108 protein-coding genes (2 of these 108 running past the window's edge) are annotated in these 115343 nt (G+C 70.8%); 27 read left to right on the top strand and 81 right to left on the bottom strand.

Annotated elements, in window-relative coordinates; all coding sequences use genetic code 11:
• Positions 1-178 carry the beginning of a hypothetical protein gene (locus P8R59_RS12015; protein WP_278101260.1) on the bottom strand. Its footprint begins 275 nt before the window's first position, so only the first 178 of its 453 coding nucleotides appear in the window; the start codon lies at positions 176-178; its stop codon lies beyond the left edge, outside the window.
• Entirely contained in the window at positions 175-987 is an 813-nt protein-coding gene (gene dapB / locus P8R59_RS12010) for a 4-hydroxy-tetrahydrodipicolinate reductase (protein WP_278101259.1), read from the bottom strand. The genes P8R59_RS12015 and dapB overlap by 4 nt, the downstream gene beginning before the upstream one ends.
• Positions 988-1070: 83 nt before the next feature.
• Between dapB and P8R59_RS12005 the strand changes: the two genes are divergently transcribed.
• Positions 1071-1541, top strand: coding sequence for a GNAT family N-acetyltransferase (locus P8R59_RS12005; protein WP_278101258.1), 471 nt, complete (start codon positions 1071-1073; stop codon positions 1539-1541).
• Between the two features lie 152 nt (positions 1542-1693).
• Here P8R59_RS12005 and P8R59_RS12000 read toward each other — a convergent pair whose 3' ends face one another.
• The 4 genes from P8R59_RS12000 to P8R59_RS11985 all read right to left on the bottom strand — a co-directional run bounded on the left by P8R59_RS12000 (position 1694) and on the right by P8R59_RS11985 (position 6458).
• Entirely contained in the window at positions 1694-2191 is a 498-nt protein-coding gene (locus P8R59_RS12000) for a GNAT family N-acetyltransferase (RefSeq protein ID WP_278101257.1), read from the bottom strand.
• Positions 2192-2236: 45 nt separating this feature from the next.
• Complete coding sequence (locus P8R59_RS11995) at positions 2237-2839, bottom strand: histidine phosphatase family protein (RefSeq protein WP_278101256.1); 603 nt, start codon at positions 2837-2839, stop codon at positions 2237-2239.
• A gap of 79 nt (positions 2840-2918) precedes the next feature.
• Complete coding sequence (locus tag P8R59_RS11990) at positions 2919-3944, bottom strand: aldo/keto reductase (protein WP_278101255.1); 1026 nt, start codon at positions 3942-3944, stop codon at positions 2919-2921.
• Between the two features lie 225 nt (positions 3945-4169).
• Positions 4170-6458, bottom strand: coding sequence for a polyribonucleotide nucleotidyltransferase (locus P8R59_RS11985; RefSeq protein ID WP_278101254.1), 2289 nt, complete (start codon positions 6456-6458; stop codon positions 4170-4172).
• Between the two features lie 303 nt (positions 6459-6761).
• Between P8R59_RS11985 and P8R59_RS11980 the strand changes: the two genes are divergently transcribed.
• On the top strand, positions 6762-8084 hold the full coding sequence (locus P8R59_RS11980) for a hypothetical protein (protein ID WP_278101253.1): 1323 nt from the start codon (positions 6762-6764) through the stop codon (positions 8082-8084).
• Positions 8085-8225: 141 nt separating this feature from the next.
• Here P8R59_RS11980 and P8R59_RS11975 read toward each other — a convergent pair whose 3' ends face one another.
• A complete protein-coding gene (locus tag P8R59_RS11975) occupies positions 8226-10190 on the bottom strand; it encodes a glycosyltransferase (protein ID WP_278101252.1) in 1965 nt (654 codons plus the stop codon).
• Positions 10191-10323: 133 nt separating this feature from the next.
• On the opposite strand from P8R59_RS11975, the gene P8R59_RS11970 reads away from it, so the two are divergent.
• Positions 10324-10941 carry a DedA family protein gene (locus tag P8R59_RS11970; RefSeq protein WP_278101251.1) on the top strand — a complete coding sequence of 206 codons (618 nt, stop codon included), beginning with the start codon at positions 10324-10326 and terminating at the stop codon, positions 10939-10941.
• Positions 10942-10950: 9 nt separating this feature from the next.
• Here P8R59_RS11970 and P8R59_RS11965 read toward each other — a convergent pair whose 3' ends face one another.
• Positions 10951-11712, bottom strand: coding sequence for a fructosamine kinase family protein (locus P8R59_RS11965; protein ID WP_278101250.1), 762 nt, complete (start codon positions 11710-11712; stop codon positions 10951-10953).
• A 46-nt stretch (positions 11713-11758) separates the two neighbouring features.
• On the opposite strand from P8R59_RS11965, the gene P8R59_RS11960 reads away from it, so the two are divergent.
• Positions 11759-12541 (top strand): DNA/RNA non-specific endonuclease, encoded by a 783-nt coding sequence (locus P8R59_RS11960; protein WP_278101249.1) that lies wholly within the window; start codon positions 11759-11761, stop codon positions 12539-12541.
• 21 nt (positions 12542-12562) lie between these two features.
• Here the strand turns inward: P8R59_RS11960 and P8R59_RS11955 are convergent, their stop codons facing one another.
• The 6 genes from P8R59_RS11955 to efeU form a co-directional block, all read right to left on the bottom strand.
• Complete coding sequence (locus P8R59_RS11955) at positions 12563-13165, bottom strand: class I SAM-dependent methyltransferase (RefSeq protein WP_278101248.1); 603 nt, start codon at positions 13163-13165, stop codon at positions 12563-12565.
• Between the two features lie 201 nt (positions 13166-13366).
• Positions 13367-14011, bottom strand: a complete 645-nt coding sequence (locus P8R59_RS11950; protein ID WP_077050198.1) for an FMN reductase — start codon at positions 14009-14011, stop codon at positions 13367-13369.
• A gap of 1 nt (position 14012) precedes the next feature.
• On the bottom strand, positions 14013-15218 hold the full coding sequence (locus tag P8R59_RS11945; protein ID WP_139340624.1) for an LLM class flavin-dependent oxidoreductase: 1206 nt from the start codon (positions 15216-15218) through the stop codon (positions 14013-14015).
• 203 nt (positions 15219-15421) lie between these two features.
• Positions 15422-16729 (bottom strand): iron uptake transporter deferrochelatase/peroxidase subunit, encoded by a 1308-nt coding sequence (efeB, locus tag P8R59_RS11940; RefSeq protein WP_278103819.1) that lies wholly within the window; start codon positions 16727-16729, stop codon positions 15422-15424.
• A 2-nt stretch (positions 16730-16731) separates the two neighbouring features.
• A complete protein-coding gene (gene efeO / locus P8R59_RS11935) occupies positions 16732-17961 on the bottom strand; it encodes an iron uptake system protein EfeO (protein WP_278101247.1) in 1230 nt (409 codons plus the stop codon).
• A complete protein-coding gene (gene efeU, locus P8R59_RS11930) occupies positions 17958-18983 on the bottom strand; it encodes an iron uptake transporter permease EfeU (RefSeq protein ID WP_278101246.1) in 1026 nt (341 codons plus the stop codon). Before efeU ends, efeO begins: the two co-directional genes overlap by 4 nt.
• Before the next feature lie 348 nt (positions 18984-19331).
• Here efeU and P8R59_RS11925 point away from each other — a divergent pair, with 348 nt between their 5' ends.
• Entirely contained in the window at positions 19332-20348 is a 1017-nt protein-coding gene (locus tag P8R59_RS11925) for an isopenicillin N synthase family dioxygenase (RefSeq protein ID WP_278101245.1), read from the top strand.
• A gap of 191 nt (positions 20349-20539) precedes the next feature.
• Here the strand turns inward: P8R59_RS11925 and rpsO are convergent, their stop codons facing one another.
• Positions 20540-20809, bottom strand: coding sequence for a 30S ribosomal protein S15 (gene rpsO / locus P8R59_RS11920; protein WP_013583433.1), 270 nt, complete (start codon positions 20807-20809; stop codon positions 20540-20542).
• A gap of 164 nt (positions 20810-20973) precedes the next feature.
• Here rpsO and P8R59_RS11915 point away from each other — a divergent pair, with 164 nt between their 5' ends.
• The 3 genes from P8R59_RS11915 (at position 20974) to P8R59_RS11905 (ending at position 23489) form a co-directional block, all read left to right on the top strand.
• Positions 20974-21195, top strand: coding sequence for a DUF167 domain-containing protein (locus tag P8R59_RS11915; RefSeq protein WP_278101244.1), 222 nt, complete (start codon positions 20974-20976; stop codon positions 21193-21195).
• Positions 21192-22493: an MFS transporter gene (locus tag P8R59_RS11910; RefSeq protein WP_278101243.1), complete on the top strand. Its 1302-nt coding sequence runs from the start codon at positions 21192-21194 to the stop codon at positions 22491-22493. The genes P8R59_RS11915 and P8R59_RS11910 overlap by 4 nt, the downstream gene beginning before the upstream one ends.
• Before the next feature lie 78 nt (positions 22494-22571).
• Positions 22572-23489, top strand: a complete 918-nt coding sequence (locus tag P8R59_RS11905; RefSeq protein ID WP_278101242.1) for a DMT family transporter — start codon at positions 22572-22574, stop codon at positions 23487-23489.
• A 69-nt stretch (positions 23490-23558) separates the two neighbouring features.
• Here the strand turns inward: P8R59_RS11905 and P8R59_RS11900 are convergent, their stop codons facing one another.
• The 3 genes from P8R59_RS11900 to P8R59_RS11890 form a co-directional block, all read right to left on the bottom strand.
• Positions 23559-24119 carry a YceI family protein gene (locus P8R59_RS11900; protein ID WP_022879808.1) on the bottom strand — a complete coding sequence of 187 codons (561 nt, stop codon included), beginning with the start codon at positions 24117-24119 and terminating at the stop codon, positions 23559-23561.
• A 149-nt stretch (positions 24120-24268) separates the two neighbouring features.
• Complete coding sequence (locus P8R59_RS11895) at positions 24269-24634, bottom strand: FKBP-type peptidyl-prolyl cis-trans isomerase (RefSeq protein WP_077050208.1); 366 nt, start codon at positions 24632-24634, stop codon at positions 24269-24271.
• 149 nt (positions 24635-24783) lie between these two features.
• Positions 24784-25950 (bottom strand): PrsW family intramembrane metalloprotease, encoded by a 1167-nt coding sequence (locus P8R59_RS11890; RefSeq protein WP_278101241.1) that lies wholly within the window; start codon positions 25948-25950, stop codon positions 24784-24786.
• A 93-nt stretch (positions 25951-26043) separates the two neighbouring features.
• On the opposite strand from P8R59_RS11890, the gene P8R59_RS11885 reads away from it, so the two are divergent.
• Positions 26044-26910 (top strand): fumarylacetoacetate hydrolase family protein, encoded by an 867-nt coding sequence (locus tag P8R59_RS11885; RefSeq protein WP_278101240.1) that lies wholly within the window; start codon positions 26044-26046, stop codon positions 26908-26910.
• A 51-nt stretch (positions 26911-26961) separates the two neighbouring features.
• On the opposite strand, the gene P8R59_RS11880 is transcribed toward P8R59_RS11885, so the two are convergent.
• From P8R59_RS11880 to P8R59_RS11865, 4 genes are all read right to left on the bottom strand, one after another.
• Positions 26962-28425: an aspartate ammonia-lyase gene (locus P8R59_RS11880; RefSeq protein ID WP_278101239.1), complete on the bottom strand. Its 1464-nt coding sequence runs from the start codon at positions 28423-28425 to the stop codon at positions 26962-26964.
• Positions 28426-28562: 137 nt separating this feature from the next.
• Positions 28563-29462, bottom strand: a complete 900-nt coding sequence (locus P8R59_RS11875) for a phosphodiesterase (RefSeq protein ID WP_278101238.1) — start codon at positions 29460-29462, stop codon at positions 28563-28565.
• Between the two features lie 35 nt (positions 29463-29497).
• Positions 29498-29827 carry a peptidase gene (locus P8R59_RS11870; protein WP_077050213.1) on the bottom strand — a complete coding sequence of 110 codons (330 nt, stop codon included), beginning with the start codon at positions 29825-29827 and terminating at the stop codon, positions 29498-29500.
• Positions 29824-31047, bottom strand: a complete 1224-nt coding sequence (locus tag P8R59_RS11865; protein ID WP_278103818.1) for an inorganic phosphate transporter — start codon at positions 31045-31047, stop codon at positions 29824-29826. Before P8R59_RS11865 ends, P8R59_RS11870 begins: the two co-directional genes overlap by 4 nt.
• 172 nt (positions 31048-31219) lie before the next feature.
• Here P8R59_RS11865 and P8R59_RS11860 point away from each other — a divergent pair, with 172 nt between their 5' ends.
• Entirely contained in the window at positions 31220-33334 is a 2115-nt protein-coding gene (locus P8R59_RS11860; protein WP_278101237.1) for a S9 family peptidase, read from the top strand.
• A gap of 113 nt (positions 33335-33447) precedes the next feature.
• Here P8R59_RS11860 and P8R59_RS11855 read toward each other — a convergent pair whose 3' ends face one another.
• The 4 genes from P8R59_RS11855 to P8R59_RS11840 all read right to left on the bottom strand — a co-directional run bounded on the left by P8R59_RS11855 (position 33448) and on the right by P8R59_RS11840 (position 39084).
• Entirely contained in the window at positions 33448-34365 is a 918-nt protein-coding gene (locus tag P8R59_RS11855) for a hypothetical protein (protein WP_278101236.1), read from the bottom strand.
• Between the two features lie 267 nt (positions 34366-34632).
• Positions 34633-35661 carry a 6-phosphofructokinase gene (locus tag P8R59_RS11850; RefSeq protein ID WP_077050215.1) on the bottom strand — a complete coding sequence of 343 codons (1029 nt, stop codon included), beginning with the start codon at positions 35659-35661 and terminating at the stop codon, positions 34633-34635.
• Positions 35662-35755: 94 nt separating this feature from the next.
• Positions 35756-36820, bottom strand: coding sequence for a hypothetical protein (locus P8R59_RS11845; protein WP_278101235.1), 1065 nt, complete (start codon positions 36818-36820; stop codon positions 35756-35758).
• Between the two features lie 107 nt (positions 36821-36927).
• Positions 36928-39084, bottom strand: a complete 2157-nt coding sequence (locus P8R59_RS11840) for a DEAD/DEAH box helicase (RefSeq protein WP_278101234.1) — start codon at positions 39082-39084, stop codon at positions 36928-36930.
• 243 nt (positions 39085-39327) lie between these two features.
• Between P8R59_RS11840 and P8R59_RS11835 the strand changes: the two genes are divergently transcribed.
• Entirely contained in the window at positions 39328-40695 is a 1368-nt protein-coding gene (locus P8R59_RS11835) for an MFS transporter (protein ID WP_278101233.1), read from the top strand.
• Between the two features lie 39 nt (positions 40696-40734).
• On the opposite strand, the gene P8R59_RS11830 is transcribed toward P8R59_RS11835, so the two are convergent.
• From P8R59_RS11830 to P8R59_RS11810, 5 genes are read right to left on the bottom strand one after another with little or no spacing between them, the layout of a single operon-like run.
• Complete coding sequence (locus P8R59_RS11830; protein ID WP_278103817.1) at positions 40735-41679, bottom strand: bifunctional riboflavin kinase/FAD synthetase; 945 nt, start codon at positions 41677-41679, stop codon at positions 40735-40737.
• Entirely contained in the window at positions 41676-42095 is a 420-nt protein-coding gene (locus P8R59_RS11825) for a hypothetical protein (protein WP_077050219.1), read from the bottom strand. Before P8R59_RS11825 ends, P8R59_RS11830 begins: the two co-directional genes overlap by 4 nt.
• 54 nt (positions 42096-42149) lie before the next feature.
• Positions 42150-42518 carry a hypothetical protein gene (locus P8R59_RS11820; RefSeq protein WP_077050220.1) on the bottom strand — a complete coding sequence of 123 codons (369 nt, stop codon included), beginning with the start codon at positions 42516-42518 and terminating at the stop codon, positions 42150-42152.
• Positions 42515-43408 carry a tRNA pseudouridine(55) synthase TruB gene (gene truB, locus P8R59_RS11815; RefSeq protein WP_278101232.1) on the bottom strand — a complete coding sequence of 298 codons (894 nt, stop codon included), beginning with the start codon at positions 43406-43408 and terminating at the stop codon, positions 42515-42517. Before truB ends, P8R59_RS11820 begins: the two co-directional genes overlap by 4 nt.
• Positions 43408-43914 (bottom strand): hypothetical protein, encoded by a 507-nt coding sequence (locus P8R59_RS11810; protein WP_278101231.1) that lies wholly within the window; start codon positions 43912-43914, stop codon positions 43408-43410. The genes truB and P8R59_RS11810 overlap by 1 nt, the downstream gene beginning before the upstream one ends.
• Positions 43915-44202: 288 nt before the next feature.
• On the opposite strand from P8R59_RS11810, the gene P8R59_RS11805 reads away from it, so the two are divergent.
• Positions 44203-45069 carry an A/G-specific adenine glycosylase gene (locus P8R59_RS11805; protein WP_278101230.1) on the top strand — a complete coding sequence of 289 codons (867 nt, stop codon included), beginning with the start codon at positions 44203-44205 and terminating at the stop codon, positions 45067-45069.
• Positions 45070-45079: 10 nt separating this feature from the next.
• Here P8R59_RS11805 and P8R59_RS11800 read toward each other — a convergent pair whose 3' ends face one another.
• The 14 genes from P8R59_RS11800 to P8R59_RS11735 all read right to left on the bottom strand — a co-directional run bounded on the left by P8R59_RS11800 (position 45080) and on the right by P8R59_RS11735 (position 62370).
• Complete coding sequence (locus P8R59_RS11800; protein WP_278101229.1) at positions 45080-46063, bottom strand: CPBP family intramembrane glutamic endopeptidase; 984 nt, start codon at positions 46061-46063, stop codon at positions 45080-45082.
• A gap of 136 nt (positions 46064-46199) precedes the next feature.
• Positions 46200-46658 (bottom strand): 30S ribosome-binding factor RbfA, encoded by a 459-nt coding sequence (rbfA, locus tag P8R59_RS11795; protein ID WP_278101228.1) that lies wholly within the window; start codon positions 46656-46658, stop codon positions 46200-46202.
• Positions 46659-46829: 171 nt separating this feature from the next.
• Positions 46830-49649 carry a translation initiation factor IF-2 gene (gene infB / locus P8R59_RS11790; protein ID WP_278101227.1) on the bottom strand — a complete coding sequence of 940 codons (2820 nt, stop codon included), beginning with the start codon at positions 49647-49649 and terminating at the stop codon, positions 46830-46832.
• Positions 49650-49742: 93 nt separating this feature from the next.
• Complete coding sequence (locus tag P8R59_RS11785) at positions 49743-49994, bottom strand: YlxR family protein (protein WP_077050227.1); 252 nt, start codon at positions 49992-49994, stop codon at positions 49743-49745.
• 33 nt (positions 49995-50027) lie between these two features.
• Positions 50028-51017 carry a transcription termination factor NusA gene (gene nusA, locus P8R59_RS11780; protein WP_076490889.1) on the bottom strand — a complete coding sequence of 330 codons (990 nt, stop codon included), beginning with the start codon at positions 51015-51017 and terminating at the stop codon, positions 50028-50030.
• Between the two features lie 51 nt (positions 51018-51068).
• Entirely contained in the window at positions 51069-51710 is a 642-nt protein-coding gene (locus tag P8R59_RS11775) for an HD domain-containing protein (RefSeq protein WP_278101226.1), read from the bottom strand.
• 142 nt (positions 51711-51852) lie between these two features.
• Positions 51853-54348 carry a glycogen/starch/alpha-glucan phosphorylase gene (locus P8R59_RS11770; RefSeq protein WP_431606893.1) on the bottom strand — a complete coding sequence of 832 codons (2496 nt, stop codon included), beginning with the start codon at positions 54346-54348 and terminating at the stop codon, positions 51853-51855.
• A gap of 106 nt (positions 54349-54454) precedes the next feature.
• A complete protein-coding gene (locus P8R59_RS11765; RefSeq protein ID WP_278101225.1) occupies positions 54455-56287 on the bottom strand; it encodes a lipase family protein in 1833 nt (610 codons plus the stop codon).
• 37 nt (positions 56288-56324) lie between these two features.
• Positions 56325-57146 carry an aldo/keto reductase gene (locus P8R59_RS11760; protein WP_278101224.1) on the bottom strand — a complete coding sequence of 274 codons (822 nt, stop codon included), beginning with the start codon at positions 57144-57146 and terminating at the stop codon, positions 56325-56327.
• 43 nt (positions 57147-57189) lie between these two features.
• A complete protein-coding gene (locus P8R59_RS11755; RefSeq protein WP_278101223.1) occupies positions 57190-58986 on the bottom strand; it encodes a proline--tRNA ligase in 1797 nt (598 codons plus the stop codon).
• Positions 58987-59019: 33 nt separating this feature from the next.
• Positions 59020-60126, bottom strand: a complete 1107-nt coding sequence (locus P8R59_RS11750) for a hypothetical protein (protein ID WP_278101222.1) — start codon at positions 60124-60126, stop codon at positions 59020-59022.
• A complete protein-coding gene (locus P8R59_RS11745; RefSeq protein WP_278101221.1) occupies positions 60123-60647 on the bottom strand; it encodes an RNA polymerase sigma factor in 525 nt (174 codons plus the stop codon). The genes P8R59_RS11750 and P8R59_RS11745 overlap by 4 nt, the downstream gene beginning before the upstream one ends.
• Positions 60644-61846 carry a hypothetical protein gene (locus P8R59_RS11740; RefSeq protein ID WP_278101220.1) on the bottom strand — a complete coding sequence of 401 codons (1203 nt, stop codon included), beginning with the start codon at positions 61844-61846 and terminating at the stop codon, positions 60644-60646. The genes P8R59_RS11745 and P8R59_RS11740 overlap by 4 nt, the downstream gene beginning before the upstream one ends.
• On the bottom strand, positions 61843-62370 hold the full coding sequence (locus P8R59_RS11735; protein ID WP_278101219.1) for an RNA polymerase sigma factor: 528 nt from the start codon (positions 62368-62370) through the stop codon (positions 61843-61845). Before P8R59_RS11735 ends, P8R59_RS11740 begins: the two co-directional genes overlap by 4 nt.
• Before the next feature lie 107 nt (positions 62371-62477).
• On the opposite strand from P8R59_RS11735, the gene P8R59_RS11730 reads away from it, so the two are divergent.
• Together P8R59_RS11730 and pcp are read left to right on the top strand one after the other, a co-directional pair.
• Positions 62478-63305, top strand: a complete 828-nt coding sequence (locus P8R59_RS11730) for an NADH:ubiquinone oxidoreductase subunit 4 (chain M) (protein ID WP_278101218.1) — start codon at positions 62478-62480, stop codon at positions 63303-63305.
• Between the two features lie 4 nt (positions 63306-63309).
• The gene (gene pcp / locus P8R59_RS11725) at positions 63310-63948 is read left to right on the top strand and encodes a pyroglutamyl-peptidase I (protein ID WP_278101217.1); all 639 of its coding nucleotides are present in this window, start codon (positions 63310-63312) and stop codon (positions 63946-63948) included.
• A gap of 7 nt (positions 63949-63955) precedes the next feature.
• On the opposite strand, the gene P8R59_RS11720 is transcribed toward pcp, so the two are convergent.
• Complete coding sequence (locus P8R59_RS11720) at positions 63956-65149, bottom strand: benzoate/H(+) symporter BenE family transporter (RefSeq protein ID WP_278101216.1); 1194 nt, start codon at positions 65147-65149, stop codon at positions 63956-63958.
• A 66-nt stretch (positions 65150-65215) separates the two neighbouring features.
• Positions 65216-66367 (bottom strand): flavodoxin-dependent (E)-4-hydroxy-3-methylbut-2-enyl-diphosphate synthase, encoded by a 1152-nt coding sequence (ispG, locus tag P8R59_RS11715; protein ID WP_175627553.1) that lies wholly within the window; start codon positions 66365-66367, stop codon positions 65216-65218.
• A 204-nt stretch (positions 66368-66571) separates the two neighbouring features.
• Between ispG and P8R59_RS11710 the strand changes: the two genes are divergently transcribed.
• On the top strand, positions 66572-68557 hold the full coding sequence (locus P8R59_RS11710; protein ID WP_278101215.1) for an anthranilate synthase family protein: 1986 nt from the start codon (positions 66572-66574) through the stop codon (positions 68555-68557).
• A 16-nt stretch (positions 68558-68573) separates the two neighbouring features.
• Here P8R59_RS11710 and P8R59_RS11705 read toward each other — a convergent pair whose 3' ends face one another.
• Positions 68574-69890 carry a M50 family metallopeptidase gene (locus P8R59_RS11705; protein ID WP_278101214.1) on the bottom strand — a complete coding sequence of 439 codons (1317 nt, stop codon included), beginning with the start codon at positions 69888-69890 and terminating at the stop codon, positions 68574-68576.
• A gap of 87 nt (positions 69891-69977) precedes the next feature.
• Between P8R59_RS11705 and P8R59_RS11700 the strand changes: the two genes are divergently transcribed.
• Positions 69978-71636 (top strand): Mur ligase family protein, encoded by a 1659-nt coding sequence (locus tag P8R59_RS11700; RefSeq protein ID WP_278101213.1) that lies wholly within the window; start codon positions 69978-69980, stop codon positions 71634-71636.
• A 53-nt stretch (positions 71637-71689) separates the two neighbouring features.
• Here the strand turns inward: P8R59_RS11700 and dxr are convergent, their stop codons facing one another.
• Positions 71690-72772, bottom strand: a complete 1083-nt coding sequence (dxr, locus tag P8R59_RS11695; RefSeq protein ID WP_278101212.1) for a 1-deoxy-D-xylulose-5-phosphate reductoisomerase — start codon at positions 72770-72772, stop codon at positions 71690-71692.
• Between the two features lie 9 nt (positions 72773-72781).
• Positions 72782-73747, bottom strand: coding sequence for an FKBP-type peptidyl-prolyl cis-trans isomerase (locus P8R59_RS11690; protein ID WP_278101211.1), 966 nt, complete (start codon positions 73745-73747; stop codon positions 72782-72784).
• A 158-nt stretch (positions 73748-73905) separates the two neighbouring features.
• Between P8R59_RS11690 and P8R59_RS11685 the strand changes: the two genes are divergently transcribed.
• From P8R59_RS11685 to dhaM, 4 genes are all read left to right on the top strand, one after another.
• A complete protein-coding gene (locus P8R59_RS11685; RefSeq protein WP_278103815.1) occupies positions 73906-74607 on the top strand; it encodes a lysophospholipid acyltransferase family protein in 702 nt (233 codons plus the stop codon).
• 87 nt (positions 74608-74694) lie between these two features.
• On the top strand, positions 74695-75690 hold the full coding sequence (gene dhaK, locus P8R59_RS11680) for a dihydroxyacetone kinase subunit DhaK (RefSeq protein WP_278101210.1): 996 nt from the start codon (positions 74695-74697) through the stop codon (positions 75688-75690).
• Positions 75687-76322, top strand: coding sequence for a dihydroxyacetone kinase subunit DhaL (gene dhaL / locus P8R59_RS11675; protein ID WP_278101209.1), 636 nt, complete (start codon positions 75687-75689; stop codon positions 76320-76322). The genes dhaK and dhaL overlap by 4 nt, the downstream gene beginning before the upstream one ends.
• Complete coding sequence (gene dhaM, locus P8R59_RS11670) at positions 76319-77044, top strand: dihydroxyacetone kinase phosphoryl donor subunit DhaM (protein ID WP_278101208.1); 726 nt, start codon at positions 76319-76321, stop codon at positions 77042-77044. Before dhaL ends, dhaM begins: the two co-directional genes overlap by 4 nt.
• Before the next feature lie 15 nt (positions 77045-77059).
• On the opposite strand, the gene P8R59_RS11665 is transcribed toward dhaM, so the two are convergent.
• Entirely contained in the window at positions 77060-78025 is a 966-nt protein-coding gene (locus P8R59_RS11665; RefSeq protein ID WP_077050242.1) for a sugar-binding transcriptional regulator, read from the bottom strand.
• 110 nt (positions 78026-78135) lie between these two features.
• On the opposite strand from P8R59_RS11665, the gene P8R59_RS11660 reads away from it, so the two are divergent.
• The 3 genes from P8R59_RS11660 to glpK all read left to right on the top strand — a co-directional run bounded on the left by P8R59_RS11660 (position 78136) and on the right by glpK (position 82334).
• Entirely contained in the window at positions 78136-79854 is a 1719-nt protein-coding gene (locus P8R59_RS11660) for a glycerol-3-phosphate dehydrogenase/oxidase (protein ID WP_278101207.1), read from the top strand.
• Positions 79855-79974: 120 nt separating this feature from the next.
• A complete protein-coding gene (locus P8R59_RS11655; RefSeq protein ID WP_278103814.1) occupies positions 79975-80730 on the top strand; it encodes an MIP/aquaporin family protein in 756 nt (251 codons plus the stop codon).
• Positions 80731-80822: 92 nt separating this feature from the next.
• Complete coding sequence (gene glpK, locus P8R59_RS11650) at positions 80823-82334, top strand: glycerol kinase GlpK (RefSeq protein ID WP_077050244.1); 1512 nt, start codon at positions 80823-80825, stop codon at positions 82332-82334.
• A gap of 86 nt (positions 82335-82420) precedes the next feature.
• Here glpK and P8R59_RS11645 read toward each other — a convergent pair whose 3' ends face one another.
• Both P8R59_RS11645 and P8R59_RS11640 read right to left on the bottom strand, forming a co-directional pair.
• Positions 82421-82900, bottom strand: a complete 480-nt coding sequence (locus P8R59_RS11645; protein WP_278101206.1) for a hypothetical protein — start codon at positions 82898-82900, stop codon at positions 82421-82423.
• Between the two features lie 26 nt (positions 82901-82926).
• Positions 82927-83397: an OsmC family protein gene (locus tag P8R59_RS11640; protein WP_278103813.1), complete on the bottom strand. Its 471-nt coding sequence runs from the start codon at positions 83395-83397 to the stop codon at positions 82927-82929.
• Positions 83398-83452: 55 nt separating this feature from the next.
• Between P8R59_RS11640 and P8R59_RS11635 the strand changes: the two genes are divergently transcribed.
• On the top strand, positions 83453-84436 hold the full coding sequence (locus P8R59_RS11635; protein WP_077050247.1) for an asparaginase: 984 nt from the start codon (positions 83453-83455) through the stop codon (positions 84434-84436).
• Between the two features lie 85 nt (positions 84437-84521).
• On the opposite strand, the gene P8R59_RS11630 is transcribed toward P8R59_RS11635, so the two are convergent.
• From P8R59_RS11630 to prmC, 16 genes are all read right to left on the bottom strand, one after another.
• Positions 84522-86054 carry an APC family permease gene (locus P8R59_RS11630; protein WP_278101205.1) on the bottom strand — a complete coding sequence of 511 codons (1533 nt, stop codon included), beginning with the start codon at positions 86052-86054 and terminating at the stop codon, positions 84522-84524.
• A gap of 45 nt (positions 86055-86099) precedes the next feature.
• Complete coding sequence (locus P8R59_RS11625) at positions 86100-86873, bottom strand: PP2C family protein-serine/threonine phosphatase (RefSeq protein WP_077050249.1); 774 nt, start codon at positions 86871-86873, stop codon at positions 86100-86102.
• Positions 86874-87040: 167 nt separating this feature from the next.
• The gene (locus P8R59_RS11620) at positions 87041-87727 is read right to left on the bottom strand and encodes a DUF5684 domain-containing protein (protein WP_278101204.1); all 687 of its coding nucleotides are present in this window, start codon (positions 87725-87727) and stop codon (positions 87041-87043) included.
• Positions 87728-87847: 120 nt separating this feature from the next.
• Positions 87848-88597, bottom strand: coding sequence for a peroxide stress protein YaaA (gene yaaA, locus P8R59_RS11615; protein WP_278101203.1), 750 nt, complete (start codon positions 88595-88597; stop codon positions 87848-87850).
• Positions 88598-88666: 69 nt separating this feature from the next.
• Positions 88667-88924 carry a F0F1 ATP synthase subunit epsilon gene (locus P8R59_RS11610; protein WP_077050252.1) on the bottom strand — a complete coding sequence of 86 codons (258 nt, stop codon included), beginning with the start codon at positions 88922-88924 and terminating at the stop codon, positions 88667-88669.
• Between the two features lies 1 nt (position 88925).
• Entirely contained in the window at positions 88926-90374 is a 1449-nt protein-coding gene (gene atpD, locus P8R59_RS11605; RefSeq protein ID WP_076490916.1) for a F0F1 ATP synthase subunit beta, read from the bottom strand.
• Positions 90375-90396: 22 nt separating this feature from the next.
• Positions 90397-91296, bottom strand: coding sequence for a F0F1 ATP synthase subunit gamma (locus P8R59_RS11600; protein WP_278101202.1), 900 nt, complete (start codon positions 91294-91296; stop codon positions 90397-90399).
• A 24-nt stretch (positions 91297-91320) separates the two neighbouring features.
• Entirely contained in the window at positions 91321-92952 is a 1632-nt protein-coding gene (gene atpA, locus P8R59_RS11595) for a F0F1 ATP synthase subunit alpha (RefSeq protein ID WP_278101201.1), read from the bottom strand.
• Positions 92953-93013: 61 nt separating this feature from the next.
• Positions 93014-93805: a F0F1 ATP synthase subunit delta gene (locus P8R59_RS11590; protein WP_278101200.1), complete on the bottom strand. Its 792-nt coding sequence runs from the start codon at positions 93803-93805 to the stop codon at positions 93014-93016.
• On the bottom strand, positions 93805-94365 hold the full coding sequence (locus P8R59_RS11585) for a F0F1 ATP synthase subunit B (RefSeq protein ID WP_278101199.1): 561 nt from the start codon (positions 94363-94365) through the stop codon (positions 93805-93807). Before P8R59_RS11585 ends, P8R59_RS11590 begins: the two co-directional genes overlap by 1 nt.
• A 31-nt stretch (positions 94366-94396) precedes the next feature.
• Complete coding sequence (gene atpE, locus P8R59_RS11580) at positions 94397-94633, bottom strand: F0F1 ATP synthase subunit C (RefSeq protein ID WP_077050257.1); 237 nt, start codon at positions 94631-94633, stop codon at positions 94397-94399.
• A gap of 44 nt (positions 94634-94677) precedes the next feature.
• The gene (gene atpB, locus P8R59_RS11575; protein ID WP_374114694.1) at positions 94678-95490 is read right to left on the bottom strand and encodes a F0F1 ATP synthase subunit A; all 813 of its coding nucleotides are present in this window, start codon (positions 95488-95490) and stop codon (positions 94678-94680) included.
• A gap of 210 nt (positions 95491-95700) precedes the next feature.
• The gene (locus P8R59_RS11570; protein WP_077050258.1) at positions 95701-96189 is read right to left on the bottom strand and encodes a hypothetical protein; all 489 of its coding nucleotides are present in this window, start codon (positions 96187-96189) and stop codon (positions 95701-95703) included.
• Entirely contained in the window at positions 96186-97361 is a 1176-nt protein-coding gene (locus P8R59_RS11565; RefSeq protein ID WP_278101198.1) for an MraY family glycosyltransferase, read from the bottom strand. The genes P8R59_RS11570 and P8R59_RS11565 overlap by 4 nt, the downstream gene beginning before the upstream one ends.
• A complete protein-coding gene (locus P8R59_RS11560; RefSeq protein WP_278101197.1) occupies positions 97358-98098 on the bottom strand; it encodes an L-threonylcarbamoyladenylate synthase in 741 nt (246 codons plus the stop codon). The genes P8R59_RS11565 and P8R59_RS11560 overlap by 4 nt, the downstream gene beginning before the upstream one ends.
• Before the next feature lie 39 nt (positions 98099-98137).
• Positions 98138-99022, bottom strand: coding sequence for a peptide chain release factor N(5)-glutamine methyltransferase (prmC, locus tag P8R59_RS11555; protein ID WP_278101196.1), 885 nt, complete (start codon positions 99020-99022; stop codon positions 98138-98140).
• Between the two features lie 99 nt (positions 99023-99121).
• On the opposite strand from prmC, the gene cysK reads away from it, so the two are divergent.
• A complete protein-coding gene (gene cysK, locus P8R59_RS11550; RefSeq protein ID WP_278101195.1) occupies positions 99122-100060 on the top strand; it encodes a cysteine synthase A in 939 nt (312 codons plus the stop codon).
• 1 nt (position 100061) lies between these two features.
• Positions 100062-100631 carry a serine O-acetyltransferase EpsC gene (gene epsC / locus P8R59_RS11545; RefSeq protein WP_278101194.1) on the top strand — a complete coding sequence of 190 codons (570 nt, stop codon included), beginning with the start codon at positions 100062-100064 and terminating at the stop codon, positions 100629-100631.
• A 6-nt stretch (positions 100632-100637) separates the two neighbouring features.
• Here epsC and P8R59_RS11540 read toward each other — a convergent pair whose 3' ends face one another.
• On the bottom strand, positions 100638-101045 hold the full coding sequence (locus P8R59_RS11540; RefSeq protein ID WP_278101193.1) for a phage holin family protein: 408 nt from the start codon (positions 101043-101045) through the stop codon (positions 100638-100640).
• Between the two features lie 39 nt (positions 101046-101084).
• Between P8R59_RS11540 and P8R59_RS11535 the strand changes: the two genes are divergently transcribed.
• On the top strand, positions 101085-102308 hold the full coding sequence (locus tag P8R59_RS11535; RefSeq protein WP_278101192.1) for an amidase: 1224 nt from the start codon (positions 101085-101087) through the stop codon (positions 102306-102308).
• Positions 102309-102444: 136 nt separating this feature from the next.
• Here the strand turns inward: P8R59_RS11535 and prfA are convergent, their stop codons facing one another.
• The 11 genes from prfA to P8R59_RS11480 form a co-directional block, all read right to left on the bottom strand.
• Positions 102445-103521, bottom strand: a complete 1077-nt coding sequence (prfA, locus tag P8R59_RS11530) for a peptide chain release factor 1 (RefSeq protein WP_278103812.1) — start codon at positions 103519-103521, stop codon at positions 102445-102447.
• 18 nt (positions 103522-103539) lie between these two features.
• A complete protein-coding gene (gene rho, locus P8R59_RS11525) occupies positions 103540-105612 on the bottom strand; it encodes a transcription termination factor Rho (RefSeq protein WP_278101191.1) in 2073 nt (690 codons plus the stop codon).
• Between the two features lie 156 nt (positions 105613-105768).
• Entirely contained in the window at positions 105769-106701 is a 933-nt protein-coding gene (gene thrB / locus P8R59_RS11520; protein WP_077050266.1) for a homoserine kinase, read from the bottom strand.
• Positions 106698-107780 carry a threonine synthase gene (thrC, locus tag P8R59_RS11515; protein WP_077050267.1) on the bottom strand — a complete coding sequence of 361 codons (1083 nt, stop codon included), beginning with the start codon at positions 107778-107780 and terminating at the stop codon, positions 106698-106700. Before thrC ends, thrB begins: the two co-directional genes overlap by 4 nt.
• A 1-nt stretch (position 107781) precedes the next feature.
• Complete coding sequence (locus P8R59_RS11510) at positions 107782-109113, bottom strand: homoserine dehydrogenase (RefSeq protein ID WP_278101190.1); 1332 nt, start codon at positions 109111-109113, stop codon at positions 107782-107784.
• Positions 109110-110540: a diaminopimelate decarboxylase gene (lysA, locus tag P8R59_RS11505; RefSeq protein ID WP_278101189.1), complete on the bottom strand. Its 1431-nt coding sequence runs from the start codon at positions 110538-110540 to the stop codon at positions 109110-109112. Before lysA ends, P8R59_RS11510 begins: the two co-directional genes overlap by 4 nt.
• A 168-nt stretch (positions 110541-110708) precedes the next feature.
• Positions 110709-111479 (bottom strand): LmeA family phospholipid-binding protein, encoded by a 771-nt coding sequence (locus P8R59_RS11500; RefSeq protein WP_278101188.1) that lies wholly within the window; start codon positions 111477-111479, stop codon positions 110709-110711.
• A gap of 2 nt (positions 111480-111481) precedes the next feature.
• Positions 111482-113146, bottom strand: a complete 1665-nt coding sequence (locus P8R59_RS11495) for an arginine--tRNA ligase (RefSeq protein ID WP_278101187.1) — start codon at positions 113144-113146, stop codon at positions 111482-111484.
• A 39-nt stretch (positions 113147-113185) separates the two neighbouring features.
• A complete protein-coding gene (locus P8R59_RS11490; protein ID WP_077050272.1) occupies positions 113186-113995 on the bottom strand; it encodes a transglutaminase-like domain-containing protein in 810 nt (269 codons plus the stop codon).
• 44 nt (positions 113996-114039) lie between these two features.
• Positions 114040-114546, bottom strand: a complete 507-nt coding sequence (locus P8R59_RS11485) for a hypothetical protein (RefSeq protein ID WP_278101186.1) — start codon at positions 114544-114546, stop codon at positions 114040-114042.
• Positions 114543-115343, bottom strand: the 3' portion of a protein-coding gene (locus P8R59_RS11480) for a serine/threonine-protein kinase (protein WP_278101185.1). Its footprint extends 336 nt past the window's final position; 801 of the gene's 1137 nt are visible here — the last part of the coding sequence; its start codon lies off the right edge, out of view; its stop codon occupies positions 114543-114545. Before P8R59_RS11480 ends, P8R59_RS11485 begins: the two co-directional genes overlap by 4 nt.

Here is a 115343-nt window from a genome sequence, read left to right as displayed (position 1 = left end):
ACCAGAGTTCCCGACCGATCGCCCACAGCGCGATGATCGGCAACACGATCAGGGCGATGCCCATCGCGATTCCCACGCCCTCTCCGCTGCCGAGCAGCACCAGAGCGCGCTGCCCCGCGAGAACGACGTACAACAGGAGGAGCACCGTCATGATCGCGACGGCGATGCGCGTCCTCATGCGCTGGTGACGCCCGCGACCTGACCGGACACGTCCTGGTCGGCGATCGGCGCCTCCGCTCGGGCCGGACGCGTGCGCACGCCGATGTCGATGAAGCTGTCGAGCCCGACGATCACCCCGCGCGCCTCGCGCGCGGCGGCCATCGCGATGCGGATGCCGGGGGCGTAGGCCGTGGCCGGGTCGATGGTGTCGTGGACGATCGTGAGCGACTCCCCCGCGCCAGAGAGCACGGTCTCCTGGCGGGCGACGACACCGGGGCGCCGCAACGAATGGATCGGCACGGAGGCGACCTGCTGGCCCCGCGCGCGCTGGTCCACGTGGGGCGAGTGCACAGGACCGACCTTCTCGCGAGCAGCCGCGATGAGCTCGGCCGTCCGGACGGCGGTGCCGCTGGGCGAATCCACCTTCGTCTCGCGGTGCGCCTCGACGATCTCGATCGACGGGAAGAAGGGGGCCGCCGCGGCGGCGAGGGCGCTGCCGACGACCGAACCGAGCGAGAAGTTGGGGATGAACACGGCGCCGGTGCCGCTGGCATCCACCAGGGGGCGCACCAGAGCGATGCGCTCGTTCGACCATCCCGACGTGCCCACGAGGACGTTGATCCCCCGCTCGATGGCCGCGCGCACCACGTCGATCGACACCGCGGGAGTCGACGCGTCGATGACAAGGTCGGCGCCATCGAGTTCGGCGAGGTCGGACCGCGACCCGAGGACGGCGGCGACCTCGTACCCCTCTTCGGCCTCGACGACCTCGCGGATCACTCCGCCGAGCTTCCCGGTTCCGCCCACGATGGCAACGCGTGTGGTCATGCTGCCAGCCTAGGTGTCGGCGCGCCCCGTGGGCGGGGCCCGGGGAGGGACGCGCCGGTTCGGCCCTCGCCTAGCATCGGAACGTGGTCTCGATTCGAATCTCCCCCGTCGACGCCCCCGACGCGCACGCGCTGCTCGAGGAGTACTTCGCGCTGCGCGCCTCGATCTTCCCCGGCGGCGGGTACCGCACCGTCTTCCCGTCGCCCGCGACGTTCGTCGAACCGGCCGGCGTCTTCGTCGTGCTGTACGACGACGAGGGTCGGCCCGTCGGATGCGGCGGCATCCGTCGCATCGACGACGGACCCGACGGCCCGCGCGACGAGGTCAAGCACCTGTTCGTCCGCGACATCGGTCGCGGACGCGGGTGGGGGCGCCTGATCCTCGAGGACCTCGAACGCCGAGCCCGCGAGCGCGGCGCCGCAGAACTCGTCCTCGACACCCACCACACGCTCGACGCGGCGGGCGGCCTGTACACGCGTTCGGGTTTCCAGGCGATCCCCGCCTACAACGACAACGCGAACGCGACGCGGTGGTACGGCAAAGCGCTCGACTGATCCATCTCTATTGAGCGGATGCCGCTGGTCAAGCGCGACACTCGGAATCGACGCCGGCGACTTCTGAACGGTTCCGCCCCGCCGGATCACGCCATCGCGTACCGGCGCGCGATCACCGTCGGCCCCGGGCGAGGGCCGGAGAGACGGCGTCGTCAGCGCAGCTGCTTCACGCGCCAGGTGACCCGCAGGCGAGGGTCACCGGATGCCGCGTCCTCGACACGATCGACGAGGAACCCTTCCCGCTCGTAGAAGTCCCCCGCGCGGGTGTTGGCGGTGAAGTGTTCGATCCCCACGGACGTGGCATCCGCGGGGAGGATCGCCTCGATCGCGTCGAGGAGGCGCGGCCCGACACCGGACCCGCGCAGCGAGGGATGAACGTACAGCTTCCAGATCATCGGCGGCGTCAGGTCGATGTCGACCTGAGCGACACCCACGATCTCCCCATCCCGGAGAGCGATGATCACGGTGCCCGCGACCACCGCCGGGCGCATCGCCGCGTCGCTCCACCACGTGTCGACCTGGGACTGTGCCGCCTCGGCGCCCAGAATCGGCGCGTAGAAGTCCGCCACGTAGCGAGAGCCGAAGTCGCAGATCGCCTCGGTGTCGCTCTCGACTGCTCCGCGAATGGTCACGAGAGAGGATGCCGTCACACCACCGGAGGCTACCGGAGGACGACGGCGTGCGCCGGTCCGGGATCAGACCGGAAGCGGGTCCACCAGCCCGGTGCGCAACTCGACCGGCAGGTGCGCCAGGTCGTTGTGCGACAGCAGGGTCCAGGGGCGGCCCTTCTTCTGCGCGATGACGGTGAGTCCGCAGTACGCCTGGTTTATCGTCATCCACCGCCACTCGGGAGCCTGAAGCACCTCGCGCACGAACCAGGCGATCACGAAGTTGTGCGTGATCAGCAGTTCGTGCACCTCACCGGTCTTGCGCGCGAGGAATTCGGCCGTGGCATCCGACATCTGAGCCCGGCCGGCCTCGAGCTCGGCCTCGGTGACCGCGCCGAAGAACGGCTCGTACGCCGCCGGAGTCTCGGGCGTCATGCCGGTCGGGACGCAGTCGAACAGCAGGGCGGATGCCTCGGGCGAGACCGACGGGAGGCGCTCGGCGACGGCCCGTGCGGTCTGAGCGGCGCGTTCCAGGGGCGAGTGCCAGACGGCGTCGAGCGGCAGCCCCGAGAGACGGTCGGCGAGGAGAGCGGCCTGGCGGTGACCGCGCGGAGACAGAGGGCCGTCGGTGAGTCCGTGCTCGGCATCCTGGTGCTCGCCGTGGCGCACCAGGTAGATGTAGTGCGTCACGTCAGCTCACCTCGTCGTCAGTGTGCGGGCCCCCCGCAGAACACTTCCAGCCTACGTCACGCCTCCGACACGGGGCGGATCACTCGGCAGCGCGGGCGATGTCCGACAGCTGGGCGCGGCTCAAGCGGACGCCCACCGCGCGCATGCACTCGACGACGTGCCGCGGCGCGAACGCGTTGACGATCGGCGCCGTGACCGCCTTCTGAGCGAGGAGCCAGGCCACGGCGACCGCGGCGTCCGGGACGCCCAGTTCCACGCCGACGGCATCCAGCGCACGCAGGACCCGGGAACCGCGGCGGTTCAGGTGCGCCGCGAGCTGGGAGCCGCGGACCGAGGTGGCCTGCTGACCGCGCGTGCGGGTCTCTCCGGCGAGGAATCCGTGCGCGAGCGGGTGCGACGGCGTGACCGCGATCCCCTGCGCCGCGGCGATGAGCCGCAGGTCGCCGTCGAACTCGTCGCGACGCATCACGTTGTACGGCACGTCCAGCACCGTGACGCGCGGGTACCCGGCCGAGGAGAGGATCCGCGCCTCCACCAGCTGCGACGCGGTGTAGCCGTGCGCCCCGATCGCGCGCACCTTGCCGCTCTCGACGAGCCACTCGCACGTCGCGAGCGTGTCCTCCAGCACGGCGGTGTCACCCCGGACGGCATCCAGCGAGAGCACATCGATGCGGTCGGTGCCGAGACGGCTCAACGACGCCTCGACCGCGCGCACGAGGTTGACCGCACCGAGACCGGGGTTGTCGGGATGCCGACCGACGCGCACCGTGAGGACGGTGTCGTCGCGCGTCCCGCGCGAGCGCATCCAGGATCCGATGATGAACTCGCTGCGCCCGGCCGCGTAGCTGTCGGCGGTGTGGATCGCGTTTCCGCCGAGCTCGACGTACGTGTCGAGGATCTCGTGGCTCGCCTGCGCGTCGACGTTCCAGCCGAATTCGCCGCCGCCGAGGAAGAGCGGGAAGACGTCGAAGCCGGTCTCGCCGAGCGGAACGCGGACGTGCGACCCGAGTCCGGGACCCTGCAGCGTCACGGGGGCTGAGGGGTGAGGCACGCGGTTCCGGCGCAGGGGCGGCGTGGCCGTCTCGTCGACGCCCGAGCCGCTCATGGGCCACTCCTCGGTGCGTCGGAGACCGGACGCCGGCGGCGCCCACTGCGCCCCCGACGCGTAGTTCGAGGGTAGGGCCTCACCAGGGGCCGACCGCCGATTCGCCCGGCTCGGCGGTAAACATTGCATAACGCTTGATGACGGCGGAATCTCCGCGACCAAGGCGGGCGGAATGCACGGATGCCCGCCCCGCGCGAAGCGGGACGGGCATCCGTTGAAGAGGGATCAGCCCTCGGCCGGAGCCTCGGGACCCTCGCTGGCCGCAGCCGAGCTCTCGGTGTCGGCGGGCTCGGTGGCCTCGTCGAGCACAGGCTCGAGCGACAGCTTGCCGCGGTCGTCGATCTTGGTGATGCGCACCAGGATCTTGCGGCCGACGGACAGTACGTCCTCGACGTTCTCGACACGCTTGCCGCCGGCGAGCTTGCGGACCTCGCTGACGTGCAGCAGTCCGTCCTTGCCGGGCAGGAGCGAGATGAACGCACCGAAGGTCGCGATCTTCACGACCGTACCCAGGAACTGCTCGCCGACCTCGGGGTTGGTCGGGTTGGCGATCGCGTTGACCTGGGCGCGGGCGGCCTCGGCCGACGGGCCGTCGGTCGCACCGATGTAGACCGTGCCGTCGTCCTCGATCGAGATCTGGGCGCCGGTCTCGTCCTGGATGGAGTTGATCGTCTTGCCCTTGGGCCCGATGAGCTCGCCGATCTTGTCGACCGGGATCTGCACGCTGATGACGCGCGGCGCGGTGGGCGCCATCTCGTCGGGCGCGTCGATCGCGGCGTTCAGGACGTTGAGGATCGTCAGGCGAGCCTCCTTCGCCTGGGTCAGCGCCGCGGCGAGGACCGACGACGGGATGCCGTCGAGCTTGGTGTCGAGCTGGATCGCGGTGATGAACTCGCTCGTCCCGGCCACCTTGAAGTCCATGTCACCCAGGGCGTCTTCGGCGCCCAGGATGTCGGTCAGCGCGGCGTAGCGCGTCTGACCATCGACCTCGTCGGTGACCAGACCCATGGCGATACCGGCGACGGGAGCGCGCAGCGGCACACCCGCGTTCAGCAGCGACAGGGTCGAGGCGCAGACGGAGCCCATCGAGGTCGAGCCGTTGGAGCCGAGCGCCTCGGAGACCTGACGGATGGCGTACGGGAACTCCTCGCGGCTGGGGAGCACCGGCACGAGGGCGCGCTCGGCGAGGAAGCCGTGCCCGATCTCGCGACGCTTCGGGCTGCCCACGCGACCGGTCTCACCGGTCGAGTACGGCGGGAAGTTGTAGTGGTGCATGTAGCGCTTGCTCGTGATGGGCGACAGCGAGTCGATCTGCTGCTCCATCTTGAGCATGTTCAGCGTGGTGACACCCAGGATCTGGGTCTCGCCGCGCTGGAAGATCGCCGAGCCGTGGACGCGCGGGATGACCTGCACCTCGGCGTCGAGCGGGCGGATGTCGGCCAGGCCGCGTCCGTCCATGCGCACACCCTCGGCGAGGATGCGACCGCGGACGATCGTCTTGGTCACCGACTTGTACGCGGCGTTGAACTCGAGCGTCGCGACGGCGGGGAGCTCCCCCGACTCGACGGCGGCGAGCAGCTGCTCCTTGACGGAGGACTTGACCTCGTCGTCGGCGTTCTGACGCTCCTGCTTGTCGGCGATCTGGTAGACCGGCACGAGGCGGTCGTACGCGCGACCGGCGACGAAGTCGTAGGTCTCCTGGCTGTAGGCCGGGAAGACGGGGAACGTCTGGATCTCCTTGGCCGCCGTGCGGGCGACCTGGTTCTGCGCGTCGACCAGCTGACGCAGGAACGGCTTCGCGGCCTCGAGGCCCTCGGCCACGACCTGCTCGTTCGGCTTGGTGGCGCCGCCCTTGATGAGGTTCCAGCTGCCTTCGGTCGCCTCGGCCTCCACCATCATGATGGCGACGTCGCCGTCGTCGAGCACGCGGCCCGCGACGATCAGGTCGAAGACGGCATCCTCGAGCTGGGTGACGGTCGGGAACGCGACCCACTGGTCGGCGTGCTCGCCGTGACCGGGGAGGAGCGCGAGACGGACACCCGCGATGGGGCCAGAGAACGGCAGACCCGAGATCTGGGTCGACAGCGACGCGGCGTTGATGGCGAGGGCGTCGTAGAACTCGCCCGGCGCGATCGAGAGCACGGTCACGACGATCTGCACCTCGTTGCGGAGGCCGTCGACGAACGACGGGCGCAGCGGGCGGTCGATGAGACGGCACACGAGGATGGCCTCGGTGGAGGGGCGACCCTCGCGGCGGAAGAACGAGCCGGGGATCTTTCCGGCGGCGTACGAACGCTCTTCGACGTCGACGGTCAGCGGGAAGAAGTCGAAGCCTTCACGCGGGTGCTTGCCGGCGCTGGTGGCCGAGAGAAGCATGGTCTCTTCGTCGAGGTACGCGGCGACCGCGCCCTGCGCCTGCTGCGCGAGACGACCCGTTTCGAAACGAACGGTGCGGGTGCCGAAACGACCGTTGTCGAGAACGGCCTCAGCGGCGGTGATTTCTGGACCTTCCAAGAGGTCCCTCCTTCTTTGTTTAGGCTCGGCGCCCCGTGTGGGCGACGAGCTGACATGCGAAGGAGCAGGAACAGGCAGAAAGGGCGCGCCGACTCGTCGGCCCGGAAATCCCGGCGACTGGCCACCAGTAGACGACCACCCGGCGTCATGACGGGGAGTCCACCACAGGGGACCAGCGTCTGCCGGCCTGCTCCGTGAGCTCATGTGTAGTTGAGCGGATGCCATGGCGGCATCCTCCGAGAGCCTATCAGTGCCGGGCTTTCGCGGCTGGTTCGACGCGGACGGGTGCCGTACCCTCGCCTCATGGGCCTCAGACGTCACACGCGTCACATGGTCCTCGCGTGCGCCGTGGTCTGCGGTGCGCTGGCGATCGCTCCTCTCAGTCCGGCCGCGGCGGTGTCCGTCCGTTCCGCGGCGGTGAGCGACGACGACCCCGCCGTGGCGGAGATCCGACAGCAGCTGGATGCCGCCGAAGCCGCGGCCTCGTCCGCGTCGCGCCGCGCCCTCGACGCCTCCGCCGCGGCGGAACGTGCGCGCCTGCTCGCGGAGAGCACGGCCTCCCGTGCGGAGTCGCTGACCGCCCAGAGCTCCACGGCCGACACGACCCTGACGGCGGCGAACGCCCGCGCGGGCGCGAGTGCGGCGCGGCTGTACCGGTCCAGCGCCGGAGGCCCCCTCGTCGCGCAGCTGCTGACCACGGCCGATCCCGACTCGCTGCTGGACCGTCTCGGCATCCTGGACAGGGTGACGGCGATGACGGCGCGGACCGCGAGCGAGGCCCGGAGCGCCGCGGACCTCGCGACATCGCTCCGCACGCAAGCGGAGGAGGCGCGCGCGGAGGCGGCCCGCCTCGCCACCGAGGCGGCGGCCACTGCCGCCCAGGCACAGACCGACGCGGATGCCGAGGCGGCCACGGTCGCGGCGACCCAGGCCGAGCTGGACGCGCTGTACGCCCGGCTCGCCGCCCTGCGCGAGACGACAGCGGCACAGGAACGCGCGGCGCGTCTGGCCGCGCAGACGGCGGCCCAGGCTGCCGAACCGGGCGGCGCGACCGGCGGCGGGGCGAGCGCGGGGTCCGGCGGGGGCGGATCGAGCGGGGGCGCGTCAAGCGGCGGCTCGGCGTCCACGGGCGGTTCGAGCGGCGGCGGGGCGGGCTCCGGTTCCGGATCGGGCGGCGGCTCGGGTTCGACCGGATCCGGCTCCTCCGGCGGCGGATCCGGCTCGGGCTCGAGCGGATCGAGCGGCGGCGGGTCGAGCGCGGGCGGGTCGGGCTCCACCGGCGGGTCGAGCGGCACCACCGCGCCGGCGGGGCCGACCATGAGCCCCTCCGAGGCGCGCGACTACGCACGCGGCGCGCTCGGCGGATACGGGTGGGGCGACGACCAGTTCTCGTGCCTGGTGTCGCTGTGGAACCGGGAATCCGGCTGGCGCGCCGACGCCCTCAATCCGTGGAGCGGTGCCTACGGCATCCCCCAGGCCCTCCCCGGCGAGAAGATGGCCGCGGCAGGGCTCGATTGGCGGACCAACGCCGCGACCCAGATCGCATGGGGCCTGTCGTACATCAAGTCGCGCTACGGCTCTCCCTGCGGGGCGTGGGCGCACTCCGAGTCGACCGGCTGGTACTGAGCACCGCCCATCCCGGTCCTGCCCGGCGCGTGCCATGCGCGCGAAGCCAGATCACGTGAAATGGACGACATCACACGCCCCGGCCGGTCCATACCGTGCGCATTCGGCCAGATCACGTGAAATGGCCGCCGCACGCCCCGCTCAGGACGACGCGCGCTGACGCTGGCGGTCCCCGCGCGTGGGCAGCTCGACGTAGCCCTCGTGCTTGGCGAGGATGCCGTCGCCGGCGGTCCGGCCGCGGATGCGGCGCCACACCCAGGGCAGGGCGTCGCGCGTGAGCCACCCGCCCTGCGGCACCTCGTCGTCGGCGTGCAGCGCCTCGTCGAGGCCGGAGAGCTCCCCGGCGTCGGGCACGCCCAGCGCCTCGGCCGCGCGGTAGGCGACGAGGCGATGGCCGCGCGAGCGCAGGTGCACCAGGTCGTCGGCCCAGAGCGACAGGTCGCCGATCTCGGCGACGGCCTCGAGGTCGAGCAGGATCGCGCCGTGCGTGCGGGCGATCCGACGGAGTTCGACGTTGTACGCGGCGAACCGTCGGGCGAAGATCCGCGCCGCCGTCCGCCGCGGAAGGAACGTCGTCACGAGCAGCACGTCGGCGCCGGTGCGACGGACGGCACGCACGGCGGACTCCACCTCGGCCACGAGAGCCGGGATCACCGGGGCGGGACCGACGAGGTCGTTCGCGCCGATGAGGATCGACACGAGGTCGGGCTGGAGCGCCAGGGCGGCGGGGATCTGCTCGTCGATGAGGTGCCGCACCCGGCGGCTGCGCACGGCGAGGTTGGCGTAGCGGAACGGCCCGTCGTCACTGGTGTGGGCGAGGAGCTCCGCGAGGCGGTCCGCCCACCCGCGGAACTGACCCGACGGCATGCGCGAGGCATCGCACAGCCCTTCGGTGAGCGAGTCGCCGAGGGCGACGTAGCGCGTCCAGCGCCCACGGGCACGGGGCGCCGGCACCTCGGGACGCTCTCCCCCGCGCACGAGCATGCCCTCGTCACGGGCGCGCAGCGCGGCCGCCTCGCGGTAGTGCCCGACGAGGTCGCGGGTCAGGGCCTCCCACGTCCGGCCCGCGACGGCGTCCCGGGCCGCGCGCGCGAACGCCTGCCGCTTGGAGTCGTCGCCGACGAGGTCGGCGACGCGCGCCCGGAGGTCGTCGAGGTCGCCCGGCTTGTACAGCCAGCCGTCCACGCTCGAGCGCACCAGGTCCAGCGGCCCGCCGACACCGGTGGCGACCACCGGCACGCCGCTGGCGAGAGCCTCCTGGATCGTCTGGCCGAAGGTCTCGCTCTCGCCGGGGTGCACGAACACGTCGAAGCCCGCCATCGTCCGCGCGAGGTCGGCCCCCGACAGGTGTCCGGTGAAGACGGCATCCGGGATCGCCTTCTCCAGAGCCGGACGCGAGGGGCCATCTCCGACGATGACCAGGCGCGTCCCCGGCAGGTCGGCGAGCGCACGCAGGTCGTCGACCTGCTTCTCGGGGGCGAGGCGGCCGACGTATCCGACGATGCGTTCACCGCCGGGCGCGACCGTGGCGCGCCACGTCTGATCGCGGTGCTCGGGTGCGAAGCGGACGGCATCCACTCCCCTGCCCCATCGGCGGATGCGGTCGACGCCGAGCTCCTCGAGCTGGCGGGTGGATGCCGACGACGGGGCGAGCGTCAGGGTCGCCCGGCGGTGGAGGCGGGTGACGTGCCCCGCGACCAGCGCGGTGGCCTGGGGCAGGCCGTACTTCTGGGCGTAGGAGATGACGTCGGTCTGGTAAACGGCGACCGAGGGGATCTTGAGGGCCTCGGCGGCCGCGAGTCCCTGCCAGCCCAGGACGAAGGGGGATGCCAGGTGCACGACGTCGGGACGGAACTCCCGCAGCAGCGCACCCAGGCGCGCGGCGCGGGCGAACACCACCCGCACCTCGGGATAGGACGGCAGCGGCACCGAGCGCAGCAGCTCGGCGCGGGCGCCGTGCAGATCGGCGGTGACGTCTCCGGACTTGGGGGCGATCACGAGGGTCTCGTGACCAGCCTCCGCCAGATGACGGAGGACGTGCAGAACGGAACCGGTGACCCCGTTCATGTGCGGGAGGAAGGACTCGGCCAGCAGCGCGACTCTCACGCTTCCAGGGTGGGACCCGGGACCCCGCCGCGGCGTCGATCAGGGCCCGACGTTCGCGATGTTAACCGGATGCTCCGCGGCGGGTCACCGCCCCGTCGGCATCCCGTCTCGATCCGCGACGGAGAGTGACGTGATGGACGGGATCGATGCGTGGCTCGGGCTGATCGCGGCGAGCCCGTGGGCGCTGCCCGCGATGGCGGCCCTCGTCTTCGCCGACGCGTTCCTCGTCGTCATCCCGGGCGAGGCGGCCGTCACCGCGTTCGGCGCGCTGGCGGTGGCCCACGGCACGCCCCCGCTCTTCGCCGTCATCCTCGTCGCGGGGGCGGCGGCCTTCTGCGGCGACCTCTGCTGCTACCTCGTGGGACGCGCCGTCGGTGTCGAACGCTGGGCCTGGATGCGCGGGCCGCGCGTCCGCACCGCTCTGGAGTGGGCGCGTGTCCGACTCGAACGCAACGCCGCCGTCGTGCTGTTCACGGCGCGGTTCGTGCCGTTCGCCCGACTCGCGGTGAACCTCGCGGCGGGCGCCGCGCGGGTGAACCCGGCGCGCTACCTCGGGGTGGCCGCGGTCGCCGCGATGGCGTGGGCCGCGTACCAGGCCGTGATCGGCGCCGTCGTCGCCGCGCTCGTCCCGGGCGGACCGGTGGTCGCGGTGATCGTCTCGATCGTGGTGGCCGTGGGGATCGGAGTGGGCATCGACCTCGTCCTCGCCCGCCGGGCGCGGAGGCGGGCCGCGCGCGACATCGCCGCGTAGTCCGCGGGCTCAGCGCAGCGCGAGCGTGCGCTCCGCGGCATCCACGAGCTCGTCGCCGTAGGCGGGCCCGTGCCCGGCCGCGTGGACGGCGAGCGGATGCAGCTGGTGCAGGGGCACGCGCTCCCGCCACCCGGCGCTGAGCGGGTGCCGCCGGTCGTACGCGGCCAGGACGCGGTCGAGGAACGGGCAGCCGAACAGCGCGAGCATCGCCAGGTCGGTCTCGCGGTGCCCGCCGTGCGCCGCAGGGTCGATGAGCACCGCACCATCGGGCGACCACAGGACGTTGCCCGCCCACAGGTCGCCGTGCAGTCGGGCGGGGGCGTCGTCGTCGTCGAAGGCTCCGGCGGCGATCAGCGCGCACGCCTGCCGCACGACCTCGGCCCCGGATGCCGAGAGGTTCCCCGCCGCGATGGCCGGGGCGAGGAACGGCTCGACGCGCTGTGCGGCGTAGAAGGTCCCCCACGTCGCTTCCGGCCGCGCCGGCTGGGTGCGCCGACCGATGAAGATGTCACCCATCCACCCCGGCGGCGGCGAGCCGAAGGCGGGGGCGCCGGCGTCGTGGGTCGCGGCGAGCGCGGCGCCGAACTCTTCCGCCTCGGCCGCGGTGGGGCGCACGGTCTGCACGCGCTCGAGCACGATGCGCGTCGGCCCGCTGTCGAGGACCTCCACCGTTCGGGCGCCGCCCGCGGCGGCGAGCCAGCGCAGCCCGGCCGCCTCCGCCGCGAAGAGTCCGTCCGGCGCGTCGTCGCGGGACTTCACCAGCCGTTCCATCGCCCCAGTCTGTCGCGATGTCGGACGCCCGGGGCACGATAGGGCGATGAGCGACGGTTTCGACCCCGACTTCCTCGGCATCCCCCTGCCCCTGCCCTCCCCCGCCGTCGAGACGATCCGGCTCGACTACCCGCGGTTCTCCGTGCTGCTCGACCCGGAGCGCCGCTTCGCCGCCGTGACGGGGGTGGTCATCGACGGAGCGACCCTTCTCGACCTCCCCCGCTTCGGCGAGTGGCGGCTCGATCCCCGGGCGCCGGAGTCGGCGCAGGCCGGTCCCGAGGTCTACAGCCGCAACGATCTCGACCGCGGCCACCTCGTCCGGCGTCGCGATCCGGGGTGGGGGTCTCCCGACGACGCTCGGGATGCCACCGCCGCCACGTTCTTCTACACCAACGCCGCACCCCAGGCGGCCGACTTCAACCAGTCCAAAGAGCTCTGGCTCGGCCTGGAGGACCACGTGCTCGCCTACGCCGAGAGCACCGATCAACGGCTGGCGGTGTTCACCGCGCCGGTGCTCGGCCCGGACGACCCGCCCTACCGCGGCATCCGGGTGCCCCTGCGGTTCTGGAAGATCGCGGCGTGGCGCTCGGCCTCGGGCCTCGCCGCCGCCGGCTTCGTGCTCGACCAGACATCCCTCGTCGACACGGCACAGGGGCTGCGGGTGCCGCCGCTCGGCGCGTTCCGCACCTTCCAGGTGCCGATCGACGACATCGCGGCCGCGGCGGGCGTCGATGTCGGGCCGCTCGCCGGGGCGGACGTCCTCGCGCGACCCGGTGTGCGCCCCGTCGGGGTGCGCGAGCTGCACGACGCGGGCGACATCGTGCTCTGAGCCCTCGTCGCGCGGACGGGTTCAGCGCACGCGCACCGCGTGCAGCAGTGTGTCGATCGCGGCGTGCGTATGGCCCCCGCGCAGTTCCGCATCGCCGGTGCCGCGGACCACGCGTTCGCAGCGCTCGATGCGGAATCGTTCGTCGAGCGCGCCCCGGAGCAGCTCGGGCGTGTAGAGGATCGCCGGGTCGGACGGTCCGTGACCCCCGGCCGCGATGTTCTCGACGTCGTGTCCCACGACCACCAGCGTGCCGCCCACACCGACCCATCCGGCGACGCGCGCGATCGCGGCGGCGTTGTCGTGCAGATGCAGGTAGCACGACACCACCAGATCGGCGGATGCCACGGGCTCCCACGCGTGGACGTCGGCGCGGACCCACGTCACGGCGTCACCACCGGGTCGTGCGGCCGCGATCCCGAGGGCCTCGGCCGAGAAATCGACCCCGGTCACCGCCCATCCCCGTGCACTGAGCCCCAGCGCGGTGCGCCCGTCCCCGGTGGCGACGTCGATCGCGGTACCCGGGCGGAGCGTGTCGGCGATCTCGCGGACCACGGCGGGCGGCTCGCTCGCCCATACCCCTCCGGCCGAGGCTCGATAGCGCTCGTCCCACTGCGCGGCATCCATGCCCTCACCCTAGGGCCGCCGCGGAAGCTCGGTGATCCGTACGACGTCGGCCGCAGCGCCCGGCCGCACAACCTCAGCGATCTGCAGGTCCTCAGCCTGATCCGCGCAATGGCACCGAGGTTGCGCGACTCCCCGAGCCGGCGCCGCCCGCACAGCACGAAGCCCCGCCGTCCGCGAGGACGACGGAGCTTCGAAGGGCGGTCACTCGCCGGAGAGACCCCCGAGCAGGTGGCCGAAGGACTTGCCCGCGCCGAGGTACGACGACGGGTCGTACGGATCGGCATCCTGCACGGGCTCCCGCGCGGCGATCGCGTCGGCGAACTCTCGCGCGGCTCGGTCGACACGTGCCCCGAGGGGGGCGACCTCGTCGGCGTTCGACCCCCAGTCACTGGATGCCGCGAACACCCCGGTCGGAACCGGATTCGCGTGCAGGTAGGTGAACAACGGCCGGATGGCGTAGTCGATCGCGAGCGAGTGCCGCGCGGTCCCCGCGTTGGCGCCGATGAGGACGGGCGTCCCGGTGAGCGCCTGCGGGTCGAGCACGTCGATGAACGACTTGAACAGACCCGAGTAGCTCGTCGAGAAGATCGGGGTCACCACGATGACGCCGTCGGCGGAGACGACCGTGTTGATCATCTGCTCGAGGGCGGGCGGGGCGAATCCCGTCAGCAGGTTGTCCGTCAGGTCGTGGGCGTAGTCGCGCAGTTCGAAGACGTCGCTCGTGGCCTCGATCCCCCGCTCGCGGAGCTCGGCGAGCGCCGCGTGCGCGAGCCGGTCGCCCAGCATGCGCGTCGAGGAGGGGGTCGACAGCCCCGCGGTCACGACCGCGATACGGCGGGCGGCCATCTCAGGCACCCACCTTCGTCGCCGCGGCGCCGAAGGCGCTGCCGGCCTTCTTCGAGGCATCCTGGTACGGGCTTCCCGCGGTCAGGTTGTCACCGCGGTTGGCGGCGGGGACGGCCTGACGGGGAGCGGCGCCCGCGTAGATCTTCTCGACGAGGTTCGCGTGCGTCGGGGCGTCGGGCACCTCGGCCGGACGGTTCTTCTGCAGCTCCTTGCGCAGGACGGGCACGACCTCGCCGCCGAGGATGTCGAGCTGCTCGAGCACCGTCTTGGTCGGGAGACCGGCGTGGTCGATGAGGAACAGCTGACGCTGGTAGTCGCCGAACGTCTCGCGCATCGCGGCGTACCGGTCGATGATCTGCTGCGGCGAGCCGACGGTCAGCGGGGTCATCTCGCTGAAGTCCTCCAGGCTCGGGCCGTGGCCGTAGACCGGGGCGTTGTCGAAGTACGGGCGGAACTCCTTGACCGCGTCCTGCGAGTTGGACCGCATGAACACCTGGCCGCCGAGGCCGACGATCGCCTGCTGGGGCGTGCCGTGGCCGTAGTGGGCGTAGCGCTCGCGGTAGAGGGCGATGAGGCGCTGGTAGTGCTCCTTGGGCCAGAAGATGTTGTTGGCGAAGAAGCCGTTGCCGTAGAACGCGGCCTGCTCGGCGATCTCGGGCGTGCGGATCGAGCCGTGCCACACGAACGGGGGAACGCCGTCCAGCGGACGCGGGGTCGAGGTGAAGCCCTGCAGCGGGGTGCGGAACTTGCCCTCCCAGTCGACGACGTCCTCACGCCACAGCTTGTGGAGCAGGTCGTAGTTCTCGATGGTCAGCGGCAGGCCCTGACGGATGTCCTTGCCGAACCACGGGTAGACGGGGCCGGTGTTGCCGCGACCCAGCATGAGGTCGGCGCGGCCGCCGGACACGTGCTGCAGCATCGCGAAGTCCTCGGCGATCTTCACCGGGTCGTTCGTGGTGATGAGGGTCGTGGAGGTCGTGAGGATCAGCCGCTCGGTCTGGGCGGCGATGTACGCGAGCGTCGTGGTCGGCGACGACGACCAGAACGGCGGGTTGTGGTGCTCGCCGAGGGCGAAGACGTCGAGGCCCACCTCTTCGGTGTGCTTGGCGATCGTGAGCGTGTCCTTGATGCGCTGGGCTTCGCTCGGGGTCTTGCCGGTGGTCGGGTCCTGGGTGATGTCGCTCACCGTCATGACACCGAACTGCATCCCGGGCCAGTTGTTCGTCTCGTTCACGATGCCACTCCTTTTTGTATGCATCTGAATATACATCGTGAAACGCACGGGCGCGAGATCTATTCCCGGGGTCCTCGGCATCCCCTGGTCGGTCCGAACAAGCGATCTGCGCCGGAGAACGCGGGGAGAACGCGTTTTCCGGCGCAGAGAGCGTGGACGACGGGATGCCGGACTCGTCAGGAACCGAGCAGTCCCGCGCCGATCGACTGGCCCGCCACCGGGGCCGGGGGCACCGCCCACAGGCCCGAGCCGACGTGCTTGAGGTACTCACCCATGGCATCCGTGGCGAGGGAGCGCTGCAACCGGATGAACCGGTCGGGGCTCCGCTGGAACGACAGGAAGAACAGTCCCGCGTTCAAGCGCCCGAGGTCGGTGGTGCCGTCGACGAAGTTGAAGCCGCGGCGGAGGATGCGGATGCCGTCGTTCATGTCGGGGTGGGCGAGACGCACGTGGCTGCGCGCGTCGATGCGGGACTTGCCCGCGGCATCCGTGGCCGCGAAGTCCGGGGCGGTGAACTCGTCACCACCGGACAGTGGAGCCCCCTGCGCCTTGTCGCGCCCCACGACGCGGTCCTGCTCGGCGAGGCGGGTGCGGTCCCACGTCTCGATCAGCATCGCGATGCGCCGCGCGACGAGGTACGACCCGCCCGTGAGCCACGCGGGCCCCTCGGATGCCGGGACCCACACGTTCTCCTCCAGCGCCGCCGCGTCGTTCGCGAGGATGTTGGCGGTGCCGTCCTTGAACCCGAAGAGGTTGCGCGGGGTGGACTGGTCGCTCGTGGTCTTGGAGGTACGGCCGAACCCGAGCTGCGACCAGCGGATGCTCGCACGGCCGAAGGCGATGCGACTGAGGTTGCGGATCGCGTGCACCGCCACCTGGGGATCGTCGGCGCACGCCTGGATGCACAGGTCGCCGTCGGACCGTTCCGGGTCGAGGTCGTCGCCGAGGAAGGCCGGAAGGCGCTCGAGTCCTGCGGGACGCTGATCGGCGAGTCCGAAACGGTCGTCGAAGAGCGACGGCCCGAAACCGAACGTGATGGTGAGGTTGCTCGCCGGCAGACCCAGCGCCTCGCCGGTGTCGTCCGGCGGCGCCTCGGGCGACCCGCCGACGGCGCCGGTCGCGCTCACCTCGAGCCCCTGCATCATCCGCGTCGCCGCGTACGTCCAGTCCGCGAGCAGGGAGGCGACGTCCTCGCGGGTGGTCCGCGCCATCATGTCGTACGCGGCGAAGTGCAGGTGCTCCTGCACGGGGGTGGTGATTCCGGCCTGATGGATGCCGGAGGCCGGGGCCACGGCATCCATCGCCTGTCGTGTCTGCTCCTGGCCGTAGGCTGCGCCACCGGCGAGACCCGCACCCGCGCCGACGACGAGGCTCGTGGCGCTCGCCCCGATGGCGAGGCCGATCAGGTCGCGACGGGACACCCCGGCGGCGGCGGTTCCGTCGGCCGGGGTCGTGGCATCCCTCTCCGTGTGCTCCTGCGTCACCGTCACTCCAGAACGGTCACGGTGAGCTGCGAGAGCGGCTCGGCCAGGGCGTTGATGAGGTCGGTGAGCTGACGCTTGTCGTCCTCGGTGAGCTGCGAGTAGGGCACGAAACCGGCGTCGGCGGAACCGTGAGCGGCGAGCGCCGCCTCGAGGTCGGCGTATCCGGAGTCGATCCGGGTCACGAGCGAGGCGCCCTTGTCGCCCTTGGACTCGGCGAAGTCGCGCACCAGCGAGAACGCCATCTTGGAGCCCTCGACGTTCGCGGCGAAGTCGTAGAGATCCGTCCCCGACCACCAGTCCTCTTCGCCGCTGATCTTGCCGGTCGCGACCTCGTCGAGCAGCGCGATCGCGCCGTTGGAGATCCCCGCGACGCCCTGATCGGTGAGGGCCTGCTCGAAGGCGTCGGAGTGGACGTAGTCGTACAGCTCCTGCGTGTCGGCGACCAGGGTCTGGCCGTACGTCGCCCGCTCGGTCGGGGTGGACGGAGCCCAGTCCTGCCACGCCGGGGTCTCGCCGTCGGCGTTCAGGGCATCCTGCGCCGGAACCCAGAGGTCCTTCTCGATGCGGTGGAACCCGGTCCACGCCAGCCCCTCGGCGACGGCGTCGACCTCGCGGTAGTCGATGCGCGGGTCGAGGTCGCCGAGCGCCTCCGCGATCGGCTCGATGCGCTCGTAGAACGCGCGGACCCGCGGGTACTGCTGCTGCGCCGCCGCGTCGTCGCCGGACTCGTAGACGGCGGCGAAAGCCTGCACCGCGGGGAGCAGCTGTCCGACCTGATCCTTGACGAACGCGGCGTACAGGTCGATCGCCTGCTGCTTCTGTTCGGCATCCGCGCCGTCGACGGCGACCGCGTCGCCCGTGACCGTGAAGGCGGCCTTGCCGACGCCGTCCCCCACCATGCCGGGCTTGCAGAGCGTGAAGTAGTCGCCCGGCTGCGCGGTGACCGTGAGGCTCCGCGATGCTCCCGGGGCGACGTTCTCGACCTCGCCGACGATGCGCAGACCGTCGGAGGCGAGCAGGTAGAACTCGGTGGTCTGATCGCCCTTGTTCACCACGTCGAACGCGAGCGTGCCGCTGGTCGCGGTCGCCGCGGAGACATCGCAGCCGTCGGCCGTCGAGGTGACGGTGAGGGCTCCGGTGGCGGCGGCGTCGGTCTTGGCGACGCAGCCCGAGAGGACGAGGACGGCCGCGCCGGCCGCGGCCGTGGCCGCGAGGAGGCGAGTCGGGTTCATGATGCTCCGTTCGGATGGGCGACGGATGCCACGGTGGGCGCGGCATCCGGAGTCGAGGCGGCGGCGGTCGAGGCCGGGGAGGCGGCCCGTTCCGGTGCGGCGGCGCTCGCGGGGGCGGCGGGCGTGGCCGGGGCGGGGCGGCGGCCCGCGCGCACGCCGCGGACGAACAGGGGGACGACGACGGCGACGTAGACGACCCACGCGATGACCTGCAGCCAGGTCATCTGGGGCATGAAGCCGACCGTGGCCTGCAGGAGCGCCGCGAGGGTGCTGTCGGGGGCGAGGGTGTTCGAGACGTCGAACGCCCAGCCGAAGGGGAAGCCCGCCCAGCCGACGGCGACGGCTCCGGTGGACGGGTCGATCGGGGCTCCGGCCCCGAACGGGCCCGGAAGCGCACCGGCCTCCTGGAGGTCGTGGAAGGCGTACGCGAGCACGCCCGCCGCGACGATGATCAGGAACCCGCCCGTCCAGGTGAAGAAGCGGCCGAGGTTCAGACGCAGCATGCCCCGCGCGATGAGCCAGCCGAGCACGGCGGCGGTGACGAGACCGACGAGCGCTCCCACGAGGGCGACGGGCTTGTCGCCGAAGCCCTGCACCATCGACCACAGCAGCAGGGTCGTCTCCACGCCCTCGCGCGCGACGGAGACGAAGCCGATGAGGACGAGCGCCCAGACTCCGCCGCGGAGGGCCCGATCGATTCCCCCCTCGAGACCCGCCTTCAGGGACCGGCCGGCCTTCTGCATCCAGAAGATCATCCAGGTCACCATCGCCACTGCCAGGAGCGACAGACCGCCACCGATCAGCTCCTGCGCTTCGAAGGTCAGGGCGTACGCGCCGAACGTGAAGACGGCGCCGATCGCCAGGGCCAGACCGATCGCGAGTCCGACGCCGACCCAGAGACGCGGCAGGGCGTCGCGGCGCCCGAGCTTGGTGAGGTAGGCGACGAGGATCCCCACGACCAGGGCGGCTTCCAGCCCCTCACGCAGCCCGATGAGGAACGGAGCGAAGAAGGAGGCGAGCACGAGCGGACACCGGCTTTCGGGATTCGGAGGGGGAGCCGCGGCGGTGCGGGTAGGTAAGGGCAGCCTCACCTGACTCAGACACATTACGCAATGCGACACGCCTCCCGCACCCCACCGAACGGCGGGATACCCCCGCTGATCGGCGGGGTATCGGTCGTTTGGATGCGTGCAACCGCGCGGCGTCACATTCCGCTCCTCACCCGAAATTCAGTCCTTGATCGGGAGAATCTCACTCCGTGCGCGCGCACGGGCTGCGCTCGGCGTGCGCGCGGTGCCGACGCCGCGTGCGGACCGGTAACCGTCGGCAATATTCGCCCTGGCCCCGGGGGCCCGACTTAGCCTCGGTTCATGTCCGAGCTGAACCTCCCGATCCTCGACCTCTCGCTCCTCGACCAGGGGCCGGAGGCCGCCGCACGATTCCGCGACGAGCTGCGCACCGCCACCCGCGATGTCGGTTTCTTCTACCTCACCGGCACCGGGATCAGCCCCGAGCTGGAGGCTCGCCTCCTCCAGGCCGCGAAGGACTTCTTCGCCCTCCCCGAGGAGGAGAAGCTCGCGATCGAGAACCTCACCAGCCCGCATTTCCGCGGCTACACGCGTGTCGGCGGCGAACTCACCCAGGGTCGTGTCGACTGGCGCGAGCAGATCGACATCGGCCCCGAGCGCGAGGCCATCACCAACCCCGACGGACCCGGCTACAACCGGCTCGTCGGCCCGAACCTCTGGCCCGCGGCGCAGCCCGAGCTCCGCGATGTCGTCACCGAATGGCACGACCGCCTGACGGCGATCGCCCGGACCCTGCTGCGCGCATGGGCACTGTCCCTCGGCGCCGAGGAGGAATACTTCGACCGCCACTTCGGCGACCCGCAGACCCTCATCAAGATCGTGCGGTACCCCGGCAAGGACGACCCCACACCCCAGCAGGGCGTCGGCGCGCACAAGGATTCCGGCGTGCTGACCCTGCTGTGGGTGGAGCCGGGCAAGGGCGGCCTGCAGGTGCTCCGCGACGGCGAGTGGGTCGACGCTCCCCCGGTGTCCGGAGCCTTCGTCGTGAACATCGGCGAGCTGCTGGAGTACGCCACGCAGGGATACCTGACGGCCACGAAGCACCGCGTGATCTCGCCCCGGTTCCCCGACGAGCGCATCTCGGTGCCCTTCTTCTTCAACCCGGCCCTCGACGCGATCCTGCCGATCATCGACCTCCCCGCCGAGCTCGCAGCCGACGCCCGCGGCGTCGAGCAGGACCCGACGAACCCGATCCACGCCACCTACGGCGAGAACGCCCTCAAGTCGCGCCTGCGCGCCCACCCCGATGTCGCCGAGCGCTGGCATCCCGATCTGGTCGCCGCCCGCGCGGCATCCTGAGGCTCCTCCTCGCCTCCCCACTGATAAACGCGATCCACCACGAGAAACACGACGCCATCGTGTTTCTGACCGTGGATCGCGTTTATCGATGGATGCCGCGACCCCGCAACGCCACCGGGGAATGACGAAGGCCGCCCCACACCGTGGGGCGGCCTTCCAAGAATGTTTTGCGCGATTGAACGCTGGTGCGATTAGCGACGCAGACCGAGACGCTCGATGAGCGAGCGGTAACGGTTGATGTCGACATCCTGCAGGTAACCCAGCAGGCGACGGCGCTGACCGACGAGCAAGAAGAGTCCACGGCGCGAGTGGTGGTCGTGCTTGTGGATCTTGAGGTGCTCGGTGAGGTCCTTGATGCGCTGCGTCATCATCGCGACCTGCACCTCGGGGGATCCGGTGTCACCGGGGTGCGTCGCGTACTCTTCGATGATCGCCTTCTTGACGTCTGCTTCCAGTGCCATAGGTGATCCCCTTCCTCTTCGTTGCGCGGCGCCCGACGCCTGATGCGTGGGCTCTCTTTATCCGCGGCCGATCGAACGGCAACCGCATGAGTCTACCAGCATCCGGATGCCGCCACCCACTCGCCCGCGGACCCGTCCATCCCGGGGTGCCGTAGCCTCGACGGGTGCAGATCACCGTCCGCGTGAAGCCCGGCAGCCGGCGCGGCCCCCTCGTCGAGGACGGACCCGACGGTCTCCTCGTCCACGTGCGCGAGCGCGCCGCGGACGGCGCGGCGAACGCGGGCGTCGTGCGGGCCCTGGCCGAGCACTTCGGCGTCCCGGCGCGCGACGTCGAGATCGTGCGCGGCCACACCGCCCGGATCAAGCGCGTCGAGGTCGGAGAGTGAGCCGGGGCAGTGCGCTGATCGACCTGCGCCCGCTCACCACGTCGCCGGCGTTCGCGCGACTGTGGATCGGGTCGACCCTGTCCGGCATGGGCGGGCAGCTCACCGTCGTCGCCGTCATGCTGCACGTGTTCGAGCTCACGCAGAGCACGTTCGCCGTGTCGATGATCGCCGTCGCGGGCCTGGTGCCGATGGTCCTCGCGGGGCTCTACGGCGGCATGCTCGCGGATGCCTTCGACCGTCGCACCGTCGCCCTGCTCGCGGCTTCGGTGACGTTCGTGTCCACCGCGCTGCTGGCCGCCCTGGCCTGGACGGGGATGGAGAACGTGGCATCCCTCTTCGTCCTCAGCGTGATCAACTCGGCCGCCAACTCGATCGTCATGGCCACGAAATCGGCGATCACTCCGCGCCTGCTCCCCCGCGACCTCCTGCCGGCCGCGGCCGCACTGCAGGGCGTCACGGTCGGGATCATGGTGATGGCGGGCCCGGCGCTCGCGGGCGTCCTCGTCGCGTTCGCGGGCTACGCGTGGACGTATTCCCTCGACGTCCTGCTGATGACGTCGCTGTTCCTGGGCCTGTGGTCGCTCCCCCGCCTCCGCCCCGAGGGCGAGATCGTCCGGCCGGGCCTGGAGTCGTTCCGCGACGGCGCCCGATTCCTGCGCCGCGCCCCGAACATCCGCCTGCAGTATCTGCTGGACATCACCGCGATGACGTTCGGTCAGCCGATCGCGCTGTTCCCCGCCATCGGCGCGGTGCTCCTCGGCGGCGGCGCCATCACGACCGGCATCCTGACCGCGGCGATCGCGGCGGGCGCGTTCCTGTCGAGCCTGTTCTCGGGGCCGGTCGGGCGCGTTCGGCGACAGGGCCTCGGGATCGAGCGGGCGATCCAGGTCTACGGCCTGTCGATCGGGGCGTTCGGTCTCGTGCTTCTCGCGGCGAGCCTCGGATGGATGCGCCCGAACGGCACCGGCGAGGATTCCGGCGCCGTCGTGCTCATCGTGCTCGCGGCGATCGTCCTGGCTGTCTCCGGCGCCGCGGACAACGTCAGCGCGATCTACCGGTCGACGATGATGCAGGCGGCGGTCCCGGATGCCATGCGCGGGCGCCTCCAGGGCATCTTCATCGTCGTGGTCGCCGGCGGCCCCCGCGTCGGAGCGCTCTACGCGGGTACTCTCGCGACCCTCACCGCACTGTGGGTGCCGCCTCTGTTCGGCGGCGTCCTGATCCTCGCCCTGGTCGGTGTGCTCGTGCGCCTGTCCCCGCGGTTCCGCGAGTACGACGCGCTGAACCCGACGCCTTAGCGTCAACCACCGGCGGATTCCGGACGTCGCAGTCGGACGCCGCGCGCGATGTCCGACCCCGCACCTAGTGTCGGGAACGTGGCATCCGCTCCTTCCCCCTCCCCCGTCTCGGTCACGGTGCAGTTCGTCCTGACCGGCATTGTCTGGGGGTCGAGCTTCCTGTTCATCGCGGTCGCCCTCACCGGCATGACGCCCGCGCAGGTCGCCGGTGGGCGCTTGCTCTTCGGTGCGCTCGCCCTGGCCGCGGTGGTCGCGATCCGACGGGAACGGATGCCGCGGAGCCCCCGGATCTGGGCGCACCTGTGCGTCCTCGGCGTGACGTTCTGCGTGGTGCCGTTCCTGCTCTTCGCGTGGGCGGAACAGCACGTGTCGTCGGGGCTCGCGAGCATCTTCAACGCCACGACCCCGATCATGACGGCCGTGATGGCGTGGGCGGTGTTCCGGGTCGAACGACTGCGGGCGGGCCAGCTCGCGGGGATCGCCCTCGGCATCCTGGGGGTCGTCGTCATCATCGCGCCGGGCGCCCTCACCGACCTCGGTGGCAGCACGGTCGCTCAGGTGGCGCTCCTCGGCGCCACCGCCTGCTACGGGTTCAGCCTCGCCTACATGCGCCGGTTCCTCTCGAACGCCGGACTCACGGGCATCGCCTTCGCGTTCGGCTACATCGGCCCGGCGGCGCTGCTCATGCTGCTGCTGTCGCCGCTGATCCTCGCCGAGCCGATGCGCCTCACGCCCGCCGTCGTCGCGAGCATCGTCGCGCTCGGCGTCCTCGGCACGGGCCTGGCCTATGTCTGGAACCAGAACACGCTGCGCGCGTGGGGACCGACCCGCGCATCCACCGTGACCTACATCACCCCGGTGGTCGGCGTCGCGCTGGGCATCGTCGTGCTCGGCGAGAAGATCACGTGGAACGAACCCGCGGGCGCGCTCATCGTGTTCCTCGGCATCCTGCTGGTCCAGGACCGTGTGCGGCTCCGCCGCCGCGCCGCCGCCTGATCCCCGCCGTCCGGGCACGACGGAGGCCCCGGATGCCGTGGCGTCCGGGGCCTCGCGGGGGTCGAGCGATCAGGCCTGGAGGGCGAACTGCAGGTCGAGCTCGATGGTGACGTCCTTGCCGACGAGCACGCCGCCGGTCTCGAGCGCGGCGTTCCAGGTGAGGCCGTAGTCCTCGCGGTTGATGACGGTCTTGGCGGTGGCGCCGGCCTTGTAATTGCCCCACGGGTCGGTGCCGAAGCCGCCGAAGTCGATGGCGAAGGTGGCGGGCTTGCTGACGCCGCGGATGGTGAGCTCGCCGTCGACGAGGAAGTCGCCGTTCTCGACGCGGGCGCCGGTGGAGCGGAAGTCCATGGTCGGGTACGTCTCGGTGTCGAAGAACTCGGCGGAGCGCAGGTGCTGGTCGCGGCCCTCGTCCTTGGTGTCGACCGAGGTGACGTCGACGGACGCCTCGACCGTGGCCTCGAGCGGGTTCTCGGGGGCGACGAGGGTGGCGCTCTTCATGCCGAAGGTGCCGCGGACCTTCGAGATCATCATGTGGCGAACCGTGAAGGTCACCTCGCTGTGCGAGGGGTCGAGCACCCAGGTGCCCGCCTTGTAGCCGGGGATCTCGAGCGTGGTCGTGTCGGTCATGTCACTCCTTGAGGTCTGGGGAGCCGGTTCGGCGTCCTGCCGATGTCCAACTCTCATTCATACGAATGTATTCCACGATCGTGGAAAAACACGAACCCGAGGGGGCCGCGGCTCCCTCGGGTTCGTGAACAGGCGATGAAAATGCCGGATCAGCCGACCTTGAGCAGGTCGATGATGAAGATCAGGGTCTTGCCGCCGAGGAAGTGGCCACCGGCGGGACCGTAGGCCAGGTGCGGCGGGATCACGAGCTCGCGGCGTCCGCCGACCTTCATGCCCGGGATGCCGTCCTGCCAGCCCTGGATCAGTCCGCGGAGGGGGAACTGGATGCTCTCGCCGCGTCCCCACGAGGAGTCGAACTCCTCGCCCGATTCGTATTCGACACCGGCGTAGTGCACGGTGACGGTGTCGCCGGGCTTCGCCTCGTCGCCGTCGCCGACGATGATGTCGCGGATGACGAGGTCGGAGGGGGCGGGACCGGTGGGAGCGTCGAACTCCGGCTTGGTGCGATCAGTCATGAGTCCATCCAAGCACGCGGGACGCCGTCGCGAACCCCCTGGACAAGACTCAGCGCCCGGTGCCGCGGCGATGCCTGCGTGTCTCCCGGGCGCTGAGTTGGCCTACATCGATGGTGCTCCCGGTGCCCTCCGGCTGTCAAGACCCTGGGTCACGGCGCCAGCAACGCCGCGCGCGCGGCGGTGGTGCGCTGCAGCAGCGCGCGCTCCTGCCCCGCCGCGGTGGCGTCGCGTCCGGAGAGCGCGCGCTGGCGCGCTGCGGCGAGCGCCGTGGCATCCCGGATGAAGGTCTTCATGACGGCGGAACGGTCGCCCGGCAGCCCGCGCGCCCACGCCACCGACGAACGGCGTCCGGCGCCGGTGGCCAGCATGTCGACCTCCTGCGCGGTGAACCACCCGGCGGCGGCGTACTCGCCCAGTCGCGCCCGGGTCAGCCGCGCCTCCTCCCGGCGGAGCGCCAGGATGCCGAGCACGAACAGCACGAAGAGCGGCACCTGCAGCGTCGCGTACAGCTCGAAGAAGTTGAAGAAGGTCGCGGAGCCGTTCCACAGCGCGTGGAGCACGATCGCGCCCGCGAGCCCCGGCAGGGCGTAGCGGAACGCGGCCCCGGTTCCCAGCGACCGCCGGGCGGCCAGCCCGAACGCGAAACCGGTGAGGCTGGTGAACATGACGTGCGCGAACGGCGAGAGGACGGCCCGCAGGAAGAACACCCCGCTGACCTGGACGGCACCGCCCTCGATGAAGCTCACCGCGAAGTACTGCACGTTCTCGGTGAACGCGAAGCCCGCGCCGATGAGCGCGCCGTAGACGATGCCGTCCACCGGCCCGTCGAACCACCGGCGCGCGCCGACGTACAGCAGCAGCAGCCCCAGACCCTTCGCGACCTCCTCGACGATCGGGGCCTGGACGACCGAGCTGAACACGTCACCCAGGCCTCCCGTGAGGAACGCCAGGAGTGCGTCCACGCCGAGGGCGATCGCGACAGAGGCGATCGCCCCCCACGCGACGGCGAAGGCCAGGAGCCGGCGCGGCTCCGGCTCCCAGCGGTCGATGAGACGCACGGCGAACCAGACGATCACGAACGGCACGACCGCCAGGACCATCCCGACGATGGATGCCGCGGGCCCGAGGAACCGCAGGAAATACAGCACGAGCAGCCCGAGCACGGGCACCAGCAGCGCCGCGACGACCCAGAGGAGCACCCCGTCCCGCCGCGGACGCGCGGGGACCGCCGCGGCCGGGGCGGCGGAGGGCGGGGCGTCGGAGATGCGGGCGGGCTCGCCCGGACCGGGCTGCCACAGCGGCGAGGGGTAGCTCATGCGCACAGCCTAGGGGCGCTCTCCCGGGCGCTCGGGCCGGTTGCGGGGTCGGCGGACGGCTTCTCGCGCCGAGCGGCCCGGTAGCGTGGAGGCATGCGTTTCGCCCACGTCCGTTCCCCGGAGGCGGCCGATGCCCCTCGCCTCATCAGCGTCCACGGCGAGGAGTTCGCGTTCGTCGATGAATTCTTCGCCGGCGCTCCCGCGACCCTCGAACAGCTCATCGCCGGCGGCGACGACCTGTTGGGCCGTGTCCGCGAGGCTGCGGCGGCGGCGCCGCGGCATCCGCTCGACGGGGTCCGATTTGCTTCGGCGGTCCTGGCTCCCCCGACCATCCTCGCCGTCGGCCTCAACTACGCCGCGCACTCGGGCGAGCTGGGACTGAAGACCGATGCCGGCCCCACCGTCTTCGTTCTGTGGCCGAACTCCCTCACGGCGCACCACGAGACGACCTCGTGGCCGCGTTCCCTCAGCGAGGCCGTGGACTACGAGTCCGAACTCGGCGTGATCATCGGGCGCCCCGGCCGCGACATCCCGGAGGCCGACGCCCTCGACCACGTGTGGGGCTACACCGTCGTCAACGACATCACCGCGCGCAACATCCAGTTCTCGGAAGCGCAGTGGTCGCGCTGCAAATCCTTCGACGGCTTCACCCCCACGGGTCCGTTCGTCGTCACCGCCGACGAGATCCCCGACCCGCAGGACCTCCACATCTGGACCGTCGTCGACGGCCACACCGTGCAGGACGCCTCCACCGGGCAGATGGTGCGATCCGTGGCGACGCTCATCCACAAGCTCTCGGAGTCGGCGACCCTGCTGCCGGGCACGCTGATCTCCACCGGCAGCCCCGGCGGTGCGGGATACTCCCGCGATCCGCAGATCTTCCTCCGCGACCGGTCGACGGTCACCGTCGGCATCGACGGCATCGGCGAGCTCACGACCCACTGCCGCATCCTGGACTGAGGCCGCGGCGGGGCGGCGCCGCGTCGGGTCGCCGCCCGAGTCAGGTGCGGGTCACTCCTCGACGACGCTGTCCGCGGCGCGGACAACGGGGATCGCCGCCGTGACGGCCTGCAGACCCGACAGCCGCGCGGGCGAGATCTGCTTCATGACCTCGTCGCGCGTCATGAGCCCCGCCTCGACGACGAGGTCGGCGACGTTGCGATGCGTGAGGAGCGCGGTCTTGGCGAGCGCCGCGGCCGCCGCGTAGCCGATGAAGGGCGTCAGGGCCGTGACGACACCGACCGACGAACCGACCATCGCGCCCAGGCGCTCGCGGTTCGCGGTGATCCCCTCGACGCAGTTCACCCGCAGGGTCCACATCGCCTGTCGCATCCACGTGATCGACTGGAAGATCGAGTGCGCGATCACCGGCTCGAAGGCGTTGAGCTGAAGCTGACCGCCCTCGACGGCCATGGTGACCGTCATGTCGGCCCCGACGACCGAGAACGCGACCTGGTTGACCACCTCGGGGATCACCGGGTTCACCTTGCCGGGCATGATGCTCGAGCCCGCCTGGCGCGCCGGCAGGTTGATCTCACCCAGACCGGCCTGCGGTCCACTGGAGAGCAGGCGCAGGTCGTTGCAGATCTTCGAGAGCTTGATCGCGTTGCGCTTGAGGGATGCCGAGAACGACATGAACGCACCGGTGTCGCTCGTCGACTCCACCAGGTCGGTCGCGGTCTCGAGGTCGAGTCCCGTGATCTCGCGCAGGTGACGCAGCACCGAGGGACCGTAGTCCGGGTGCGCGGTGATCCCCGTGCCGATGGCGGTGGCCCCCATGTTGATCTCGAACATGAGGTAGGCGTTCTCCTGCAGACGGTTGTAGTCCTCGCCCAGGGTCGTCGCGAAGCCGTGGAACTCCTGCCCGAGAGTCATCGGCACGGCATCCTGCAGCTGCGTGCGACCGACCTTCAGGACGTCGTGGAACTCCTCGGCCTTCGACAGGAACGACTGCCGCAGGAGCCCGAGCTCCTCGAGCAGACTCCGCAGCGTCAGCGACAGACCGATCTTCACCGCCGTCGGGTAGACGTCGTTCGTCGACTGGCTCCGATTGGTGTCGTCGATCGGCGAGAGGAACGCGTAGTCGCCCTTCTCGCGCCCGGCCATCTCGAGGGCGATGTTGGTGATCACCTCGTTGGCGTTCATGTTCGTCGAGGTGCCTGCGCCGCCCTGGATGACCCCCACGGCGAACTCGTCGTGGAACTCCCCGTCGATCACGCGCTGCGCGGCGCGGTCGATGAGGTCGGCCTTGGCCGGGTCGAGCACGCCGATCTGCCGGTTCGCGCGCGCGGAGGCCTGCTTGACCATCGCGAGGGCCCGCACGAGGTCGGGGTAGACGGAGATCGGTCGCTTGGCGATGGGGAAGTTCTCCAGAGCCCGTGCGGTGTGGATGCCCCAGTAGGCATCGGCGGGGATCTCGAGGGAGCCGAGCGAGTCGGTCTCGATACGGGTGCGCGTCATTGCGTCCAAAGCCATGGGGGATGTCCTCGTGGGTCGTCACGGCGGTCAGGGATCCCCCGAGCCTAACCACCGCGACCGACGGAGTCGCTGGACGCCACGGCCTGTCGCCGGAGCCGCGCACTCCCCCGCGTACAGCGACCGGGCGCGCCGGGTCAGCGCTTGCGCGAGAAGGCCTCGAGCCGCTCCTCGGGCGTGAGCTCAGCCATTCGGGCGACCCACTCCGGCGTGAAGTAGCCCGCCGGTTCGGCGTCGACGACGGGCACCACCGCGTGGGTGATCGTGTCGTCCCACACGTGGACGAGGTGGAAGGACTGCCCGGCATCCATTCCGTTCACCTCGTCGGCGGGGGCGGCGAGGTCCATCGTGTAGCACGAGGCCGCGGAGACGCTCACCGGAACCCCGGCGAAGGTGCCGGACGTGGAGTAGTGGAGGTGGCCGGCGAGGATCGCACGGACGTCGCTGCCGGCGATCGCCGACGCCAGACCCGGCTGGTCGCGGAGCTCGAGGATGTCGAAGAACGGGATGTGCGTCGGCAGCGGCGGATGGTGCAGCGCCAGGATGGTGCCCAGCGGCGCCGGCTCGGCGAGTTCGGCCCGCAGCCAGTCCAGCTGCCCGGCGTCGAGGTCGCCGTGATGCCAGCCCGGAACCGTGGAATCCAGCGCGATCAGCCGCAGACCATCCAGGTCCCAGACCCCCGTCACGGGCGCGTCCGTCGCGTCGGCGTCGAGCAGGCCGGCGCGCAGCGCCCCGCGCTCGTCGTGGTTGCCCGCGACCCACACGACGGGGGCTCCCAGACGTTGCGCCCACGGCTCGACCTCCGCCCGCAGCGCACGGTACGCCTCGGGTTCGCCGAGGTCGGTCAGATCGCCCGTGAACACCACGGCATCCGGTCGCACACCCGTCGCCTCGGCGGCCGCGAGCGTGCGGCGGAGCTGCGCGGCGGTGTCGTACCGCCCGCCCAGCAGCCGATCACCCGCGAGCAGGTGGGTGTCACTGAGGTGGAGGATCACGCGCCGCGCGGGCGCGTACTGACCGAACTGCACCGAAGCCATGCCCTCAGCCTACGAGGGGCGCCCGACACGGCGCCTCAGTGGCGGAGCAGGATCAGCAGCAGCGCACCGAGCACCGCCGCCGCGCAGACGGCGAAGCACGCGTAGGCGCCGAGGAGCGCGAGCCGCTTCTGCCCCGCGCTCAGCGGATTGCGCGCGGCCGCCTTGGCCACCGCCTTCTCGGCGCGGCGTCTCTGCTTGTCGGTGAGCACGGTGATGGCATCCGTGAACTCCACCGGAGCGACCAGCGGCGGACGGCCGCCCCGGACGAGCAGACGCAGTCCGAGCGCGTAGAAGGTCACCACGGTCGCGGCTCCCACCAGCGCGGCGATGAAGACGTGGAGGAAGGCTTCCCAGTCGATGCTCATGCGCGGTCATCCCTCCCGGCCTGCGCGCGCTCCAGGCGGCGCTGACGGCGCGTGGGGCCGGGCTTGCGCGGCACCTTCACCGCCGCTCCCGAGTCGGCGACCTCGCTCATGGCGTTGGCCGAGGTGACCTCGTCGCGGCGCGAGCGGAGGAACAGCCCGAGGATGATCACGACGGCGATGACGGCATCCACCGCCACGCCCCAGCCGCCCAGCCAGACCACGATCAGGGCCGCCGCGGCTCCGACGGCGCCCGCCGCCGGCAGGGTGAGCACCCAGCCGATCATGATGCGACCGACGGTGTTCCAGCGCACGGTCGAGCCGCGACGGCCGAGCCCCGAGCCGATGACCGACCCCGACGCGACCTGCGTGGTCGACAGCGCGAAACCGAGGGCGCTGGATGCCAGGATCGTCGCGGCCGTGGACGTCTCGGCCGAGAAGCCCTGCGCGGGCTTCACGTCGGTCAGCCCCTTGCCGAGCGTGCGGATGATGCGCCAGCCGCCCATGTAGGTCCCCAGGGCGATCGTGAAGGCGCACGCGAAGATGACCCACAGCTGCGGGTCGGTCTCGGACGAGGACTGCCACCCGACCGTGATGAGGGCGAGCGTGATGACGCCCATCGTCTTCTGCGCGTCGTTCGTGCCGTGGGCGAGCGCCACGAGCGAGGACGTGAAGATCTGCCCCCACCGGAAGCCGTCGCGGCCGTCGGCCTTCATGTCGTACCGGCGCGTGATGCCGTAGGCGATCTTGGTCACCGTGAAGGCGATGAGGCCGGCGGTCAGGGGGGCGATGAGCGCGGGCAGGATCACCTTGCTGAGCACGACGCCCGTGTCGATCGCCGCCGCCCCCACGCCCACGAGCGTTGCGCCGATCAGCCCGCCGAACAACGCGTGCGACGAGCTGGAGGGCAGTCCCAGCAGCCACGTGAGCATGTTCCAGGTGATCGCGCCGATGAGGCCCGCGAAGATGATCGGCGGGAAGATGTCCGGACTCAGCTGGTCCTCGCGGATCATGCCACCCGAGATCGTCTTGGCGACCTCCGTCGACAGGAACGCGCCCACCAGGTTCAGGCCGGCCGCGAGGAGCACCGCGACCTTGGGCTTCAGGGCACCCGTGGCGATGGGCGTGGCCATCGCGTTCGCGGTGTCGTGGAAGCCGTTCGTGAAATCGAAGAACAGTGCCAGGGCGATGACCAGCACGATGACAAGGGCTGCGCTCTCCACCGATCGCTTTCCGTAGGGGGAAGGAGGGATGCCGACGGGATCGGCGCGGAGAACGAAGAGTTCACCTGACATTCGGCCCATGTTCACCGGGCCGACGACATCATTTCACCGGCATGGGCATCGGTCAAACGCCGAGCGGCCGTCCGCGCCGGGAGCGGGATAGCGTGGGGAGGTGACCGACACCGACGCCCGCCCCGTCCCTCCCGTCGCCGCCCGCCGCCTCACGGCGCGCACCCACCACGGTGACACCTTCGACGACCCGTACGAGTGGCTGCGCGCCAAGGACGACGCCGACGTCGTAGCCCACCTCGAGGCCGAGAACGCGTACACCGATGCGCGCACCGCGCACCTGGCATCCCTGCGGGACGAGATCTTCGGCGAGATCAAGGCGCGCACGCTCGAGACCGATCTCTCGGTGCCCGCCCGTCGCGGCGAGTGGTGGTACTACGGCCGGACCATCGCCGGCGCGCAGTACGGCATCCAGTGTCGCGCACCCCTCCGCTCCCCCGACGACTGGACGCCGCCGCAGCTCTCCCCCGACGTCGCCGTCCCCGGCGAGCAGATCCTCTTCGACGGGAACGTCGAAGCCGAGGGCACCGACTTCTTCTCCCTCGGAAGCTTCGAGGTGTCCAACGATGGGACCCGCATGCTCTACGGCGTCGACGTCGCCGGCGACGAGCGGTACACCGTGCGCGTCCGCGACCTCGCCACCGGAGAGAACCTCGTCGACGAGATCCCCGGCACCTTCTCCGGCGCCACGTTCTCCCCCGACGGCCGCTTCATCGTCTACACCACCGTCGACGACGCGTGGCGCCCCGACACCGTGTGGCTGCACGAGATCGGCACGGGCGTGGATGCCGATGTGAAGCTGTTCCACGAGCCCGACGAGCGGTACTGGGTGGGTGCGGACTTCACCCGCAGCGACCGCTACCTGGTGATCGGTGTGGGCTCCTCGATCACCTCGGAGGAGCGGCTCATCGACGCCGACGACCTGCGCGGCGAGGCACGCGTCGTCTGGCCGCGCCGCGAGGGCGTGGAGTACTCGGTCGATCACGCCGTCGTCGGCGGAGAGGACGTGCTGTACATCCTCCACAACGACGGCGCGCTCGACTTCGAACTCGTCCGTGTCGCGGCATCCGATCCGGAGGGTGCGCGCGAGACGGTGATCGCCCATCGACCCGGCGAGCGCCTCCTGGGTGTCGACACGTTCCGCGACTGGGGCGTGGTGGCCTACCGCCGCGACGGTCTGGCGCGCCTCGCCCTGCTGTCGTACGGCGACGGGGCGGTGACCGAGATCACGTTCGACGAACCGCTCTACAGCGTCGGCACCGGCGGGAACCCCGAGTGGGCGCCGCCCGTGCTCCGCGTCGGTTACGGCTCGTTCGTGACGCCGGGCACCGTGTACGACTACGTCATCGACACCGGCGAGCTGCTGCTGCGCAAACGCCAGCCGGTGCTCGGCGGTTTCGACCCCGACGACTACGGCCAGGCCCGGGCGTGGGCGACCGCCGACGACGGCACCCGCGTGCCGGTGTCGCTGGTGTGGAAGCGTTCGTTCGGCGAGCCCGGTTCCTCGCCGCGGCCCGTCCACCTCTACGGCTACGGCTCCTACGAGCACTCGATCGAGCCCGGCTTCTCGGTTCCGCGTCTGTCGTTGCTGGACCGGGGCGTCGTCTTCGCCGTGGCTCACGTCCGCGGCGGCGGCGAGATGGGCCGCCAGTGGTACGAGGACGGCAAGCTGCAGTCAAAGCGCAACACGTTCACCGACTTCGTGGCGGTCGGGCGGCACCTCGTGGCATCCGGGTACACCACCCCCGACCGCCTCGTCGCCGAGGGCGGGAGCGCCGGAGGCCTGCTGATGGGCGCGGTTGCGAACCTCGCGCCGGAGCTGTTCGCGGGCATCCTGGCCGACGTGCCGTTCGTCGACGCGTTGACGACGATCCTCGACCCCTCCCTCCCCCTCACCGTCATCGAGTGGGACGAGTGGGGCGATCCCCTGCACGACGCCGACGTGTACGCGTACATGAAGTCGTACTCGCCGTACGAGAACGTCCGCGACGGGGTCCGGTACCCCCGCATCCTCGCGGTCACCTCCCTCAACGACACCCGCGTGCTGTACGTCGAGCCCGCCAAGTGGGTGCAGCGCCTGCGCGAGGTGGGCGCCGACGCTCTGCTGAAGTGCGAGATGGTCGCCGGACACGGCGGCGTCAGCGGGCGCTACAACGCCTGGCGCGAGCGCGCGTTCGAGCTGGCCTGGCTGCTGGACGTGCTGGGCCTGGCGGAGTAGGCGGCGGGGGGCTGCGCTGCGGCCCGGCGGGCGCCTCGTCCCACTCTTGGCAGGGCGTGTCCCACAAGTTGTCACTCTGCGGCCCTCAATACCGCTGAAGGTGGGACACGGTGTCAGAGGCCGGGCCGCCAGCCCGCCCGGGTGAGTGCGTCGCGCACCATCGCGAAGGCGGGATCACCGCCATCGCGGAGGTGATGGTGGAGGATCCGGACGTGATCCCAGCCCGCGGCACGGATCGCCGCCCATCGGTCGGCATCGCGGGCGAACTGGCGGGGATCTTCCGCGTGCACACGACCGTGGTATTCGACGGCCACCCGCCACGTCGCGAACGCCAGATCGATCTCTGCGACGAACTCCCCACGCGACGAGAAGATGTCGGCGTTGACTTCAGGTTCCGGGAGACCGCGGCGCATGAGTAACAAGCGCAGATGCGTCTCTCGCGGCGATCGAACGCCCGGGCGCGCCAACGACAACGCTCGACGAAGGACGCCGCCGCGCATGTCGCCCATGGTCGCGATCTCCTCAGAGAGTGCATCGAGCGTGGCGATCGGGTGTCGGCCCGCCAGAAGCGCGTCCGCGCCCGCGACGAGATCATCCAACTGCCAGAGCCGGCCGCATTGCCGCCAGGCTCGCACGGCGTTCTCGATCGGCATCCCGTCCGGACCCTCTTCGATGGCGGGTTCGCGTGTCTGCAGCCGATGGCCGACGACACCGCGCGTGCGCGGTTCGCGAGCGGGACGATGTGTGGATACATGGACGAGAGGCGTGTACGGCCACGCCGGCGTGCTCAGGCCGAGCAGGGCGAAAGCCGTCTCGTGGCTGAAGAACTGTCCCGGGGCGAGGCGCGGAACATAGGCACGGCACCGCTCGAGGATGGATCGGGCATCGTCGAGCGAACGTGAGCGCACGCCATGGAAAGGCGCTGAGAGATCCGACGCCCGCAACCGAGCGGGAGTCACCCCGCGATCACGGGCATCGGCGACGTGGAACCGTTCAGGAAGACCGTCGGGAAGGGGCTGTGGTGGCTTCATGCCCCAAGGGTCTCGATGCCGTGAGCCCGGACGCCCTTCTCCACAACCTCATCGGCTGGACCGTGAGCTGTGGAGGAGGTGTCCCTCTGCCTCCCGCGAGCGTGTCCCACTTCTTGCTGCTCAGGGCGGCCCAGACCAGCAAGATGTGGGACACACAACGCAATTCATGGGACATGCACCGCCAGAAGTGGGACGAGGGGTCCGCCGCCCACCGGAGACGACGACGCCCCGCCCCGGGCGAGCGGGACGGGGCGACGATGCCAGGACTCAGCCGAAGAGCGCGGCGGCCTCTTCGTAGCGGTACAGGGGCACGCTGTTGAGCTCGCCGAGCGCGTCGGCGAACGGCACGCGGATGATGTCGGTGCCGCGCATGGCGACCATCTGCCCCCAGGCGCCCTCCGCGAGGGCGTCGGCGGCGTGGAGCCCGAGACGCGTCGCGAGCACGCGGTCGAACGCCGAGGGCGAACCGCCGCGCTGGATGTGCCCGAGCACCGTGGCGCGGGTCTCGATGCCGGTCAGGCGCTCGATCTCGGGGGCCAGCAGTTCGCCGATGCCGCCGAGGCGGGGGCGGTTGAAGGCATCCAGGCCCTTGTCACTGAAGGCCTCGTCCATGCCGGTGAGCTTGAATCCCTCGGACACGACCACCAGCGGCGCGCGGCCGCGGTCGTGGGCGCGCGTGACCTGCTCGACGATCTCGTCGATGGACATCGGAACCTCGGGGATGCAGATGACGTGGGCGCCGGCGGCGATGCCGGCGTGCAGCGCGATCCAGCCGACGTGACGGCCCATGACCTCGGCCACCATGCAGCGCTGGTGCGAGTCGCCGGTGGTGCGGAGGCGGTCCATGGCATCCGTGGCGATGTTGACGGCGGTGTCGAAGCCGAACGAGTAATCGGTCGCGCGGAGGTCGTTGTCGATCGTCTTGGGAACACCGAGGACGTTGATGCCGTCCTTGGACAGGCGGTCGGCCGCGGCGAGCGTCCCCTCGCCGCCGATCGCGACGATGCCGTCGATGCGGTGGCCGTACAGGGTCTTGGAGATGTTCTCGGCTCCGCCGCGCACACCCTCGTACGGGTTCGTGCGACTCGTGCCGAGGATCGTGCCGCCGACCTTCGACAGACCCTTCACCTCGTGACGCGTCAGCGGGAAGAAGTCGCCGTCGACGACTCCGCGCCAACCGTCGCGGATGCCGACGAACTCGATGTCGTAGTTGGTGGTGCCCTTGAGCACGACGCCACGGATGACGGCGTTCAGCCCGGGGCAGTCTCCGCCACTGGTCAGGATGCCGATCTTCATGCTGGAACCTCGCTATTGGGGATGATCGAGTCGGCGACGCTGCCGCGTTCGACACTAGCGCCCCACCCCGCGCGCCCGCCAAACGGAGGACGGCTCACGCGGGATGCCACCGGTCCACGCCCATGTTGTGCTCGGCGGCCCACCGGTCCTCGGCACCCGCCTGGACGACGTCTCGGAACCAGAAGGTCTCGTCAGGAACCCACCCGGCAACCGTGCTCGCGAGCCCGCCGCCGACGTCGATGATGCGTCCCGCGCTCGTGAGGTATCCGGTCACGGTGAGATGAACGCCGACCGCCTCGCGGGCGACCGCCGCCCAGTCCGGGATCACCCACGCACCGTCACGCCCCGTGGCCCACTCCCACACGGTGCGCCGTGACGCGGTGACGACGAGGGGATGCCGTCGACACAGCGCCGCCCATGCGTCGGGTCCGTGGATCTCGACCACGTCGCCCGCGGGAGGGGTGACGCGCCGCGACCGGGCCGTCAGCCACCCGTGGGAGTCCTCGACGAATGACAGCCCCACGGGGCCCCGCTCGCCGACGCGCGTCGTGCGAGGCAGCCCGAACGGCGGCACCGACCACCAGGGCCCCGAGACCCCCGTGTAGCCCGCGAACTGAAGCTCCTCCGCTGTCGTGTCGGTGCGCCACTCGGGAAGGATCTCGCCCGGGTGACCTGCGCGGAACGGTTCCTCCTCCCACGCCACGGCTGCCTGATCCTGGCGCGCGAGCGGACTCGCCCACCAGTCGACGTGCCGGGACAGCGCGATGCCGTTCGCCACCCGGCGCAGAACGGAGTGCATCTCCGGCGCCGCCGCGAGTTCATCCATCCCCGAGGGCGGCTGCCAGTACGCGGCTTCGTCGACCGCGTGCCACAGCGCGTGCGTGAGCGTCTCCGCCGTCATCGCGGGCACCGGGAGCGCGGCGAGTGCCGCCGCCGCGTCGTGCGCGGACACTTCAGGCTCCACGAACGGCTCGGACCCGTCGCTGAACGAGAGCAGCACGCTCGCCCCTCGCTCGCGCCCGTGCGCCGCCCAGAACACCGCCTGCACGGCATCCCGCGTCTCGGGGGTGTCGGCACGACGCGCCCCCTCCAGCAGGATCTCCAGGCACAGCCGCCGTCCGCGCGGGCCGTCGAGCAGCGCGGAGGCATCCAGGGGCATGCCCCGACCCTAGCGACCCCGCCCGACACGGCAGCCGTCGCCGGGTCCGCGGACCCGCGGCATGACGCACGAACGCCCCGGCAGCACCGGGGCGTTCGTGGGAGGCATCAGGCCCCGAGCGCCTGGCGCAGCAGGTGCATGAGGGCGGACAGCTGCACGGAGTCGCTCGAGCCGGGCTCGATGGCGAGGCCGTCGAGCGCGCGCTGCGCCAGCCCCTCCTTCGAGTCGATGAGCTCGGCGATCTTGGTGTCGATGGTGTGCGCCGCGATGATGCGCCACGCCGTGACGGGCTCGTCCTGGCCGATGCGGTGCACGCGGTCGATCGCCTGCGTCTGCTCGGCGGCGGTCCACGACAGCTCGGCGAGCACGACGTTGGACGCCGCCTGCATGTTCAGCCCCACACCGGCGGCGGTGAGCGAACACACCGCGATCCCGACGGAGGGGTCGGTGTTGAACGCGTCGATCGCCGCCTGGCGGGCGGTGGACGTCTGGTCTCCGCGCACCGACACCGCGGTGAGCCCGGATGCCTTGAAGTGCGCCTCCGCGGCATCCATGACGTCGATGTGCTTGGCGAAGAAGACGACCTTGCCGACCGATCGCTGCAGCTGCACGGCGTAATCCGCGGCGAGCTGCGCCTTGGCCTGACCGATGCGGCGGACCATCGTGAAGACGTTCTCGGAACCGGTTCCGGCGGCCTTGCTCTCTTCCAGCTCGCCGTGCGCGACGAGGCGCACGATGTCCTCGTCGATCTCGCCCGGCGCGAGCCCGCGGTCACCGCGGGCCTCGATGATGCGGCGGTACTTCGCCGCGAGGCGCGCCCCGAGCTCGCGCTCGGCGTGCCGGATCGACCGGCCGTACTCGTCGTCCAGCTCGACGGGGAGGTCGGCGATGAGCTTGTCGGGCAGGTCGGCGGCGACGTCCTTCTTCTTCCGACGCACGATGCCCAGGGAGATCACGGCCTCGCGCGCTTCGGGATAGAACGCCTTGTCCGCGGGGGTGAGGCCCGTGGCATCCAGCTTGGCCATCAGCTCCGCGCCCGGCTTCTCGCCGTTCGTCCAGCCGAGGAAACGCCAGATCGCGTCGAAGTCTTCGACGTCGTTGATCAGCGGGGTACCCGTGAGGGCGAGCAGCAGCGGATCGCGCGTCTGCTGACGGACACGGGATGCCAGTGCGAGGACCTTCTGCGACCGCTGCGACGACAGGTTCTTGATGAAGTGCGCCTCGTCGACCGCGATGCCCTTGAGACCGATCGACGACAGCCAGGACAGGTGCCGGTCGAGGATCTCGTAGTTGACGATGAACACGTCGGCGAACGCGTCGATGTCGGCGCCGCTGCCGGAGATCACCGTGGCACGGCGGTGCGGCGTCCAGCGCTGCACCTCGCGCGCCCAGTTCATCTTCACGACGTTGGGGACGACGACCAGCAGCGGGTAGGCCTCGGCGACCGAAGCCGCGAGCACCGATTCGGCCGTCTTGCCGAGGCCCGGCTCGTCGGCCAGCAGGAACGAGCGGTGCCCCTGGCGGACCGCCTCGAGGAAGCGGGACTGGTGCGGCATGACTTCGAGGCCGCGCGGCGAGAGCCGATCGAACTCGGGGACGGGCGGCAGGTCCATGCTCGCGGCCGAGCCTCCGGCACCCATCTCGAACGCCTTGTACAGGGGTCCCATGAGCTCCCAGCCGTCCAGGCGGCGCCGGGGGGCGTCACCGATGGGGCGCGGGGTGAGGTCGGGCGGGAGGAAGGGGTTCGCCATCTGCCGCGCCTCGATCGAGGGCGGGACGACCTGCTTCTCGGCGAGCGCCGCGGGGACGACCGGCGAGACCTTCGGGGCGTTGTCGGTGATGATCAGCTCGTCCGGCGGCAGGTCGGCGCCGGACTCCAGCAGCCAGTCCCGGCGCATGCGGCGCGCGACGGGCGACGTGGCCTGGTCGACCTCGAGGAGCTGGATCAGCGACGTGTCGCGCGCGGCGGTCTTGGCCAGGATCGTGGCCACACCGTCGAGGCGCTTGAGCAGCTCGGCGCGCGCGGCGTCGGTGATCTCGGTGTCGGCCTTCACGCGCGCGCGCTCCTCGCGGACGAGGAAGGCGATCACCTGGAACTTCACGCGGTTGGTCGGGCCGAGCTTGCCGCGTTGGGCCTTGGCTTCGACCTCGCGCACCTTGCGGGCGAGGATGGGGATGACGGGGGCCTCGTCATCGCGACGGGATGACGAGGTCTTGCGGCGCCGTTGGCTCGAGCCTCGGGCGGCGGTTGCCGTGGTCGGCATGCTCCTCCTGAGCGTGTCGTCCGGATGTGTCCGGGACGTCCCGGCCGGTGGCCGGTGGATCAGTGACCCCGGAGAATGCCGCGAGACTCACCGCCGGAGCGGCAGCGTCTGCGACCCGCAACGCGTCTTCACCGGAACGGCTCGCGAGGAGGCGGGTGACGGGGTCGAGTCCATTCTAGCGCGTCGGCGGGGGGTCCTGACGTACCCACCCGCGCGCGCCGCGGCCGCACCTACGCTGAGGGGATGGCCGAACCGATGTCGCGGGACCAGCGCGTGGTGCTGACCGTCGCGGTCCTGGCATCCTTCGTCTCCTTCCTCGACGGCACCGTCGTCACGGTCGCGCTCCCCGCCATCTCGCGCGACCTGGGCGGGGGCCTCTCGACGCAGCAGTGGGTGGTGGACGCCTATCTCGTGACCCTCGGCGCGTTCATCCTCGTCGCCGGGTCGCTCAGCGACGTCCTCGGGCGCACGCTCGTGCTCCGCATCGGTCTGGTCGGCTTCGGCATCACCTCGGTCGCGATCGCCGCCGCGCCCACCGCCGAATTCCTCATCGTCGCGCGAGCCCTCCAGGGGGTCGCGGGGGCCCTGCTCGTACCGAGTTCGCTCGCGCTGATCACGTCGACCTTCCGCGGACCGACCCAGGCCCGCGCGATCGGCATCTGGACCGGCGCCACCACCGTCGCGATGATCGCGGGGCCGCTCATCGGCGGGGTGTTCGTCGACACGCTGTCGTGGCGCCTGGTGTTCCTCGTGAACGTCCTGCCGATCGGGGTGACGCTGTGGCTGCTCGCTCGGCGCGCGCACGCCGACCAGCGACGCCCGGGTGCGCACGTCGACGTGCTCGGGGCCGTGCTCTGCGCGGTCGGGCTCGGTGGGATCGTCTTCGCCCTGATCGAGCAACCGAACCTCGGCTGGGGGTCGCCCGTGATCTGGGTGCCCGCGGCGCTCGGCGCGGCCGCGTTCGCAGGGTTCCTCGTCCGTCAGCGCGTCGCACGCGAGCCGCTCATGCCGCTGGATCTGTTCCGCTCGCGCAACTTCTGGGCCGGCAACCTCACCACGATGTTCGTCTACGCCGCCCTGTCGCTGAACGGCTTCGTCCTCAGCGTCTACCTGCAGCAGGGGGCGGGGCTCCCGGCGACCCTCGCGGGCCTCGCGTCCCTTCCGAGCACGTTGCTGATGATCACCCTCAGTTCCCGCATGGGCGCCCTCTCGGGACGCATCGGGCCGCGGCTGTTCATGACCCTCGGCCCCGCGGTGATGGCGATCGGCGCGCTGCTGCTGCTGTCGGTGCGTCCCGAGTTCGACTACTGGACGCAGGTGCTGCCGGGCGTCGTGGTGTTCGGCCTCGGCCTGACCGCCACGGTGTCGCCGCTGACGGCGGCCGTCCTGGGCGCGATCGACACGGAGCGGTCGGGGATCGCCTCAGCCGTCAACAACGCGGTTTCTCGCGTCGCAGGACTCCTGGCGATCGCCGCGGTGTCCGCCGTCGCGGGCGGTGCGCTCGACATCGACGGATTCCACCGCGCAGCGATCTTCACCGCCGTGCTCATGGTGCTCGGCGCGACGACGTCGTTCCTCGGCATCCGGAACCATCTTTCGCGCCGCGACTGAGGTCGTGGGCATAGGTACTGGATGCCGCGCGGTCGCGGCTCAGCGCAGGATGCCGCGCACGCGCTCGACGTCGTCGGCCATCTGCACGAGCAGCGCGTCGACACCGTCGAACGCCGCCATGCCCCGGACGCGCTCGACGAAACGCACCTCCACGTGATGCCCGTACAGGTCGAGGTCGGTCTCGTCGAGGACGTACACCTCGACCTGCCGGTGGTGCACGTCGTCGAACGTGGGATTCGTCCCGATGCTGATCGCGGCCGGATAGCTGATGCGTCGGGCACCGTCCACGTCGATCAGCCACCCGGCGTACACGCCGTCGGCGGGCACGAAGCCCTCGAGATCGGGCGAGAGGTTCGCCGTCGGGTACCCGAGCTCGCGCCCGCGCTTGAGCCCGTGCACCACCTCGCCCCACACCGACGGCGCGCGACCCAGGAGCCGGGCGGCGGTGGCGATGTCGCCCGCCGCCAGCGCCTCGCGGATCCACGTCGACGACACACGGCGGTCGGCGTGCACGGCGCGGACGTCGTCGACCACATCGACGCGGAAGCCGTCCCGCTCCCCCAGCCGCTCGAGGAGATCGGGGTCGCCGGCGCCGCCGGCACCGAATCGGAAGTCGCGCCCGACGAGCACGGTGCGGGCGGCGAGCGCGTCGACCAGCACCTCGCGGACGAATTCCTCGGCCGGCTGCGCGGCGCGCGCCTCGTCGAAGGTCAGCAGGAGCGTGGCATCCACTCCCGCGCGATCGAGCAGTTCGAGCTTCTGGTGCGGGCCGATCACGTCGGGCGGGCACCTGTCGGGCCGGAGGACGCTCAGCGGGTTGCGGTCGAAGGTGACGGCGACGACCTGAGCACCGTCCGCCGCCTCCACGCGGGCGCGATCGATGACGGCCCGATGACCGGTGTGCACACCGTCGAACTTCCCGATCGCGACGACCGAGGGACCGAAGCCCGACGGCACCTCCGCCGGGTCGCGGAAGACGATCACGATGCCGTCCTGCGATGCCGGATCAGCCACCACAGACCGAGGAACGGCAGCACGAGCGGGATGAACAGGTAGCCGATGCCGTACACCGACCACACCGTCGGGTGCTGGAAGAGCGAGGGCAGCGCCAGGCTCAGGGTGCCGACGACCAGGACCCCGACCAGCTCGAAGCCGATCGCGACCCAGGCGACGCGGTACCAGGCCGGACGCGCGGAGAAGATCAGCGCGAGCGTGGCCAGGATGTACACGACCGCGGCGAGCGCCGAGAGGGAGTACGCGACGGGGGCGTCGTCGAACTCGCGGACGATCTGCACGAACGACCGGCCGGTCGCGGCGAGCGCCATGATGCCGTAGACGATCACGAGGACCCGGCCGATGCCGGTCATTCCGCGGGTGCGGGCGGGAGTGGTGGATGCCATGACCTTCCGAGTCTAGTTCGGACGGTGCCCGCGCTCACCGTGCGGCGGAGGCCGTCAGGCCACCTGGACCGTCCAGATCGCGTGCATGCGCCACACCATGACGGCGACGGCGAGGGCGGCGACCCCCATGACGACGGTGCTCCAGCGGCTGCGTTCGATGAGAGCCCACGCTGCCCCCGCCGGCGGCAGGAGCGCGGCGGAGACGAGGTAGGTCCAGAACTCCAGCAGGCTCCCCGTCGGCGGGTTCCCGGCGAACGGCGAGACGAGGGCGATGACGATCTGGACGATCAGGAGCACCTCGATGAGGGCGAGCGCCCCCACGGTCAGGTCGGACGGGCGTCGTCCGACGAGCCCCGCGACGACCGCGATGAGCCCCGCCAGCACGGCGATCCCCACCTGCGTGAGTGTGAACCACAGGATCATCCCGCGACCTCCTCGGGCATGTTCATGACGCTCTTGAGCTGAGTCCCCCGGCGTTCGACGATCCCCACGAGTCGTCCGTCCGGATCGATCGCCGCGGCGCGTTCCCCCGTGAGGCGGCCGCCCCCGTCGATGCGCTTGCCGTGGCGCAGGTCGCGCGCCTCGTCCGCACCGACCGCGAGCGCACCGACGACCACGGCCGCGGCGGTCGCCGGCTTCACGAGGGCGGTCTCGGCGATGTCGTCGACCGTCACCGCGGCGACGACGTCGAAGGCTCCGATGCGGGTGCGCCGGAGCGCGGTGAGGTGGCCACCGACCCCGAGCGCCGCGCCGAGGTCCCGTGCGAGCGCGCGGATGTACGTGCCGCTGGTGCAGTCCACGACGACGTCGAGCGCGATGGTCGCACCCTCGCGCCGCGTTTCGCGGACCTCGAACCGCGACACGGTCACCCGACGGGCCTTCAGCTCCACCGTCTCGCCCGCGCGGGCGAGATCGTAGGCGCGGCGACCCTGCACCTTGATGGCCGAGACCGTGCTGGGCACCTGGTCGATCTCGCCGGTGAGTGCGCGGATGCCGGCATCGATCGCCGCGTCGGTCACGGCGGCGACGACAGCCGCATCCGCTCGCGCCGTCTCGACGCCGTCGGCGTCGTCGCTGTCGGTCGATATCCCCAGCAGGATGGTCGCCTCGTACGTCTTGTCGGCACCCACGATGTAGGTGAGGAGGCGCGTCGCGCCCTCGACGCCGAGCACGAGGAGTCCGGTGGCCATCGGGTCGAGCGTGCCCGCGTGACCGATCTTGCGGGTCCCCAGGGCGCGGCGCGCCCGCGCCACGACGTCATGGCTGGTGATGCCCCCCGGCTTGTCGACCAGGAGGATGCCGGCGCGCGCCATCAGCAGAAGTCGCCGAACACCTGCACGGGGTGCGCGGGGTCGGAGTTCTCGACGATGACGGATGCCGCGACCCGCGGCCGCGCGGTGCGGACGTACTGCTTCTCGGCGTCCGGGAGCTCGGGGCGCGGAGCGCCGACCGGCGGGTTCGCCTCCAGCCACACCGACCAGTTCCACAGGCCCCGGAGACCCGAGGCGTGGAGGAAGCGCCCGTCGACGACGAGGACCGCGCGATCCGGGGCGGGCGTGCTGCTGCCGTCGAACGGCTCCCCCGCACGGAAGGGGGCGACGATCCGCTCGCGCACGTCGCCGGCGTCGTCGGCGAGTGTCGCGCGGAAGACGGCCGTGCCGTCCTCGCCGACCGCTGCGGCGAAAGCGTCCGCGAAGGCCGTGGCGGCAGCGGCATCCAGCGCGTCGATCGCCACGACGAGACGCCCGTTACCCGCGTTCTGGCGCATCAGGTCGCGGAGGCTCCGCTGCACGGTCTCGACGGGGTTCTCGCTCGACATGCCTCCAGCCTACGGTCGCTCCCGGCGCTGCGCTCGCGACCGGGGCTGCCGCCTCCGGGGGCGGCGCCGTCGACGGGGCGGTGCCTGCGACAGCGGGCAGTGCCGGCGCCGCGAGCGCTGCCGCCGCGGTCGCGACCCGCCCCACATCCGCGATAAACGCGATCGGCGACCAGAAACAGCGCGACACCGCGTTTCTCTCCGCCTATTGCGTTTGTCGGCAGCATGGAGAGCGCCGCAGCGCTCGCGCGCGGAGGAGCTCGCGGCCGCGCGGGCTCATAGGGTGGAGGGATGCCAGGGATCGCCGCGCCGCTCATCGCGTGGTACCGCGGCAGCGCGCGGGACCTGCCGTGGCGCCGGCCGGGATTCGGCGCGTGGGGCACCCTGGTCAGCGAGTTCATGCTGCAGCAGACCCCCGTCGCGCGCGTCATCCCCCACCTCGAAGCGTGGCTGGGACGCTGGCCGACGCCGGCGGACCTGGCCGCGGCCGCCCCCGCCGAGGCCGTCACCCAGTGGGCGAACCTGGGGTACCCGCGGCGCGCCCTCTGGCTGCACCGCGCCGCCGTCGAGATCCGCGACCGCCACGACGGGACCGTGCCGCGCGACGTCGACGCCCTGCTCGCGCTCACCGGCATCGGCGACTACACGGCACGTGCCGTGGCGGTGTTCGCCTACGGCGACCGGCATCCCGTCGTCGACACGAACACCCGCCGCGTCCTCGCCCGTGTCGTCGACGGCGTCGCCCAGCCCGGACCGCCGGGCAAGGCGGATCTCGCCCGGATGACCGCGGAGCTCCCCGATGACATCGGCGAGGCGGCGATCGTCAACGCGGCGGCGATGGAGCTCGGTGCGATCGTGTGCACGGCCCGCGCGCCGAAGTGCGACGTCTGCCCCCTCGCGGCGCAGTGCGCGTGGCGAGCGGCCGGGTATCCGGCATCCGAGGATCGCCGGCGACGCCAAGCGAAGTACGAGGGAAGCGATCGACAGGCGCGCGGCGCGGTGCTGCGAGTGCTGCGCGAGGCGGCGCCGGCTGCCGTGCTCCTCGACGACGTCGTTCCCGACTGGCCCGATCCGGTGCAGCGCGACCGCGCCATCGACTCGCTCATCTCCGACGGGCTCGCCGAGGCCGAGGGCGGCGCGCTCTTCCTCCCCCGCTGACCGCCGCGGTTCAGGTCGACGGCGTGCCCGATGGCGCGTCAACCCGGACCGGGTCGGGGCCGAGCCGTGCGTCGAGCCGATCGGCGCGGAACTGCCCCGACAGGACGAGGACCGCGATCCCGACGGCGAAGACGCCCCACATCACGACGCCCAGCGGACCGGCCACCACCGGGGACGGCGTGGCGGAGTCGGCCGCGACGACCAGCGCCCCGAGCCCCGCCGAGGCGTTGAAGGCTCCGTGGGCGAACACCGCGGGCCAGACCGACGCGGTGCGCAGCCGGGTCCACCCGATCAGGATGCCGAAGAGGATGCACCCCACGATCATCAGGAGCACGCCGAACGCGTTGGGCTCGAGGAAGTTGTATCCGAGGAGGATCAGCGGCGCGTGCCAGAACCCCCAGAAGGCGCCGGAGACCACGAGCGCGGGCCACACGCCCAGCGGCCGGAGGGCGGGAAGCAGGAACCCGCGCCAGCCGAGCTCCTCCCCGAACGCGAACGGCGCGTTGATGACGGCGCCGATGGGGATGGTGGCGAGCTGGACCGCGACGAGCAACCCCACCGGCGGCAGCGGGGTCCCCGCCGGAACCGTCTCTTCGAGCGTCCTCTGGAAGCCCGAGAACCCGACCAGGTCGAACGTCGCCAGGCCGAGCGCGCCGACGATCGCGAGACCGATCGCGACCAGGAGCGGGGCGGCGATGATCACGGCCACGCACGTCCAGACGGTGCGGACGGCCGGCCGGAGGGGCCACATGCCGAGCTCGCGCAGCACGGCGCGCGCGCCGCGACGTCCGCGCGTGCGCCGCTGGACCAGCAGCGCCGCAACGACACCGAGGGACGGCGTGAACATCATGGCGGCGGCGACGAGACCGAGGAACGGATCCGCGAGCCCCTGCCCCCGGAGCCACAGCGGCAGAGCCACGAGCCACGACAGGGCGACGGAGGTGACGGCGAAGACGCCGATGGCGAGCCAGTCCGGGCGAGACGAAGCGGTCATGCGCCGAGCCTACGAACCGGTGGATGCCACCACCTCCCCCGCGCGACGGAGAAGACCGCCCCGCCGCGAGGCGGAACGACGAACGGCCGGACGCGGCCCCTGCGGGGGCGGCATCCGGCCGTCCAGGCGACGCGCGTCAGTCGCGCTCGTCGTCCTCGTCTTCATCGTCCTCGTCGAACTCCCGCGGCTTGACGTACGGGTCGGCTTCGCCGGCGTACGACGCGCTCGCGGCGAGACCGGCGACCGACTCGTCGCGCTCGCGCGCCTCGCGCAGGAGCGCCGAGATGTGGTCGGCGTTCTCCGGGATGGCGTCGAGGATGAACTCCAGCGACGGCGTCAGCCGCGTGTTGAGGTTCTTGCCCACTTCGCTGCGCAGCATGCCCGTGGCCGACTTCAGCGCCGCGGCCGTGTCGGCCCGGTGCGCTTCGTCACCCATCACGGTGTAGAACACCGAGGCATGCTGCAGGTCGCCGGTCACCCGCACATCGGTGATCGTCACGAATCCGAGCCGCGGGTCGCGCAGCCCCTTCTCGAGGCGCTCCGCGAGGACCACCCGGATGCGGTCGGCCACGCGGGCCTGTCGCTCTCCTGCCACTTCCATTCCCATCTCTCACTAAGCGAGGCGTCATATGCCCGATGCCGAAGCAGAGGCGAAGGACGGAGGTTTCGTGGGTCTGCCGGAGCATCGGGGTAGGGGCCCTGCTCTGCTCCGGCGGACCCACGAAACCGGAGGCCGTAGCCGGGAGCTACGACCTCCGGTGTGTGATCAGCCTCGCGGCTTCTCGACCATTTCCGTGGTCTCGATCTCGTCACCGATCTGGATGTCGTTGTACTTACCGAGTCCGATACCGGCCTCGAAGTCCGTGCGGACCTCCGTGACGTCGTCCTTGAACCGGCGCAGCGACTCGATGGCCAGGCCGTCGGCCAGCACCACGCCGTCGCGGATGACGCGCGCCTTGGCGTTGCGCGTGATCGTGCCCGAGCGGACGATGACACCGGCGATGTTGCCGAACTTCGAGGAGCGGAACACCTCGCGGATCTCGGCGACACCCGACTGCACCTCTTCGAACTCCGGCTTGAGCAGGCCCTTGAGCGACTGCTCGACGTCGTCGATCGCGTTGTAGATGACCGAGTAGAACCGGACGTCCACACCCTCGCGGGCGGCGCGCTCGCGGGCCTTCGTGTCGGGACGGACATTGAAGCCGATCACGATCGCGTTGTCGATCGTGGCCAGGTTGATGTCCGACTCGGTGATCGCACCCACACCACGGTGGATGATGCGCAGCTGGACGCTGTCGTCGACCTCGATCTTGAGCAGCGATTCCTCGAGCGCCTCGACGGCACCCGACACGTCACCCTTGATGATGAGGTTGAGCGACTCGACCTTGCCCTCTTCGAGAGCACGGGTGAAGTCCTCGAGCGAGATGCGCTTGCGGGCCTTGGCCAGCTGGGCGTTGCGCTCGGCGGCTTCGCGCTTCTCGGCGATCTGGCGCGCGGTGCGGTCTTCCTCGGTGACGATGAAGACGTCGCCGGCGCGCGGGACCGAGTTGAGGCCCTGCACCTGGACGGGACGGGAGGGGTAGGCCTCCTCGACCGCGTCGCCGTTCTCGTCCATCATCGCGCGGACACGGCCGTATGCCGTTCCCGCGACGATCGCGTCACCGACGCGCAGCGTTCCGGACTGGATGAGCACCGTGGCGACCGAACCGCGACCCTTGTCGAGCTTCGCTTCGATCGCGACACCGCGGGCCGCCTTGTTCGGGTTGGCCGTCAGGTCGAGGCCGGCATCGGCGGTCAGGAGCACGGCGTCCAGGAGTTCCTGGATGTTCGTCCCCTGTCGTGCCGACACGTCGACGAACATGACGTCGCCGCCGTACTCCTCGGCGACCAGACCGTACTCGGTGAGCTGCTGGCGCACCTTGGCGGGGTTGGCGTCGGGCTTGTCGACCTTGTTGACCGCGACCACGATCGGCACATTCGCCGCCTGGGCGTGGTTCAGCGCCTCGACCGTCTGGGGCATGATGCCGTCGTCGGCCGCGACCACGAGGATCGCGATGTCGGTCACCTGCGCACCGCGGGCACGCATGGCGGTGAACGCCTCGTGACCCGGGGTGTCGATGAAGGTGATCGCGCGCTCGATGCCCTCGTGCTCGGTCCAGATCTGGTACGCACCGATGTGCTGCGTGATGCCGCCGGCCTCGCCCGCCACGACGTTCGTCTGGCGGATGGCGTCGAGCAGTCGGGTCTTACCGTGGTCGACGTGGCCCATGACGGTGACCACGGGAGGACGGATCTCGAGGTCGTCCTTGCTCTCGGCCTCCAGCTCGGCATCGAGGTCGAGACCGAAGCCCTCGAGGAGCTCTTTGTCCTCGTCCTCGGGCGAGACCATCTGGATCTTGTAGCCCAGCTCGGCGCCGAGCACCTCGAACGTGGCCTCGTCCAGCGACTCGGTCGCGGTGGCCATCTCGCCCAGGTTGAACAGGATGGTCACGAGCGTGCCGGGCTGCACGGTGTAGCCGCGCAGGGCCTCGAGCTTGTCCGCGAAGTCGGCGATCGAGGCGCCGCGACGCAGGCGGATGATCTCGCCGTTGCCCTTCGAGACGTTGACGCCGCCGACGACCGGCGCCGACCGCATCTCGAATTCCTGCCGCTTCGCCCGACGCGACTTGCGCTGCTTGGACTTGCCGCCACCCTTACCGAAGGCACCCGCGGTACCACCGCCGGGGCCGCGTCCGCGGCCACCGCCGCCACCGGGACGACCGGCGAACCCGCCGCCACCGGGAGCACCCGGGGCGCCACCGGGGCGCTGGAAGCCGCCACCGGCACCGCCGGGACGACCGGGACCGCCGGGACGCTGCTGGAACGGCGCGCCGGGACGACCGCCGCCGCCGGGACGACCGGCACCACCGGGACGCGGGGCGCCGGGACGCGGAGCACCCGGGCGCGGGGCCTGGGGACGCGGGATGTTGCCGGGGGTCGGGCGCTGGCCCATGCCCTGCGCCGACGCGAAGGGGTTGTTGCCCGGGCGCGGGCCGGCGGGACGCTGACCCATGCCCTGCGCCGAGGCGAAGGGGTTGTTGCCGGGGCGTGCGCCGCCCGGGCGCGGGGGCGCGCTGGGGCCGGGCTTGGGGCCGCCGGGCTTGGGCGCCTGCGAAGCCGGAGCCTGCGACGCGGGGGCCTGCGAACCGGGGCTCGGGGCCTGCGATGCGGGAGCCGCCGGGGCGGACTCGGCGGGAGCGGGAGCGGATGCCGTGGGCGCCGGAGCCGCGGGCTCGGGTGCGCTCTTCGGCGCAGCCGGACGCGCCGGGCCGGGCGTGGGACCGGACGGTCGCGCACCGGGGGTCGCCGCGGGACGCGCGGGGCCGGGACGGGCGCCCGGGCGGGACGCTGCCGCGGCAGGCTTGGCATCCGAGGATCCCGACGACCCCTCGGCCGCGAGGGCGGCGCGGAGCTTACGGGCCACCGGGGGTTCGATGGTCGATGAAGGGCTCTTGACGAATTCGCCGAGCTCCTTCAGCTTCGCGAGCGCGACTTTACTGTCGACGCCGAGCTCGGAAGCGATCTCGTGCACGCGTGGTTTTGCCACAATTCTCCTGTCTGAGGGCCTCCCCCGGACAGGGCAGACCGCTAGTTGCGGACGGGTCTCATTTCGAGCCGTTCACTTCGTGTCCATAGCCGTTCAGCCTTTTCGCTGGTGGTGTGATTCGAAGGTCTGCGTGTCAAGCGGGCCTGACACACGCAATGCTCGTACGAAGGCGCGGCGCGCGAGAGCTTTCCCGACGCACGCGTCCGTCTCGTGCACCCACGCACCCCGTCCCGGCAGGACCGCCCGCTCGTCTCTGACGAGGACCGACCCGTCCGCGACCACGCGCAGAAGCGATGATCGGGGGGCACGTGCGCGGCATCCGACGCACGTTCGTACAGGTTCCATCGTACACCTCGCCGTCGTCCGGACGACGGACGCTCAGTTGTCTTCGAGGATGCTGTCCGGCTGGATGTCGATCTTCGCCCCGGTCAGCTTGGCGGCGAGGCGGGCGTTCTGCCCCTCCTTGCCGATGGCCAGCGACAGCTGGTAGTCGGGCACCAGCGCGCGGACGGCCTTGGTCGTGGCATCCAGCACGAAGCTCGACGTGACCTTCGCGGGCGACAGGGCGTTGGCGACGAACTTGGGCAGCTCGGCGTCGTAGTCGATGATGTCGATCTTCTCGCCGGCCAGCTCCTCGGTCACGGCGCGCACGCGGCGGCCGAGTTCGCCGATGCAGGCGCCCTTGGCGTTGACCGTCGGGTCGTTGGCCTTGACCGCGATCTTCGTGCGGTGGCCGGCCTCGCGGGCGAGCGAGACGATCTCGACCAGGCCGCCGGCGATCTCGGGGACCTCGAGGGCGAAGAGCTTGCGGACGAGCCCGGGGTGCGTGCGCGAGACCGTGATCTGCGGGCCCTTGGTGCCCTTGGACACGCTGGTCACGTACACGCGAAGCCGCGAACCGTGCGCGTAGGTCTCGCCGGGCACCTGCTCCTCGGGCGGCAGGATCGCCTCGACCGTGCCGAGGTCGACGTGCACCATCCGCGGGTTCGGACCCTGCTGCACGACGCCGGCGACGATGTCGCCTTCCTTGCCCTTGAACTCCCCCAGCACGGCGTCGTCGGCGATGTCGCGCAGACGCTGGCTGATGACCTGCTTCGCGGCGAACGCGGCGATGCGACCGAAGTCGTCGGGGGCCTGCTCCTCCTCGCCGATCACCGCACCCTCCTCGTCGAGGACGGGGGTGTAGATGCCGACGTGGCCGCTCTTGCGGTCGAGCTCCGCCCGCGCCCCGGCGGGGATCTCACCGCTGGGCGAGATGTGCTTGGCGTAGGCGGTGAGGATCGCCTGCTCGATGATGCGCGCGAGTTCGTCGAAGGGGATCTCCTTCTCGCGTTCGATCGTCTTCAGAAGTGCGAGATCGATGTCCACAAGACCCTCCGTATTCAGCTCTCGTCGGCACGAACGGCGCCGACAACCCTCCTACGATACCCGGATGCCGGCTCCCCCGCGACCTGGCCCGGCCATGCGCTCCAGCGGGTTCGCCGCCAGCTTGTCGAGCACTCCCCCGTCGACCAGGCGCCGCGCCGCGGTGTCGGGCTTGCGGCGCGCCTGATCGACGACGCACGCGCCGAACTCCGCCGCGAGCGCGCCGCGCGGATACGCGGTGAGCACCTCCCGCACGAACTCCGGTGGCAGGGCGTCGGGCCGCGCCCCCGAGATGTCCAACGCCGTCGCGGTCTCTAGCAGATACCCCTCGGCATCCATCTCGGGGTCCACGCTCGGCCAGTTGTGCCGCACGACGACGTCGAGCACGCGTTCCCGTCGCGCGCGCTCCCACCCGGCGCCGGCCGTGAGGGCGATGCCCACGTGGCCGCCGGCGTGCTCGTACGACAGGGTGTGGTTGTCGAACTCCGTCACGGTGCCGACGTCGTGCAGCACCGCCGAGACGTAGAGCAGTTCGTGATCGATGTCGGCGATGCCGTCGACGAGCGCGAACGCCTCGGCCCACAGCCACGACCGCAGCGCGTGCGCGGTGATCGCGGGTGACTGGTACTCCTCGGCGAGCGCGAGAGCGCCGCGGCCGGCGAGGGTGTCGGGGACGCGGATGTCGGCGATCTGCACGGTACCTCCTGGGCTGGGATTCCCACTCTTGCGCGCGCGGCCACCGCGCACCCGCGCCGGACGGTCACCTTCCGCCGCCTTCCCGCCAACCAGCCTCGGAACGACGGATGCCACGACCCGTGGGCCGTGGCATCCGGTGTGCTCAGTTGACCGGGGTGGCGTGCCAGATGCGGTCGAGGTAGTCGCGCATCGCCCGGTCGGAGGAGAAGAAGCCGCTGCGCGCGACGTTGAGGATCGCCGAGCGCACCCACGTTTCCTGGTCGGCATAGGCCAGGTCGACCCGCTCCTGCGCGTCGATGTAGGTGCCGAAGTCGGCGAGCGCCATGAACCGGTCGTCGTACAGGAGGTTGGAGATGAGCGGCTCGAAGACCGTCCGGTCGCCGTCCGAGAACGTGCCCGCGGCGATCAGGTCGATCGCCCGGCGCAGGCGTTCGTCCGCCTGGTAGAAGTCGGCGGGACGGTATCCCTCGGCCCACAGCGCCTCCACCTCGGGCTCGCTCATGCCGAACAGGAAGAAGTTGTCGTCGCCGACGAGCTGACGGATCTCGACGTTCGCGCCATCGTCGGTACCGATGGTGAGGGCGCCGTTGAGCGCGAGCTTCATGTTGCCGGTGCCCGAGGCCTCCTTGCCGGCGAGGGAGATCTGCTCGGACAGGTCGGCCGCGGGGATGATGCTCTCGGCGAGGGTGACGTTGTAGTTCGCCGGGTACAGCACCTTCAGGCGCCCCTCGACGCGCGGGTCGGTGTTGACGACCTCGCCCACGGCGTTGATGAGGTGGATGATGTGCTTGGCCATCGCGTATCCGGGGGCGGCCTTGGCACCGAAGAGGAACGTCCGCGGCTGCACGTCCTCCACGTTCACGCGCCCGGACACGATGCCGTCGTACGTGCTCACGATGTGCAGCACCTTGAGCGTCTGCCGCTTGTACTCGTGGAGGCGCTTGATCATGACGTCGAGCAGGTGTCCGTCGTCGAGGGAGGTGCCGTCGCGCGCGGCCAGCACGCGGCTCAGTCGGCGCTTGTTCGCGGCCTTGACCGCGGCGAAGCGCTCACGGAACTCGGGGTCGTCGGCGAACGCCTCGAGCCCGCGCAGACGCTCGAGGTCGACCGTCCAGCCGGCGCCGAGCGTCTCGGTGATGAGGGCCGAGAGCTCGGGGTTCGCGAGCCGCAGGAACCGGCGCGGCGTGACCCCGTTGGTGACGTTCGTGAACTTCTCGGGCCACATCTTCGCGAAGTCCTTCAGGACGTTGTCGCGCAGCAGCTGCGAGTGCAGTTCGGCGACGCCGTTCACCTTGGAACCCGCGACCGTGGCGAGGTAGGCCATCCGCACCGATCGGTAGGGGTGCTCGCCGATGATCGACATGTCGCGGATGAGCATCTCGTCGTCGCCGAAGCGGTCGCGCACCTCGAGCAGGAACTCGTCGTTGATGCGGTAGATGATCTCGAGGTGACGCGGCAGCAGCCGTCCGAGGAGGTCCACCGACCACACCTCCAGCGCCTCCGGCAGCAGCGTGTGGCACGTGTACGCGAAGCACTTCTGGGTGATCGCCCACGCGGCATCCCACTCGAGGTGCTTCTCGTCGATGAGCACGCGCATGAGCTCGGGCACGCCGATGACGGGGTGGGTGTCGTTGAGCTGGAAGATGACGCGCTCGGGCAGCTTCGCCAGATCGAAGCCCTCGGGCAGCACGTTCTCGACGAAGTCGGCGATGGATGCCGCGACGAAGAAGTACTGCTGCTGGAGACGCAGCTCCTTGCCCTGCGGGGTGGAGTCCTCGGGGTAGAGGACCTTCGAGATGTTCTCGGCGAAGGTCTGCGCGCGCACCGACGCGACGTAGTCGCCCGAGTTGAACGTGTGCAGATCGAACGCGTTCGTCGCCACCGCCCGCCACAGGCGCAGGGTGTTCACGCGACCGTTGTGATAGCCGGGGACCATCATGTTGTAGGGCACGGCGAGGACGTTCCACTCGGGCACCCAGCGGGTGCGCTCGACGCCGTCGTCGTCGTAGGTCTCGGTGTGCCCCGCGAACGAGATGGTCTGCGCGGCCTCGGGGTGCGGGAAGTCCCACGGCGAGCCGAGCCGCAGCCACGCGTCCGGCTGCTCGACCTGCTGCCCGTCGGCGAAGGCCTGACGGAAGATCCCGTACTCGTAGCGGATGCCGTAGCCGATCGTGGGGATGCTCATCGTGGCCAGCGAGTCGATGAAGCACGCCGCCAGACGGCCGAGGCCGCCGTTGCCGAGCCCGGGCTCGATCTCCAGCGCACGGAGGTCGGCGATGTCGATGCCGCACTGCGCGAGCGCTTCGGTCGCGATGTCGGTCAGGCGGGCCGCGAGGAGGTTGTTGTCGAGCTGGCGCCCCAGCAGATACTCGGCGGAGAGGTAGCACACCGTCTTGGACTGCTGCGTGCTCTGCTGCGCCTGATCGTCGAGCCAGCGCGCCATGAGGTAGTCGCGGACGGTCCCCGCCAGCGCCAGATACCGGTCGTTGTCGTCGGATGTCGACAGGGCGACACCCTGGTCGAAGTTCAGGTTCTGCAGGAAGCGACGGACGAAGCCGTCGACCGACGCGGGTGGGGCCGCCACGGGCGCGAGCGCGAGCGGGTGGGTGGGGCGGAGCTCGGACGCGGGAGAAGTGATGTCGGGCACCCTCCGACCGTAATGAGAACCGGCCGCACTCGCCAAGAGGGATCGGCTCCGACACAGGATCTTCACCTCGTCGCCGCACAGCCGACGCATGCGCCGGTCAGCGCAGTCCGCACCCGTCGGTGACCTGCGATCGACGCTCGATCAGGTCTTTCGTCCAGTCGAACAGCACCGGCAGGAACCGGGACTTCGGCAGGATCGGGCGCAGGTGGTCGTACCCGGCGTAGGTCGCCCACCGCACCGGTTGACCCTCGGCGCACAGCCGGTCGACGTAGTCCCGCTGGAGTCGGGGCGGGATGACCTCGTCGTCGGCGCCCCACGCGACGAGCATCGGCGTTCCGAGCGGCTGGGTGATGGTGTTCTCGGCGAGGCGTCGGCCCAGCGCCCCCTCGGTGAGATCGGCGCTGTAGAGGGGCCGGTCCTCCGACACCCCCAGGGCCGCGAGGACCGACACCACGACGCCCGGTTCGCTCGGGCACCGCTGGGTCATCTCGAGCACGATCGACCGGGACCCCTCGGCGATGTAGTCGTCGAGCGCGACGTCCGGGTAGGTGCGGGAGTACGGCACGAGCACCCACGACGTGATGACCGACAGCATCGCGTTCGGCGGTCCGGACAGCAGTTCCCGCGCCAGCGCGGGCGGATCGGCGACGGGCGCCACGACCGCGGTGCCGAGCACGTCGATCCCCGGGGCGTACTCGGGAGCGATGGCGGTGGTCCACAGCGCCGCGTGTCCGCCCTGCGAGTGGCCCCACACCACCGTGTCGGGCGACAGTGTCAGATCGGCGCGCAGCTCCCCCGCCGCCAGGACCGCGTCCAGCGACGACCGCGCCTCCCCCTCGCCGATCAGGTAGGGGTAGACCCCCGGCGCACCCTGACCGGAGAAGTCGGATGCCACGACCACCCAGCCCGCCGTGAGCGCCTGCTCGAGCGCGGGGATCGACCACTTCGTCGCCGACGCGTCACGCAGGCTCGGCGCACAGCCCTGCGCGACCCCGGTCGTCCCGTGGTTCCAGACGATGACCGGGCGCGGGCCGGAGGGCGGGTCCTTCGGCACGATGACCAGCGCGCTCGACACGGCCGCCCGGCCCACGGCATCCCGGGTCGTGTAGAGGATCCGTGTGACGTCGCCGTTCTCGGGCAGGCGTCCGAGGTAGGCGTCGGAACGGATGAGTCGGCCGTGCCCGCTCGGCACCTGGGCGGGCGGGTCGTAGAACGCGTCGACCACCGGAGCGCCGTCGTCCAGCCAGTCGTTGAGCCACCAGCCGCCCGCCGCGGTCGCGACGAGGACCAGCGAGAGCGCGTAGCGTCCGGCGGCCGCCCACCCCGCGCGGACGCGTCGGCGCCGGACGGCGCGTTCGGCGTCGAAGGGGGTCGAACGTGGACGGCGGATGCCGACGACCCCGCGCGCGAAGATCCCGACGCCGAACACGATGGTGCGCACACCGAAGACGACGGCCAGCACGAGCACCGTCACGTCGGGCCAGGTGAAGGAGAGCAGTCCAAACGCGACCTGCGCGACCCCCCACGCCAGCGACAGCACGCGCGAGCTCGCCGTCCCACGGGAGACGGCTCGTCCGATCGAGGCCAGGCCGCCGATGACGAGGAGGACCGCGAGCACCGGCGGGAGCAGCTCCAGGCTGCGTCCCAACCACACCAGCACCGCGATGCCCGCCAGGATCCACGCGGCCGACACCGCCCGCGCCCACCAGCCGGCCGGCCGGCCGACGAGTTCGAGCACTCCCATCACCACCGCGCTCGCCCCGACGTAGACGCCCAGGAGCACCAACGAGGTGAGCGGACGCGACACGATCAGCGCCCCGAGCACCACGACGACCGCCCCGACCACCAGCAGCACCCTCGGCGGGGCGTCGCGCACGAGGGCGGGAAGAGCGTTCCACCGGCGCGGCAGCGAACGGCGGGTCACGGGCATCAGGCCATGATAAACACGGCGATGCGGCCCGGCTCTCTCAGTCGAGGTCGGGGTCGCGTCCCGTCCGCTCGCCGGTCTCGAGCGCGGCGATGCGCGCGTGGTCCTGGTCGTCGAGGGCGAAGTCGAACACGTCGCCGTTCTCGCGCAGGCGATCGAGCGAGACGGACTTCGGGAAGACGACGAGGCCACGATCGAGGTGCCACCGGATGACCACCTGGGCCGGTGTCTTGCCGTACCGTGCGGCGATGTCGGCGAGGACGGGTTCGTCGAGCAGCCCGCCGCGGGCCAGCGGCGCCCACGACTCGGTGACGATCCCGTGGGCGGTGTTCCAGTCCACGAGCTCTCGCTGAGGGAACCGCGGGTGCAGCTCGACCTGGTCGATGACCGGCAGCACGCCGGTTTCGTCGCGCAGCCGTTCGATGTGCGTCGCCGAGAAGTTGCTCACGCCGATCGAGGTCGCGCGCCCCTCCTCCCGGAGCCGGACGAGCGCGCGCCACGTGTCGACGTAGCGATCGGCACTCGGGATCGGCCAGTGGATGAGATAGAGGTCGACGCGGTCGAGACCGAGCCGGTCCAGGCTCGCGTCGAACGCCCGCACGGTCGCGTCGAAACCCTGGTCGTCGTTCCAGACCTTGGTGGTGACGAAGACGTCCTCGCGCGCGAGTCCGGAGGCCCGCACGCCCTCGCCGACCTCCCGCTCGTTGCCGTAGAGCGCCGCGGTGTCGATGTGGCGGTAGCCCGCGGCGAGCGCCCCGGCGACGAGATCGGCCGTCACCTCGGACGGGACCTTGTACGTGCCGACGCCGAGCTGCGGGATGGAGGAACCGTCGGACAGGGGCACGCGGGGCGCTGCGATCATGGCATCCACGCTATCCGCCGTCGGCACGCACCGGGCCGCGGTCTCAGCCCTGCAGGCGCGCGAGCGCCTCGGCCACCGGCAGCGTGTCGCGCTCGCCCGTCCGGCGATCCCAGAGCTCGACCTCGCCGTCGGCCGCGCCACGGCCCACGATGAGGATGCGCGGGATGCCGACCAGTTCGGCGTCGCCGAACTTCACGCCGGGCGAGACCTTGGGGCGGTCGTCGTACAGGACGTCGAGACCGGCGGCTTCGAGCTGCTCCGACACCGACGCGGCGAGGTCGAACGCGACCGCATCGCGGCCGGTCGCGACGACGTGCACGTCGAACGGGGCGACCGAGGCGGGCCAGATGAGGCCCTTCGCGTCGTTGTTGAGCTCGGCGATGATCGCGAGGATGCGCGTCACGCCGATGCCGTACGAGCCCATCGTGACGGTGGCGAGCTTGCCGTTCTCGTCGAGCACCTTGAGCCCGAGGGCCTCGGCGTACTTGCGGCCGAGCTGGAACACGTGTCCGATCTCCATGCCGCGCGCGAGCTCCACCGGGCCGGAGCCGTCGGGGGCAGGGTCGCCGGGGCGGACGGTCGCGGCCTCGACGAAGCCGTCGCCCGCGAAGTCGCGGCCCGCGACGAGCGAGTGCACGTGCTTCTGGTCGATGTTGGCACCGGTGATCCAGGCGGTCCCGTCGACCACGCGCGGGTCGAGCAGGTACCGGATGCCGGTCGCCGACTCCTCGCCGAGGACCGGGCCCGTGGGCGACCAGGGTCCGATGTACCCCTTCACCAGGAGCGGGTGCTTCGCGAAGTCCGCCTCGGTGGCGGCCTCGACCTCGGCCGGGGCGAAGGCCACCTCGACGCGCTTGTCATCGACATCGCGGTCGCCGGGGATGCCGACGACGACGATCTCGCGCGTGCCGTCGAGGTGCGTGAGCGCGAGCACGACGTTCTTCAGCGTGTGCGCGGCCGTCCATTCCGCGGCGTCCGCCGTCGCGGGGCCGGCGATGCCGGGCGCGGGGGCGTCCAGGTGCGCGTTGGCGTGGTCGACGAGGGTGGCGATCGTGGGGGTGTTCGGCGAATCGAAGATCACCGGCGCGGGCTGCCCCTCGATGGGGAGCGCCTCGGGGACCTCGGTCGTGAACGCCTCGACGTTCGCGGCGTACCCGCCCGCGGAGCGCACGAACGTGTCCTCGCCGATGGGCGTCGGGTGCAGGAACTCCTCCGACTTCGACCCGCCCATCGCGCCGGCGTCCGCCGCGACGATGACGTACTCGAGCCCGAGGCGCTGGAAGATGCGCTCGTACGCGTCGCGCTGCGCCTGGTACGAGGCATCCAGTCCCGCATCCGTCGCGTCGAACGAGTACGCGTCCTTCATCGTGAACTCGCGGCCGCGCAGGAGCCCGGCGCGGGGCCGTGCCTCGTCGCGGTACTTGTCCTGGATCTGGTAGATCGTCAGCGGCAGGTCCTTGTACGACGAGTACAGGTCCTTCACCAGCAGCGTGAACATCTCCTCGTGCGTCGGGGCGAGGAGGTAGTCGGCGCCCTTGCGGTCCTGCAGGCGGAACAGCGCGTCGCCGTACTCCTCCCAGCGGCCGGTGACCTCGTAGGGCTCACGGGGCAGCAGCGCCGGGAAGTGCACCTCGAAGGCTCCGGCGTTCGCCATCTCCTCGCGGACGACCGTCTCGATCTTGGCCTTGACCCTCAGCCCCAGCGGGAGCCACGCGAAGACGCCCGGGGCGTTGCGACGGATGTAGCCGGCGCGCACGAGCAGGCGGTGGCTCGTGACCTCGGCATCCGAGGGATCTTCGCGGAGCGTGCGGAGGAAGTAGTTCGAGAGACGGGTGACCACGATCATCGAGTCTAGAGCGGTGGATGCCGGGGCTCAGCCGAGCGCGGCGATCACGGCCGCACCGACCTGCCTCATCTCCTCCTCGGTCATGCTCTGGGTTCCCACCGTGAGGGTGTTCGGTCCCGACTGGACCACCAGCACCGATGCCGTGGAGGTGAGGTCCGGCAGGTACCACGCGGCATCCGCTCCCGACACCTCGACGCTCAGGCCCCCGTGCCGGGAGATCGCGTCGAGATCGGGAGATGAGCCCGGGCCGAACATCATGTCGACCACCGTGGTCGTGCCCTCGGGTGCGGAGAGATTGTCCACGGCGCAGTACGCCGCCGCACCGCGTTCGCGGAGCACTTCCCAGTCGAATCCGCGCGGGTAGTAGTCGCCCCGATGGTCGACGATGTCTCCCCGCCCGCGGGCCGCGTCGATCGCGTCACGGATGTCGGCGCACTCCGGCACGGTCCAGGCGCCGGCCGGAAGCGACCGCGCCGTACCCGGGGAGCGAGCCGCCCGTTCCCCCACGGCGTCCGTGAGCGCCTCCAGCTGGGCATTGGTCGATCCCCAGACCATGACCGCCGCGTCGCCGAAGCGATCGACGTACTGGCACGAGAACCCGTCGATGGTGCAGTCCGGCATGATGCCCGCCTGCGATCCGACGGTCTCCGGAACCGCGTCCCAGGGGAAGACCGAGACGCCCACGGCCTGGTACCCGTCGCCCGTGGCGATCCACTGGCACCTCACCCCGCCCAGGACGCCCGCTTCCTGCGCAGGCACCCCGTTCGACAGGGCCATGGGCACCCCGATGATCGCGGACACCGCGGCGTCGTCGAACACGGCCCCGCAGTCGCCGTCGAACGCGATGGCCGGCGTGGGCGCGGTCGGCGTCGGCGTCGGCGTCGGCGTCGGGGTGGCGCTGGGGCTCGGAGTCGAGGTGACGGTCGGGCTCGGTGTCGGAGTGTTCGCGATCGGCGGCGCCGACAGAGTGGAGGTCGCTACCACCGCGCCCGCGATGGCGACGACGAGCACCGCCGCGACTGATCCGGCGATCCACGCGTTGCGATGCGCACCGGCGGGAGCGATGTCGCGCGCCCCGCCCACGATCCGGGCGCGCATCGCTGCGCGCTCATCGGGCGTCAGTTCGTCGTTCACGACAGTGCCCCTTCCCACGCGAGCTCATCGCGCAACTTCGCCTTCGCCCGCGAGAGACGAGATTTGACCGTTCCCGCGGGGATGCCGAGGGCCTGGGCGACCTCCCGCTCGGAGTACCCCTCCAGCACCGACAGCACCACCACCGACTGCTCCCGCTCCGGCAGACGCCGCAACGCCACCATCACCCCGCTGTCGTCCTGATCGTGCGACACCGGCTCAGCCACAGGCGCCCGGTCCAGCAACGCCCGGTACCGCCGCCCCGACCGCTCCAGATTCCGCGCGCAATGCGCCACGGTGTTCAACAACCACGGCAACGGCGACCCCTCCACCAGCCGCACCGACGCACGCTTGCGCCACAGCTCGAAGAACGCGACCGTCACGGCATCCTTCGCATCCTCCCGGTGCGTCAACAGCCGCGACGCATGCCGGAAAACCCGCCCCTCGTACCGATCGAACAGCGCGGCGAGCGCGAGCTCATCCCCCTGGCGCACCCGAGCCCACAGCCCGGCGTCGTCGCTCACCTGTAGACCTGCTCGAAGATCGTTTCGGCGATCCGGGCGGCGATGGCCGGACGCGCCGCCTCTTCCACGGTGTCGAGCAGTTGGTAGCGCACCCAGTTGCCGTCGACGAGGACGTCGACGAAGAAGGTCTCGCCCAAGTCCTGGAACTCGCTCAGACTCTCACCCGATAGCCGGACGCGATCCGTGGACCGACCGCCGGGGGCGTCCACGACGGCGCCCGTGATCGCCACGTCGTACGCCCATTCCCCGCCCGGGAGCCACATGAGTTGGCCGGCGAAGCCGCGCTCCGATTGATCTGCGTCAAGACCTCTGAACTCACAGAACGGGGCGTCCCAGTACCCGTAGAGCATCCACGACTGGAGGCTCCAGCCGCCTTCCAGCTCGGAGGCCACCCGGACATCGGCCAAACCCAGGATCTCGGTGAGACGTTGCGCAGGCAGGATCGTCGCGCAATCCCCGGTGAGCGGCGTGGTGCCGGTGGGCGGCTCCCACAGGGATGCCGATGGAGGAGCGGCGAGCACCTCCGCGCCAAGAGCAGCTCGCACATCATCAACGATCGACGTGACGTTGGAGGCGTTCTGGTCCGACTCGCTGAGCGTCACCTCGACGAGAACGTACGTACCGTCCACGAGTTCGCACGCCTGAGCGCCGTCACAGCCGATCACGCGCGCCTGATCCTCGATCGCCCCCTCTGCCTCGGGCACCAGCGCAATGGTCGCCGAGGTTCCGAGAAGGTCGCCGAACTCGCAGTAGAGCGCCCCCGCCTGCGCGAACGAGTACTCCATCGGACCCGGCTGCCACAAGTTCCCGCGGCGCCGAGGAATGGTGGATGCCACCTCGGGCACGGTACCCCCGAAGATCTCGGCCACCCGCGGCGCGACGTCCCCACAATCGAAGGAGAACCTCGACGTGGGCGAGGTCACTGTGCGCTGAAGCGTCGGGGTCGGGGTCGGTGTCGGGGTCGGGTCGACCGGTGCGACAGTCGCCGTGGCGCTCGGGCTCGGGGTGTTCGCGATCTGCGGTGCCGACAACGTCGACGCCGCCACCACACCACCGGCGATCGCCGCCACCAGCACCGCCGCGACCGATCCGGCGATCCACGCATTCCGGTGAGCGCCGACGGGGGCGATATCCCGCGCCCCGCCCACGATCCGCGCACGCATGGCCGCGCGCTCGTCGGGCGTCAGTTCGTCGTTCATGCCTGCACCCCTTCGCGCGCCAGATCGTCGCGGAGTTTCGCCTTCGCGCGAGCCAGCCGCGACTTCACCGTTCCCGCCGGAACACCCAGGGCCTGGGCGACCTCCCGCTCGGAGTACCCCTCCAGCACCGACAGCACCACCACCGACTGCTCCCGCTCCGGCAGACGCCGCAACGCCACCATCACCCCGCTGTCGTCCTGATCGTGCGACACCGGCTCAGCCACAGGCGCCCGGTCCAGCAACGCCCGGTACCGCCGCCCCGACCGCTCCAGATTCCGCGCGCAATGCGCCACGGTGTTCAACAACCACGGCAACGGCGACCCCTCCACCAGCCGCACCGACGCACGCTTGCGCCACAGCTCGAAGAACGCGACCGTCACGGCATCCTTCGCATCCTCCCGGTGCGTCAACAGCCGCGACGCATGCCGGAAAACCCGCCCCTCGTACCGATCGAACAGCGCGGCGAGCGCGAGCTCATCCCCCTGGCGCACCCGAGCCCACAGCCCGGCGTCGTCATCTTCCACACCCTGTAGTGTCCGCGACTCCCGGATAGGTTCCCGCACGCCGAGCCGATTCGATAACGAAACGACAACGCGCGGCGGACGCGATCCCCGCGACCTAGGGTGAGCACATGCGTCCCCGCTGGATCGCGCTGTTGAGCGCGTCGACCGCCGTCCTCCTGGGCGTGTTGACGTGGGTCGCCATCGGCGCCGGGGTGGGGGCCGGAAACGCCCTCGCGGGGGCCGGGCGGGAGAGCATCGAGGCGTCCCCCGAGTTCACCACGACCGACGTCTTCACGGTCACGAGCGATGCCACCCTCACCCCCACGCCCGACGGGCGGTCGAGCCGGGTCTGGAGCGAGCTCCTGCGGGTGACGACCCCCGAGTTCGCGGCATCCATGATCACCGGGTACGAGACCGGAGACGACCCCGACAGCGACATGCTCGCCTACGTCGCGAGTGCCGACGACCCCACCAAATGGGTGTTCGCCGCGAACCTCGCCTACGCCGACGATCGCGATCTGCTGATGACGACGCTCATCCACGAGTACGCGCACATGCTGAGCCTGGGGGCGGACGACACCGACCCCTCAGCCGTCGAGTGCGCGACCGAATGGGCCGGCGCCGGATGCCTGCTCCCCGGCTCGGACCTCCAGCGCTTCGCCGACCGATTCTGGGCCGGATACGCGGACGCCCCCGCGCGCGACAACGTCGACGCGGACGTGGCGTGGGAGTTCTACCAGGCCCACGAGGACGACTTCGTCAGCGACTACGCAGCGACGAACGTGTCCGAGGACTTCGCCGAGACGTTCACGGCGTACGTGGTCGAACCCGACGCGGATGCCACCGACTCGGTCATCACGCGGAAGTTCGCGTTCTTCGACGCGGTGCCCGAGTACGCCGACGCGCGCGATCGCATCCGCGCCGAGTACGACCTGGTCTGGAGGAACGTACCGTGAGGGGGTGACGACCATCCTCCTCACGGGCTTCGAGCCCTTCGCCGGTGACGCGACCAACCCGTCGGGCGATGCCGTGCGCCTGATCGCCGAACGGTGGGCCGGTCCCGAGACGCTCGTCTCGGAGGTGCTGCCGGTCGAGTTCGCCGGGGCTTCGGCGCGTCTCGGCGCGCTGACCCGCGAGCACTCCCCCGACGTCGTGGTGGCCGTCGGCCTCGCGGGCGGCCGAACGGGCCTCACGCCCGAGCGGGTCGCCATCAACCTCGCGGACGCACGGATCCCCGACAACGTCGGAGACCAGCCGCTCGACCGACCGAGCGTGGCGGGTGCGCCCGCCGCGTACTTCGCCACGCTCCCCGTCAAGGCGATGACCGCCGCGATCGCCGCGGCGGGTGTTCCGGCATCCCTCTCCCACTCCGCCGGCACGTTCGTGTGCAACCACGTGATGTTCACGGCGCTGCACGAGACCGCCGCGGCCCCGGGAATCCGCGCCGGGTTCCTCCACGTGCCGTACGCGAGCGAGAACGCCCCCGACGGCGCGAGCTCACTGCCGCTCGGCGACATCGTGTGGGGGCTCGAGGCGGCCCTCCGGGCGGCGGTCGACTCTCCGGTGGACGCCGCGCTTCCGGGCGGCACGCTCCACTGAGCGCGGCTCAGGCCGCCCGTCGCCGCCCCGCGTGCAGCACCGTGCGCACCAGCAGCCCGGCCAGCAACGCCCAGAACGCCGCGCTGACCCCGGCCACCGCGACGCCCGAGGCCGCGACGAGGAACGTCACCACGGCCGGCATCCGCTCGCCCGGGTCGTCGATCGCCTGCTGGATGGCCGAGCCGAACGCGGCGAAGAGCGCGACCCCCGCGACCGCGGGGATCACGCCCGCGGGGGCGAGCAGCACGAGCGCGGCGAAAGCCGATGAGAGACCGGCGAGCACGAGGTAGGACCCGCCCGCGGAGATGCTCGCGAGCCAGCGGCGCCGCGGGTCGGGGTGCGAGTCGGGGCCGGCCGCGATCGCGGCGCTGATCGCGCCGAGGTTGATCGCGTGCGCCCCGGCGGTCGCTCCGAGTGCCGACCCGAGGCCCGTGACGATCATGGCCGGACGCCACGGCACCGTGTACCCGAGGCTCCGCATCACGGCGACGCCGGGGACGTTCTGCGACGCCATGGTCACCACGAACAGGGGCAGACCGATCCCGACCACGGAGCCGAGCGTCAGGGTGGGCGCCACGAACTCGACACGGGGCACGAGGGTCGTGGCATCCACCCGCGCGCCCGATTGCACGATGCCCACCACGATCACGACGGTGGCGGCCACGAACGCCAGCGGCACGGCCCAGCGCGGCAGCAGCCGCGCGGCGACGAGCCAGACCACGAGCACGGGAGCCACGCCCCACGGATCCGAGAGCAGCCCGGTGAAGGGGGCCACGCACAGCGGCAGCAGCACGCCCGCGAGCATCGCCTGCGCGATCGACGGCGGGATGCGGGCGATGAGGGCGCCGAGCGGCGGGAAGAAGCCGGCGAGCAGGATCAGGGCCGCCGAGACGAGGAATCCACCGACGACGGCCGGCCACCCGCCGTCCACCGCACCGGTGGCCGCGAGCAGGGCGACCCCGGGGGTCGACCACGCGATGGTGATCGGCATCCGGTACCGCGCACCGACGAAGAGGCATCCGAGACCCACCATGACGCACAGGGCCAGGAGACCGCTGGCGGCCTGGTCGGCCGTCGCGCCGACGGCGCGGAGGCCCGTCAGGACGACCGCGAACGTGCTGGTGAACCCGACGAGGGCCGTCACGACACCCGCGATGAGCGGGCGGGACGCGGGCGCGTCGGAAGCGGGAGAGGCGGTCATACGGCCTCCGACGCTACCGGGTTCCGCAGAACCCGCGTGCGGGCCACGGCCGCACGGGTGGACTCGTCAGGCCGTGATGACCTGTGCGGTGCCGGGGGCGGCGTCGGGGCCCATCTCGTCGGCGAGGCGGTTGGCTTCCTCGATGAGCGTCTGGACGATGTCGGCCTCGGGCACGGTCTTGATGACCTGGCCCTTGACGAAGATCTGCCCCTTGCCGTTTCCGGACGCGACGCCCAGGTCGGCCTCCCGCGCCTCGCCCGGACCGTTCACCACGCAGCCCATGACGGCCACGCGGAGCGGGACGGTCATGTCCTTCAAGCCCTCGGTGACGTTGTCGGCGAGGGAGTACACGTCGACCTGCGCGCGACCGCACGATGGGCACGAGACGATCTCGAGCTTGCGCTCGCGGAGGTTCAGCGACTGCAGGATCTGGTGACCCACCTTGACCTCTTCGGCCGGCGGCGCCGACAGCGAGACGCGGATGGTGTCGCCGATGCCCTCGGAGAGCAGGATGCCGAACGCCGTCGCGCTCTTGATGGTGCCCTGGAACGCCGGCCCCGCCTCGGTCACACCGAGGTGCAGGGGCCAGTCGCCCCGCTCGGCGAGCAGGCGGTACGCCTTCACCATCACGATGGGGTCGTTGTGCTTGACCGAGATCTTGAAGTCGTGGAAGTCGTGCTCCTCGAACAGCGACGCCTCCCACACCGCGCTCTCCACGAGCGCCTCGGGGGTGGCCTTGCCGTACTTCTCGAGCAGGCGGCGGTCGAGCGACCCGGCGTTCACGCCGATGCGGAGCGACACGCCGGCGTCCTTGGCGGCCTTGGCGATCGCGCCGACCTGGTCGTCGAACTTGCGGATGTTCCCCGGGTTCACGCGTACCGCGCCGCACCCGGCGTCGATCGCCTGGAACACGTACTTCGGCTGGAAGTGGATGTCGGCGATGACCGGGATCTGGCTCTTCTTCGCGATGATGTGCAGCACATCGGCGTCGTCCTGCGACGGCACCGCCACGCGCACGATCTCGCAGCCGGATGCCGTCAACTCGGCGATCTGCTGCAGCGTGGCGTTGATGTTCGTGGTGGGCGTCGTCGTCATCGACTGGACGCTGACGGGAGCGTCACCGCCGACGAGGACCTTGCCGACCTTGATCTGACGGGTCTTGCGACGAGGCGCGAGGACCTCCGGCACGCGGGGCATCCCGATGTTCACTGCAGGCACGCCCACAGCCTACGCCGCCGCACCCGGGCGGGGGCTGAGGGCCGCTCTGTGATAAATTCGGCGCCATGCGCGCGTATACCGGCTGGTGGCCCACCGTCTAGGCGGTGAGCACGCGTGCGACAGACCGCCCTCCCTCGGGATCGGGGCGGTTTTCGTGTTTCCGGCGGCCGCTCCGGACCTTCGATCACTGACGGAAGTACTTCGATGACCGGGCCCGACCCCTCCTCCTTGATCCACGACCTCCTCACCGGCAGTGCGCCGTTCGCGCTCATCGCCCGCGACGACGCGACCGTCGAGCTGCTCACCGGCACCGTCGTCGATGTCGAGCTGCTGGCCGACATCCCGCTCGTCGACGCCGACGGCCTCCCGCGCGAGGTGCTCGCACTCGTCCCCTTCCGTCAAGTGCGCGAGCGCGGCTTCGTGTGTCACGACGACGGCGCACCGCTGCGCTGCCTCGTGATCGACAAGCGGATGCCGCTCCCCCGCGCCGAGGTTTTGGCATCCCTGCCCGCCACCCCGGTCGCCCTGGAGGGGGCGGGGTTCGACATCGGCGACGAGGCGTACGCCGACATCGTCCGCCGGGTGATCGCCGACGAGATCGGGCGCGGCGAGGGGGCGAACTTCGTCATCCGTCGCGATTTCGTCGCCGGGGTCGACGCCGATCCGCGCGAGGCCGCCCTGACGTGGTTCCGTGCGCTGCTCGAGCATGAGAAGGGCGCCTACTGGACGTTCGCCGTCGTGACGCCGGGCCACGTCGCCGTGGGGGCCAGCCCCGAGGCGCACGTCAGCGCCCGCGACGGCATCGTGACGATGAACCCCATCTCCGGCACGTTCCGCCACCCGCAGGGCGGCGCGACGGCCGAGACGCTCGCGGAGTTCCTGCGCTCGACCAAGGAGACCGAGGAGCTCTTCATGGTCGTCGACGAGGAGCTGAAGATGATGAGCGCCGTCTGCAGCGACGGCGGCCGAATCACCGGACCCCATCTGAAAGAGATGTCGCGCCTGACGCACACCGAGTACATGCTGCGGGGGCGGAGCACGCTCGACCCGCGCGACATCCTTCGCGAGACGATGTTCGCACCGACCGTGACCGGTTCCCCGATGCAGAACGCGTGCACGGTGATCGCCCGGTACGAGACGACCCCGCGCGGCTACTACTCCGGCGTCGCCGCCCTCTTCACCCCGAACGGCGCGACCGAGGGCCCCACGCACGACCTCGACGCCCCGATCCTCATCCGCACCGCCTACCTCGTCGACGGCCGCCTGCGCGTCCCGGTCGGCGCGACGCTCGTGCGCCACTCCGACCCGTACGGCGAGGTCGGCGAGACGCACGGGAAGGCCGCCGGCGTGCTGGGCGCGATCGGCGCGATCCCGCGCGACGCGGCCCCCGCGGCCGACCCCGACGCCGATCCCGACGCGCCGGTCGCCCCGCGCCGCCCGCTCGCCGAGGATCCCGCGATCGCCGAGCTGCTGGCATCCCGCAACGACCGCCTCGCTCCGTTCTGGATGAACCCGCAGGACCCCGACGGTTCGGGTCCCTTCGCCGGGCGCACGGCGCTGGTGGTGGATGCCGAGGACCGCTTCACCACGATGCTCGCCCACCAGCTGCGCCACCTCGGGCTCGACGCCCGGATCGTGCACTGGTCCGAAGCGACCCCGGCCGAGGTGGATGCCGCCGACCTCGTCGTCGCAGGGCCCGGTCCGGGCGACCCTCGGGATGACGCGAGCGACCGCATCTCCGCGATGCACCACGTCGTCTCCCGCCGGCTCTTCCGCCGCGCTCCCCTGCTCGCGGTGTGCTTGAGCCACCAGATCCTCGCCGACCAGCTGGGCATCGATCTCGCGCCCCTCGCGCAGCCGCACCAGGGTCTGCAAAAGAGCGTCGACGTGTTCGGCGAGGACGCGTCGATCGGGTTCTACAACACGTTCACGGCGCGGGTCGCCCCCGGAACGACCGAGCGCGGGATCACGTTCGGGTCGGTCACGGCCGTCGCCGAGCCGACCGACGCGGTGTCCAACCTGCCCGCGGGCGACCGCGACATTCCGGTCGATGTCGCGGCGGATCCGGTCACCGGCGACGTCTACGCCCTGCGCGGCGAGCGCTTCTCGAGCGTCCAGGGCCACCTGGAGTCGATCCTGTCGCGCGACGGCATGCGCACCCTGGAGCGTCTGATCGCCGCCGCGCTCTGACGTCGGGGGTCCCGCCTCAGAAGAGCTGGATCGGGTTGAAGACGTCGGCGAGGAACAGGATGCCGCCCATCCCGACGAGCAGGATCACCACGACGAAGGTCACGGGCACGAGCTTGGTGGCATCCACCGGCCGTGCGACCTTGCCGCGCACGCGGGCGAACCAGCGCTTGAGGCCGTCCCACAGGGCGACGACGACGTGTCCGCCGTCCAGCGGCAGCAGCGGGATCAGGTTGAACACGAACAGCGCGATGTTCAGCGACGCGAGAAGGGAGACGATCGCCTGGACGCGGGCGAGGATCGGAGCGTCGACCGCGGCGAACTCGCCGGCGAGGCGGCCGGCGCCCACGACGCTCAGCGGACCGTTCGGGTCGCGGGGCTGGCCGGTGAACAGGTCCACCGCGGTGTCGTAGACGCGCACGGGCAGCTGGGTCATGATCTGCGCCACCTGGCCGACCTGCTGGATCGTCGCCTCGGGGCCGTACCAGATGGGCTGCGGCACGAGAGCCGACTGCGGGCTGAGGCCCGCGAAGCCGACCGTCTGATACTCGGGCGACCCGGCGGCATCCAGGACGGGACGCCCGGTGGCATCCGTCACGGCCCGGTTCGACGTCGCCGGAGTGATCGTCACCGTCTGCTGCGCACCGTCCCGTTCGATGACGACGGGCAGCGCCTGACCCGGCGAACGCTGGATGATCGCGGCCATCTCGTCGAACGTCGAGACCGGGGTGTCGTCGACCGAGACGATGACGTCACCGGGAAGGATGCCGGCGGCCGCCGCCGGGGCGACCGGGTCGGTCGAGGCGCAGTCGGTGCGGTTGTCGCTCGCGGGGATCACGCACTGCGAGACGGAGGCAACCGTCGTCGTTCCCTGTGTCACGCCGATGGCGCTTACGGCGATGGCCGACAGCACGAAGGCGAGGATCAGGTTCATCACCGGCCCGCCGAGCATGATGACGATGCGCTTCCAGACCGGCAGCTTGTAGAAGACGCGGTCGGTGCCCGCGATCATCGTCTCGGCGTTCGCGTCGCGCGCGTCCTGGATCATCGTCGCGAACAGCCGCGAGCGACGCGTGGGCTGCGCATCGCCGTCGGGGGCGGGCGGGTACATGCCCGACATCGAGATGAATCCGCCGAGCGGAAGAAGCTTGAATCCGTACTCGGTCTCGCCGATGCGGCGCGACCACAGCGTGGGGCCGAACCCGATCATGTACTGGCCGACGCGCACGCCGAACAGCTTCGCGGGCAGCAGGTGCCCGATCTCGTGCAGGGCGATCGAGACGGCCAGGCCGATCACGAGCACGAGCACGCCGATGAGGAAGGCGATCGCGGTCACCCGCCGACGATACCGCCACGGCCCTTGGAACCTCCCGTGCGCCGCCGATGCGGGGCCTGTGCGGGGTCGGATGAGACAATGGAGAGGATGCCGATTGACACGCCCTCCCATCTCCCGCCCGTCCTCCGGCCGGAGCACCCGCCGCGCCGCCACCTCTCGGAGCTGGCCCGCCGTTTCGGCGAGCGCAGCGTCGGCGAGGTCGAGGGCACCGTCCTCACGGGCATCACCCTGGCCACGGCGGATCTGCGCGCCGGAGAGGCGTTCGTCGCGATCCGCGGCGTCAACCGTCACGGTGCGGAGTTCGTCGCCGCCGCGGCCGAGCGTGGCGCCGTCGCGGTCATCACCGACGAGGCCGGCGCCGAGATCGCCGCGGAAGCGGGAGTCCCGATCGTCGTGGTCGCCGATCCCCGCGCGCTCCTCGGCGACCTGTCCGCGTGGGTGTACGGCACCGGACCCGAAGACGATCTGCCGCAGCTCCTGGCCACCACCGGCACGAACGGCAAGACCAGCGTGTCGCATCTGCTCGAAGGCATCCTGGGTCAGCTCGGGGTCGTCACGGGACTGTCGTCCACGGCCGAGCGCCACATCGCCGGCGAGGTCATCGTGTCGCGGCTCACGACGCCCGAGGCATCCGAGTTCCACGCCCTGCTGGCGCTCATGCGCGAGCGCGGGGTCCAGGCGGTCGCCGTCGAGGTGAGCGCGCAGGCCCTCACGCGACACCGCGTCGACGGCCTCCTGTTCGACATCGCCGGCTTCACGAACCTCACGCACGACCACCTCGACGACTACGCCGACATGCGCGAGTACTTCGAGGCCAAGCTCCCCCTGTTCCGCTCGGACCGCTCGCGTCGCGGCGTCGTGTGCCTCGATTCCCCCGCGGGTGCCGAGATCGCGGCGCGTGCCGACATCCCCGTCGTCACGATCGTCACGCCCGCGATCGCCGCCGATCCCACCGCCGGCGCGGACTGGACCGTCGAGATCGTCGACGAGCGCCAGGACGGCACCGAGTTCACGCTCCGTGACCGTGACGGGCGTTCGCTGACGACCGTGGTCCCGGTGATCGGACGCCACATGGCGGCGAACGCGGGCCTCGCGATCGTCATGCTGCTCGAGGCCGGTCACACGTGGGAGGCGCTGACCGGCGCCCTCCACGGCGGCCGGATCGCGGCATCCCTCCCCGGACGCACGCAGCTGGTGTCCGGACCCTCAGGACCTGCGGTGTACGTCGACTTCGGCCACTCCCCCGACGCGTTCGAGAAGACGCTCGCCGCGGTGCGACGCGTCACGCCCGGGCGCGTCGTGATGCTCTTCGGCGCCGACGGCGACCGCGATGCGACGAAGCGCCACGACATGGGCCGCACGGCCGTCGAGGGCAGCGACATCCTGATCGTCACCGACCACCACCCCCGGCACGAGAATCCGGATGCCATCCGGGAGGTGCTCGTCGAAGGGGCACGCCGCGCGCAGCCCGACGCCGAGATCCACGAGTTCACCCCGCCCGAGCGCGCGATCCTCGAGGCCGTCGCGCTCGTCGGGGAGGGCGACGCGATCCTGTGGGCCGGCCCCGGTCACCAGGACTACCGCGACATCCGCGGGGTGCGGACGCCCTACTCGGCCCGCGAGCTCTCCCGCCGCGCGCTCCGCGCCGCCGGCTGGCCGGTGCCCGATCCGCAGTGGCCGGTGCCGTACCCGACCGACCGCACGCCGTCGTCCGACCCCGAGCGCCCGGTCGAATTCCCCGCCTGACCCCGTCCCCGGCCGCGCGAGCTCGCGCCCCCGGCCCCGCTGACGCGCGCGCGTCAGCGCGCGGCGATGACCGCGTCGGCCGTTCGGCGCGCCCACGCCTCCGCCTCGGCCAGGGATTCCCGCGTCAGCGTGTCGGGGGCTTCGTGCCGCTCCACCACGCGTTCGATGACCTCGACGATTTCGAGGAAGCTCAGACGCCCCTCGTGGAACGCGTCCACCGCCTGCTCGTTCGCGGCGTTGAACACCGCGGGGTACGTGCGCCCCGCGCGCCCGACGCGCTTGGCGAGGGCGACCGAGCCGAAGGCCTTCTCGTCGAGGGGCTCGAACGTCCACTGCGTCGCGGTCGTCCAGTCGAGGGGGACTCCGACGCCCGCGATGCGGTGCGGCCAGTCCAGACCGAGCGAGATGGGCAGGCGCATATCGGGGGGCGAGGCCTGCGCGATCGTCGACCCGTCGAGGAATTCCACCATCGAATGCACGACCGACTGCGGGTGGACGACGACGTCGATGCGCTCGTAGGGCACGTCGAACAGCAGGTGCGCCTCGATGACTTCGAGCCCCTTGTTGACCAGGGTCGCGGAGTTCGTCGTGACGACGCGCCCCATGTCCCACGTCGGGTGGGCGAGCGCCTGCGCCGGAGTCACCTCCGCCAACTCGTCGCGGGAGCGCCCGCGGAAAGGGCCACCGGATGCCGTGAGCACCAGCCGCCGGACCTCGTCCGGTTCCCCCGAGCGCAGCGCCTGGGCGATCGCGGAGTGCTCCGAATCGACGGGGACGATCTGCCCCGGCGCGGCCAGTCGTGTGACGAGGTCGCCGCCGACGATCAGCGACTCCTTGTTCGCCAGCGCGAGCGTGCGCCCCTCTTCCAGCGCCGCGAGAGTCGGCCCGAGACCGACCGATCCGGTGATGCCGTTGAGCACCACATCGGCCGCGATGTCACGGACGAGCTGTTCGGCCTCGACGGCTCCGAGGGCGACGGCGTCGACGCCGAACTCCGCCGCCTGCGCCTCGACGCCCGCGCGGTCGCTGCCCGCGGCGAGGCCGACGACCTCGAACCGATCGGAGTTGGCCCGGATGACGTCGAGGGCCTGGGTGCCGATCGAACCGGTGGAGCCGAGGATGACGACGCGACGCATCCGCTCAGCCTACTGAGCGGCGGCCTCCGCGTGCTGGACGCCGAGGATGTCGATGACGAACACCAGCGGCGCGTTGGCGGGGATGCTGCCCTGGCCGGATTCTCCGTATCCGTCGGATGCCGGCATCACGACGAGGACCTGGGAGCCCACGGTCTGCCCCTCGAGCGCCTTCTGGAAACCGGGCACGACGCCGGTCGTGGCGAACTGCGCGGGAGTGCCGCTGGTCCAGCTGGAGTCGAAGACCGTGCCGTCGTCGTACAGCGCGCCGGTGTACTGGACGATGACCTGGTCGCCGGAGTTCACCACGTCGCCGTCGCCCTGGCGCAGGTTCACCACGCGCGTCTCGGTCGGTGCCGGGGCGTCGGGCATCGTGATGGTCGGGGCGCCCGCGTCGTCGAACGTCACCGTGGGCATGCCCTCGGCGGGCGCGACCTCGGTGCCGGTGGCGCGGGTCGGGAGCTCTTCGATCGCATCGGCGACGAGAAGGAAGGCGGGCGATCCCTCGCCCAGCACGCCGGCGGGGAAGGCCGAGACCGTGCGCGAACCGATGGTGGCGCACTCGAGGGCCGCACCGAAGATCTGCTGCGAGGAGATGAGGGTGTCCATCCCGTCGGGAGCCGTGGTCTGGGTCTCCAGCTGCACCTCACCGGTGTCGGCATCCACGAGGGTGAAGTTGGCCTTCAGGACGTCTCCGGCGCGCACCTGCTGGCCGGAACCGTCGACGAGCGTGGTGCGCTCGAGTCCTGCGGGCGTGTACCCGTCCGGGATCGTGACGGCGACCTTGCCCTGGAAATCGCCCGTCACCTGGACGTCGCTCGACACCTCACCCTGGGACAGGGCGCTCTGGCAGGTTCCCGCGTCGGCGGAACCACTGGCATCCGGGGTCGGGCTGTCGGGGGACGAACCCGTGCACCCCGCCAGGAGGAGCACCGCGGCAGCGGCGACGGACAGGGAAGCGATCGGGCGGATGCGCACGGCAGACCTCTCGGAGACGACGGGAACCGACCCATCATCCCCCATGCGGCTTTGGCGCCGCTGAGAGCCCCATGCACGGGGACGCATGCGGCGCGCAGTAGCCTCGACGAGTGAGTTCCGACGAACCGGGCGGCACCCCCACCGTCCCACCGAAGCAGATGGGCGCGGCCTACGGCCTCGGGCGCTTCTTCATCGCGCCGCTCGCCCGGGCCGTGTACCGGCCACGTGTCGAGGGGCGGGACAACGTCCCGCGGACCGGCCCCGTGATCTTCGCCAGCAACCACCTGTCGTTCATCGATTCGATCGCGATCCCCGTGGCCTCGCCGCGCCCCGTGCACTTCCTCGCGAAGTCGGCGTACTTCGAGAAGTGGGCGTCGCGTCAGTTCTTCACCGCCATTGGCGCGATCCCGGTCGAGCGCGGCGCCGGACAGGCTGCCCTCGACGCCCTCGACCAGCAGCGTGCGCTGCTTGAGGACGGGCGCGCGGTGGCGCTCTATCCCGAGGGCACGCGCTCGCTTGATGGTCGCCTCTACAAGGGCCGGACGGGCGTGGCTTTCCTCGCGCTGCAGACCGGCGCTCCGGTCGTCCCCGTCGGCCTGATCGGCACCGACAAGGTCATGCCGGTCGGAGCCAAGGTCCCCTCCACGAAGGAACGGATCACCGTCCGTTTCGGCGAGGCGCTCGACCTGTCCCCCCATGGCGTGGCCTCCTCCGGCCGGGCACGACGCGGAGCGACCGACGAGATCATGGCGGCCATCCACGCCCTCAGCGAGCAGGAACTGTCCAACGCCTACAACGAGGCCCCCGCGCAGAATCCGATCGATCGGATCAAGCAGGTCCTCCCGCACGAGCGCATCTGAGCGGACGCCCTTGACGTGGCGGCCCTCTGCGAGCAGGGTCTGAAGGGGCGGGCCCGAAACCGCCGCAGCCACGACGAGGAGGCACCCGTGAAGAAGTTCGTGAACGACCCGGCCGACGTGCTGGCGGAGGCCCTGCGCGGCATCCACGCCGCTCATCCGGAGCTTCGCATCGACACCGAGAACCGCGTGATCCTGCGCGGTGAGCCCACGCGCGAGGGCAAGGTCGCCCTGGTCTCGGGCGGCGGATCGGGGCACGAACCGCTCCACGGCGGGTTCGTCGGCCGCGGGATGCTCGACGCCGCCGCCGCCGGTGAGGTGTTCACCTCGCCCACGCCCGATCAGGTGCTCGCGGCGACGCAGGCCGTCGACTCCGGAGCCGGCGTCCTCCACATCGTGAAGAACTACACCGGCGACGTGCTGAACTTCGAGATGGCCGCGGAACTCGCCGCCGCCGAGGGCGTGCGCGTCGAGTCGGTCGTGGTCGCCGACGACGTCGCGGTGCAGGACTCCACGTGGACCGCGGGTCGCCGCGGCACCGGGACGACCGTGATCCTGGAGAAGATCGTCGGAGCGCTCGCCGAGGAGGGCGCCGACCTCGACGCGGTCGCGGCACTGGCCCGGCGCGTGTCCGATTCGGGACGCTCGATGGGCGTCGCGCTCACCAGCTGCACCGTCCCCGCGGTCGGCCACCCGACCTTCGAGCTGCCCGAGGACGAGATGGAGGTGGGCGTCGGCATCCACGGCGAACCCGGCCGGACCCGGGTCAAGCTCGCCACCGCGCACGAGATCGCGAAGCTCATGGTCGACCCGATCGTGCACGACTTCGGCGAGGCCGTCGGGCCCGCGATCGTGCTGCTGTCGGGCCTGGGCGGCACCCCGCTCATCGAGCAGTACCTCCTGTACGGCGAGATCGCCCCGCTGCTCGCGGAGGCCGGGGTCGACGTCCAGCGCGTCCTGGTCGGCGACTACATCACGAGCCTCGACATGGCGGGAGCGTCGCTGACGGTCGTCAAGGCCGACGACGAGTTCCTGCGCCTATGGGACGCCCCGGTGGTCACCCCCGGCCTCCGGTGGGGCGCATGAGCGGGGCCGCCTCGACCGACGACCTCGTCGCCTGGATCCGCGCGTTCCGCGACGCCGTGCAGCAGCACCGCGACGAGCTCACCGCTCTGGACTCCGCCATCGGCGACGCCGACCACGGATCGAACATGGCCCGCGGCCTCGACGCCGTGGTGGCGAAGCTCGAGGCTCCGCCCGCTTCCGCCGCCGATCTCTTCAAGACCGTGGGGATGACGCTGGTCTCGTCGGTCGGTGGAGCGAGCGGCCCGTTGTACGGCACGTTCTTCCTGCGGATGGGGCCGGCTCTCGCGGAGGGGACGGATGCCGCCTCCCTCGGCGCGGCTCTCCGGGCCGGCGCCGAGGGCGTGGTCGCCCGCGGCAAGGCCGAGCCCGGCGACAAGACGATGGTCGATGCCCAGCTCCCCGCCGTCACCGCGTGGGACGACGCCGTCGCCGCCGGCGCGGACGCTGCCGGCGCGGCTGCGGCCGCCGCGGAAGCGGCCGCGCACGGCCGGGACGCCACCGAACCCCTCGTGGCACGCAAGGGCCGCGCGAGCTACCTCGGCGAGCGCAGCGCGGGGCACGTCGACCCGGGAGCGGCATCCACGGCGCTCCTCTTCCAGACGCTGAGCGACACTCTGGCGGCACGGGGGTGATCGGTATCGTCGCGGTCTCCCACAGTCGTCCGCTGGCCGAGGCCGCCGTGGATCTGGCACTGCGGATGGGCGGAGGCGACCCGCCGACCGTCCTGGTGGCGGCCGGCGGTCCGGACGGCGATCTCGGAACGGATGCCGCGGCGATCGCGGAGGCCCTGGATGCGGCGGATTCCGGCGACGGCGTCCTGGTTCTGATGGATCTGGGCTCCGCCCTCCTGAGCGCGGAGATGGCGCTCGAGTTCGCCACGGCACCGGATCGCGTGATCCTGAGCCCCGCCCCGTTCGTGGAGGGTCTGGTCAGCGCGGTCGTCACGGCCGCGGGCGGCGCGACGCTCGCGCAGGTGGCGGCCGAGGTCGCGGGGGCGGCCGAGGCGAAGCGCGTGCACCTCGGCGCGACGGAGGCGGCCGCTCCGTCACCGGAGCGCGAGAGCGCGCAGTCGGGCGACGAGCTCTCGTTCGAGACGACGGTCATCAATCCCTCCGGATTGCACGCCCGCCCCGCCGCGACGTTCGTGAAGGCCGCCTCCCGGTTCGACGCCGATGTGCAGATCGCCGAGATCGGTGGCGAGACGCCCCCGGTATCGGCGCGGAGCCTCCTCGCGCTGATGGCCCTCGGCGTCCGCCAGGGCGCACGGGTGAGGGTGACCGCCACCGGCGCCCAGGCGGCCGAGGCGCTCGAGGAGCTGCGAACGCTGATCGACGACGGATTCGGCGAGGTGTGACGCGCCCGGCGTCCCTCAGCGAGTGACGCTGAGCAGGCGCCGGGCCAGAGCCTCTTCGACGACGAGCTCGGTGACGAGTCCCGCGGCGAGCGCTCCGCGGAGCGCCGTCAGCTTCGACAGGCTGGACACGACGCAGAACCGGCGCGGGATGCGGCGCACGGTGTCGAGGTCGGGACCGCTGGACCGGGCGTTGAGTTCGGGGATGTCCCACGAGCCGTCGACACGGTAGAACACCGTCGCGCAGTCGCCGACGACGCCCTCCCGCTCGATGATCGCGCGGTCGCGCTCGTCGAAGTAGTCGCCGCTGTAGACGTGGGAGGGGACCTCGGCGTGCGGGGAGCCGAGCCCGAAGACGAACAGGCCCACGCGCTGCTGGATCTCCAGGACCGACCGGACCGACCGCTCCCGCCACATGGCCTGCTTGGTGCGGGGATCGTCGAACAGCGCCGGCACCGGGAATTGGTGCACGGACGAGGACCACGCCGCCCCCAGGCGGGACAGGATCTCCCCCGCGTACGGGATGCCGGAGGTGCGCAGGTTCGCGGCCCCGTTCATCTGCACGATGTGGGTGTCGTGCACGTCCTTCGCCGGCACGTGCCGCGCGATGGCCGAGAGCGTGGATCCCCACGCGATGCCGATGGTCATGGAGGATTCGATGCGCTCGGCGAGGATGCGTGCGGCGGTCAGGGCGGTGCGCTCGAGACGCTCGGCCTCGGAGGTGCGCGCCGGAGTGGGCACGACGTGGGCGGTGATCCCGAAGCGATCGGCGATGCGCTGCGCCATCTGACCGCGCGCATCGTCGGGCGGGCTGATCGAGATCGTGACGAGCCCCACGTCCCGGGCGTGCTGCAGGAGTCGGGAGACGGAGGACCGGGAGACGCGCATCTCATGGGCGATGGCATCCATCGTGAGGTCCTGCATGTAGTACAGCTGCGCTGCGCGCAGCGCGTCGCGCGAGCGTTCTTCCGTCTGCGTCGTCATGGCCGGCCTTTCTGCGCTTGCCCATTCTGCACGTTTGTTCAAGGGGCTTGCAACAACGTGCAGGGGCGCGCATTCTTCTTCGGTACCCACAACGAAAGGTCGCAGTCGACATGTCGTCCCCCTCTTCTTCGCTCCGCGCCGACGTTCAGGCGCTCCGTGACGCCGAAGACCTCGACGTCCTCATCATCGGAGGGGGAATCAACGGCATCGCCACCCTCCGCGATCTCTCCCTGCAGGGCGTGAAGGTCGCCCTCGTCGAGCGCGGCGACTTCGTCTCCGGCGCATCCTCGGCCTCGAGCCACATGGTCCACGGCGGCATCCGCTACCTCGAGAACGGCGAGTTCCGCCTCGTGAAGGAAGCGGTCACCGAGCGCAACGACCTCCTCAAGACCGCTCCCCACTACGTCAAGCCCCTCGAGACGACGATCCCGATCTACAAGACGTTCTCGGGCATCCTGTCGGCACCGTTCCGCCTCCTCGTGACCCACGGTCGCGGCAAGCCCAACGAGCGCGGTGCCCTGCTGATCAAGGTCGGCCTGATCATGTACGACACCTTCTCGCGCGACGGCGGCTCGGTTCCCCGTCACAGGTTCCTCGGCAAGAAGAAGTCGCTGGCGGAGCTGCCCCGGCTCAACCCCGATCTCGCCTACACCGCCACCTACTTCGACGCCTCGATGCACGACCCCGAGCGCATCGCGCTCGACGTCCTGCACGACGGCATCGTCGCCGGCGGCGGTCGCACGCAGGCCGTCAACTACGTCTCGGCCGTCGGTGCCGACGAGAACGGCGTCCGCGTGCGCGACGAGGTCTCCGGTGAGGAGTTCAGCGTCAAGGCCAAGGTGATCCTGAACACCTCCGGCCCGTGGACCGACCTGACCAACGGCGCACTGGGTCTCACCACGCAGTTCATGGGAGGGACCAAGGGTTCGCACATCGTGCTCGACAATCCGGAACTCCTCGCCGCGACCGGTGGACGCGAGATCTTCTTCGAGCACTCCGACGGCCGCATCGTCCTGATCTACCCGCTGAAGGACCGCGTCCTGGTGGGAACGACCGACATCGACGCCGACCCCTCCCAGCCGGTGGTGTGCACCGACGACGAGATCGAGTACTTCTTCGACCTCATCGGACACGTCTTCCCGACCGTGCCGGTCGACCGCTCGCAGATCGTCTACACCTTCTCGGGCATCCGCCCCCTCCCCCGCCACGACGACACCGCCCCCGGCTTCGTCTCGCGCGACTACCGCATCGTCGACGACGAGATCGGCGGCATCCCGGCCATGAGCCTGGTCGGCGGCAAGTGGACCACGTTCCGCGCCCTCGCCGAGCACCTCAGCATGAAGGCGCTGCAGAGCCTCCGCCGTCCGCACCGGGTCAGCACCCAGGGCCTGCCCATCGGCGGCGGCAAGGGCTTCCCGACCACTCCCGAGGAGCGTCGCCGCTGGGTGTCGGCTCGCACGAATGCGCACTCGACCGCGGTCGTGGAGGCCATGCTGGAGCGCTACGGCACGCGCGCCGACGCGATCCTCGGCGTGCTGCCGGCAGAGCCCACCGCCCTCGAGCACGCTCCCGGCTACTACCGCGAGGAACTCGTCTGGATCGCGGAGCACGAGCAGGTCGTCCACCTCATCGACGTGCTGCTGCGGCGCACGCACCTCGCCTTCGTCGGCGGGATGAGCGAGCGCACGCTGCGGGAGGTCGCCGAAGCGGTCGCCGGGCCGCTCGGATGGGATGCCGCCCGCATCGACGAGGAGATCGCGACGACCACCGAGGCGCTGCGGACCGCGCACCGCGTCGATCTGGCCGAGGCCGGGGTGGCGCGAATCTGAGAGAACGTGCGGGCGCGCCGTCTGTTGCGCGCCCGCACGGCGGTCGTAGGTTCAGAACAACCGAGCCGCTACATGCCCGAGCCGATGGCGGCCGGGCACAACAGAAAGGTCGATGACGACATGCAAGAAGTGAATCTGGGGCTGTACTTCCTCTCGGAGGTCGTCGGCACCGCCATGCTGATCCTGCTGGGTTGTGGCGTGGTGGCCAACGTGGCACTGGCCAAGACCAAGGGCAATGCCGGTGGATTCCTGATGGTCAACTGGGGCTGGGGTCTCGCCGTGTTCGCCGGCGTGATCGTGTCGGCCTACTCCGGCGCTCAGCTCAACCCCGCCGTCTCCATCGGGCTCCTCGTCGCAGGCAAGATCGGCTTCGTCCAGTTCCTCGTCGCGGTCGCCGCGCAGCTGGTCGGCGCCATCATCGGTGCCGTCCTGGCCTGGGCCTCCTACAAGCAGCACTTCGACGACGAGCCCGACCCCGCCGCCAAGCTGGGCGTGTTCTCCACCGGTCCCGCCATCCGTTCGTACGGTTGGAACCTGGTCACCGAGATCATCGCGACCTTCGTCCTGGTCTTCGTGATCTTCGGATTCGCCGACTACGGCGTCGCCGACATCGGCGTCCCCGGCGGCATCGGCGGGCTCGCCGCCGTCCCGGTGGCGCTGCTCGTGGTGGGTATCGGCGCCTCCCTCGGTGGCCCGACCGGTTACGCGATCAACCCCGCCCGCGACCTCGGACCTCGCATCGCGCACGCGATCCTGCCCATCAAGGGCAAGGGTTCGAGCGACTGGGGCTACTCGTGGGTGCCGGTCGTCGGCCCCCTCATCGGCGGTCTCCTCGCCGGTGTCCTCTCCCCGGTCCTGCTGCACCTCAGCCAGTGACCTCCCACGGGGGCGCCCCGTCGGCGCCCCCGTGCCCACCCCCTTCCCTCCTCCGTTCCACCTCAACCCACCACTGACAAAGGAGTCCATCCATGGCCGACTACGTCCTCGCCATCGACCAGGGCACGACCTCGACGCGCGCGATGATCTTCAACAAGTCCGGGGGCGTCGTCGCCGTCGGTCAGAAGGAGCACGAGCAGATCTTCCCCAAGGCCGGGTGGGTCGAGCACGACCCGCTGGAGATCTGGCGCAACACGCAGGAAGTGATCGGTCTGGCCCTCAGCCGCGCCGACATCACCCGCCACGACATCGCCGCCGTCGGAATCACGAACCAGCGTGAGACCGCGGTGGTCTGGGACAAGAACACCGGGAAGCCGGTGTACAACGCGATCGTCTGGCAGGACACGCGCACCCAGTCGATCGTCGACCGTCTCGCCGACGGCGACACCGAGCGCTACAAGAGCATCGTCGGCCTGCCGCTGGCGACCTACTTCTCGGGCACCAAGATCGTGTGGATCCTCGAGAACGTGGACGGCGCACGCGAGAAGGCGGAGGCCGGCGACCTGCTGTTCGGCACCACCGACACCTGGGTGCTGTGGAACCTCACCGGCGGCATCGACGGCGGCGTCCACGCGACCGACGTCACCAACGCCAGCCGCACGCTGTTCATGGACCTCGAGACGCTCCAGTGGCGCGACGACATCCTCGCGGACTTCGGTGTCCCGAAGTCGATGCTCCCCGAGATCCGCTCCTCCTCCGAGGTCTACGGGCAGGTCGAGTCCTCCTCGCTCCTGCGCGAGACCCCCGTCGCCGGCATCCTGGGCGACCAGCAGGCCGCCACGTTCGGTCAGGCCGCCTTCGACCCGGGTGAGAGCAAGAACACCTACGGCACGGGCAACTTCCTGATCTTCCAGACGGGCGAGGAGATCGTCCATTCGGAGAACGGCCTGCTGACGACGCTGGGCTACAAGCTCGGCGACCAGCCCGCGCGCTACGCCCTCGAAGGGTCGATCGCCGTGACCGGATCGCTGATCCAGTGGCTCCGCGACCAGCTCGGCATCATCTCCTCGGCTCCCGAGGTCGAGGCGCTCGCGAGTTCGGTCGACGACAACGGCGGCGTGTACTTCGTGCCGGCGTTCTCGGGTCTGTTCGCTCCGTACTGGCGTCCGGACGCCCGCGGCGCGATCGTGGGCATGACGCGCTACGTCAACAAGGGGCACATCGCCCGCGCCGCCCTCGAGGCCACGGCCTTCCAGACGCGCGAGGTGCTCGACGCGGTCAACGCCGACTCCGGTGTCGACCTGACCGAGCTCAAGGTCGACGGCGGCATGACCGCCAACGACGCCCTGATGCAGTTCCAGGCCGACATCCTCGGTGTGCCGGTCGTCCGCCCGGTCGTCGCCGAGACGACGGCGCTGGGTGCCGCGTACGCGGCCGGCCTGGCCGTCGGCTTCTGGGACAACCTCGACGACCTCCGCGCCAACTGGCAGGAGGACAAGCGCTGGGAGCCCGACATGGACTCCGCCGAGCGCGACCGCGAGCTACGCCTGTGGAAGAAGGCCGTCACCAAGTCCATGGACTGGGTCGACGACGACGTGCGCTGAGCGCCCCCGTCACAACGGAACCCCGTCGGCTCGCTGCCGGCGGGGTTCCGTCGTTCCCGGGAGTTCCGGCATCCGGATGCCGAGGCTCACCGACCGGGCTTGGGGAACGCCGCTCGCACGGCATCGGACTGCAGGTAGTCCGAGACGCCGATGAGGAGGATCGCGAAGAGGATCTGCTCGGTGACGACCCAGAACGGGTACAGGCCCGGGATCGCGGCGAGGACGAGGGCGACGACCGGGAAGATCCGGCTGAACAGCTGGAGGCGTCGGAACGCCCAGTACCAGCCCGCCCGCGCCCGCCACAGGAAGTAGAAGAGGGTCGTCGTGATGCCGAGCACGACGAGGCACCGCATCCACACGGCGAACCCGACGTCGTCCCCGCCGATCGTCATGACCGCGGCGACGACGATGGTGGCCACACCCAGGAGGAATCCGGCGGCGAGGAGGAGCGTGATCGCCCGGAAGGCGCGGCGGACCCGCGGATCGTCCGACGCGGGGACACGATGGTCGGCCTGTCGTCCGCCCGCGAGGCGGTCGAGGCGTCGCAGGGCGGATTCGAGCTGCATGGCCCCACTGTACGACGCGCGAAGCGTCAGGCCGCGGTGACCACCGGCTCGTGACGCACCGGGAAGTTCACCGAGTTGGCGATGAAACACCACTCGCGCGCCTGCCGGTGGGCTGCGACCGCGGCGGCGATCATCGACTCGTCGGCGACGACGACGCGGGGACGCAGCAGGACGTCGGTGAACGCTCCTCCGCCCTTGCCGTCCTCCACCATCGTCCCGGTCGCGTCGTCGCTGTAGGAGACCACCACCACTCCCGTGGTCACGCAGGCATGCAGGTACGACAGGAGGTGGCATTCGCTGAGGGCGCCCAGGAGCAGCTCTTCGGGGTTCCACTTCGCCGGGTCGCCGCGGAACGGCTTGTCCGCGGACGCCTCCAGCAGCGGCTTGCCGTCGACCTCGAGCGAGACCGAGCGGTCGTAGTCCCGGTATCCGCTCGTGCCGCTCCCCCGGTCGCCGGTCCACGTCGCGTGCAGGCGGTACTGGTGCTCTCCGATCATGGTGTCCATCCTGCCCCCTCCCGCGTCGTCCGGAGCCGCCGGATACGATGGACGGATGCCTCTCACAGCCCCGGATGCCGTCGAACTCGCCGTCGTCGAGCGCAACGGATTCATCGAGTCGCGCCACCACGGCGTCGCCGTGGTGCTCTCCCCCGACGGGTCGGAGCATCTCGCTCTGGGCGACCCCTCGGCCCTGTTCCTCCCCCGCTCGAGCATGAAGCCCCTGCAGGCCCTCGCGTGCCTGTCCGCGGGTGCGGAACTGAGCGGAGAACGCCTCGCGCTGTCGATGGCGAGCCACTGCGGCACGGACCGCCATGTCGAGGTGGCCCGCGGCATCCTGCAGTCGGCCGGCCTCACCGAGGACGACCTGGGCTGCCCCGCGGCCTGGCCGAGCGACCCGCAGACCCGCGACGAACTGGTCCGCGACCACGGCGTGCCGTCGCCGCTGCGCATGAACTGCTCCGGCAAGCACGCGGCCATGCTGCTCACGTGCGTCACCAACGGCTGGTCCACGGCGGACTACCTCGACCCGCAGCACCCGCTGCAGGTCCACATCCGCGAGGTCATCGAGCGTCTGGTCGGCGAACGCCTGACCACGACCGCGATCGACGGGTGCGGCGCACCTGTCTACGCCATGACCCTCACCGGACTCGCCCGCGCCATCCAGCGCATCGCGACCTCCTCGGAACGGTCACCGTTCGCGCTGCACCGCAGCGCCGGCGCCCTGGTGCGCGCGGTCCGGGAGAACCCCTGGACGATCGACGGGCCGGGCCGGGCCGACACCGTGGCGATCGAGCGACTCGGCGTCTTCGCCAAGATGGGCGCCGAGGGCGTGCAGGTCATGACGGCGCAGGACGGCACCACCGTCGCGCTGAAGATGCTCGACGGGTCGAACCGGGCGGGGCACGCCGTGGCCCTGCGGCTGCTCGAGCGCGCGGGCGCACTGGAGGCCTCCGCGGTCGCCGACACACTCGCGGCGCTGCCGCTCGGCGTCCTCGGCGGGGGTCAGCCGGTCGGAGCGATCCGCGCCGCAGTCTGACGCGGAACCGCGCTGACGGACCGCGACCTGGTCGCACGCGCGGCCGCGCCGGGCGCCCCCGAGGAGGCGACCGGCGCGACGTGGATCAGATGCCGCCGTCGACCGACCGCGGATAGGCGATCGGCTCCTCGGGCACGAGCACCGCGGTGTCGCGGTTCAAGCTCTCTCCTCGGAAGAACGGCTTCGACCGGGGGAAGGCGTACCAGAGCACCATCAGGACCACGCCGATCGCGAGCGAGCCGATTCCCAGCACGAACGTCCCGCCGATCCCGAACAGCACGGTGTAGCCGTACTCGGGGTCGTACATGTCGATCGCGGACTGCACGAACGCGTACGTGAGCATGAGCGCGCCCAGCAGGGGCAGGATGCCGCGGTAGAAGAGGTTCCTGGCCGAGGTGAACAGGTCGCGGCGGAAGTACCAGACGCAGGCGTAGCCCGTGATCGCGTAGTAGAACGCGATCGCCAGCCCGAGCGACAGGATCGAGTCCTGCAGGATGTTGTCGCTGATGAGGGTCATGCCGACGTAGTAGACGCTCGCGACGATCCCCATGACGAGGGTCGAGAACGACGGCGTCTGGAAGCGCGGGTGCACCGTGCTGAATCGCTTCGGGAGCGCCTTGTAGGCCGCCATCGCCAGCGTGCCGCGGGCGGTCGGGAGGATCGTGGTCTGCGTCGACGACACGGCCGAGATCAGCACGGCCACGATGAGGATCCACCCGAAGGGGCCGAACAGACCGTCCTTGAGCGCGAGGAACACGTCGTCGGCGTTGTCGACGTTGGCCAGTCCCGTCCCGTCCTCACCGACGCCCGCGTACATCATCGCCGCGACCGTGACCGCGACGTAGGTGCCGAGCAGGATGACGGTGGTCAGCAGGGCCGCGCGTCCCGGGATGCGCTTGGGGTCCTTCGTCTCCTCGTTGAGGGCGAGACACGTGTCCCAGCCCCAGTAGATGAACAGCGCCAGCAGCACGGCCTCGGTGAACCCGCTCCAGTCGGTGAAGCCGAACGGGTTGAACCAGGCCAGGTCGAACGGCGTGGGGTTCGGGGCCGTCCCGTCGAAGAACTTCCACAGCGCCACGATGACGAACAGCGCCAGCACGAGGTACTGCACGCCCAGAAGGATGTTCTGGATGCGCTCCCCGATCTCCACGCCGCGGTAGCTCACCCAGGTCATGGCGGCGATGAACGCGACACCGGTCGCGGTCACGAGCGGCACGTTCTCGGCGAGCGAGCCGTCGCCGATGAGGGTCCAGAGGTAGATGCCGGCGATCTGCGCGAGATTCGCCAACACGACCATGCCGGCCACGGCGACGCCCCATCCGCCCATCCAACCGACCCACGGACCGAATGCCTTGGTCCCCCACGTGAAGGTCGTGCCGCAGTCGGGGACGTCGTTGTTCAGCTCGCGATACGCGAAGGCGATGAACAGCATCGGGATGAAGGCGATGATGAAGGCGATGGGGGCCGAGGCTCCCACAGCGAGGACGACGAAGCCCAGGGTGGCGACGAGCGAGTACACCGGCGCGGTGGAGGCGAGACCGATGACGGTCGATCCCCAGAGGCCGAGAGTACCCGCGGCGAGGCCCTTGCCGGCCGTCCGTTCGGGTGCGGTGGTCATCTGCTGAACGTAGGAGTCAGCAGGCCCCCGGGTCAAGCACCGCGCTCAGGCGGCGCGTCGGGCCACGTCGAGCACGACGATGGTGATGTTGTCGCGGCCGCCGTTCTCGAGCGCCGCCGCCATCATCGCCTCGACCGCGTCGGCGGGATCGGGGTTGGCCTCGAGGAAGTGACGGATGCCGAAGTCGGTGAGTTCCTTCGTCAGACCGTCCGAGCAGATGACGAAGCGGTCGCCGTCGAGCACCTCGAGTCGGAGGTAGTCGGGTTTCACGCTGTCGCTCGGGCCGACGGCACGCGTGATCACGTTGCCGTACGGGTGGTTCTCGGCTTCCTCCGGGCTCAGACGCCCCGCGGCGATGAGCTCCTGCACGACGGAGTGGTCGGTGGTGATCTGCACGATGTCGTCGTCGCGCAGCAGGTAGACGCGCGAGTCTCCGATGTTCAACGTCACCCAGTGGGGCTCGTCTCCCCCGGCCTCGAGGTAGAGGCCCGTGAGGGTCGTCCCCGTTCCCTCGTCGGTGGTCTCGGGGTGGGCGACGATGTCCTTCACGGCGCGGGAGAGCGCCTTCTCGATGTTCTTCGGCGACACGATGCCGCTCTCGACGACGGCGCGGAGGCGGTCGACGGTGCTGGCGCTGGCGATCTCACCGCCGAGGTGGCCGCCCATGCCGTCGGCGACGACGAACAGGGGGAACTCGGCGAGCAGCGCATCCTGATTGACCTCGCGGCGCTTGCCGGTGTCGGTGGTCGCCGCCCAGGAGAGATCGAGTGCGCCGCCCGTCAGGGGAACGGTGCGCGTGTGGGTGGTCACCTCGGGCACGAAAAGATCCTCCGGTTGGCCGACATCTCCGCCGGCGGAACCGCACGGCCCTGTCATCCTAGTCGACCGACGGACGGTGCCCACGGATGCCACGGGCGCGGCGTTCCCGGGGACAACGATGACGAGCTCCCCGCGACGGACGCGGGGAGCTCGTCATCGTGTGCGTGTCAGACCTGCGGGCCCGCCGGGGGCGGGGGCGTCGGACCGGCCGGGGGTGCCGGCGGGGGCGGCGTCGTGCCTGCAGCGGGGGGCGCCTGCGGCGGCGCGTACGGCTGGGCCGGCGGAGCGTAGCCGGTGGGAGCACCGGGGCCTGCGGCAGGTGCTGCCGGCACCGGCTGACCCGGCTGCACGGGGACACCGTTCCACACCGTCTTGTCCGCGAGGAACGAGTTCGCCCACGGCGAGGGCTGGATGTTCGGGTTCCACGGGTTGCTGCCGAACGCCAGGATGCCGAGCCAGATCCACTGTCCGAGCGGGCCGAGGATGAACAGCAGGAGGATCGGCCACTCGCGACCGAACTTGGCGTTGACCCGGTAGGCGACCATGATCATCGCGACGAACAGAGCCAGACCGGACAGGTACTGGAGGATCGGGATGACCGAGGCGACCACGAGGGCGAGGATCACCCACGGCGAGAGGTCGCCGAGCTTGGCCAACACCAGGTAGTTGTAGACCGGCACCCAGGCGCGCCACTTGCCCTGCACGCCCGCCTTCTCGAAGACCTTCGACAGCAGGAACGCGCTGATGAGGTAGCCGACGATGGCGAACAGGAAACCGAACAGGGCGAGGATCAGGAAGGCGGCGGCCGACGCGGCATCGCTGGCGCCGTAGTCGTTGTAAGCCAGATGGATCATGGTGACGAAGTTCCTCTCGGGCCGGATGCGAGCTGGCGCTCGCATCAGCGACGGGTGTCTCCCGCGTAGGTCATGCTAGCGAAGCTGAGTGTTGGCTGACAGTACCTTGACCCGTGGATCTCAGACCAGCAGGTCGACCTCGCCGACCCCGCGATCGCGCATCACGATCCCCTGCGACCGGGCCCACTCGACGAGGGCTCCGCGCGAGCCGATCTGCGCGTGCGTGCTCGCGAGGGCGCGGGCGAGGTGGCCCTTGGCCTTCTTGTTGAAGTGGTTGAGCGCACGCACGGTTCCGTCGGACGACTCCGACACCACCCGGACGTACACGCCGTCGACGTTCGCGGGGACCGGCCCCAACGCGGCGTACGCCTCCGACCTCAGGTCGACGACGAAATCCGGTCGGGCCCGCCCCATCGCCGTCGTGACGGCATCCGCCCAGATCCGTCGCGGGGACGGCAGGCCGGGCAACGACGTCGAGGCCGCGAGCCGGTAGACCGGGATGCCGTCGAGCGCGCCCACCGGGCCGAACGGCGCCGAATGGATCAGGGCATGGGAGCCCAGCCACGCGCGGGCGGACGCGTCGAGGGTGCCGGCATCGAGAGCGTCGAAGAGCACCCCGGTGTAGCGGTCCACCGCGGGGAGGGTTCCCGCGGAACGCAAGGCCGCGTTGTCGGCGATCTCGTGCAGACGGCGCGCGCTCAGCTTCAGGACGCGTGCGGAGGCGTCCTCGTCGGCGCTTAGGGCGATCAACCCGTCGACGACCTGCTCCCGGAGCGGGCGGAGCGAGGGCAGCGCGAGCGCGCCCAGATCGATCGGCGGGCCGTCGCCGCCGGGACGTTTGGTCTCGGAAGGGGGCAGGAGAACGAACATGCGACCTCGGAGGAACGAACGACGCGCGCCGCCCGGCGAACCGGACGACGCGCGTCGAGGAGAAGAGTGTCAGACCAACGAAGCGTGACCGGCGACGATCGTCAGCTCATCGCCCGCCATCGACAGGAACCCGTCCTCGGCGTTCGCGAGGACCTTGGTACCGTCGACGCCCGTGATGCGGACCTCGCCCTGGGCGAGGATCGCGAGCACGGGTTCGTGACCCTGCATGAAGCCGATCTCGCCTTCGACCGTCTTGGCGACGACCAGCGACGCCTCCCCGGCCCAGACCTCGGCGTCGGCCGAGACGAGGTTCACGCGCAGCGGCATGTCAGCCGTTCTCCTTCTGGATCTGCGCCCACTTGGCCTCGACGTCGGAGATGCCGCCGACGTTGAAGAACGCCTGCTCCGCGACGTGGTCGAAGTCGCCCTTGACGATCGCGTCGAACGACTCGATGGTCTCCTTGATCGGGACCGTGGAGCCCTCGACACCGGTGAACTTCTTGGCCATGTAGGTGTTCTGCGAGAGGAACTGCTGGATGCGACGTGCACGCGACACGACGATCTTGTCTTCCTCGGAGAGCTCGTCGACACCGAGGATCGCGATGATCTCCTGCAGTTCCTTGTTCTTCTGGAGGATCTGCTTGACCGACGTGGCCACGCGGTAGTGGTCGGCGCCGATGTAACGCGGGTCGAGGATGCGGCTCGTCGAGGTCAGCGGGTCGATGGCCGGGTACAGGCCCTTCGACGCGATCTCACGGGAGAGCTCGGTCGTGGCATCCAGGTGAGCGAACGTGGTCGCGGGAGCCGGGTCGGTGTAGTCGTCGGCGGGGACGTAGATCGCCTGCAGCGAGGTGATCGAGTGACCGCGCGTCGAGGTGATGCGCTCCTGGAGCACACCCATCTCGTCGGCCAGGTTCGGCTGGTAGCCCACGGCCGAGGGCATGCGGCCCAGCAGCGTGGAGACCTCGGAACCGGCCTGCGTGAAGCGGAAGATGTTGTCGATGAAGAGCAGCACGTCCTGCTTCTGGACGTCGCGGAAGTACTCCGCCATCGTCAGGGCTGACAGCGCGACGCGCAGACGCGTCCCCGGCGGCTCGTCCATCTGGCCGAACACGAGGGCGGTCTTGTCGAAGACACCGGCCTCTTCCATCTCACCGATGAGGTCGTTGCCCTCACGGGTGCGCTCGCCGACACCGGCGAACACCGAGACGCCACCGTGGTCCTGAGCGACGCGCTGGATCATCTCCTGGATGAGGACGGTCTTGCCGACACCCGCACCACCGAAGAGGCCGATCTTTCCACCCTGCACGTAGGGCGTGAGGAGGTCGATCGACTTGATGCCGGTCTCGAACATCTCGGTCTTGGACTCGAGCTGGTCGAAGCTCGGCGCCTTGCGGTGGATGCCCCAGCGCTCGGTGACCTCGATTGTCTCGCCGGGAGCCGCGTTGAGCACCTCTCCGGTGACGTCGAAGACCTTGCCCTTGGTGACGTCGCCGACCGGCACCGAGATGGGGCCGCCGGTGTCGCGCACCTCCTGGCCGCGGACCATGCCGTCGGTCGGCTTCAGGGAGATGGCGCGGACGAGGTCGTCACCGAGGTGCTGAGCGACCTCGAGGGTGATCTCGGTCGAGTCGTCCCCGATGGTGATGGTGGTCTTGAGCGCGTTGTAGATCTCGGGGATCGCGTCGTGCGGGAACTCGATGTCGACGACGGGCCCGGTGACACGCGCGACGCGGCCGACGACGGCTGCGTCGGTCTTCTCGGCGGTGAGGCTCATGGCTTCTTCTCTCCTTGGGAACTTACTTGCCGGATGACAGAGCATCGGCGCCGCCGACGATCTCGGCGATCTGCTGCGTGATCTCCGCCTGGCGCGCGTTGTTGCGCAGGCGGGTGTAGTCGGTGATGAGCTTGTCGGCGTTGTCGCTGGCCGACTTCATCGCCTTCTGCGTTGCGGCGTGCTTGGCCGCGGAGGACTGCAGGAGGGCGTTGAAGATGCGGCTCTGGATGTACACCGGCAGCAGCGCATCGAGCACGGTCTCGGCGTCGGGCTCGAACTCGTAGAGGGGGTAGACCTCCGCCTGGGCGGGGGCCTCTTCCGCCTCGAGGACCTCGAGCGGCAACAGACGAACAGACTCGGGAGACTGCGTCATCATGCTGACGAAACGGTTGTACACGAGGTGGATCTCGTCGACGCCGTCGTTCTCTCCCCCGGCGCGGTAGGCCTGGAGCACGGCATCCGAGATCGCCTCCGCGGTCGAGAACTGCGGTGTGTCGGTGTCGCCGACCCACTGCGCTGCACTCGGCATGCGGCGGAACTGGAAGTAGCCGACGGCCTTGCGCCCGACGAGGTAGAACACGACCTCTTTGCCCTGCGTCCGCAGGAGCTCGGCCAGCTCGAGACCCTCGCGGAGGATCTGCGAGTTGAACGCGCCGGCGAGGCCGCGGTCGGAGGTGAAGATCACCACGGCGGAGCGACGGATGTTCTCGCGCTCCGTCGTCAGCGGGTGGTCGATCGAGGAGTGCGTGGCCACCGCGGAGACGGCGCTCGTCACGGCTCGCGCGAAGGGCGACGCCGCGCGCACACGCGCCATCGCCTTCTGGATGCGCGAAGCCGCGATGAGCTCCATCGCCTTCGTGATCTTCTTGGTCGTCTGAGCAGAACTGATCTTCTGCTTGTAGACCCGCAGTTGTGCGCCCATGATTCCGTTCTCGTGTCGTCGCTGTTAGCGACGGCCCTTGACGATTCGCTCCTGGTTGACGTCCTCGGCCTCGGCGGCATCGACCTGCTCGGCGCCCACGGCGCCCTGGTCGTCACCCGGCTGGAACTCGAGGAGGAACTCGTCGATCTTCTTCTCGAGCTCGGCGACGGTGTCGTCACCCAGCGCGTTGGTCTCGCGCAGCGTGTCGAGGACGGTCGAGTTGCGTCGCAGGTAGTCCAGCAGCTCGCGCTCGAAGCGGAGCACGTCGGACACCTCGACGGTGTCGAGCTTGCCGTTGGTACCGGCCCAGATCGAGACGACCTGCTCCTCGACCGGGTACGGCGAGTACTGCGGCTGCTTCAGCAGCTCGGTCAGACGCGCACCGCGGGCCAGCTGACGACGCGACGCGGCGTCGAGGTCGCTCGCGAACATCGCGAACGCCTCGAGCGAGCGGTACTGCGCCAGCTCGAGCTTCAGCGTGCCCGAGACCTTCTTGATCGACTTGACCTGGGCGTCACCGCCGACGCGCGAGACCGAGATACCCACGTCGACCGCGGGACGCTGGTTGGCGTTGAACAGGTCGGACTGGAGGAAGATCTGGCCGTCGGTGATCGAGATCACGTTGGTCGGGATGTACGCCGAGACGTCGTTCGCCTTGGTCTCGATGATGGGCAGACCCGTCATCGAACCGGCGCCGAGCTCGTCGGACAGCTTCGCGCAACGCTCGAGCAGACGCGAGTGCAGGTAGAAGACGTCACCGGGGTACGCTTCGCGGCCCGGCGGGCGACGGAGGAGCAGCGAAACGGCGCGGTACGCCTCGGCCTGCTTCGACAGGTCGTCGAAGATGATCAGGACGTGCTTGCCGCCGTACATCCAGTGCTGGCCGATGGCCGAACCCGTGTAGGGCGCGAGGTACTTGAAGCCGGCGGGGTCGGACGCGGGGGCCGCGACGATGGTGGTGTACTCCATCGCGCCGGCCTCTTCGAGGGCGCCCTTGACCGAAGCGATCGTGGAGCCCTTCTGGCCGATGGCGACGTAGATGCAGCGGACCTGCTTGTTGACGTCGCCCGACTCCCAGTTGGCCTTCTGGTTGATGATCGTGTCGATCGCGATGGCCGTCTTACCGGTCTGGCGGTCGCCGATGATGAGCTGGCGCTGGCCGCGACCGACGGGGATCATCGCGTCGATGGCCTTGATGCCGGTCTGAAGCGGCTCGTGCACGCTCTTGCGCTGCATCACGCCCGGCGCCTGGAGCTCGAGGGCACGACGCCCCTCCGTCGCGATCTCGCCGAGACCGTCGATCGGGTTGCCCAGCGGGTCGACGACGCGACCCAGGTAGCCGTCGCCCACGCCGACCGAGAGGACCTCGCCGGTACGGGTGACGCTCTGGCCCTCTTCGATGCCGGAGAACTCGCCGAGGACGACGACGCCGACCTCGTGCTCGTCGAGGTTCTGGGCCAGGCCCAGGGTGCCGTTCGCGAAGCGGATGAGTTCGTTCGCCATGACGCCGGGCAGTCCCTCGACGTGGGCGATGCCGTCAGCCGCATCGACGACGGTGCCGACCTCGGTCGCACCCGCGCCCGTCGGCTCGTAGGCGTTGACGAAGTCCTTCAGCGCGTCACGGATGACGTCGGGGCTGATAGAGAGTTCTGCCATTGTCTTCCTTCGTTCGTGGGGCGCGAGCCCCCAGATCTCCACCCGCTCGGGCGGGAAAGTCTTAGCCGGCGATGCGCTGGCGAAGGTCGGCGAGACGTGCGGACACGCTCGCGTCGATGACGTCGTCGGCGACCTGCACGCGCAGTCCGCCGACCACCGTCGGGTCGATCACGGTGTTGAGGCTGACCGCCGACCCGTAACGCGCGCGGAGCGCGTTCTGGAGTCGTGTCTGCTGCGCGCCATTCAAGGGCGCCGCCGCGTAGACGGTGGCCACGATGCTCGAGCGCTGATCGGCGACGATCGACTCCGCCCGGCGCAGGAGCGACCGGACGCGACGACCGCGCGCGTTCTGCACGAGCGAGGACACGATGAGCGCGGTTGGGGCGCTGGCGCGGCCGTCGAGCAGCGTCGAGACGAGCGACGCCTTGCCGGACGCGTCGCCCAGGCGACCGCCCAGGGCGAGCTCGAGTTCGCCGTTGGAGGCGACGGTGCGGGAGAACTGGAACAGCTCTCCTTCGATGTCCACCGACGCGTCGGCGACGGTGGCAGCGCGCACGGCCAGCTCCTCCAGCCCGTCCACGAACTCCGCCGCGGTCGACCACCGCTGCTCCGCCGCACGGCGCAGAAGCGAAACGGTCGTCTCACGGTACGCGGAGCCGAAGACGGCCGTCACCAGCGCGGCGCGCGCGGCAGCCGGTGCCGACGAATCCGAGAGCGCGCCGCTCAGCTGTGCCGACCCGTTCACGGCGCCGACGGCCGCGAACAGCTCGCGGGCGACGTCGAGGTCGACGCCGGAGGCGTTCGTGAGCGCCTCCGCCGTCGCGGTCCGCGCCTGAGTGGTCGCGCTGCCCATTACTGGGCCGCCTTCTCGGATGCCTCGAGCTCGGCGAGGAAACGATCGACCACGGCCTGCGCGCGGGCGTCGTCGGAGAGGGTCTCGCCGATGACGTTGCCGGCCAGGTCGACCGCGAGCGTGCCGACCTCGGCGCGGAGCGACACCAGCGTCGACTGACGCTCGGCCTCGATCTGCGCGTGCGCCGCGGCGGTCAGGCGCGCAGCCTCGGAAGACGCGGCCTCCTTCGCCTCGGCGACGATCTTCTTGCCGTCCTCGCGGGCGGCCTCGCGGATCTCGCCGGCTTCCTTGCGGGCCTCGGCGAGCTGAGCGGTGTACTGCTCCAGCGCGGCCTCGGCCTGACGCTGCGCCTCATCCGCCTTGGCGATGTTGCCCTCGATGGCGGCACCACGCTCGTCGAGGAGCTTCGCCATGCGGGGCAGGACGACCCTCCAGAACACGAAGAGGATGATGACGAAGCACACCAACGACCAGACGATGTCGTAGACAGCCGGAATCAGCGGGCTGTGCGTCTCTTCGCCGGCGGGTTCGGCGGCGAGGGTGACAAGAGCACTCAGCATCTCGTCTCCTTTACGTAGATCGTGCGCCGGATCAGAAGCCGAAGATGAAGCCGGTCGCGATACCGATGAACGCGAGCGCCTCGGTGAAGGCGATACCGATGAACATCAGGACCTGCAGGCGACCGGCCAGCTCGGGCTGACGGGCCACACCCTCGATCGTCTTGCCGACGACGATGCCCACGCCGATGGCCGGGCCGATGGCGGCGAGGCCGTAGCCGACGGTGGCGATGGAACCGGTGACCTGGGCGAGAACCGTAGTTGCGTCCACGGGTTTTTCCTTTCGGTTGGGTGGCTCGGCGTGCGCCGGGCCGCTCAGTGCTCTTCCGCGACCGCGAGCTGGATGTAGACCGCGGTGAGAATTGCGAAAACGTAGGCCTGGAGGAAAGCCACCAGGATCTCGAAGAGGGTGAAGGCGAAGCCGAACGCCAGGGTTCCTGCGCCGAGCGCCGTCCACCAGCCGCCGAGGCCGAAGACGAAGAACTGGGTGGCGGCGAAGAAGAGGACCAGCATCAGGTGGCCGACGATCATGTTCATCAGCAGACGGAGCGTCAGCGTGATCGGTCGGATGATGAAGGTCGAGAGGAACTCGAGCGGGATGATGATGATGTACAGCGGCCACGGCACGCCCGAGGGCATGAGCGCGTTGCGGAAGAACTTGCCGGGGCTCTTCTTCACACCCGCGTAGATGAAGGTGACGTACGCCACGATCGCGAGCAGGAGCGGAACGGCGATGACGCTGGTGCCGGCGATGTTCAGGCCGGGGATGATGCCGGTGATGTTCATGAACAGCACCATGAAGAAGATGGTGGTGAGGATCGGCAGGAAGCGGCGACCGTCCTTGCGACCGAGCAGGTCTTCCGCGATGTTGACGCGGACGAAGTCCAGCCCCATCTCCACGACGCTCTGGAAGCGCCCGGGAACGAGCTTCATGCGACGAGTGCCGACCACGAAGAGGATGACCAGCACGGCGGTGGCCAGCATCTGCACCAGGTTGATGCGGGTGATCGCGAAGATCGTGCCCTCGAACAGGACCGCGTCAGGGAAGAACTCGTTGATGGAGGGCGGATGGAACTCCGCACCCGCAGACGCGAAGTTCGTGATCAGGGTCGCAGCTTGAGTGGACAGCGCTGGCTCCAGCTTCGGGGCATCGGTGTGAACCGTTGCGACGATGGTCGGTGATGGCACCCGAAGTGCGAGTCTGGGGAGAGTCCCCGTCGCGGGTGGGTACTTACCCCACCCTATCAAACTCCCGGCTGATCCATGAGTCTCGGCCGATCGTTCGTCTCGCCGACGGACTAACGTGCCCGCGGTTCGCGAACCCCGGGTTATAGAGGGTCAGGCGCGACGGTCGCCCTCATCGGGATCGGTCGGCAGGTCCACGTCGCTGGCGCTGGGCACGCGCATCCGCAGGAGCACGACGACGTCGACCGCGAGGGAGGCGATGACGCTGACGACCAGGGCCACGAAGAACACCTTCGGATCGACCCAGTCCTGGCCGCGCAGGATCACGATCGCGACGATGAACAGCACGAGCTTGAGCAGCCACCCGCCGAGCACGATGCCGAAGAAGATCGGGACGTAGAGCGGATCGCCGAACCAGCGGTTGGCGATGAGGATGCTCGCGGCCGTCACGGCGAGGAAGACGGCGCTCACGCCGACGCCGGACACTGCGCTCCCCACCCCTCCGGGGCCGGCCACGGCGAAACCGATCACGGCGCCGGCCACGAGGAGGACCGCGGTGACGATCCCGCCCCAGACCAACGCCGTGCGGAGGAACGGCGTGCTCGAGAGGGGACGGCGGGCGGCGGGGGAAGCGGTGGTCATGAGGAGGTCTCCGGGGATGCGGGCTGCGCACGACGGGCACGCCGACGCGAGGGACGGTAAGAGGGAAGCAGGGTCAGCACGATGCACGCCGCGACGCCCACGGCACCGAAGCCGATGCCGATCCAGTAGTCGCCGGGCCAGCTCTGCTGCGTGCCGATGTACATCAGGAGGAACGACAGGCTCACCACGGCCGTCCAGGCGTAGAAGATGAGCACCGCGTCGCGGTCACTGTGCCCCATGTCGAGCATGCGGTGGTGCAGGTGCTTCCGGTCGGGCGAGAACGGCGACCGTCCGGCCCACTGGCGCCGGATGACGGCGAGCCCGAAGTCCAGCAACGGCAGCAGCACGATGACGACGGGCAGGAGGATCGGGATGAACGCTCCGAGCAGCTGGGAACGGCCGAGCTGCTCCGGGTCGAGGACGGCCGGGTCGAGCTGCCCCGTGATGGCCACGGCCGAACTGGCCATCAACAGGCCGAGCATGAGTGCTCCGGAATCCCCCATGAACAGCTTGGCCGGCGTCCAGTTCATCGGGAGGAACCCGAGACACGCTCCGATGAGGACGGCGGCGATGAAGGATGCCAGGTTGAAGTACGTGCTCGCGCCGGTGTCGCGCACGAGCAGGTAGGAGTAGGCGAAGAACACCCCGTTGGCGATGAGGCAGACGCCCGCCACCAGACCGTTCAAGCCGTCGATGAAGTTGACGGCGTTCATGACGACGACCAGCGCGAAGACGGTTAGGAGGAAGCTCACCCAGCTCGACCCCACCGTGAGCGCCCCCATCGGCAGCGACAGGATCTGCAGCTGCCCGAACCACGCGATGATGCCCGCGGCGATGAACTGCGCACCGAGCTTGATCATCCAGTCGAGATCCCACAGATCGTCGACGACCCCGACGAGGACGATGAGCAGGACCGCGCCCAGCAGCGACAGCACCGGCACGGGATCGGTCCAGAAGATCGCGAAGTAGGGGTTCCGGCTCGACAGCGCGAAGGCCGCGCCGACGCCCAGGAACATCGCCACCCCGCCGAGGCGCGGAGTGGGGGTCTTGTGCACGTCGCGATCCCGGATGCCGGGGTACAACCGGAAGCGCAGGGCGAACTTCCACACCACCCACGACAGGGCGAGAGTGACCGCCGCCGTGAACAGGATGGTGAGGAGGTACTGGGTCACGGACCCGGCGCCTCGGCATCCGCGGCGGTATCCGGCGCCGACGAGGCGGCACCGTCGGCGGGGCCCGTCTCGGGGTCGGGCTCGAGCAGGTCGCCGAGCACCTCGCGCAGACGCGCGCGGGAGATCGTGCCTTCGCGGAGCACGCGGATCAGCGGCTCGCTCCCGCCGACGAGGGACGTGGCATCCACGATCGTCGAGGCGAAGCCCCACTCGCTGGGTCCGGCGTCGAGGTAGACGGCGACGCTGTCGCCGAGCATGTCGCGCGCCTCGTCGATGCTGACCGCGGCGGGCATGCCGGTCCGGTTCGCGCTGGAGACCGCGAGCGGCCCGGTCTCTTCGAGCAGCTCGAGCGTGAGGTTCTGCGCGGGCATGCGGACCGCGACGGTGCCGTGCGTGTCACCGAGGTCCCAGGACAGGGACGGCTGCGCGGGCAGGACGATGGTCAACCCGCCCGGCCAGAAGGCGTGGACGAGGTCGTCGACGGCGGTGGGCACCTCGGCGACCAGAGCACGGAGGGTCCCGACGCCGGGAACGAGGACCGGCGGCGGCTGCTGCCGTCCACGCCCCTTCGCCTCGAGCAGGCCCGCGACGGCGCGCGCGTTGAACGCGTCCGCGGCGATGCCGTAGACGGTGTCGGTGGGGAGCACGACGAGTTCGCCTCGGCCGATCGCCTGACGCGCGTGGCGCATCCCGGACAGCAGCTGCGACTCGTCACGGCAGTCGTAGACGGGTGACATGTCGGGCGACAGTCTACCGAGGCGCGGACCGTTGCGCGGTCAGGGGCGAACGGCGGTCGTGGCGCGATCGCGCGTCGTCAGGTCGGGGTGGGTCGCCGCGGACCGCCACCCGTCCGCCGTGAGGATCTCGCGGATCGCAGCGCCCTGCCATTCGCCGTGCTCGATCACGATGGTGCCGCCGGGATGCGCGAGGCGCAGACCGACGCGGCTGAGCACGCGCACGGCATCCAGCCCGTCCGGTCCGCCGTACAGGGCAGCCGGCGGGTCGAACAGCCGCACCTCGGGGTCGCGCGGGATCGCGTCGTCCGGGACGTAGGGAGGGTTGGATGCCACGACCGAGACCGTTCCGTCGAGCTCGGGGAACGCATCGGCGAGGTCGATGAACGCGAGCGTGAGATTCGTCGCGCCGATGCGGGCGACGTTCTCCTTCGTCCAGATGAACGCGTCGACGGAGTTCTCGGCGGCGAACACCCGCGCGTGGGGGACCTCGGTCGCCAGGGCGAGGGCGATGGCTCCGCTGCCGGTGCCGAGGTCCACGGCGATCGGCGATGCGGATGCCGCCGCGCGCAGGGCGTCGATCGCGAGCTGCGCCACCATCTCGGTCTCGGGGCGCGGGACGAAGACCCCCGGTCCGACGGCGAGTTCCAGGGATCGGAAGGGGGCGAGCCCCGTCAGGTGCTGCAGCGGCTCGCGCGCGCAGCGCCGGTCCACGAGCGGGGCGAGGGCCGCCGCGGCATCGGCGGACAGGCGATCGCCGCGGACGGCGGCGGCCTGCACTCCCCCGCGCGACGTGGACAGGACGTGGGCGACGAGGAGTTCGGCATCCACCTGGGGGTCGGGGATGCCCGCGGCGGCGAAGCGCGCGGCGGTGGCACGGACGACGTCGGCGACGGGGGACGGGGCGAAGGATACGGGCTCGGGCATGACGGCTCCCGAGCCTAGTCGCGCAGCGTCACACACGGCCGCGGTGTCCGGCCGCTCACCTAGGATTGTCGCGATCCGACCGACGGCGAAAGGCGAGCCATGCCCGGCATCCACTCCGACATCACCTCCGCGTTCGGCGACACCCCGCTGGTGCGCCTCAACCGCGTCGCGGAAGGCGCCGGGGGCCAGATCCTGGCCAAGCTCGAGTTCTACAACCCCGCCTCGAGCGTCAAGGACCGCCTGGGCATCGCGATCGTCGACGCCGCCGAAGCCTCCGGCGAGCTCAAGCCCGGCGGCACCCTCGTGGAGTCCACGAGCGGCAACACCGGTATCGCGCTGGCCATGGTCGGCGCGGCGCGCGGGTACAAGGTCATCCTGACGATGCCCGCGTCGATGTCGAAGGAGCGTCGCGTGCTGCTCCGGGCGTTCGGTGCCGAGCTCGTGCTCACCGACCCCACCAAGGGCATGTCGTTCGCGGTGGACGAGGCCAAGCGCATCGTCGCCGAGACGCCCGGCGCCGTCTGGGCGCGCCAGTTCGAGAACGAGGCGAACCCCGCGATCCACCGCAAGACCACCGCCGAGGAGATCCTGCGCGACACCGACGGCAAGGTGGACTACTTCGTGGCCGGGATCGGCACGGGCGGCACCATCACCGGAGTCGGTCAGGTGCTGAAGGAACGCGTCCCGGGCGTGAAGGTCGTCGCGGTCGAGCCCGCTGACTCCCCCATCCTCACCAAGGGCCACCCCGGCCCCCACAAGATCCAGGGCATCGGACCGAACTTCGTCCCGGCGATCCTCGACCGCAGCATCATCGACGAGGTCATCGACGTCGAGTTCGACGACGCTATCCGGCTGGCCCGCGAAACGGCGGCGAAGGACGGCATCCTGGTGGGCATGTCCTCCGGCGCCGCCATCTGGGCCGCCCTCGAGATCGCACGTCGCCCCGAGGCCGAGGGCAAGAACATCGTGGTCATCATCCCCTCGTACGGCGAGCGTTACCTCTCCACCGCCCTGTACGAAGACCTGCGCGACAACTGACGTGGGGGCCCTCTCCCGCGTTCGCGAAGACGTCGCCGCGGCGAAGTTCCGCGACCCGGCCGCCCGCGGCGGTCTCGAGATCGCGCTGCTCTACCCCGGCCTGCACGCCGTGTGGTCGTACCGCGTGGCGCACCGCCTGTGGGTGCGGGGCTTGCGGTTCCCGGCTCGGGCGATCTCGCAGATCACGCGATGGCTCACGGGCATCGAGATCCATCCCGGGGCGACGATCGGGCGCCGTTTCTTCATCGACCACGGCATGGGCGTCGTGATCGGTGAGACGGCCGAGGTCGGCGACGACGTCATGCTGTACCACGGCGTCACCCTCGGGGGACGCCAGCGCGAGGGCGGCAAACGCCACCCGACGCTGCACGACGGTGTGGCCGTGGGGGCGGGGGCGAAGATCCTCGGCCCGATCACGATCGGGGCCCACAGCCTCGTCGGCGCCAACGCCGTGGTGACGCGGGACGCGGCCCCCGAGAGCGTGCTGGTCGGCGTTCCGGCGAAAGCGCGGGCGCGCCGGTCGAGCGACGACACCCGAGCGTTGCTCACCGCCCCCGAATACTGGATCTGACCGGATTCAGCTCTTCGTCGGAGGCGCCGTCCGGGCCCGCCGGTCGATCAGCACGACCGTCAGCACCCACGTCACGATGGCGGACACGATCCACACGACGAGCGGCGCCAGGAACCAGGCGGCCGCGGTCGTGATCCGCACGCCCGCGGACGGCAGCACCGCCACGACCAGCAGCGAGACGAACGTGGCGATGATGCCGATCCCCCCGAGGAGGAGCGGCGCGTGCTTCTCCGCCACCCGGGTGGCGAGGGGCGTCGCGAGACTCTGGACGATCGCGAACACGACGATCGCCACCAGGAAGCCCCACCAGTCGAGCCACGAGATCCGGAAGCCGCCGACGAACAGATCGGCGAGCACGAGCCCCGCCGCCGCCGAGGCGAGGTAGACGAGCACGCGCAGCAACCGGGTCTTCATGCTGCGAGGCTAGCGGAACGGCGGGCCTAGGCTCGAAGAATGACGCGCCTGCACGATCTGTCCCTCGTCGCACAGGTCGCGGCGCTCCGGGACGGCAGGATCCGGCCGGTCGAACTGACCTCCCACTACCTCGACCGCATCGCTCGCGCAGCCGATCTGGGCGCCTTCGCCGAAGTCACCGCGGAGTCCGCGCTCGCGCGCGCCGCCGCGCTCGACGCCGGCGGACACCGTGGCCCGCTCTGGGGCGTGCCCTCGGCGGAGAAGGACCTCGTCGCCCGGGCGGGTGTCCCCACGCGCTACGGATCGCGCGCGCGCGCCGACTACGTGGCCGTGGCCGCGGGACTCCTCCCGGCCGCGGTCGGATCGGACGGTGGCGGCTCCATCCGCATCCCCTCGGCGACCGTCGGCGTCGTGGGGCTCAAGCCGTCACGCGGACGGCTGCCCATCGGGTCGGGGTTCGACTCCCCCGACGGGCTGTCCGTCACCGGCCCCATCGCCCGCACCGTCGAGGACGCGGGCCTGCTGCTCGACGCGCTCGTGGGGCTCTCGCCGTTCCCCTACGCGACGGCGGCGCCGGGGCGCGGCCCCTTCGTCCGTGCCGCACGCACCGGATCCGCGACGTATCGGATCGGCGCGACGACCGTCTCCCCCTGGGACGACGACGAGGACATCGTCCTCGACCCCGCCGCCCGTACGGCATTCGAGACGGCGGCCGTCTGGTTGAGCGACGCCGGACACCCCGTCACGGATGCCGATTGGCATCCGGTCGGCTATCCCGCCCTGTTCCGCGTGCTGTGGCGCGCGAGCGCTGCGCGCATCCCGCTGAGCGCGCACGACATGACCCTCGTCGAGCCGCTCACCGCCTGGCTCGTGCGGGAGGGCCGGGCGCTCTCGGCGCCGGAGCTGCTCGGAGGACTGACCGAGGCGCGCGCGTTCGAACGGCGGACGATCACCGACTTCGCGGCCTTCGACGCCGTCCTGACCCCCGCCCTGGCCCAGGCTCCGCAGCCCGTCGGCGCGTACGCCGGCCACGACCCCGAGCGCACCTTCGCGATGCAGGTGGAGTACGCACCGTACTCGAGCTTCGTCAACGTGGCGGGGCTGCCCGCTCTCACTCTCCCGGTGACCGTCGACGCGACGGGACACCCGGTCTCGGTGCAGCTGATCGGACGCCCCGGCGGGGAGGCGACGCTGCTGGCGCTCGGCGCCGAGCTGGAGCTGCGACGCGGCCCGCTCCCCCACCCGCCCGCGTGGGACGCCTGAGCCTGCATCCGGCGCGGACACAACGAAGGAGGATCGGGAACCGGTCTGCGAAGAACAGCGGTTTCTGCCCCGCCGGGGACACCTTTCCTTCGTTGTGCACGCGACACGCACGAAGGGGGCGCCGCCGACCTGAGCGTCAGCTCTCGGAGAGCGCGGCGAGGCGCGCTTCCTCGTCGGCGGTGATCGCCGACTCGATGATCGGGCCGAGGGCGCCGTCCATGACCTGGTCGAGGTTGTACGCCTTGTACCCGGTGCGGTGATCGGCGACGCGGTTCTCGGGGAAGTTGTAGGTACGGATGCGCTCGGAGCGGTCCATGCCGCGGATCTGCGAGCGGCGCGCATCGGCGGCCTGTGCGTCGCGCTCCTCCTGCTGCTTGGCGAGCAGCCGGGCGCGCAGCACGCGCATTCCGGCCTCGCGGTTCTGCAGCTGGGACTTCTCGTTCTGCATCGACACGACGATCCCCGTCGGCACGTGCGTGATGCGCACCGCCGAATCGGTGGTGTTCACCGACTGACCGCCCGGGCCCGACGAACGGAACACGTCGATCTTCAGGTCGTTGGGGTCGATCGCGACCTCTTCGGGCTCGTCGACCTCGGGGAAGACGAGCACACCGGTCGTGGACGTGTGGATGCGTCCCTGCGACTCGGTCGCCGGCACGCGCTGCACGCGGTGCACACCGCCCTCGTACTTCAGGTGCGCCCACACGCCCTGCGCGGGGTCGCTCGAGGATCCCTTGATCGCGACCTGGACGTCCTTGTACCCGCCGAGGTCGGACTCGTTGCGTTCGAGCAGCTCGGTCTTCCAGCCCATGGATGCCGCGTACTGGAGGTACATCCGCAGCAGATCGGCCGCGAACAGGGCGCTCTCCGCGCCGCCTTCGCCCGCTTTGATCTCCATGATCACGTCGCGGGCATCGTCCGGGTCGCGTGGGATCAGCAGGCGACGCAGCCGCTCCTGACTCTCCGCCCACCGCTGCTCGAGCGCGGGCACCTCCTCGGCGAAGGCCTCGTCCTCACGGGCGAGTTCGCGCGCGGCATCCAGGTCGTCCGCCGCGGACTGCCACGCCTCGTAGGCGTGGACGATCCGGTTCAGATCGGCGTAGCGCCGGTTGACCCGCTTCGCGCGCGCCGCATCGGCGTGCACGGCGGGGTCGTTCAGTTCGAGCTCGACCTGCCGGTGCTCGTCGAGCAGCCCGCGGACGGACTCGAGGATGCCGGAATCCGACACGGCTCAGCGGATGCCGTTGTCGTGCCCGTTGTCTCCGCGCGCGGGAGCCGGGATCGACTTCTGCATCTGGACGAGGAACTCGACGTTGGACTGCGTCTCCTTGAGCTTGCCGAGCACGACCTCGAGGGCCTGCTGGGGGTCGAGACCCGCGAGGGCACGACGCAGCTTCCAGGTGATCTTGACCTCGTCCGGCGACAGCAGCATCTCTTCGCGCCGGGTCGAGGACGCGTTGACGTCGACGGCCGGGAAGATGCGCTTGTCGGCGAGCTGGCGGTTCAGACGCAGCTCGCTGTTGCCGGTGCCCTTGAACTCCTCGAAGATCACGTCGTCCATCTTGGAGCCGGTCTCCACCAGAGCGGTGGCCAGGATCGTGAGCGATCCGCCGTTCTCGATGTTGCGCGCCGCGCCGAAGAAGCGCTTCGGCGGGTAGAGCGCCGACGCATCCACGCCACCGGTGAGGACGCGGCCCGAGGTGGGCGCCGACAGGTTGTAGGCGCGGCCGAGACGGGTGATCGAGTCGAGCAGCACGACCACGTCGCGACCGAGCTCGACGAGACGCTTCGCGCGCTCGATGGCGAGCTCGGCGACCGTGGTGTGGTCCTCCGCGGGCCGGTCGAAGGTGGAGGCGATGACCTCGCCCTTGACCGTGCGCTGCATGTCGGTGACCTCTTCGGGGCGCTCGTCGACGAGCACGACCATGAGGTGGACCTCGGGGTTGTTGTGCGCGATCGCGTTGGCGATCTGCTGCAGCACGATGGTCTTCCCCGCCTTCGGGGGCGCCACGATGAGCCCGCGCTGACCCTTGCCCACCGGGGCGACGAGGTCGATGAGACGCTGCGTGAGCTTCTCGGGGGCCGTCTCCATGCGGAGGCGCTCCTGCGGGTACAGCGGCGTCAGCTTGCCGAACTCGACGCGCGCGGCGGCGTCCTCGACCGACAGCCCGTTGATGGAGTCGACCTTCACGAGGGCGTTGTACTTCTGACGGCTCGACTGCTCGTTCTCGCGCGGCTGCTTGATCGAGCCGACGACCGCGTCGCCCTTGCGCAGGTTGTACTTCTTCACCTGGCCGAGCGAGACGTACACGTCGCTCGGACCGGGGAGGTAGCCCGTGGTGCGCACGAACGCGTAGTTGTCGAGCACGTCGAGGATGCCGGCGATCGGGATCAGGACGTCGTCCTCGCCGATTTCGCCCTCGAACTCGTCACCGGTGGTGGGCTGACCGCGGCGCTTGTTGCGCTGGCGGTTCCGGCTGTTCGCCTGGTTCTGCTGCTGGGCCTGCTGGCCGTTCTGCGCGGGCGCCTCGGACTCTTCGGCGGGGGCGGGGGCGTTCGCCGCCGGGGCGGCGGCGTCGGCGTTCTCGACCTTGTTGCGGTTGCGGTTGCGCGACCGGCTGCGGCTGCGGCTGCGCGACGGCGTCTCGGTCGACTCGTCCGCCGACTCGCCGTCGGCGGCGGGGGCTGCGGTCTCGGCGCTCTCCTCGGCCTCGGGGGTCTCGGTGGCGGCCTCTTCGACGGCGGGCGCGTCGGCGACGACCTCGGGCGCCTCCGCGGGGGCGGCGGGGGTCTCCTCGACCGGAGCCTCGACCGTCTCGGCCGGGGTCTCGGCCTCGGTGGCGGCGGCCTCGACCGCGGCGACCTCGGTGGTGGCGGCCTCGGCGGGCGCCTCCTCGGCGGGCGCGCTCTTCGCACGGCGCGGGGCGCGCTTGCGGGGGGCGCGGGCGGGCTTGGCGGGCGCCTCTTCGGCGGCGGGCTCCTCCGTCGGAGCCGCAGCAGCCTCTTCGGCGGCCGGCTCCACGGCGGGAGCGGTGTCGGCGGCGGGCGCGTCGGCAGGCGCGGCATCGGCAGGCGCGGCGTCATCGGCCGGAGCCTCGACGGGCGCGTCGTCCACGGCCGGGGCGGCCTCTTCGGCGGGTGCCTGCTCGGCGGCAGGCTCCTCGTCCGCGGGGGCGTCGGCGCCCTCGGCGTCGACGGGCGTATCGAACAACGTCTCGTCGGCGGGAGCGGCGGACTGCTCCTCGGTGGGGATGTCAGCGCCCTCGGGCGCGTCAACGGGCTGGGTCTCGGAGATGGACTCCACGAGTGCTCCTCAGAAATGAAACATGGTCAGATCGCGGGGTATCGCCGCAAGAGAGCAGACGAAGACTCACACCAGCGGTTCGGGAGACTGCAGCCGAGACCGGGTTCGCGATTTGTTGCGGATTTCGCAAATGGTGCAGAGGCTCAGATTCGCGTGCTAAGCGGAACCCTCTGCGGGCTTCACTGTACCACCCTTGACGTCGACGGCGAGCATGAGCGCCTGCCACGGGGTGTCGACGACGGATGCGGTGAGGTCCGCCGCGGCGACGCGCTGCCCCGGACCGTCCGCGAGCACGAGCACGCTCGGTCCCGCGCCGGAGACGACCGCCGCGTATCCCGCCGCCCGCAACTCCCGCACGAGGCGGTCGGTCTCGGGCATGGCCTGGGCGCGATAGTTCTGGTGCAGCTTGTCCTCGGTCGCCGCCATCAGCAGCTCGGGGCTCTGGGTCATCGCCGCGATCAGCAGCGCCGAGCGGGAGACGTTGAACACGGCGTCCTCCCGCGGCACCTGCAGCGGCTGCAGGCTGCGTGCGACGGCCGTCGACATCGTGAACCCGGGGACGAGCACGAGCGGCGACACACCGCGATGCACGATGAGCTGCTTGTGCTGGGGGCCGGTGGCATCCATCCACGCGATCGTGAGACCGCCGAACAGACCGGGGGCGACGTTGTCGGGGTGGCCCTCCATCTCGGTCGCGAGGCGCAGCAGGTCGACGTCGGTGAACTCGACCTCGCCCTGCAGCAGGCCCTTCGCGGCCAGGATGCCGGCGACCACCGCGGCACCGGAGGAGCCCATCCCCCGCCCGTGCGGGATGACGTTGTGCGCGACGAGACGCAGCCCCGGAAGCTCCCGCCCGACCGAGGCGTACGTGTGCGCGAGCGCGCGCACCACGAGATGCGACGCGTCGCGCGGCACGTCCGCCGTGCCCTCGCCCGAGACCTCGATCTCGAGGCGACCGGGCTCAAGGGCCTCGACGGTGAGCTCGTCGTACACGCTCAGCGCGAGTCCGAGCGTGTCGAACCCGGGACCGAGGTTGGCGCTCGTCGCCGGCACGCGGACCGCGACACGGCGCCCGAGGGCTGCGGTCACTCGGCCACCGGCTTCAGGTCGAGGACCGAGGCGACCTCCGAGGTGGTGGCGTCGACCACGGTCGGCTCGACCGTGGTGCCGTCGGCCCGGCGCAGTGCCCACTGCGGGTCCTTCAGTCCGTGGCCGGTGACGGTCAGCACGACCTTCGCCCCCGCGGGGACGACGCCCGCCTCGGCACGGCTGAGCAGACCCGCGACGCTGATCGCCGACGCCGGCTCGACGAACACTCCGACCTCGCCCGCGAGGATCTTCTGCGCCTCGAGGATGCCCTCGTCGTCGATCGCGCCGAACCAGCCGTCGGTGGCATCCCGCGCCTCGAGGGCGAGATCCCACGAGGCGGGGTTGCCGATGCGGATCGCGCTGGCAATGGTCTCGGGGTTCTTCACGACCTCGCCGCGCACGAGGGGCGCGGAGCCGGCGGCCTGGAAACCGAACATGCGCGGCACGCGCGTCGACACGCCACGGTCGGCCTCTTCGCGGTACCCGCGCGAGTAGGCGGTGTAGTTGCCGGCGTTGCCGACGGGGATGAAGTGGAAGTCGGGGGCGTCGCCCAGCTGCTCCACGACCTCGTACGCTGCGGTCTTCTGCCCCTCGATGCGGTCGGGGTTGACCGAGTTGACCAGGTGCACCGGGTAGTGGTCGGCGAGCTCGCGCGCGATCTCGAGGCAGTCGTCGAAGTTGCCGCGGATCTGGATGAGACGTCCGTTGTGGGCGACGGCCTGGCTGAGCTTGCCCATCGCGATCTTGCCCTCGGGCACGAGGACGGCGGCGGTGATGCCGGCGTGCGCCGCGTAGGCGGCGGCCGAAGCCGACGTGTTGCCGGTGGAGGCGCAGATGACGGCCTTCGCACCGTGCTCGACGGCGCGGGAGAGCGCCACGGTCATGCCGCGGTCCTTGAACGAGCCCGTGGGGTTCATGCCCTCGAACTTGACGTAGACGTCGGCCCCCGTGCGCCGCGAGAGCGCGGGAGCGGGGATGAGGGGCGTACCGCCCTCTCCGAGCGTCACGACGGTGGAGGCGTCGGTGACGCCCAGACGGTCGGCGTACTCGCGGAGGACTCCGCGCCAGACGTGTGCCATGTCAGTTCCCTTCCACGCGCAGTACGGAGACCACGCGCTCGACGACGCCGCTCGCGGCGAGACGCTCGACGGTCTCGCTCAAATCCTGCTCACGGGCCTGGTGTGTTCCGATGACCAGACGTGCGGAGGCCCCGGCGGCGGGGTTCTCGGCATCCGGTTCGATGGTGGTCTGCTCGACCGTCGCGATCGAGACGCGGCCCTCGCTGAGGATGCCGGCGACCGTGGCGAGCACGCCCGGCTGATCGTCGACCTCGAGCGTGATCTGGTAGCGCGTGATGACGCGCCCGATCGGCACGGTCGGGAGGTTGGCGCGGGTGGACTCGCCGACACCGACTCCCCCGGCGATGTGACGGCGCGCAGCCGAGACGACGTCGCCGAGCACGGCCGAAGCGGTCTGCACCCCGCCCGCGCCCGCACCGTAGAACATCAGGTCTCCGGCGGCCTCGGCCTGGACGAACACGGCGTTGTTCGCGCCGTGGACGCTCGCCAGGGGGTGCGTGCGCTCCACGAGCGCCGGGTAGACGCGCACCGAGATGGACTCGCTCGCCTCCCCCTCGGCGGCGGCGAGACGCTCGCACACGGCGAGGAGCTTGATGACGTAGCCGGCGTGACGCGCGGACTCGATCATCGCCGCGTCGATCCGGGTGATTCCCTCGCGGTGGACGGCATCCAGGGGGACGGTGGTGTGGAACGCGAGGCTCGCGAGGATGGCGGCCTTCTGCGCGGCGTCGAATCCCTCGACGTCGGCGGTCGGGTCGGCCTCGGCGTACCCGAGGGCCTGCGCCTGGGCGAGGACCTCGCCGAAGTCGGCGCCCTCGGTGTCCATGCGGTCGAGGATGTAGTTCGTCGTCCCGTTGACGATGCCCATGATGCGGACGACGCGGTCCCCCGCGAGCGAGTCGCGCAGCGGCCGGATGATCGGGATCGCACCGGCGGCCGCGGCCTCGTAGTACACCTCGGCGCCGACCTGATCGGCGGCCTCGAAGATCTCGGAACCGTGGGTGGCGAGGAGCGCCTTGTTGGCGGTCACGACGTCCGCACCCGAGTTGATCGCCTGCAGCACCTGCGTGCGGGCCGGCTCGATGCCGCCCATCAGCTCGATGACGATGTCGGAGCCGTTGATGAGGGTCTCGGCATCCGTCGTGAACAGCTCGCGGGGCAGGTCGGCGTCGCGCTTGCCGTCGAGGTTCCGGACGGCGATGCCGGCGAGTTCGAGGTTCGCCCCGGCGCGGTCGGCGAGTTCTGCGCGGTGCTTGAGCAGCAGGTCGGCGACCTGCGAGCCGACGGCACCGGCGCCCAGCAGCGCGACGCGGAGCGTGCGGTAGTCGGTCATTCGGTGTCTCCGTGGGGTGGGGTGGGGGAAGCGGATGCCGCGACGCCGACGTCGCGGGCGAGCAGATCGTCGATGGTCTCGCCGCGCACGATCACGCGGGCCCGGCCGTCGCGGACGGCCACCACCGGCGGGCGGGGCGTGTAGTTGTAGTTGCTCGCGAGCGAGAAGCAGTACGCGCCGGTGGCGGGCACGGCGAGGAGATCGCCCGGAACGACGTCGGCGGGAAGGTATTCGGCATCCACCACGATGTCTCCCGACTCGCAGTGGCGCCCCACGACGCGCGAGAGCGCGGGGGTTGCAGAGCTCGTCCGCGAGACGACGCGGGCGGAGAAATCGGCGCCGTAGAGGGCGGGGCGCGCGTTGTCGCTCATGCCCCCGTCGACGCTGACGTACGTGCGCTCGAGGTCGTCTCCGACGGTGACCTTCTTGACCGTCCCGACCTCGTACAGCGTCACACCGGCCTGTCCGACGATGACGCGGCCGGGTTCGCACGCGACGTCGGGCATCGCGATCCCCCGCACCGCGCACTCGTCGGCGATGGCGTCGAGGATGCCGTCGGCGATGTCCTCGATGGGTCGCGGGTCGTCGACGGACGTGTACGAGATGCCGAATCCGCCCCCGACGTTGAGCACGGGGATGTCGCCCCCGGCCAGGAGGTCGGCGTGGAGGTCGACGAGGCGGGCCGCGGACTCGCGGAAGCCCGCCGAGTCGAAGATCTGCGAGCCGATGTGGGCGTGCAGTCCCACGAAACGCAGGCTCGTCAGCTCGCGGATGCGCGCGACCGCGTCGGCCGCCCCCTCGAGCGAGAAGCCGAACTTCTGGTCCTCGTGAGCGGTGGCCAGGAACGCGTGCGTCTCGGCGTGCACTCCGGTGCGCACGCGCACGAGCACCGGCTGCACCGCACCGCGGCGCTCGGCGATCGCGGCGAGGCGCTCGATCTCGACGGGGCTGTCGACCACGACGGAGCCGATTCCGACCTCCACCGCCCGCTCCAGCTCGCCGACGCTCTTGTTGTTGCCGTGGAACCCCAGGCGCGCGGGGTCGGCGCCGGCGGCCAAGGCGACCTCGAGCTCGCCGCGCGTGCACACGTCGACCGCGAGACCTTCGTCGGTCACCCACCGCACGACCTCGGTGGAAAGGAAGGCCTTGCCCGCGTAGTAGACGCGGGACCGGATGCCGTGCCGCTCGGCGGCCGCGGAGAAGGCGGCGCGGGCGCGCCGGGCGTGCGCGCGGACCTCGTCCTCGTCGAGCACGTACAGCGGGGTCCCGAAGCGGTCGCGGAGGTCGAACACCGACACCCCGCCGATCTCGACGGAACCGTCGTCGGAGCGACGGGCCGAGGAGGGCCAGACGGAGGCGACGAGCTCGTTCGCTTCGGCCGGGGCGGTGAGCCACTCGGGCACGAGCGCGGAGTGCGAGGCGGACACGGAGGAACCAATCGGGTTTTGCGGCGACGCGACGGCCGCGGATCACGGCTCCTGCCCCCGCGGGGCGTCACGCGACGGGCAGTCCTTGCAGTCTAGGGCACGGCATATGCCGCCCCCGTCCCACGCCCGCTCCGCCCGGAGGCTACCGCCGGTCCGCGAGCGACCGCGTCAGCCGCAGGTGCCGTTCTGCTGCAGCGCCGGATCGTTCAGCAGACGGCCGTCGATGGCGAAGGTCGCCACCACGTCCTCCCCCTGGACACTGACCGAATCCAGCTGCAATCCGGCGGGGAGGCGGTCGGCGATGCAGAGGCTCCACGTCTTCAGCGCCGCATCGGCGACCCCGCCGAGCTGGCCGCGCAGGGCGTCGGCGTCGAGACGGTTGCCGCCCAGGTCGAACGAGCTGGGTGTCAGCGTGAGGTCTCCGTCGGCCGCGCCGGGCGTGGCCGAGATCCCGACCGGGATCGGCACGCCGAACACCGAGAACTGCGTCGTCAGGGTCACATCCGGGGCCGCGGTGCCGACCGTGTCGGCCGGGAAGCCCGGGATCTGCGCGAGAAGGGTGCGCAACTGGTCGGGATCGAGGCGAACGGATGCCGATCCCCCCGCCGCCGGGGCATCGCCCGCGACCGGCACGTCCTGCAGGTCGACGCGGACGTCGCCGTTCAGCGGGCCGAGCGCCACATCGTCCGCGGACACCGCCACCTGATCGAGGCGCCCCTTCAGAAGTTGGGGCAGCACGATGCCGGGGACCTCGACGTCGACCTGCTGGTCGGCGGGCAGGCCGACCTGCTGGACGACGAGCGAGCGCACGGTGTTCGCGACCGCCGACCGCGCGATGAACTCGGCTGCCACCAGCAGTCCCGCGATCAGGACGACGATGATGGCGACGACGGCGATCACCCGTCCGGTGCGTCGGCGGGGGCGTGCGGCATCCACCATGACTACATCCGCTCCGGGGCACTCACGCCGAGCAGCGCCAGGCCGTTGCGCAGCACCTGACCGGTCGCGTCGTTCAGCCACAGGCGGGTGCGGTGCACCGATTCGACCGGGGCATCGCCGAGCGGGATGACACGGCAGTTGTCGTACCAGCGGTGGTACAGGCCCGCGAGCTCCTCGAGGTAGCGCGCCACGCGATGCGGCTCGCGCACCTCGGCCGCGTACGCCACGATGCGCGGGTACTCCTGCAGGGCACCGAGGAGCGCGGACTCGGTCTCGTGCTCGAGCAGCTCGGGCGCGAAATCGGACCGGTCGACACCCGAGTCCGCCGCGTTGCGGGCCACGTTGTGCGTTCGGGCGTGGGCGTACTGCACGTAGAAGACCGGGTTGTCGTTAGTGCGCTTCTGCAGGATCTCGGGGTCGAGAGTGAGCGGCGAGTCGGCGGGGTACCGAGCGAGCGAGTACCGCAGCGCGTCGGTTCCGAGCCACTCCTGCAGGTCGTCGAGCTCGATGATGTTGCCGGCGCGCTTGGAGAGCTTCGCGCCGTTGATCGAGACGAGCTGCCCGATGAGCACCTCGATGTCCTTCTCGGGGTCGTCGCCGGCAGCGCCCGCGAGGGCCTTGAGGCGGTGCACGTACCCGTGGTGGTCGGCGCCGAGGAGGTAGATCTTGTGCGCGTACCCGCGGTCGCCCTTGTTGAGGTAGTAGGCGGCGTCGGCGGCGAAGTAGGTGTACTCGCCGTTCGACCGACGGATGACACGGTCTTTGTCGTCGCCGAAGTCGGTGGTGCGCACCCACACAGCGCCCTCGTCGTCGAAGACGTGCCCCTGTTCGCGCAGGCGGTCGACCGCCTCGTCGACGAGGCTCGGCTGCCCGTCGACGCGGGCGTGCAGCGTGCGCTCCGAGAACCACACGTCGAAGTGCACGTTGAAGCGCTCGAGGGAGGCCTGGATCTCGCCGAGCTGGAACCCGTACGCCAGTTCGGTCGCGAGCGTGATCTGCTCGGCGCGGTCGAGGTCGCGGATGTCGGGGCGCGCGGCGGCGACCCGCTCGGCCAGCGACGCGATGTACGCGCCGACGTAGCCGTCCTCGGGGGTCGGCTCGCCGTGCAGCGCCGCGACCACCGAGCGCCCGAAGCGCTCCATCTGCGCACCGGCGTCGTTGATGTAGAACTCGCGGACGAGCGTGGCGCCGCTCGCCAGCAGCACGCGCGCGATCGCGTCGCCCAGGGCCGCCCAGCGGGTGTGGCCGATGTGCAACGGGCCGGTGGGGTTCGCGCTGACGAACTCGAGGTTGATGGTGTTGCCGCGCTGGGAGTCGTTCGTTCCGAACGCCGCGCCCTGCTCGACGACGGTCTTCGCGAGGGCGCCGGCGGCGGCGGCATCCAGTCGGATGTTGATGAAGCCGGGACCGGCGACCTCGACGCTCGCGATGCCGTCGACGCTCTCGAGGCCCGCCGCGATCTCGGCGGCGAACTCCCGCGGATTCGCCCCGACGACCTTCGACAGCTTCAGGGCCGCGTTGGACGCCCAGTCGCCGTGGTCACGGTTCTTGGGCCGCTCCAGCGGAAGATCGGCAGCGGTGATCCCCGCGGACGAACCCTCGCGTCGCGCCTCGGCGAGCGGGACGATGACGGCGAGCAGAGCGGTGGAGAGGGCTGCGGGATCCATAACCCTGCAATTCTAGGCCGAGGCGCCCGAGGGCCCGACTCAGCCGATCTGCACCAGGGCTTCGTGGTCGTCGGAGGACGCGGCATCCGCGGTATCCCCCTCGTGCACGGCGTCGACGTACATGCGGTCGAGCCCGACGTACCCGCCGTGGTAGCTCAAGAAGGCGCAATCCGCGGCGTCGCGTCCGGTCGCGATGCGGACGAGCGACCGACGGTCCGACAGCCGGGTGGCGTCGATGACGTACCAGGCACCGTCGAGGTACGCCTCGGCGACGGCGTGGAAATCCATGGGCTCGAGGCCCGGCGCGTAGCACGCGGCGTAGCGGGCGGGCATGTCCATCGCGCGCAGGAGCGCGATCACGACGTGGGCGTAGTCGCGGCAGACGCCCTGGCCGGTCATGAGGGTGGTCACGGCGCTATCGGTTCCGAGGCTCAGCCCCGGGGTGTACGTCACGCTGGATGCCACGAACGACGAGACCGCGGCGATCAGGTCGGCCCCGGCGAGTCCGCGGAACTGCCGACGCGCCTGCGCGAACACCTCGTCCGACTGGCAGTACCGGCTCGGGCGCAGGTACGTGATCGTCTCGAGATCGCTCGTGTGCAGCGTCGGAGACGCCCCGGAGACGACCGCCTCGTACCGCACGGTCAGCGGCCCGGGCTCGCCCGCGAGACGGTGCAGACGACTGCCCGACTGGTCGACGATCTCGGTCGGGGTGTACACGCGATCGCCGCTCGAGAAGGTCAATTGCTCGCTGGCGAGCGGAACGCCCTGGGCGGCGGTGATCTGAAAAATGAGGTCGACGGACGCCCCCAGATCGAGGTCGAGTTCAGCGGTCACTCGGCGCGGCACCGGGCAATCCTCGCACGACGGAGGAGGGGTGCGGCGCGCCTCGCTCATCCGTCCTTCTTGCCCGGTCCGCCGGGGGCGGCGGGGGCGTCGCTCTTGCCCTTGCCGCTGTCGCCCTTGCCCGACTTCTCCGAGTCTTTCTCGCCCGGTCCCGCGGGCTCCTTCTGCTCGTCGTCGGTCGCTCCGTCGTCGGAGACCGTGCTCGGCGTCGGCTCGGAGGTGTCCTCCGTCACCGGCTCCGTCGTCTGTTCGGGAGTGGGCTCCGGGCTCGGCGCGAGAGACGCCAGGTCGGCTCGGACGGTCGCGATGCGGGACAGGATCGCCTCCGCCTCGGCCGACGCGATCGTCCCGGCGTCGCGCTGCGCGATGACGTCGGCCTCGAGCTGGTCCAACGTCGCGGACGCGGAGGAGTAGTCCCCCGCCGACGCCTGGCTCGCGAGCGTCTGCACGACACCCTGCCACGCGTTCGGCTCGGCGGCCGGCGGCGTGCAGCCCGCGAGCACGAGACCGACCGCCAGCGCGAGCACGGGAGACAGGACACGGCGCCGGGTCACGGTCCCACTTCCTTCCACAGGTCGTCGACGTGCTGGTCCAGCGGCGCGGGGAGCGACGGCAGCGACGGATCGGATGCCGGGGCCGAGGCGTTCACCCCGATCGCCGCGGCCGCACCGCCGACGGCCAGCACGGCCGCGATCACGGCAACAACGATGACCGCGCGACGACGGCCCCCTCGACGCGGCGGCGCCGCAACCGGGGGGAGGACCCGCGTGCGGGTGAGCTCGTCGGGCTCCGGCCCGTCGATCAGCGCCGTGGCGCCGAGCGGAGTGGGCGGCACCGACTCGCCGGGAAGGGCGCGGAACTCTGCCCCAAGGGCGGCGGCATCCGGTCTCTCGGCCGGGTCGATCGCGGTCATGCGCGACAGGAGGGCGCGCCACGGGGCGGGAAGATCGTCCGGGATGTCCGGCGGAGACACCAGACGCGCCGCGAGAGCCTCGTGCGGGGTGCGCCCTCCGAACGGGCGTCGACCGGTGAGGGCCTCGAGCAGCACGAGCCCCAGGGAGTACACGTCGCTCGCCGGGGCGGCCGGCATCCCTCGCGCCTGCTCAGGGCTGAGGTAGGCGGCAGTTCCGATGACGGTGTCGGCGCGGGTGACCCGCGTGGCGCCGACGAGCGCGGCGATCCCGAAGTCGGCCAGCGTCGCCCGCGTCCGCTCCCCCGTGTGGGCGGGCGGCCGCAGGAGGATGTTCGAGGGCTTCACGTCGCGGTGGACGATGCCGCGCGAATGGACCACCGCCAGGGCTTCCGCGATCTCGCGGCCGTACCGGGCGGCATCGGCCGGCGGAACAGGTCC

This window comes from Microbacterium proteolyticum, from assembly GCF_029639405.1.
In the GTDB taxonomy this organism is placed as follows: Bacteria; Actinomycetota; Actinomycetes; order Actinomycetales; family Microbacteriaceae; genus Microbacterium.
This window is presented reverse-complemented; position numbering and strand designations above follow the sequence as displayed.

Coding starts and splice junctions, on each gene's coding strand:
- dapB (WP_278101259.1), bottom strand. CDS start 987: ATGACCACACGCGTTGCCATCGTGGGCGGAACCGGGAAGCTCGGCGGA.
- P8R59_RS11990 (WP_278101255.1), bottom strand. CDS start 3,944: ATGAGCGGCTCGGGCGTCGACGAGACGGCCACGCCGCCCCTGCGCCGG.
- P8R59_RS11980 (WP_278101253.1), top strand. CDS start 6,762: ATGGGCCTCAGACGTCACACGCGTCACATGGTCCTCGCGTGCGCCGTG.
- P8R59_RS11970 (WP_278101251.1), top strand. CDS start 10,324: ATGGACGGGATCGATGCGTGGCTCGGGCTGATCGCGGCGAGCCCGTGG.
- P8R59_RS11965 (WP_278101250.1), bottom strand. CDS start 11,712: ATGGAACGGCTGGTGAAGTCCCGCGACGACGCGCCGGACGGACTCTTC.
- P8R59_RS11960 (WP_278101249.1), top strand. CDS start 11,759: ATGAGCGACGGTTTCGACCCCGACTTCCTCGGCATCCCCCTGCCCCTG.
- P8R59_RS11955 (WP_278101248.1), bottom strand. CDS start 13,165: ATGGATGCCGCGCAGTGGGACGAGCGCTATCGAGCCTCGGCCGGAGGG.
- P8R59_RS11950 (WP_077050198.1), bottom strand. CDS start 14,011: ATGGCCGCCCGCCGTATCGCGGTCGTGACCGCGGGGCTGTCGACCCCC.
- P8R59_RS11945 (WP_139340624.1), bottom strand. CDS start 15,218: ATGCAGTTCGGTGTCATGACGGTGAGCGACATCACCCAGGACCCGACC.
- efeO (WP_278101247.1), bottom strand. CDS start 17,961: ATGAACCCGACTCGCCTCCTCGCGGCCACGGCCGCGGCCGGCGCGGCC.
- P8R59_RS11925 (WP_278101245.1), top strand. CDS start 19,332: ATGTCCGAGCTGAACCTCCCGATCCTCGACCTCTCGCTCCTCGACCAG.
- rpsO (WP_013583433.1), bottom strand. CDS start 20,809: ATGGCACTGGAAGCAGACGTCAAGAAGGCGATCATCGAAGAGTACGCG.
- P8R59_RS11900 (WP_022879808.1), bottom strand. CDS start 24,119: ATGACCGACACGACCACGCTCGAGATCCCCGGCTACAAGGCGGGCACC.
- P8R59_RS11895 (WP_077050208.1), bottom strand. CDS start 24,634: ATGACTGATCGCACCAAGCCGGAGTTCGACGCTCCCACCGGTCCCGCC.
- P8R59_RS11890 (WP_278101241.1), bottom strand. CDS start 25,950: ATGAGCTACCCCTCGCCGCTGTGGCAGCCCGGTCCGGGCGAGCCCGCC.
- P8R59_RS11885 (WP_278101240.1), top strand. CDS start 26,044: ATGCGTTTCGCCCACGTCCGTTCCCCGGAGGCGGCCGATGCCCCTCGC.
- P8R59_RS11880 (WP_278101239.1), bottom strand. CDS start 28,425: ATGGCTTTGGACGCAATGACGCGCACCCGTATCGAGACCGACTCGCTC.
- P8R59_RS11875 (WP_278101238.1), bottom strand. CDS start 29,462: ATGGCTTCGGTGCAGTTCGGTCAGTACGCGCCCGCGCGGCGCGTGATC.
- P8R59_RS11870 (WP_077050213.1), bottom strand. CDS start 29,827: ATGAGCATCGACTGGGAAGCCTTCCTCCACGTCTTCATCGCCGCGCTG.
- P8R59_RS11855 (WP_278101236.1), bottom strand. CDS start 34,365: ATGAAGCCACCACAGCCCCTTCCCGACGGTCTTCCTGAACGGTTCCAC.
- P8R59_RS11850 (WP_077050215.1), bottom strand. CDS start 35,661: ATGAAGATCGGCATCCTGACCAGTGGCGGAGACTGCCCCGGGCTGAAC.
- P8R59_RS11845 (WP_278101235.1), bottom strand. CDS start 36,820: ATGCCCCTGGATGCCTCCGCGCTGCTCGACGGCCCGCGCGGACGGCGG.
- P8R59_RS11840 (WP_278101234.1), bottom strand. CDS start 39,084: ATGCCGACCACGGCAACCGCCGCCCGAGGCTCGAGCCAACGGCGCCGC.
- P8R59_RS11835 (WP_278101233.1), top strand. CDS start 39,328: ATGGCCGAACCGATGTCGCGGGACCAGCGCGTGGTGCTGACCGTCGCG.
- P8R59_RS11825 (WP_077050219.1), bottom strand. CDS start 42,095: ATGGCATCCACCACTCCCGCCCGCACCCGCGGAATGACCGGCATCGGC.
- P8R59_RS11820 (WP_077050220.1), bottom strand. CDS start 42,518: ATGATCCTGTGGTTCACACTCACGCAGGTGGGGATCGCCGTGCTGGCG.
- truB (WP_278101232.1), bottom strand. CDS start 43,408: ATGGCGCGCGCCGGCATCCTCCTGGTCGACAAGCCGGGGGGCATCACC.
- P8R59_RS11810 (WP_278101231.1), bottom strand. CDS start 43,914: ATGTCGAGCGAGAACCCCGTCGAGACCGTGCAGCGGAGCCTCCGCGAC.
- P8R59_RS11805 (WP_278101230.1), top strand. CDS start 44,203: ATGCCAGGGATCGCCGCGCCGCTCATCGCGTGGTACCGCGGCAGCGCG.
- P8R59_RS11800 (WP_278101229.1), bottom strand. CDS start 46,063: ATGACCGCTTCGTCTCGCCCGGACTGGCTCGCCATCGGCGTCTTCGCC.
- P8R59_RS11785 (WP_077050227.1), bottom strand. CDS start 49,994: ATGGAACCTGTACGAACGTGCGTCGGATGCCGCGCACGTGCCCCCCGA.
- P8R59_RS11765 (WP_278101225.1), bottom strand. CDS start 56,287: ATGCCCGTGACCCGCCGTTCGCTGCCGCGCCGGTGGAACGCTCTTCCC.
- P8R59_RS11760 (WP_278101224.1), bottom strand. CDS start 57,146: ATGATCGCAGCGCCCCGCGTGCCCCTGTCCGACGGTTCCTCCATCCCG.
- P8R59_RS11740 (WP_278101220.1), bottom strand. CDS start 61,846: ATGAACGACGAACTGACGCCCGACGAGCGCGCGGCCATGCGTGCGCGG.
- P8R59_RS11730 (WP_278101218.1), top strand. CDS start 62,478: ATGCGTCCCCGCTGGATCGCGCTGTTGAGCGCGTCGACCGCCGTCCTC.
- P8R59_RS11720 (WP_278101216.1), bottom strand. CDS start 65,149: ATGACCGCCTCTCCCGCTTCCGACGCGCCCGCGTCCCGCCCGCTCATC.
- P8R59_RS11710 (WP_278101215.1), top strand. CDS start 66,572: ATGACCGGGCCCGACCCCTCCTCCTTGATCCACGACCTCCTCACCGGC.
- P8R59_RS11700 (WP_278101213.1), top strand. CDS start 69,978: ATGCCGATTGACACGCCCTCCCATCTCCCGCCCGTCCTCCGGCCGGAG.
- dxr (WP_278101212.1), bottom strand. CDS start 72,772: ATGCGTCGCGTCGTCATCCTCGGCTCCACCGGTTCGATCGGCACCCAG.
- P8R59_RS11685 (WP_278103815.1), top strand. CDS start 73,906: ATGGGCGCGGCCTACGGCCTCGGGCGCTTCTTCATCGCGCCGCTCGCC.
- dhaL (WP_278101209.1), top strand. CDS start 75,687: ATGAGCGGGGCCGCCTCGACCGACGACCTCGTCGCCTGGATCCGCGCG.
- P8R59_RS11665 (WP_077050242.1), bottom strand. CDS start 78,025: ATGACGACGCAGACGGAAGAACGCTCGCGCGACGCGCTGCGCGCAGCG.
- P8R59_RS11660 (WP_278101207.1), top strand. CDS start 78,136: ATGTCGTCCCCCTCTTCTTCGCTCCGCGCCGACGTTCAGGCGCTCCGT.
- P8R59_RS11655 (WP_278103814.1), top strand. CDS start 79,975: ATGCAAGAAGTGAATCTGGGGCTGTACTTCCTCTCGGAGGTCGTCGGC.
- glpK (WP_077050244.1), top strand. CDS start 80,823: ATGGCCGACTACGTCCTCGCCATCGACCAGGGCACGACCTCGACGCGC.
- P8R59_RS11645 (WP_278101206.1), bottom strand. CDS start 82,900: ATGCAGCTCGAATCCGCCCTGCGACGCCTCGACCGCCTCGCGGGCGGA.
- P8R59_RS11640 (WP_278103813.1), bottom strand. CDS start 83,397: ATGATCGGAGAGCACCAGTACCGCCTGCACGCGACGTGGACCGGCGAC.
- P8R59_RS11635 (WP_077050247.1), top strand. CDS start 83,453: ATGCCTCTCACAGCCCCGGATGCCGTCGAACTCGCCGTCGTCGAGCGC.
- P8R59_RS11630 (WP_278101205.1), bottom strand. CDS start 86,054: ATGACCACCGCACCCGAACGGACGGCCGGCAAGGGCCTCGCCGCGGGT.
- P8R59_RS11620 (WP_278101204.1), bottom strand. CDS start 87,727: ATGATCCATCTGGCTTACAACGACTACGGCGCCAGCGATGCCGCGTCG.
- yaaA (WP_278101203.1), bottom strand. CDS start 88,597: ATGTTCGTTCTCCTGCCCCCTTCCGAGACCAAACGTCCCGGCGGCGAC.
- P8R59_RS11610 (WP_077050252.1), bottom strand. CDS start 88,924: ATGCCGCTGCGCGTGAACCTCGTCTCGGCCGACGCCGAGGTCTGGGCC.
- atpD (WP_076490916.1), bottom strand. CDS start 90,374: ATGAGCCTCACCGCCGAGAAGACCGACGCAGCCGTCGTCGGCCGCGTC.
- P8R59_RS11600 (WP_278101202.1), bottom strand. CDS start 91,296: ATGGGCGCACAACTGCGGGTCTACAAGCAGAAGATCAGTTCTGCTCAG.
- atpA (WP_278101201.1), bottom strand. CDS start 92,952: ATGGCAGAACTCTCTATCAGCCCCGACGTCATCCGTGACGCGCTGAAG.
- P8R59_RS11590 (WP_278101200.1), bottom strand. CDS start 93,805: ATGGGCAGCGCGACCACTCAGGCGCGGACCGCGACGGCGGAGGCGCTC.
- P8R59_RS11585 (WP_278101199.1), bottom strand. CDS start 94,365: ATGCTGAGTGCTCTTGTCACCCTCGCCGCCGAACCCGCCGGCGAAGAG.
- P8R59_RS11570 (WP_077050258.1), bottom strand. CDS start 96,189: ATGACCACCGCTTCCCCCGCCGCCCGCCGTCCCCTCTCGAGCACGCCG.
- P8R59_RS11560 (WP_278101197.1), bottom strand. CDS start 98,098: ATGTCACCCGTCTACGACTGCCGTGACGAGTCGCAGCTGCTGTCCGGG.
- prmC (WP_278101196.1), bottom strand. CDS start 99,022: ATGCCCGAGCCCGTATCCTTCGCCCCGTCCCCCGTCGCCGACGTCGTC.
- cysK (WP_278101195.1), top strand. CDS start 99,122: ATGCCCGGCATCCACTCCGACATCACCTCCGCGTTCGGCGACACCCCG.
- P8R59_RS11540 (WP_278101193.1), bottom strand. CDS start 101,045: ATGAAGACCCGGTTGCTGCGCGTGCTCGTCTACCTCGCCTCGGCGGCG.
- P8R59_RS11535 (WP_278101192.1), top strand. CDS start 101,085: ATGACGCGCCTGCACGATCTGTCCCTCGTCGCACAGGTCGCGGCGCTC.
- thrC (WP_077050267.1), bottom strand. CDS start 107,780: ATGGCACACGTCTGGCGCGGAGTCCTCCGCGAGTACGCCGACCGTCTG.
- P8R59_RS11510 (WP_278101190.1), bottom strand. CDS start 109,113: ATGACCGACTACCGCACGCTCCGCGTCGCGCTGCTGGGCGCCGGTGCC.
- P8R59_RS11500 (WP_278101188.1), bottom strand. CDS start 111,479: ATGGTGGATGCCGCACGCCCCCGCCGACGCACCGGACGGGTGATCGCC.
- P8R59_RS11495 (WP_278101187.1), bottom strand. CDS start 113,146: ATGGATCCCGCAGCCCTCTCCACCGCTCTGCTCGCCGTCATCGTCCCG.